We start from the raw sequence: 115,343 nt of genomic DNA on the forward strand, positions 1-115,343 counted from the left end.
CTGCGCAGCGAATGCACATCAGGTACCACGTTTTATCCATATCTCCTCCACCAGCGTCTATTTTGACCACAAAGACAGGTGGAACATCCGAGAAACAGACGATGTTGCTTCGCGTTGGTGTAATGATTACGCGCACACTAAATACTTATCTGAACTTGAAGCCATACAAGGGCACAGCAAAACAATCATTTTAAGACCTCGTGGTATTTTCGGTCCGAACGATCGCGCGATTATCCCAAGGGTACTTAAAGCGATAAAAAACGACACACTACTTCTGCCATCCGGGCGAAATCCGGTTGTTGATCTGACTTATGTCGATAATGTTGCCCATGCTGCCATGCTTGCTTGTACTCAAGCGGAACAACTTCAACATGGTGACATCTTCAATATATCCAATAATGAGCCAATGCCGATTGAGACCGTGCTAAGAGCTTTATGTGAAGCATTGGACATAAACGTTAAATTAACATCACTCCCATACCGCTTTGTGTTGCCGTTATTAAAACTCAGTGAGCAAATACGGATGCGCTTACCACACCAACCGGAGCCAAAGCTCACTTCATACAGCGCAGGGCTATTTAACTATCACCAAACTCTAGATATCAGTAAGGCGCAACAAAAGCTGAATTACCAACCACTTTTTTCAGTTCAAGAAGGAATCCAACAGTATGCAGACTGGTCTAAAAATAAAAATCTTTGAGGCTGGGCACTGTGTACACCCTGGTTTTGTCGTCAAGCCCGGCTCTGGGTTAAAACCAAGATCGTTTCCTGCGGCTGTCGCGTTAATTCAACACCCAACCCAAGGTAACATTCTGTTTGACACGGGGTATCACGAGCATTTTTTTCGTGCCACTCGCCCCTTCCCTGAACGCTTTTATGCTTGGACAACCCCATGTCACTATCAAAAAGAGCATGGAATTGTGGCTCAGTTAGCAAAAGAGAAAATCGGACCTCATGAGATTGAACACTTGGTTCTTTCTCATTTCCATGCCGATCACATCGCTGCCGTGTCTGAGTTTGCGCACTCTCAACTACATTGCCAACAAAAAGGAGTGGACGCCCTAACTAAGAGTGGTCGAGTGGGAGGCGTAAGAAAAGGATACCTAAAAGCGCTACTCCCTCAACAACTCGAATCCAACTTGGTCATGCACCATGATTTTTCCATACCAATTGGTGAAATCCTTCCCCATTGCCAAGGCGTTGATCTGCTTTGTAAAGATATGTTCAAAGACGGCTTAATTTATATGGTGAGTTTACCCGGGCATGCTGCTGGTCAAGTAGGGCTTTTAACGAAGAGAGAGCAAGGTTGGCTGTTCTTATTAGCAGATGCCTGTTGGTTAATCGAGAGCTTGAGTGAAAACATCGATCAACATTGGCTCGCGAACATGCTTTGCGATGATACCCAAGCTTACAAACAAACACTCTCTGAGTTGAGAAATTGCTACCAGAATACCCATCACTTTGTGCGCTTTGTGCCTTCTCATTGCCAAGCGACAATCCAGCAGTTAATTACAGAAGGATGGATAGTGTGAGAACTTTTCTCTCTGAGTTTTGGCGTACACGCTACCGCCCTTTTAGCTCAAGAACACATGTTGAAAAGTGGCAACAAAAACAGATAACACAACATCTGGATTGGGTATGTCGTCATTCTCCTTATTATCATTCATTTCAAGGAGCGTCACTCTGTGATTTCCCAATCATGGATAAGCAAACCATGATGGAAAATCTTTCTGAGTTAAACACAAAAGGTTTGGATGCAAACTCATTAATGCAACAGGCGTTAGACGCAGAACAATCACGTAATTTCGCAGCTTCAAAAGTTGGCAATGTAACTGTTGGATTGTCTTCGGGCACCTCTGGTATGCGTGGATTGTTCCTCGCGGATAAACAAGAAACGCAACTCTGGGCAGGCAACATTTTGGGTCGCCTCTTACCCGGCTTGTGGGGAAAACATCGAATTGCTCTTGCCCTGCGAGCCAACAGCCCGTTGTATAAATCCGTAGCAAAAGGTCCCGTTACATTCTTTTATGCTGATTTAAACAAACCTTACCAAGAGTGGATAAAGGAACTAGATGAGTTTCAACCCACGCTTTTGGTTGGTAGCGCTCAAGCCCTTCAACTCTGTGCTCAATTCAGTGGTCAATTTGGTCAGCCAGCGATCCAGCCAAAGCGGATCATTTCTGGAGCAGAGGTGCTAACCGAGAGCGACCGTCACTATATTTCTCAAAAATTCGATAGTGAATTGCATGAAGTCTATCAATGTACTGAAGGTTTTCTTGCGTGCACGGACCAACAAGGACAAATGCGATGGAATCAAGATATTGTCTATATTGAAAAACATTGGCTAAACGCTGAACGCACTCATTACAGCCCTATAATCACTGATTTTCGTCGCAAAACTCAGCCAATTATTCGCTACCAGCTTGACGATATCATTGAGAGCAAACAGGACGACGGCGTATTTGAACCACTCGGAGCGATTGCCGGGCGATGTGGCGACTGCCTAACATTGAACGCAAGCCAAGTACCAGTGTCGGTGCTGCCTGATCTTATTTACCGATCCATCACTTTAGAAATTCAGGATCGTGTCGATTACCGAATCACCCAAACCGGAGCGCAGGCTATTCAAATCGAGGCGGATGTTTACCACCACCCGAGCATTTATCGAGCCCTAGTAAAACTGTTTGATCAACTAAAGCTTGATCCAGTCACATTCAATTATCGCCCCGCTCCGATTTGGACTCCGATGAACAAACAACGACGAGTGGTGAATACATGCGGATTTTAATCACTGGCGCCCGAGCCCCCGTCGCATTAGAGTGGGCAGCAATGTGTATGAACCATGGACACGATGTCGTTCTCACTGATTCATTAGCACAACCTCTGGGGGCGTTTTTACGAGGCATTGAGCATTACGTAAAAACGGCTTCACCTCGATTTTCGTTTCCTACTTACCAGCAACAGATCCTCAATTTACTAACTCAGCAGCGCATTGATATGGTGATACCGACTTGTGAAGAAGTGTACTATTTGGCACACATCGCCCAACAGTGTCCGAGAGTCCATTTTTTTCTACCCAATTCGACATTACTGCGCTCACTGCACAACAAGTTTACCGTCTTTGACCAACTTCGAGATTTACCCAAGATTTCCCTACCTAAAACTCGTTTGGTTACCGAGAAACATGACATTGAGATTGATGCTGGCTCAGTACTCAAACCAGTTTACTCTCGATTCGGCGGTGAAGTGATACGAGATATTACCCGTCAGTCTATTTCCACTCTCACGATGTCGACTCAACACCCTTGGGTACAACAAGAAAAAATCCACGGAGCACCTATTTGCAACTACGCGATTTTTGAACATGGTCAAATGAGAGCGCACCAAGCTTATTTACCCAAAAACTGCGTAAATGGCTCTGCCGCTAGTGCATTTCAACCAGTATTTGATGATCGATTAGATGCATTTATGACTGCTTTTGGACACCGGCATCGCTATCATGGTCAAGTTTCATTCGATTTTATCCAGACAAACAATGAGCTATATATAATCGAGTGCAACCCAAGAGCCACTAGTGGTTTACACCTGCTCTCACCGCAATGTATTCAATTGTTTCCCGAACTTGCGTTCTCTTTTCCTACAAAACCGCAGTTACACCATCTAGGTGCGGTTTCGCTTATCGCACAAGGCTTATTATCTCTCTTTAAAACAAATACTTGGCGGGATTGGCTATCTGGCGTCAACGTAATGCAGCAACACAACTTACCGATCAGGAGCCAAATGTTGAGCGTTTTTGAACTGCTTCAATTAGCAAGGAAGAACAAAGTGAAATTGGCTGCGGCTTCGACTGTTGATATAGAGTGGAATGGTGAAGAATTGCCTTCATAATGCCTTTCCATCAAAACAGGTTATCAAGTGAGGAAATGGTCTCGCCAGTTCAAACGAAGAAGTGAGGCACGCTCTTCAGTTGACTCCTTATCAAACGTCAAGCAACACCTACTTCTCCGTTGTAATAATTCACCAATGAAATATAAATCCGAAAACTCCGTTCTCTGTAGTTATAACAAGAATGGAGTTTTATTTATGAATGCACGGATCGTCCTTCCCCTATCATTACTTTTTGTCTCTGCCACTTCACTTGCCAATCAAGAATCTTTTGGCATTGTGGGAGGCAGCGTTACCTATGGCGAAAACGTCTTTTCCGTCAAAGACAAGCCTCAGTTTGGTGCCACCCCTAACTTGTTCTATTCCGGTCCTATCGGTTTTGTCGATGGTAGCTTAGCAAACTGGCAAGCGTTACCTTATGTGGGGCTATCAGCAAACTGGCGCTTCGCGGAAGTCTCCGATACGTTTGCCGATCTGCCAAACGGTATTGACGATCGTGATGGGAATGGTGAACTTGGTATTACTTTAGGCACTGTTGGCGCGAGATTGACTTATCTGCATGATGTCACCTCAGAACATAATGGCTACGAAGTTCAACTGCATCTCGGTCGAACGCTAGAAACTTGGTTACCACCGTTTACCCTCACCCCCTTTCTAGAAGTCGATTACCGAGATAAAAAACTCTCTAACCATCTGTACAGTGTTTCAGCACAAGAAGCGGCAGCATCAGGACTAAAAGAATTTAAGGCCGATTCTACGTTTGTTTATCAAGCCGGAGTTATTGGTTTGTATGAGTTCACACCATCTTGGATAGGCATTACAAAGGCTGAATTCATTCATCATGATAGTGAGAGTCCTTTGATTCAGCGTGATGTCGGTTGGTCATTTGAACTCGGGCTGACGTATCGTTTTGCAGGGCTATAAGTAGACAAAAGCCTGCGATAAACGCAGGCTTTGATTGAGCTGAGTGAAGCTTCTAGTTAAGGCGTGTAGTACGTTGCCGCACCTGGACCTACTGGTAGACCGAATACGAATACCCATAGGTAGAATAGAACGCTCCAGCCAACAATGAAGACAATTGAGTAAGGTAGCATGGTCGCAATCAGCGTACCGATACCTAAGTTCTTCATGTAGCGTGTGGCTACCGCAAGGATAAGACCGAAGTAGCTCATCATCGGTGTAATGATGTTCGTTGTTGAGTCACCAATACGGTAAGCCGCTTGAATAGTTTCAGGTGCGTAGCCCACCAGCATCAACATAGGTACGAAGATTGGCGCTGTTACTGCCCACTGTGCTGATGCCGAACCAATCATCAAGTTGATGAAGCCACACATTAGGATGAAGGCGAAGAATAACATTGGACCAGTTAGACCAATTTCCTGCAGGAAGCTCGCGCCCGCAACCGCAAATACCTGACCGAAGTTTGTCCACTTGAAGAAAGCAACAAATTGAGCGGCGAAGAATACCAAAACAATGTACATACCCATTGAAGACATTGACTTCGACATTGCATCAATCACATCGCGATCATTTTTCATGGTGCCTACAACGCGACCATAAACAAAGCCTGGTACTGCAAAGAAAACAAAGATAAACGCAACAATACTCTTTAGGAATGGAGAGCCCGCAACCGTACCTGCATCAGAACGCAGAACACCATCAGCCGGAACGATAGTCCATGCCAGTAGTGCAGAAACGACCAGTACTGCGATACCCGCCAGCTTAAGACCTTTCTTCTCGACGTCAGTCAAACCACCCATTTTATCTTGAGATAGGTCTTCTGCCGCTTCTTCATCATTGTATTTGCCAAGTTTTGGCTCAACGATTTTTTCAGTTACAAATGCGCCCGTAATCGCGATGAAGAAGGTAGAAACAAACATGAAGTACCAGTTTACTTCTGGACCAACGGTGTAAGTTGGGTCAATCATCTGCGCTGCTGTTTCAGTAATACCAGACAACAGAGGGTCAACCGTACCGATAAGTAGGTTGGCAGAATAGCCGCCAGATACACCAGCAAACGCAGCGGCTAGGCCAGCAAGTGGATGACGACCTAAAGAGTGGAACAGCATCGCCGCTAGTGGAATCAGTACCACGTAGCCAAGCTCAGAAGCCGTGTTTGAAATGATACCAGCGAAAACAACCGTTACTGTAACCATGCGCTGAGATGCGCCCATTACAAGACCGCGCATTGCAGCAGAAAGTAGGCCAGAATGTTCTGCAATGGCAACACCAAGCATCGCAACCAGTACGGTACCTAACGGTGCGAAGCCTACGAAGTTTTTCACTAGGTTAGTTACAATCAGTTGTAAACCTTCAGCATTTAGCAAACTTACAACTTGGATCATGCCATCTGCAGCGCGACCCGGAGCACCTTCAGGGCGAGGATCAACAACGGAAACTTCAAAGTAACCAGCAATGCCGGACATAACTAGGATTGCAAGACAGAAAATGGCGAAAAGTGTGATTGGGTGGGGTAATAGGTTCCCCAAATATTCAACTGTATCTAAGAAGCGCGTAAATAGTGGCTTCTTTGGCGAGTTTTGTTTCATTGAAGCAGATGAACTCATCTGTTCCCTCCTTGTATTTATTCCTGCGCGTTTGTGACAAAAATGTCACAAAGCTTGCGCAGGGTACTCGACACAAGGGTTAAGTGAAAGTTCAAAACGTTACAGAATGTAACCAATAGTCGAACTTATGACCTATAATAGATAAAAATATAGTTATATCACCCACATATAGATCATAAATCAGAATTATAACTCATCACATTCCATAAATTACCACCATATTTATGGTTATTTCTGCACCGCCTTAAAACGTGGATTCGTTTTGCAAATCACGTATAAACGCCCTCTTCTTTTGACGATTTGACAATCAGGATGGCGGTTTTTTGCACTCTTTAATGACTTAACGACTTTCATCTCTTAATCCTTATCTTTGCCAAATTGTCCAAAACGACGATTGAAGTTCGCAATACGACCTTCTGCTTGTACTACACGTTGCTTCCCGGTATAGAACGGATGAGACGCAGACGATACATCGAGTGTGAAATATGGGTAAGTTTTGCCATCTTTCCATTCAATCGTTCGGTCGGTTTGCAACGTTGAACCCACAACAAAATATTCATCTACGCTAGTATCATGAAATACCACAGGTCGATATTCAGGATGGATACCTGGTTTCATATAACTTGTCCTTTTGATTAACTGTTATGTTATAACATTATAATTAATAATCATTCTCAACAAGAAAAGCAAGCAAAATTTGTGATACTTTGCTCTTTAAACCCCAGTTAAAGATCCTACTCATGTATTCCATTGAGCCGATTGGCATTATCGAAAGCCCTTATAAAGAGAAATTCGCCGTTCCTCGCCAGCCTCGTTTGGTACCCGCAGCACGCTCGCGCGTTAAACTACAAGGTGCGGCAAATAGCCCCGAAGCCGTGCGTGGATTAGAGCAATTTTCTCACGTATGGTTACTATTTTTGTTTGATCAGAATTTAGAAGCAGGATGGAAGCCGACGGTACGTCCCCCTCGTTTGGGCGGAAACGAACGTATTGGCGTGTTTGCTTCACGTTCTACCTTCAGACCCAACGGTATCGGCATGTCCGCAGTGGAGGTCAAAGGTATCAGTAAGAAAGGCGACCAGATCTATTTAGATCTTGGTAACGTAGACCTAGTCGATGGCACACCAATTATCGATATTAAGCCATATATCCCTTACTCGGATTTGATTACAGAAGCACAGGGTGGTTACGCAGAAGAAGAGCCTGAAACATCTCAGGTAGACTTCTCTTCCATTGCACTGGAAACACTCGAAAAGCGTAACGATACTGGGTATGTGAAAACAGTTCTCGAGCAAGTTCTGGCACAAGATCCTCGTCCGGCTTACAAGAAAAACAAGCCTGACAGCAAGGAATATGCGGTAAATTTGTTCGATTTAAACGTCAAGTTCACGGTTAGCGATAACTTAATAACAGTTACTGCGATTGAAAGCTTTTGACAAAGGCATTTGGCTGATATTATAGGCGGCTAACAATTTTCCCCTCGTGGGACCTTCATACTCCTGCCCATTCTGGCTTGAGTATCTAACTTTAATAAACGGATAAATTTAATGCGTACCAGTAATTATCTTCTTTCTACTCTGAAGGAGACTCCAAACGACGCAGAAGTAGTGAGCCACCAGCTCATGCTACGCGCGGGTATGATCCGTAAGCTGGCTTCAGGTCTTTATACCTGGCTGCCTACTGGTCTACGTGTGCTGCGTAAAGTCGAAAACATCGTTCGTCAAGAAATCGACAATGCAGGTGCAGTCGAAACTTTGATGCCCGTTGTTCAGCCGTTTGAACTATGGGAAGAGACAGGTCGTTCTGAGAAGATGGGTCCTGAGCTACTTCGCTTTACTGACCGTCATACTCGTCCGTTTGTTCTTAGCCCTACAGCTGAAGAAGTGATCACTAGCCTTGTGCGTAACGAAGTGAGCTCTTACAAACAGCTTCCGCTAAACCTGTACCAAATCCAGACTAAATTCCGTGATGAACGTCGTCCACGTTTCGGCGTAATGCGTGCACGTGAATTCTGCATGATGGATGCATACAGCTTCGACATCGACAAAGAAGGTCTAGAGAAATCTTACCAAGCGATGCACGATGCTTACTGTAAAGCATTCGATCGCATGGGTCTTGAGTACCGTCCAGTACTTGCTGACTCTGGCGCTATCGGTGGTAGCGGCTCTCAAGAGTTCCACGTACTTGCTGAAAGCGGCGAAGACCTAATCGCATTCTCTACTGAGTCTGATTACGCAGCGAACATTGAAAAAGCAGAAGCAGCAGCGCCTGCAGGTGATCGCGCAGAGCCAACTCAAGAGATGACACTGGTTGATACACCAAACGCGAAAACAATCGCTGAACTTGTAGAGCAGCACGGTCTACCAATCGAGAAGACGGTTAAAACTCTATTCGTGAAAGCGTCTGACGAAGTTGATGCTGACATCATCGCTCTTATCGTTCGTGGTGACCACGAGCTAAACGAAGTGAAAGCAGAGAACCTACCTCAAGTTGCTTCTCCACTAGAGATGGCATCAGAAGAGGAAATGCGTGCACTTATCGGTGCTGGAGCTGGTTCTCTAGGCCCTGTAGGTCTTAAGCTGCCATTCATCGTTGACCGCTCTGTTGCTGTAATGAGCGACTTCGGCGCGGGTGCAAACATCGACGGCAAACACTACTTCGGTATCAACTGGGGTCGTGACGTTGAACTAGGTCAAGTTGAAGATCTGCGTAACGTAGTAGAAGGCGATCCAAGCCCATGTGGTCAAGGTACGCTAATGCTTAAGCGTGGTATCGAAGTTGGTCACATCTTCCAACTAGGTAATGTTTACTCAGAAGCAATGAACTGTGGTGTTCTTGGTCCTGACGGTAAAAACGTAATCCTAGAAATGGGTTGCTATGGTATCGGTGTTTCACGTGTTGTTGCTTCTGCAATTGAGCAAAACCACGACAAATACGGCATCATTTGGCCAGACGCACTAGCGCCTTTCCAAGTAGCTATCGTTCCTATGAACATGCACAAGTCTGAAGAAGTGAAAGAAGCGGCTGAGAAGCTGTACGCTGAACTGACGGCTATGGGTATCGAAGTACTATTCGATGACCGTAAAGAGCGCCCAGGCGTAATGTTCTCTGATATGGAACTTATCGGTATTCCTCACACTATCGTGATCGGCGATCGTTCAATGAAAGAAGGCAACTTCGAGTATAAGAACCGCCGCACTGGTGAGAAAACCGCAGTTGCAATGGCAGACATCGTTGAGCACGTTAAAGCTCAACTTCAATAAGCTGCACTAAGCACATTGTGCTGAATACATAGCGATGAAAAGGGTTGGCTTCGGTCAGCCCTTTTTTACGTCTGTTTTTATGGGTATAGACCCTCTCTGATATTTGCGTTGTTAATCTTTGGTTCAGATTCATCACCTTACACTGGATTTAATCTAGTAAGGAGGTCACTCATGGATCTAAAAAGTCTTCTTAACCAAGCGCTCAAATCAGACCTACTCAAGCAAGGCGCCGATGCTCTTGGTAAACAAACTAACAATATCAAATCTTCATCGAGCTCTAACCAACTGAAAACACTTGGTGCGGGCGCAATTGGTGGCGGTCTTATCGGCATGCTAATGGGCTCTAAGAAAAGCAAAAAGATGGCGAAGAAAGTGGGCACTGGAGCTCTAAAAGTCGGTGGCGCAGCGGCGTTAGGTGCACTGGCTTACAAAGTCTACAACGATTGGCAAGCGAAGCAGGATACGCAAGGCGTCAACGAGACCTTCGATCCTGATGACAACAAACACGCGAAACTGATCCTTAAAGCCATGATTGGTGCAGCCAAAGCTGATGGTCATGTCGATGAACAAGAAATGGCTCGTATCGAACAAGCCCTGACAGAGATGGGCGCGGACGAACACGTAAGACAACTGGTTCATCGAGAACTTCACAAGCCTCTTGATCCTGCAGAAATTGCGCGCTTGGCAACATCACCGCAACAAGCATCAGAAATTTATCTCGCGTCATTGATTGTGGCAGATGAACAAAACTTTATGGAAAAAGCCTACTTACAAGAGCTTGCGAAGCAGCTCAATCTTTCTCCAGAAGTCACACATCAATTGGAAACACAATTACAGTGATGAATGTTTGCTCAAGTTGTCTGTGAATTTGAGCCAAAACAATTCTCTGCTTTGAGTTTCAAAACGGCTATGTGTATATTTGAGAGCAGTTATCATTTATTAAGGATTTAGCCATGCAAGTATACGGCTGTTGTGATTTGGTTCGTGAGCTTTACGCTCAAATTGGTAGTGGCGACCAAGCTTACGTTCCTCAAGCAATCTCATGTGCAGTAAGAGCACTAAATGATGTTGCTGCTGACGAGTCTTTACCAAAAGACGTTCGTGATAAAGCAGCATTTGCTGCAGCAAACCTACTTATCTCTGATTTCGAGGATAAGTAATGAATCTAGCGAACTTCGAATCCATGGATCCAATCATGCTGATGAGCATCGTCAACATGAAGCTGCGTGATGACTTTGGTGGTGATCTGGATAAGTTGGTTGCATTCTTTGATATCGACCGAACAGCACTTGAAGCAAAACTAGCTACGGCGGGTTTTGACTTTCTGCCTGACGCTGGCCAGTTCCGTTAATCGCTAACCAATACGGACAACGTAAGCAACGAATAGAAAAAAGGGCTTGATGCATTCATCAAGCCCTTTTCTTTTGTGCTTTGCGTAAGCTGATTAGCCGAACGAAGCCCAGATAACTGTCGCGACCAGAATCGGACAAACAAACTTCACGTATGCCGGCCACAGCTTACCGAACCAACCTTGAGTGAACTCCGGACAGCCTTGCTCAAGTTCTTTAATCTTCGAGTGACGGTTCCATACCCAACCACCAAATAAACAGAACAATAGCGCCGCCATAGGCTGTAAGTATTGCGTTGCGATAGTCGCAACCATGCCAAACAGAGCACCAAAGTTAAATACGATAACCACACTAAATAGCGCAATCAGACCACCTAAAACCCAACTCGTCGTGCTACGTTTGGTGTTAAATCGCTCACCCACCAATGCCACTGGGCATTCAAGCATCGAGATAGACGATGTCAGTGCCGCAATCGTCAGCAATAAAAAGAAGACGATTGAGAACAGTTGACCAAGCAAACCTAAGCTATCAAACATCAATGGCAGAACAGTAAATACCAGCGTATCAGAACTCAATAGCGAACCATCTTCTGCGTAGATTTGAACGCCTTTTTGCATCGCAACGAACATCGCAGGCATCACCACGAGCCCCGCAATAAAGGCAACCGCGGTGTCTACCATGGTTACGTTCATTGCCATCTTCGGTAGGTTCTCTTTCTTGCTTAAGTAAGAGCCGTAAATAAGCATCGAACAGCCACCAATGGTCAGAGAGAAGAAGCCCTGTCCCATTGCTGCAAGAATAAGCTTGCGATCCCATACTTTCTCGAAATCAGGCACTAGGTAATGCTTCAAACCTTCCATCGCACCGTTTTGCGTCATGATGTAGATGAACAGCAGACCAAATAGAACAAACAGTGCAGGCATTAGTCGTGTAGACCATTTCTCAATGCCTTGCTTCACGCCGCCTTGTACGATCAAAATGGTTAATACATAAAATGTAATCGTACCAAACAAATTGCGCTCAACACTGAAGCCTTTCAACCATTGTGTTGCTGCCTCCATGCCCATAATGTCGGTAATAGCCCCCAACATAAAGCAAATCAACCAGCCGCCAACAATCGAGTAAAATGCCAAAACGGCACTTGGCACACTCAGACCAATCCAACCAACAAGACCACCAAGCTTTTTGCCTATTGGGTTGTCTGTTAGAGAGCGCATACTGTCAACAGGGTTGGCCTGACCATGACGGCCGATCGCCATTTCAACCACCAGCATTGGAAATGCAACGATAAGAATCATCACCAAGTAAACCAACAAGAAGGCACCACCACCGTTACTTGCTGCTTGAGTAGGAAAACCCCAAATGTTACCTAGACCCACCGCAGCACCAGCTGCCGCTAAGATGAATCCAAGACGAGAGCCAAAATGCTCACGAGGCTGAGAAGAAGTTTGTTGTGTCATACCACTCACACAAAATATCAATGAACTAGCTGACTAGTACACTATAGCAATATCGTCTACTCAACAAGAGTGATTAGGTTAATTACTCGACAATCGGATCAATTAGCAGACATTCAGTTTGTAAATTTCCACGTACATCTCATATTCACCACGTATTCGTTTTTGTCCTTTTGATGAATTTATAAATCAGCGTGAAGTGAGCCGAAAAATAATGAGTCGGTTTGTAAAGCATGAATAGTTCAGCGTGATTTCGTGTTGAAAAGTGAAACATAACGCTTCGATTTTCTCTCCTGAGGTCTATTTATCAACTAGTTATCTAACTATATCTGTTCATGTTCTTGCGAACATCGAGTAACTCAAGGAGAGAAAAATGAAGTTCACTCTACTGCATGGTGCAGTGATAGCGACCCTTAGTGTTAGCTATCAAGCTCAAGCCTACAATTGCCAAACTTTACCTGTATGGGATAACACAACGGTTTATAACTCCGGTGACCAAGTGCAAACCAAAGGAGCTGCGTATGAAGCGGCATACTGGACACAAGGTAATGATCCGGTAAACAATTCAGGTCCATGGGAGGCTTGGAAAGGTCTTGGTCAATGTGATGGTGGCAGTACAAACCTACCTCCTACGGTGTCCTTCTCTTCTCCTGCGGATAATGCGCAAATCCCAGAAGGCAGCGTGATCACCTTATTAGCCAATGCCGCAGATGAAGATGGTCAAGTCGCTAAAGTTGAATTTCTTGCCGGGAACCAAACCGTGGCTATTGTAACCCAATCCCCGTTTCAAGCTGACTGGACAGCATTGGAGGGGGTCTCTCAGTTAACGGCGATCGCAACCGACAATGAAGGTGCCGTAACCACAACCAATGTGTCTATCTTCGTTCAACCACAAACCGAACTACCACCGCCAGTCGTTTCTCTAACGAACCCAACAGGCACAGAAACACCAAGTATAGGTGACACTATTTCGGTAACCGCCGATGCAGCAGACAGCGATGGTTTAGTCACCCAAGTTGAGTTCTTCATAAACAACCAATCGGTTGCCGTCGATACCACTGCACCGTACGAATACGCCTGGACTGCAGCAGTTGGAACTCATACCTTTAAAGCGCAAGCAACCGACGATTCAAACCTATCGACCATGAGTCAAGAAGTCTCACTCGTCGTCAGTGACTCCAACTCTGGTGGTTGTGCAGACGCCGTGCCTTATGTTGCCGGTAACCGCTATGAAGTCGGTACACTAGTCTCTAACCTCAACCAGAAATACCGCTGTGATGTTGCAGGTTGGTGTTCTTCTGATGCAGCCTGGGCTTATGAACCGGGTGAAGGTTTGTACTGGCAAGATGCGTGGACTGGCTTAGGAGCCTGCTCAACGCCGCCTCAAGTTGCTATTACCGCACCAGGTGAAGGTCAAGTCTTACTTGCTGGTAGCAATGTTGAGATCTCAGCAGATGCCAGTGATGCAGATGGTAACGTGAGTCAAGTTGAGTTCTTTGCTAATAGCACCAGCTTAGGCGTGGTCGCTCAAGCGCCATATTCCGTTTTATGGAATGCAACGCTAGTTGGCACAAATCAACTTAAAGCCGTTGCAACAGACAACGATAATAATATTTCCGAGTCTGTTGTTAACGTGACAGTGAGTGACCAAGACTTGGTGATTTCATTGACGTCACCGAGTGCAGGTCAAACCGTAGGTTTAGGTAAAAATCTCGTCCTAAGCGCGGATGCAACCTCATTAACCTCCGGCGTTAAACACGTCGATTTTATGGCGAACGGAGCAATTGTCGCAACAGACACGACGGCACCTTACTCGACGAACTGGACACCAGCCGCGATAGGCAACTTTACGGTAAGCGCTCAAGCCACCGACCTTTCAGGTACAACAGCACTCTCTGATGCCGCTTCAATTACCGTGGTCGAGAAAACCGAGAAACGCCACAAGTTGATTGGTTACTGGCACAACTTCGTGAACGGCGCAGGCTGCCCTATCCGCTTAGCTGATATGTCTGATGCATGGGATGTGATTGATATTGCCTTTGCAGAAAATGACCGCAACAGCGATGGTACCGTACATTTCAACTTGTACTCTGGAGACATCTATAGTGATTGTCCTGCATTAGATCCAACCCTGTTCAAACAAGACATGGCTGCATTGCAAGCCAAAGGTAAGAAGTTTGTTCTATCTCTTGGTGGCGCTGAAGGTACGATTACACTGAACACCGACCAAGATGAAGCAAACTTTGTATCGAGCCTGACCGCACTGATTGCCGAATGGGGCTTCGATGGTTTGGATGTGGATCTAGAAAGTGGCTCTAACCTACTGCATGGTTCGCAAATCCAAGCGCGTTTAGGTCGAGCTTTGTTGCAAATTGAACAGAACATGGGCGGCGATATGTACCTCACCATGGCACCAGAACACCCTTACGTGCAAGGTGGCTATGTGGCTTACAGCGGCATCTGGGGCGCATACATTCCAGTGATCAATGAGACGCGCAGCACGCTCGACCTACTACACGTACAGTTGTACAACAATGGTGGTTTGCCAAACCCTTACTTACCAGGATCGGCACAAGAAGGCTCAGTGGATATGATGGTGGCGCAATCTAAGATGTTGATTGAGGGCTTTGAATTAGCAGATGGCACCATGTTTGAGCCACTACGTGATGACCAAGTCGCGATTGGCTTGCCATCGGGACCGAGCTCAGCTAACTCTGGTCAAGCACCAACACAGAACATCCTTGATGCGTTAGATTGCTTAACCAAGGGCACTTCATGTGGCACAGTGAAACCAGCGTTCAACTACCCGAACTACGCTGGTGTGATGACATGGTCAATCAATTGGGATGAGCACGATGGCTTTAACTTCTCAAAACCAGTGGGTGACAAGTTAACTCAAATGAATGCTGAATAACTCGAATAGATACTGAATAGTACCCATGTAAAAAGAGCGCCGATAATAGGCGCTCTTTGTTGTTTCTGCTTCGCAAATTAAATCGTGAAGACTTGATAGTCTTTTAGCTCTGGAATTTTCTTCAGCAGATCCTGTTCTTCACCAGCCATATCATCCAGTGATTCACACAAATCTTCCGCTTGTTTCTCTACGTCTTTCGAGTGCTCTGCTAGGCGTTCTTGTACCTTAGCTTGCAGTTCTGTCATGCTTTCAGACAGTGCAGTTAAATTCAAACCACCATCTTCTTTCATCTTGGCAGACAACGCATCAAAAGCGCTGGCTAGGAATTCTTTGTTGAAAATTTCTTGTGCCTTCTCGAAGTCCTTTGACCACGATTCTGTCATCGACTCAAAGCTGTCAGCAGGCAGAATAAAATCACCATCTTTGTAGTAACGCGCTTCCACATCTGCGAAGAAGTCCTTTATCGCGACTTTAACATTATCAAACGAGTCTGGCGCATCAAGACTGACCGCAATGTCATCAATAATGTCGTTCGCTAATGCTAAGCCATCACTTGCCAGTTGTTTTGCTTGGGGAATATAAGCATTCATCTTTTCGCGGTAATTCTCGATTGCCGCTTTCTGATCATCATCAAGCTCAATCAGTTCGCCTTTAATGAACAGGTTATTGTCTTCATCGACAACCGCTTTTTCACCATTGGTATGTACGATTTCTAAGTTCTGACCATCCATACGAACTTCGTTGTTAATATCGACGCGACACTGGGCTGCATAGCCACTGGCGCTGATGGTCAACAATGAGAGTGTGAGCAGTTTCTTCATTACTTTCTCTTTTTTCATGATTATTCCGCTTAACTATAACAACCAACTATGGATACGATGTCAGCAAATCGTCACGACTTCATAACAATTTGTTTTATCACCAATTTTCACATCAATCTCTTCCCCTTCTTCTCTGCCAATCAAAGCACGACCAAGGGGAGATTTTGGAGTAAGTACAAATACCTCTTTGCCTTGCCATTTAACAGTCAGTCCACCAGAGCAAGGACCGATAAAAAAGGTTTTTTCAACATCGTTCTCGTCGACTAATTCCACATAAGCACCAACCGCGATACGAGCATCGACAAAGTCACGTAGGACAAGAGCACGGTACTGACGAAGCTCTTCTTCACTTTCTTGCACACGCATCGCTTGCCCGTGCGCCAGATACGAAGCTTCAAGTGCTAGGGTGTCGTACTTGTGCTCTGGCACTGTTTCTTCATCGGTCGCGGCGTCAATGGCTCTTTGTGTCGAGGCGTGAGCAACGTGCAATTTATCTTCAAGTTGTTGAATGATTATTTGGACTAAATCAGCTTTGTTCATACTTTTAGGGCGCGCGTTAGGCACTCAGGGTGTGTTAATGTAACCCAGTTTATCATCAAACCAAGGTTTCCCTATTATGCAAAGTGCCTCGCTTCAGCAAACGCTTCAATCTGTGTTCGGATTTGACTCATTAAGACCCGGTCAACAGCCGGTGATTGAAGCAGTAATGAACGGACACTCGGCAGCAGCCATCTTTCCGACTGGTTCGGGGAAATCACTTTGCTACCAACTTCCTGCAACCCAGTTACCACACCTAACACTGGTGATTTCACCACTTCTTGCTCTGATGAAAGATCAGCTCGGTTTCCTGCAAAGTAAAGGCATAGCAGCGGCATCTATCGACAGTAGCCAAAGCCGAGAAGAAGCGCAGCAAGTTATAGCTGGCGTGAAGAATGGACAGATTAAGATTTTGATGATTTCGGTAGAGCGGCTCAAGAACGAACGTTTTCGTGAATTCATTCGTCAGATTCCGCTCTCTTTGATGGTTGTCGATGAAGCACACTGTATCTCGGAATGGGGTCATAACTTCCGTCCTGACTACCTTAAACTGCCACAATACCAACGTGAACTGAATATCCCTCAAACGCTCTTGCTAACCGCAACGGCAACGCCAGCGGTTATCGAGGACATGCAAAACAAGTTTAATATCGCTGGTGAGAACATTACGGTTACTGGCTTCTATCGTCCTAATCTCGATATTTCTGTGGTGCCTTGCGACGAAGAAAATAAGCAAACGCAACTGAATGACATCATTGCTGCAACACCTAAACTACCGAGCATCGTGTATGTCACTCAGCAACAGACCGCTGAGCAAGTTGCCAGCTCTCTTATCCGTTTAGGCATCAATGCTCACGCTTATCATGCGGGTATGAAGAGCGACATTCGTGAGAAAATTCAACTACAGTTTATGGACTCGCAAATCGACTGCATTGTCGCAACAATCGCATTTGGGATGGGGGTAGATAAATCTGATATTCGCCGTGTTATTCACTTCGATTTACCAAAATCTATCGAAAACTACGCACAAGAAATTGGGCGCGCCGGACGTGATGGACAGCGTTCGGAGTGTATTCTTTTGGGCAATACCTCCGGCTTAACGGTATTAGAGAACTTTGTTTACGGTGACACGCCAGAGCCAAGCTCAATCAATTATGTACTGGAGCAAATTCGCGAGAACACTCCACAGTGGGAGGTGATGGCGTTGCGATTATCTCGCGACAGCAACATTCGCCAACTTCCGCTAAAAACCTTATTAGTTTACCTAGAACTGGCAAAAGTAATTGAAGCCAAATACAGTTATTTTGCAGAATATCGCTTCAAGTTTTTACAAGAACAAAGTTTCATCCTCAATCAGTTCCAAGGCGAGAGACGTCAGTTTGTTGAAGCCATTTTTGCTTGTTCAACCAAAGCCAAAGTATGGTGCCAAGTGGATTTAGAAGCATTATGGATGAACTATCAGTCTGAGCGCAGCCGTGTGGTTGCGGCGCTAGATTACTTCCACCAAAATGGCTGGATTGAATTAGAAAGCAAACAGCTTACGGATGTTTACTCGGTTCTCCCTGCCACTCAAAGCCAAGAAGCTATCTCTCAGCATTTAATTGAGTTGTTCCAATCCAAAGAACACAAGGACATTGAACGAATTCATACTATGTTGAGTCTGTTCCAATCGTCAGACTGTTTAAGTCACCAACTGGCGCAGTACTTTGCCGATCACGATGCTCCAACTCAATGTGGTCACTGTTCAGTGTGTCGTGGACAAGTCGCATCTTTTCCTCAACCACAACAAACACAACCTGAATTGGCACACCTATCCACTTGGGTTGATGAATTTGTCCAGCTTTCACCAACGGCGATTAGCAATGCAGCTGTCGCACGCTTCTTATGTGGAATTAGCACACCAATTATCACGCAACTGAAAGCGAGCAAGTTACGCGGTTATGGGTCAATGGCAAATGTTTCTTTTGAACAAGTACTAAAGCAGGTTGAATTAGCGCGAGCTTAGAAGAAACTCAATTGACGCGCTTGTTGCTCAGGCTTGAGCATCACACTTAAGCCTAATAAGCGTATCTCTCGACCATTTTGGCGCTTGAGTATATCTCTTAACAGTTCTTTAAAGTCATCGAGCTCTAACTGAGGGTGGATGTGCTCAATTGTCGTGAGTTGAAAATCGGCAAATTTGAGTTTAATACCCTGTTTGATAATAGACTTATCTGGACTGGCTTTTTCCAAACGTTTCTCTAGTTCAGGGTAGAGCTTGTCTTCAATCACCTGCCAGCATTCATCGTAAGTCACAATGTTTTCGCTAAAGGTGCGCTCGACCCCAACCGACTTACGTTCACGCTCAACCACCACTTCACGATCGTCGATGCCATGACTACGCTTCCAAAGCGAAGCACCTTGGCGTCCAAATTGACGTAGTAGCTCACGATAGTCGCTGTTTTTGATATCCTCACATAGGTAAAAGCCCGCTTGATGTAGCTTCTCCAAGCTCACTTTACCAACTCCTGGAATCTTTTCTAACGGCAGTTTGTCTACGACTTCTTGAACCTTTTCTGGCGGAATAACAAATTGCCCATTGGGTTTATTCATGTCTGAAGCCACTTTGGCAAGAAACTTAATCGGTGCAATACCTGCCGATGCAGTAAGTCCAAGCTCATTCCAGATATCATTGCGGATCGATTCTGCGATTAAGGTTGCAGAACCCCGACAAGCAGTCGAGTCAGTCACATCAAGATACGCCTCATCAAGTGATAGTGGCTCGATAAGTGGCGTGTATCGCTCGAAAATGGTACGGATCTGTTGGGACACTTGTTTGTATACGTGCATTCGTCCCGGGACCACGAGCAAATGGGGGCAAAGTTGAAGCGCTCTGGCTGTTGGCATCGCACTGCGCACACCGAATTTACGCGCTTCATAGTTACAGGTGCTGATCACGCCGCGTTGTTTCTCATGACCGCCAACGGCAAGCGCAATACCACGATAACTGGGGTTGTCACGCATCTCGACCGCTGCATAAAAGCAATCCATATCAACGTGAATTATTTTTCTGACTCGCTCAATCACGTTCCGCACACAAATAAACACTGTTTAAAAAAACAGTATAGCTCTAAATACACGTATTGGAAATAGTGTTATCTGGAGTCAGGTAGCAACAATTTTTCATGGCATTAAAGTGACATTTCATTATTATTGACTTCTATAACACTAAAGTTGATTTATATACGAAAGTAGGGAAACTTTTTGAGTAATAAAATACTGGTCGTCGAAGACAGTCGCGCCTTTAATAACTACTTACAACAAATCTTAAATCAGGCGGGTTATGAAGTACTTGCTGCCGAAAGCTATGCGGAAGCACAATCTATTTTAACGTCTCAGCCTGAGCTTCTCTGTGCAGTTTTAGATTACTGCTTACCGGATGCGCAGGACGGTGAGATCATCGATTTAGTCCTTTCTCACCAACAAAAAGTCATCGTGCTTACGGCGATGTTGCAAGATGATGCTCGTGAAAAGATGCTGGCAAAAGGCGTACTCGATTACATCTTAAAAGACAGCATGGCCTCCGTTTCTTACCTTCTTCCTCTGATTAAACGCCTGACCAACAACCAGCAACACAAATGTCTGGTTGTTGATGACTCAATGACGGTTCGCCGCCATGTCGTACAATTACTTGAGCATCAATACATCCAGACATTGCAAGCCGAGAATGGTCAACAAGCAATCGAAGTTATTGAACAAAATCCAGATATTACCTTGGTTCTGACCGATCATGATATGCCAATCAAAGATGGCATCACTATGATCCGAGAGCTTCGCCAAAAGCTCGATAAAAACCAATTGGCGATCCTTGGGATCTCTGGAAGTGATGATCACTCAATGACAGCGCGCTTTCTAAAAGCGGGAGCAAACGACTTTCTGTACAAGCCTTTTAATCAAGAAGAGTTCTTTTGTCGGGTCCATCAAATCTTGGATATGAAAGAAGCCACAACAGATTTATTTAGAATGGCGAACCAAGATTCACTCACTGGCTTATGGAACCGTCGCTTTTTATTTGGGCAAACATGTGACAGCGATGAGCAACGCAATATTGCTATGCTAGATATCGATTTCTTTAAGAAAGTGAATGATAACTATGGTCATGATGGTGGCGATGCTGCACTTGTTATGGTCGCCAATATATTAAAAATCTATTTTCCTGATGATGTGATTGCACGATTCGGGGGCGAAGAGTTTTGCATCCAAGCCTACGGCAGCTACGACGACTTTGTGACACGTTTAGAGCAAATGCGTCAACGCGTAGAGAAAACTCCGATTCCTTATCAAGATGACCAGATTCAAGTAACCATCAGCGTCGGTGTTTCAAACATCAAGGGCAATTTAGATCAGCAAATTAAAGTCGCGGATGACCGTTTGTATCAAGCGAAAGGAAACGGGCGGAATCAAACCGTATCTCAGTAGACGGCACTTAATGTCACCAACCTAATTCAATATTCAAACGGAAACCAAAGCCGAAAAAACAAAACCCAGCCATTGGCTGGGTTTTATCATTCTTATTATCGCATATTAAGCAATGCGATCTTTTTCCCATGCAGCAAGCTTCTCTGCGCGGGCTGCTTCACGTGCTTCGCGCTTCTTACGTGCATCACATGGTTCTGGGCAGTTACATACTTTCTCAATACCAACCGCACCTAGACCGCCACAGCTGCCTTTCACGACCTTCTTTTGGAAGATGTAACCAACTGCCATCGCTGCAATTACCGCAACAAAGACAGCAAAAGTAATTAGAAATGTACTCATAAGGACATGCTCACTTCTGTTGTTATTTCTTCATGAACGGCTTGTATGCTTCCGAAGCCAGCTCTTTAAAACCATCATCCGTTTTCACAATCATGAAAACAGGAATATTATTCTCATTTGCGATTTCCATGCCTTTGTCTTCACCTAGCACCATAAGACCAGTTGCAAGACCATCAGCTGTCATCGACGATTTATCCAGTACCGTTACAGACACCACCTTATGATGGATTGGTTTGCCCGTATGCGGGTTAATGATATGAGAGTATCGCACACCATTGCTCTCAAAGTAATTACGATAGTCACCGCTTGTTGCAATTGCCATGTCACCTGGTTCAATAATCTCTTGAATTGAACGCTCATCAACGGTTGGTTTTTCAATCGCAATACGCCATGGCACACCTTCACGGTTTATGCCTTTCAAACGCATTTCACCGCCAACTTCCACCATGTAGTTATGAATGCCTTCTGATTGCAGGTAATCTGCCACAACATCCACACCCCAACCTTTGGCAATCGTCGATAAGTCAACGTACAAGTTTGGAATATCTTTCGACAGCTTGTTACCTTCAACAGAAAGGTGATGGATACCAGTATTCGCTTTACGAGCTGCCAGCTCTTCATCTGTTGGAACCACATCCGGGCGCGCTTCTGGACCAAAGCCCCATAGGTTCACTAGTGGACCTACGGTTACGTCTAGTGCTCCTAGAGTAAGACCGTTCAAGCGAATCGCTTCTTTCACTACCGTTGCTGTTTGTGGCGATACTTCAAATGGCTCGCTAGTTTTATGTTGATTAAAACGGCTAAGCTCTGAATCTTCACGGTAAGTCGACATTTGATCGTTCACTTCTTCTAGCAATCGATCGATTTCAGTCTGAAGCGCTTCTGGTGAAGGTAAACCATCTTGCTCGATGTATTTAATGTTGTAAGTAGTCCCCATCGTTGGACCACTTAAATGAATTTGATCCGCAGGCTGCTCACAGCCAGCCAAAACCAATAGAGAAGCGAATGCAACAAGCCACTTTTTCACTTGTTTACTCCTATTATCGTTAAATTGATATGGAAAATGGGTTCTCTTGAGATAAACCGATTTCCTATATCAACTGTTGAATATCATTTTGTTTGTTACAAAAAATAATGGCTAGCCCTTATAGAGCTAGCCATAGATTCAATCACTTGGGAGGATTAACCACCGAAGTCATCTAGAAGGATGTTCTCATCCTCTACACCTAGATCTTTTAGCATACCGATTACAGCAGCGTTCATCATAGGTGGACCACACATGTAGTATTCACAGTCTTCTGGCGCTTCATGATCACGTAGGTAGTTCTCGTAAAGAACATTGTGAATGAAGCCAGTGTAACCATCCCAGTTATCTTCTGGCATAGGGTCAGACAGTGCACAGTGCCATACGAAGTTATCGTTCTCAGCCGCTAGGCCATCGAAGTCTTCTACGTAGAACATTTCACGCTTAGAACGTGCACCGTACCAGAATGACATCTTACGCTTAGAGTGCAGACGTTTTAGCTGGTCGAAGATATGAGAACGCATTGGAGCCATACCTGCACCACCACCAACGAATACCATTTCAGCATCAGTGTCTTTCGCGAAGAACTCACCGAATGGGCCTGAAATCGTACACTTGTCGCCTTCTTTTAGAGACCAGATGAACGATGACATGATACCAGGTGGTACATCAGGATTATTAGGCGGCGGCGTAGCGATACGCACGTTCAGCATAATAATACCTTCTTCTTCTGGGTAGTTAGCCATTGAGTAAGCACGGATCGTTTCTTCGTTTACCTTAGACTCGTAACGGAACAAGTTAAATTTGTCCCAATCTTCACGGTACTCTTCAGGTACATCGAAGTCAGCGTACTTAACGTGGTGAGCTGGCGCTTCAATCTGGATGTAACCACCAGCACGGAAAGGTACTGATTCGCCATCTGGAATTTGTAGCTTAAGCTCTTTGATGAATGTCGCTTTGTTATCGTTAGAGATAACTGTACATTCCCACTTCTTAACGCCGAAGATCTCTTCAGGAAGCTCGATGTCCATGTCAGTTTTCATTGCAACCTGACACGCTAGACGCTCACCTTCACGTGCTTCACCTTTAGTAATATGGTCAAGCTCGGTAGGTAGGATGTCACCACCACCTGATTTAACTTTTACGCGACACTGACCACAAGAGCCACCGCCACCACAAGCAGAAGATACGAATACGCCAGCACCAGCTAACGCAGATAGTAGCTTACCACCTGGTTGTGTAACGATCGCCAGTGAAGGGTCATCGTTCACAGAAATTGTAATGTCACCTGTTGGTACAAGCTTAGACTTAGCGAAAAGAATCACTAGTACTAGCGCAAGTACGATCAGAGTAAACATCACTACACCAAGAATAATGTCCATTGACTATTCCTTAATTGTTGCGGTTTACCCGACTTACAGTTGAACACCAGAGAAAGACATAAAGCCTAACGCCATAAGACCTACAGTGATAAACGTGATGCCTAGACCACGTAGACCTGGAGGTACATCTGAGTACTTCATCTTCTCACGGATACCTGCAAGAGCGACGATCGCTAGCATCCAGCCCACACCAGAACCGAAACCGTAAACAACAGATTCAGCAAAGTTGTAGTCACGTTGTACCATGAAAGATACACCACCGAAGATCGCACAGTTTACTGTGATCAGCGGTAGGAAGATGCCTAGCGCGTTGTACAAAGGAGGGAAGAAACGGTCAAGAACCATCTCTAGGATCTGTACAAGTGCTGCGATTACACCGATGAAGGTGATGAAGTTTAGGAAGCTAAGGTCTACGCCCTCAACTAACGCGTTCTCTTTCAGAACTAGGTTGTAAACTAGGTTGTTCACAGGAACCGCGATAGTTAGTACTACCACTACTGCAACACCTAGACCGAAAGAGGTCTTAACTTTCTTAGATACGGCAAGGAAAGTACACATACCTAGGAAGAAAGACAGTGCCATGTTTTCGATGAAAATCGATTTAACTAGCAGACTGATGTAATGTTCCATGACGCCCTTACTCCTTCGCTTCTACTTGTTCTGGTTTCAGAATACGGATTACCCAGATTAGGAAGCCGATTAGGAAGAATGCAGATGGTGCTAGTAGCATCAGACCGTTTGGCTGGTACCAACCACCGTTGCTCACTAGAGGTAGAACTTCCATGCCGAATAGCTTGCCTGAACCGAATAGTTCACGGAAGAAACCTACAGTGATAAGAACGAAGCCGTAACCTAGACCGTTACCGATACCATCAATTAGCGATGGGATTGGCGCAGATTTCATTGCGAATGCTTCAGCACGCCCCATTACGATACAGTTCGTGATGATAAGACCTACGAATACAGATAGCTGTTTAGAGATATCGTATAGGTAAGCTTTAAGCACTTGGTCTACCACGATTACTAGCGATGCGATGATTGCCATCTGAACGATGATACGCACACTGTTAGGAATGTGGTTACGGATCAGAGAAACAGAGAAGTTAGACAATGCAGTTACGAAAGTTACCGCTAGTGTCATTACAAATGCTGTTTCTAGTTTAGTTGTTACTGCAAGAGCAGAACATACACCAAGAACCTGCAGCGCGATCGGGTTGTTGTCCAACACCGGCGCCATAATGCTCTTTTTAATGTTTTGTGCGCTAGACATTAGTTCAGACCTCCGTCACGAACTTTTGCTAGGAAAGGACCAAAGCCCATGTCACCTAACCAGAAGTCAAATGTACCTTGAACACCGTTACCAGTTAGTGTCGCACCAGATAGGCCATCAACGCCGTGTTCAGAACCTTCTGGAGCACCACCTTTAACAATCTTGATTGCTGGTTTGTGGTTCTCGTCGAATAGTTTCTTACCAACGAATTGAGCACGCCATGCTGGGTTTTCTACTTCACCACCAAGTCCAGGAGTTTCACCTTGCTCGTAGTAAGTAATACCAGACACAGTGTTACCGTCAGTTTCAACCGCAACGAATGCGTACATCATAGACCATAGACCGTTACCGTGAACTGGGATGATAACTTTAGAAATGTCATCACCACTTTTCACTAGGTAAACGATACCTGTGTTAGCACGACGTAGGATCTTAGCTTTGTCTTCATCAGCCGTTAGCTTGATAGACTCAGCAGGATCTTTGGCTGCTTTACGTTGGTCGTAGTTAGCTGCTGTAGAGCCGTCTTCAGCTTTCTCTACAAAATCACCAGTTTTGAAGTCAACTAGACGAGGTTCGATGTACTCAGCAAATAGCTCAGGAACTTTCTTACCTTCAGCGTCGATACCCGCAACTTCGATGATCTTAGATTGCTTATCTAGTACAGCGTTAGCTTTTTGCTGGTCACGCAGACCCACTGCTGCTGTTGATACGATGATTGAACAAACAAGGCTCAACCCGACAACAACACCCAGCGTCTTTTTAATGCTGTCGTTATTACTTGCCATAGCGTGCTAGTCTCCGCTTGATGTTCTTCTCGATAACTACATGGTCGAACAGAGGTGCGAACAGGTTCGCGAATAGAATCGCCAGCATCATACCCTCTGGGTAAGCCGGGTTAACTACACGGATCATCACACACATTGCACCGATTAGGATGCCGTACCACCATTTACCACCGTTAGTAAATGAAGCTGATACTGGGTCAGTTGCCATGAAGAACATACCGAATGCAAAACCACCTAGAACTAGGTGCCAGTGCCATGGCATGTTGAACATTGGGTTGGTGTCAGAACCGATCACGTTGAATAGTGTCGATACTGCGATCATACCGATCATTACACCTGCGATGATGCGCCATGAAGCGATTCGCATGTAAACGATCATCGCTGCACCGATCATTAGAGCAAGCGTTGATACTTCACCAATTGAGCCTGGGATGTTACCGATGAATGCATCCATCCAAGTGATAGGAGCGCCAGTGATGTTGTTGATCAATGCGCCGCTACCGCCGTGAGCCCATTGGCTAAGAGCAGTTGCACCAGAGAAGCCGTCAGCCGCAGTCCATACTACGTCACCCGAGATTTGCGCTGGGTAAGCGAAGAATAGGAAAGCACGACCTGCAAGAGCAGGGTTCAGGAAGTTACGACCTGTACCACCGAAGATCTCTTTAGCAACAACAACACCAAATGTGATACCTAGTGCCGCTTGCCATAAAGGTAGCGTTGGTGGAACGATAAGTGCGAACAGGATAGAAGTTACAAAGAAACCTTCGTTAACTTCGTGCTTACGCACCATACAGAAAAGCACTTCCCAGAAACCACCAACAATAAATACTGTTGCGTAGATTGGTAGGAAGTAAGTCGCACCTAGTAGCATCTTACTGCCAACGCCAGCTTCCGCACCGATGGTGCCACCAAGCATTTCTGTTAGCCAGTAGTGCCAGTTACCTGCGATAACTGTCGCTAGTTGGTCACCAGCGTACATGTGGTTAAGTGCTGCGATAGCTTGGCCACCCGCATTGTACATACCCCAGAACATTGCTGGGAATACTGCGAACCAAACCATGATCATGATACGTTTTAAGTCAACGCTATCACGAACGTGCGAGCTACGTTTTGTTACTAGACCTGGCGTGTAGAATAGTGTTGCTGCTGCTTCGTACAGTGCAAACCACTTTTCGTGCTTACCGCCTGGTTCAAAATGATGCTCGATATCCTCAATGAATTTCTTAAGCATGGATTACCCTTCCTTCACGATGGTATCTAGGCATTCACGAAGTAACAGACCGTACTCGTATTTACCAGGACATACAAAGGTACACAATGCTAGATCTTCTTCATCCAGTTCAAGCGCACCAAGTGCTTGAGCACTATCAGTATCGCCTGCACATAGATCACGAAGTAGCAGTGTCGGTTCCATATCAAGCGGCATTACGCGCTCGTAGTTGCCGATTGGAACCATTGCACGGTCACTACCGTTAGTCGTTGTTGTCATGTTGAACAACTGACCTTTGAAGATGTGACCAAGGAAAGATTTCGTGATTGAGAACTTGTTTTTACCAGGTACAGCCCAGCCAAACAGTTCTTTGTCACGACCTTCGCGTAACACAGAAACTTGTTGGTGGTAACGACCTAGGTAGGCATGTGGACCAGACGCTTGAGTACCAGAAAGTACCGAGCCTGAAATCACACGAACTTCACCAGGCATCAACTCGCTGTCAGTTAGGTCTTCAAGAGAAGCACCAACAACTGTACGAAGAAGACGTGGGTTGTTCACAACAGGACCAGCTAGAGACACAACACGATCAGTGTAAAGCTCACCCGTTAGGAAAAGCTGACCGAACGCGATAACGTCTTGGTAGTTGATGCTCCATGCCACATTTTCTGCATTCACTGGGTATAGGAAATGCATGTGGGTGCCAGCAAGACCTGCTGGGTGAGGGCCATCGAAGACGTGTTCTTCTACGTTTGACTGAGAAGAGCGTGGCAAGCTAGTGCCAGACTTACATACGTAAACCTTGCCTTCTGTCAGGGCTGAAAGAATGTCTAGACCGGCAACGAATGCTTCTTGTTGTTCATTGATGATCAACTCAGGCTGTGCTGCTAGTGGATTAGTATCCATTGCAGTTACGAAAATAGCCTTAGTAGCAGACTCGATTGCTGGAACCTTGCTAAACGGACGAGTACGTAAAGCGGTCCAAAGACCAGATTCAACCAATTGAGTCTTGATCACTTCGCGATCTAGACCTGCTAGTTGAGCTGCTTCGAACTTATCAAATGTAACCTGCTCTTCGCCTGCTACTTCAATCACTACTGATTGAAGTACACGCTTAGCGCCACGGTTAATTTCGATCACTTTACCGGCTGCTGGAGCAGTGAACTTCACGCCAGGGTTCTTTTTGTCTTCAAAAAGAACTTGCGCTTTTTTCACTTCATCGCCAACGCGGACATGCATGGTAGGACGCATGCCAACGTACTCTTCGCCAAGCAAGGCGACTTTTTTGATGGTCTTACCATCATTAATCACCTGGGATGGAGCTCCTGCGATAGGAAGATCCAAGCCCTTCTTTATTGTAATCATACGCACTTGCACTACTTTTATCGGGAAAAAGATTCTTTTGATTGCGTAACTTTTAGACACGACATCAGTGTCCGGTTTTGATGTTGTTTAAAACATCAAAATCGCAACATCCTATTAATTATCTCGTCACAAATATTAGGCGAGATTTATCAGGTGCCGTAGTCTAGCATTTTTTAGGAACTTGATGCCATGACCAATCTTAGGAAAGGAGGGTTTATTTCGGTAGAACAAGGTCTAAAAGGTTAAAGAATAGTCATAAGTTTGACCGAACGCACAAATGCCAATTCCCATATATTTGATATGGAATAAAAACATTCATGCTTTGAAACATGCATTAATTTTCATTCATTTGTTGAAACACTGTTAACACTTTTTATAACCTTTATTTGTGCCACATTTTTGTCCCGAAAAGATGTAAAACAAAAAAAGATGGCCGAAACCATCTTTTTAAATCAGTGTTTTAATCGCGCTCTAGCGACCGCCACCCATACACATAGGACTATCTGGTGCCCCATCTTGTTCAAGCTTCCACTCTTCGTTGGTGTAAGTGTGGATCGCTAATGCATGAATGTGATTATCGAGCTCATCAGCCAATACAGTATGTACCTGACGGTGACGTCCAATAAGGCGCTGACCCGCAAATGCATCACTCACCACAATCACTTTGAAGTGACTTTCAGAACCCGGCGGAACGTTATGCATATAGCTCTCATTGATCACTTTCAAATAATTAGGTTGCAGCTCACTGTGCAGTTTCTTTTCTATGATTTCTTGGATCATATTCAGTCCTCATTGATGCCAATCCGGTAAGTATATACTCTAGTTTACTAAATGAAATCAACGAAACGCCTCGCTGCGAGTTCTTCAACGCCAGGTAGTTCGCTAAAAGCCTGTGAAAATCAGTAAATTTGACAGCTTTTTGTATCTTGAATCTTCATCATTTGCGACAATAATCACTAATTTCCGAATCTACTTACGTTTAGTTATGAAAACCGAATTGAATCTTCATGATCGTAGCCTGACCCTACATCGTTTCCCAATGCGCTCTAATGAGACTCTTCAAGCATGGGACGCAGGTGATGAATACCTCATCAATCACGTGGAAGAACTTGCACTGCCTGACAATCAAAATATCGTGGTTATTAACGATAACTTTGGTGCGTTGGCTTGCTGGTTTTCAGACAAACATAATGTCACTTTAGTCAGTGATTCTTTTATCTCCCACAAGGGAGCACAACAAAACCTAGAGCAAAATGGTGGCAACAAGGTCGCATTTCTCACCACCATGGATGAGATTCCTGCGAATGCAGACTTGGTTTTGTTACAGCTACCTAAAAGCAACCGACATCTTGTTTGGCTGTTGAGTCAATTGCGTAAAACGTTGCCCGCGACCTGCCCTATTATTGCGGTCAATAAAGCGAAAGAAATCCATACTTCGACACTGAAATTATTCGAAAAATACTTAGGCGAGACAAAAACCTCTCTAGCATGGAAAAAACACCGTCTAGTCTTCTCACACGCAAATGCGCAACCTGTTATGGAAGTAGACCCAATGACAGTATGGGGAGTTGACGGCGAAAACATCGAACTCAAAAACCTGCCAAATGTTTACTCTGGTGAAAGCCTGGATTTGGGGGCACGCTTTATGCTTCAACACCTCCCTCAAGATTCGGAGCTAAAACACGTCATCGATCTTGGTTGTGGTAATGGTGTTCTATCCGTAAAGATGGGGCAATTGAATCCCCAAGCACGCCTGACTTGTGTCGATGAGAGCTTTATGGCTGTCGAGTCTGCGAAACAAAACTTATTGGCGAATTTAGGAGAAGAGCGTGATATTCAGTGCATTGCCAACAACTGTTTGGATGGATTTAAATCAAGCAGTACTTGTATGGTGATGTGTAACCCGCCTTTCCACCAGCAGCAAGCGATTACTGATCACATTGCATGGCAAATGTTCTGCGATGCCAAACAAATACTGAACCAAGATGGCAAACTATTGGTCATAGGAAACCGTCACCTTGGTTACGATGCGAAGCTAAAACGTCTATTTGGCGACAAAAATGTGAAATTAGTCGCTTCTAACAATAAGTTCGTGATTTTACAGGCAACGAAAAATCCTGCTAAATTAGGCGCAAAGCAATAAAGTCCTGACTTTAGCAAAATGTTTAAAAGGAATAATAAGATGAAAAAACTGGTACTCGCGGCTTCGGTTGCTTTGCTTGCTGCATGTTCAGCGCCACAACAACCTCAACTGAATCTGATGCCTGAAACGACATTAAGCACAAACCCTATCGTACAAGGTAAGAGCTATAGCCTAACCAGTAAAGATGTACGCGCAGCACAATACGTTGCACTTGTTGACAACGGTCGTTCAAACATTTTGCCTCTTCATGCAAAGCAAAACCTACGCATTTCTCTTGAAGAAGCGCTAGAGAAGCAGTTCTCTTCTCAGGGCTTCCACTCTGATCTAAACAGTGACAATTCGATTGAGCTGCAAGTTCAAGAAGCGTTGGTGAACGTGAAGCATTCAGTGATGGAAAATCATATGGATGCAAAAGTGGTACTAGAGATCACGGCGGAAACTCCGCAAGGCAAGCTTGTTAAGACCTATACTGGTACAGCTAAACGTTCGGGAACATTAAGCGCTTCAGATTCAGATATTGAGCAAACATTAAATGATGTTGTTGCTTTAACATTGAAAGAAATCGCGAATGACCCTGAGCTTCGTCAATACATGCAGGAGCGATTCTAATGCTACGCAAAGTTATTCTTTCTCTCGCGCTATTGAGCTGCAGTGTTTTCGCCGGTCCGAAAGTTGCGTTTGAAACAACACTGGGTAACTTCACCGTTGAGTTAAATGAGGAAAAAGCGCCAATTACTGTCGCTAATTTCCTTAAATATGTCGAAGACGGTAGCTACGAGGGCACCATTTTCCATCGAGTGATCCCTGGCTTTATGGCACAAGGCGGCGGCTTCAACCAAGATATGCAAATGGTGAAGACATACGCTCCAATTAAAAACGAGGGTAACAATGGTTTAAACAATAACCGTGCTACCATCGCGATGGCTCGTACCAACGCTCCAGACTCTGCTACTCGCCAGTTTTTCATTAACCTAGTAGATAACGACTTCTTGAACTATGGCGCTCGCCCACCGGGTTACGCTGTGTTTGGCGAAGTCACTGAAGGCTTTGACGTCATTCAAAAGATGGCACAACAGCCAACCAAATCTGTCGGTCGCATGCGCGATGTCCCTGATACGCAAATCGTCATCACCAAAGCAACACTGCTCAAATAGCCAAACTCATAAGCCCTTTGAATATTCGAAGGGCTTTCTCTTTTAGTGGCTCAATTTTAACGGATTGATTTATGTCTTCATTGCCTTCCATCACTTGGTTGGAAACGGTAAAAAGTTACCTTGATAAACGCCTGCTTTGGGTTTTCATGTTGGGTTGCTCCAGTGGCTTCCCATGGGTACTTATTGGTTCAAATATGTCGGGTTGGCTGAAAGATGCAGGTCTCACTCTGTCTGCTATTGGCTACTTCGGCAGTGTATTTGCGGTGTACGCAATCAACTTTATGTGGGCTCCTTTGGTCGATCGCGTCAAGCTGCCTGTATTACATCGCTTGCTAGGGCAGCGTCGTAGCTGGATCTTTCTATGCCAAAGTGTCGTGCTGGTCGCGACTCTATTTATTGCAGGTGTAAATCCAGCGGAAAACCTAGTTTTCACCTCACTGCTCGCACTGTGTATTGCCACCGCGTCAGCAACACAAGACATTGCGATTGATGCATTCCGTATTGATAGCTTTCCAAAATCAGAAGATTCGAAATTACCGCAAGCCTCCGCAATGGCAGTAATTGGTTGGTGGACTGGCTACTCTTTACCTGGTTATTTGGCATTCATCAATGCAGACAGTGTCGGTTGGAATGGCGTGTATTACGGCATGGCTTTTATTGTCATCATTTTGATGCTCTTCACTTTGCTAGTAGGTGAACCGAAAACACAACGTGAACAGCTTCAATCGGAAGCAGAGCAGCGCCATAAAGAAGTAGTTGGTTCTAAATTAGTCGCTTGGTTTACCGTTACCGTTGTAGAACCTTTCTTAGATTTCTTCAATCGAAATGGTGTTCGTGTTGCCATCACGCTTTTATTGTTTGTTTTCCTATTCAAGATTGGGGAAGCATTCTTAGGTCGTATGTCCATCGCTTTCTATAAAGAGATAGGTTTTAGCAACGAGCAAATCGGTTACTACTCGAAACTCATTGGCTGGGGTGCGACCATGTTGTTCACCTTTGTCGGCAGTATGTTCAACGTTAAGTTTGGTATTGTACGTGGCTTGATGATTGGTGGTATTGCAATGGCAGCAAGCAACCTGATGTTTGCTTGGATCGCGAAAGTCGGACCAAATGAACACTTGTTCTTGGCGACGATCATTGTTGATAACTTCACGACGGCATTCTCGACAGTGGCGTTTGTATCATTCTTGACGATATTGACCGGTCAAGCTTTCTCGGCGACTCAATACGCATTGTTGGCGTCGCTAGGTAACTTTGGGCGAACAACATTGGCGTCATTCAGTGGCGAACTGGTCGATTATCTGAATGATTGGACCACATTCTTCGTTATTACTGCCGTAATGGTTGTGCCAAGCTTGATCATGCTCTATTCATTGCGACACTACTTTACTGAGTTGCTGGAAAAGGCAAGACAAAGAAATTAAAAAAAAGATGATGAAGAAAGCCACCGAGATAAGGTGGCTTTTTGTTTGAGTTCCTAGCTTATGGATACATGCCTTTACCAAACAGATTGAAGATTCTCGCGACACCCTGTGTGAATATCATTGGCTCGGTCAGTACCGTCAAACATAAGCAGTCTTCACCGGGCTTAGTAAAAGGGCTATGTTTTACTGACGCATCTCTTACCAGCATATCTCCCACTTCGTAGTGACCATCTTCATCACTGAATCCACCATGGAGTACAAGTGTCGATTCTTGTCCTTTGTGCGTGTGCTGTGGAATACGAACATCTTCACTTATATACATAAGGTTAACGCGCGCATCTTCCCCTAAATCCAATTGAGCGCTATACACTTTTCCACCGTAACTCTTCCACTCCCCCACTAAATCTGAAAAGCGACTGAGCGTTTTCGGAAGCTTGAAATCTTTACCCGCAACCGCCACCTTCGCTACATCTTTAATAATAATGCTATCTGGTTTGGGTTCTGCCGTAATAATGTCGTTAAACATACTGTCAAACTCTGCATCGTATTCTGGTGAAATGTCATCAACGACAACATTCGCCTGTGCAGCTTCTAACTGATTTACATACGCTCGGCATTTGGAACAGTTTTCTAGATGTGTGGCAACCACCAGACCAGAAACTGCATCAATACTTCCGGAAGCGTAAGCTTCTAACAAGTTGTTATCTGGATGTTTGTTCATAATTGCTCCGTATGCATTGAATGCCTCAACTTCTCTACCGCGAGTCTCAATCGTGATTTCACGGTCCCCAAAGGTATGTCGAACAACTCAGCGACTTGTTGGTGTGGCAACTCTTCGAGGTATACTGCCTGCAAAACGTCCCTTTGATTCTTCGGCAGGATGTCTAAAAACTTCACCACCTGATCTTTGAGCATGTCTTGCTCTGGCGAATAATGGTCCACCAAATCAGGTGGATAATAATCTGATGGCCAAATGTCGTCAGAATGGATGTGTAGATCCTTACCCTTTTGCTTTCTTAGTAAATCAAAACAAAGGTTACGGATAATGGTGTAAATCCATGTCGACAAAGCACTCTTGGTACCGTCGTATAAATGAGCCTTTTGCCATACCGTTGCCATGGTTTCTTGCACCATCTCCATCGCAACTTGCTCGTTACCGACATGTTTGTAGGCGAACTGCTTTAGCTTTGGTGCATAGAAACGAAATACGAAAGCAAAAGCGTCTTTATCACGCGCTTTCACTTTATTCATGTATTCATTCCATTCGCTTCGCCCCAATTTTTGTGGGCTTTCACTCATCATAATCAGCCTTAATTGTTGGGAGGAGTTGCCCCCTCCCATCCTAATGTTACTTGGTAATGTCACCAACAAGCAGACCAAAACCACCATTGTCATCAATTGCAATCGCCTGATATACCATGCCATTTTCTAGTGTAGGCAAAGGCGCAGGACCAATGACCGGAGTTTTATCACCTGGCGCTGTTACGGTTACAAAGTAATCGCCAGCAGTGACGTAAACATTTTGAGCACTATCTTTATACGCAAAGTTAGCTAATGCTGGATCACTTTGAGAAATATCTTGCGACGGTGTTAGATAAACATCCACACTTGCGGCTGCTGGATTTGCTGCTGCGTGAGTGACATTCAGTACCGCGCTTGTCGCAATCGATCTTCTGTTATCCGATACCACAAGAGGCTCTACCGCAAGTGGTACCGCAGTACCCACAGCGTAAACACTGTAAGACATGCCACTATCCAAAGTTACATCAGCATCGATAATAGGGTCAGTTAGCCCCGCATCAACTGTTGCATTGTAGGTACCTGCATCAACCGAAAGGTAATTAGAGATATCTTTAAACATCACGTCGTTAAGTACGACATTGCCATCCAGCGCGACGTCCACATTTGGTGCACCATCGACAAGATGCCCTACTCTCAACTCAGATTTGCTGCCTGTATTTAAAATAATAGACGACCCCATACCATCTAGCACTAGTAGCTTGACTGGTGAGCCCGAGATCGTGCCGCCGGTTTTAATGGCAGCAATGGTCAAATCTGCGTTTGCAGGGAGCGGTATGGTACCGGAGTCAAAAGCAACGTTACCACCTGCAACAAGACGAACTTGGTAATCACCTGCAGCAATATTGAGGACGTCTGTCGAGTCTTTATACCCAAGAGTGGTAATGGGCGAAGAAGAAGCAAGGTCTGCACCCGGGGCTGTTACATACAGGTCAACATCACCTACACCAGCAGCCGCATGCACAACTTGTACATCCAAACTGTTTTCATCAGCCATCGACATTGCGCTTCTTGTCACGATCAATGGCTCCACTGGATTAGCCGACCCCATTGCAGCATCACCAACAACAAATGCGGTGTATTTAAGGTCTGAGTCTAAATCCAACGACGTCTTATCAACCACGGTTGCAACTTCGCCACCCGGCAGTTGTACGTCAACTTGTACCGAGTTTGTACCCTCGCGCAGTTTTACGTAACCTGAACCCACACCGTAATCCACCCCGGTTAACGCTGCTTGGTCGTTAATCCAAACATTTGCTAAAGGGGCATCTGCCGAAGCGTGTACCGCTTGTAAATTCGAATATTCAATCGAGTCGCTGTCTGAACCACACGCAGCAATCCCTAGCACAGCAACCAAAGTTACTGCGGTTTTAGTTAGTCCTTTCATATCCTAGTCTCTCTTTTCGGTGGGGCGTCTATGGCTTGATTGAGAAATTCCAATGCTGGCAGACAATCTTTTGCACCAACCAGCTTCTCAAACAACGCACTGTCGAGCGGCAGTAATTCAAGCCAACGTTGGGTGACCCACGAAGCATCATCATAAAAACGATGCTGGTAGAGCCTGCCCACCTGAGGAAACTGTTCATATATATGATCGAGCTGCTTGCTCAAATAAAGAAAGTTGGGAGTGGGCGTTGGTTCGCACCAATTTTCAATCCACTCAACCTCAGCATGACGAAGACCATCTGAATCTGCTCGTACGCGCGTGACAGTAAAACGCTTTTCACCAACAACGGTGATACCAAGAAGCCCATCACTCAGTGTTTCGAAATCAACGATGGTGACCAAAGTACCAATAGACGACACATTCCCTACTGCTTTTGGATCCTCTCCACTACCAACAAGGCAAACGCCGAACCCGACATTTTGAACGCTGCATTCTTTCACCATGCGTTGATACCGTGGCTCAAAAATGCGCAAATTCATTTTTCCTTCTGGCAGTACAACCGAGGTTAAAGGGAATAACATGACTTCTTTCATTAAATCGTCCTCTTTGATTCCCAAACTCATACGAACGGTGTATTGGAGAGATCACTAACGATTTATGTTGGTTAATCGACTGGCTTAAAAAGTCATAAAAACGTTTACGCAAACGACATGCGTCACATATTTATTGCAAAACGATGCAACAAACAAAAAGTTCCGTGAAATAAACTTATTTCGTGACGAGCTTCACTAAAAACCTTCATTTTTGCATCCTTTATCACTTTCATTTGGGATTTTTATCGCTATTATTCCCGCCAATTGGAAAGCGCAGCAAAGATTGCGTGTTCTGAATCATTACAAACATAGAGAGTCCCCTTATGCGTAAATCACTTTTAGCTCTTAGCCTTCTAGCGGCTACTTCAGCTCCTGTAATGGCTGCTGACTACTCAGACGGCGACATCCACAAGAACGATTACAAGTGGATGCAATTCAACCTAATGGGTGCATTTGACGAACTTCCAGGTGAGTCTTCACACGACTACCTAGAAATGGAATTTGGCGGTCGCTCTGGTATCTTCGACCTATACGGTTACGTTGACGTATTCAACCTAACTTCAGATCCAGGCAGCGACAAAGCTGGTGCAGAGAAGATCTTCATGAAGTTCGCACCACGTATGTCTCTAGACGCACTAACTGGTAAAGACCTATCTTTCGGTCCAGTTCAAGAGCTTTACGTATCTACTCTTATGGAGTGGGGTGGCGCTTCTCAAGTTAACACTCAAAAAGTAGGTCTTGGTTCTGACGTAATGGTTCCTTGGTTCGGTAAAGTAGGTCTTAACCTATACGGTACTTACGATTCAAACCGAAAAGACTGGAACGGTTTCCAAATCTCGACTAACTGGTTCAAACCATTCTACTTCTTCGAGAACGGTTCATTCATTTCTTACCAAGGTTACATCGATTACCAATTCGGTATGAAAGATGAATACACAACTGCTAGCAGTGGCGGCGCAATGTTCAACGGTATCTACTGGCACTCTGACCGCTTCGCAGTGGGTTACGGTCTAAAAGGTTACAAAGACATCTACGGTATCAAAGACACTGACGCATTCAAGTCTACTGGCTTTGGTCACTACCTAGCTGTAACTTACAAGTTCTAATAGAACCCATAAGTTCCCCAAAAATGGCGCCTTCTGGCGCCATTTTTATTTGCTTTCCTTTTTTCCCTCATTATCCTTGCAGCAAACCTTTTTAATGAGAGCGTTTGGTGAATATTCTTATCCTTGGACCTGGAGCCGTTGGCTCACTCTGGGCGACCAAATTCCAACTTGCCGGACACAACGTCTCCTTGTGGGGAAGAACCTCAGATAGTAAGCAACTGCTTCAACTTGATGACTCTCCTGCAATTAATTTTGCTAATCAACACCTTCCTTCTGTACAAGCCGCAGACCTGATTGTTGTGACAGTAAAAGCATGGCAAGTGGACGAAGCGATAACCCCTCTTTTGCCGTATATCAACACTGATACCATTGTAATGCTAATGCACAATGGCATGGGAACAGCACCACTTTTGGAAACAAAGCTCACTGATAACCCTATCGTGATTGCAACCACCACACACGGTGCCTATAAACCAAGCAAAGCACAGGTTCTTCATACTGGCCATGGTCACACCCAATTAGGTGGTTTTAATACCAAAGGCAATCAATGCGAATTTCTCGCGCAAGTGATGAACCACGCTTTACCAGAAGTCAGTTGGAACCCAAACATCAATACTGCGCTGTGGACCAAGCTTGCGATCAATTGTGCAATCAACCCCCTGACAGCCATCCATCAATGCAAAAATGGTGATCTTGCTGCTCCTGAGTTTGCAGTGACATTAAAAAGCATCACTTATGAGTTGGTAGCAGTCATGAACAAAGAAGAGATAAAGATCGATTTTGACTCTTTACATGCCACAATTATGCAGGTGGTTAACGCTACAGCTGCAAACTACTCTTCTATGAGACAAGATGTCCTTCACCAACGTCGTACCGAGATAGACTTTATTACTGGTTATTTGCTGCAAGCTGCCGAAAAACACCAAATTAGTACGCCAGAGAACGCAAAACTCTATCAACACATCAAACAGATTGAACAAAGCTGGACAGAACAATGAACAAAAAGATCTTAGTACCTATCGCTCCGGGCACAGAGGAAATGGAAGCGGTAACCGTTATCGATATGATGGTTCGTGCTGGCTATGACGTGACGGTAGCAAGCGCAGACTTCGATGGTGCTCTTACAATGAAAGCCTCTCGCGGTGTAACACTGACAGCGGATTGTAAATTGGTTGATATTGCTGACGATGAGTTTGATGCAATTGTTCTGTCTGGTGGTGTTGGCGGCGCAGAAACCTTCCGTGATAGCACCATCATGATTGAGATTCTGAAACAGCATATGTACGAAGGAAAACTGGTTGCCGCGATTTGTGCAGCGCCAGCTTTGGTTTTGCAACATCACAACCTTTACCCTGAAGCCCTGATGACATGTCATCCAAGCTTCCAATCTCATATTCCTGAAGACAAATGGCGAGCTAAACGTGTCACCATGGATGTGAATCACAACCTACTGACAAGTCAGGGACCAGGAACTGCACTTGAGTTCGCGATGGAAATCATTATCAAACTTTCCGGTAAAGAACATGGATGGATGGTTGCTGAGCCGTTAGTCACTATCCCAACACTGCATTATCACGAACTCGGTGACGAATAATGTTTGACGTAAACGCTGTACGCGAACAGTTCCCAGCCCTAAATCAAGACGTCAACCAATCGCCTTTGGTTTACCTTGATAGCGCAGCAACAACACAAAAGCCACAGTGCGTGATCGATGTGATTAGCCGTTACTACAGTGCACAAAATGCTAACGTGCACCGTGGCAGTCACAGCTTAACAGCCAACGCGACCAGTCAATTTGAAGCGGCTCGTGAAACCGTTGCGAAGTTCATAGGAGCAAGCAGTTCAAAAGAAATCATTTGGACTAGAGGCGCAACCGAAGCACTAAACCTAATCGCACAAACTTATGCTCGCAGCACACTCCAAGCCGGTGATGAAATCCTGATCAGTGAAATGGAACACCACGCGAACATCGTGCCTTGGCAAATTGTCGCGGAGCAAACGGGCGCGAAAATCGTTAAAGTTCCGATGACCTCCGATTGCCAGTTCGATATCAATGCGTTTGAAGCACTGTTGTCGGAGCGCTGTAAAATCGTGGCGTGTGCACAAATCACCAACGTCACTGGCTCTCGTCAACCTATCGAGAAAATCATCGCAACGGCACATGCAGCAGGTGCGGTTGTTGTTGTTGATGGTGCACAAGGTATCGTTCATGAACCGTTGAACTTGGCAGAGCTTGATGTTGATTTTTATGTTTTCTCCGGTCACAAACTGTATGCACCCGCTGGGATTGGCGTACTGTATGGCAAACTTGAACTTTTAGAAGCAATGCCACCATGGCATGGCGGCGGCAAAATGGTCGAAAGAGTCTCGTTTGAGAAAACCACCTTCTCTGCCTTGCCGGGTAAGTTTGAGGCAGGCACACCAAACGTCGCCGGCGCGATTGCTCTAGCGAAAGCCATCGATTGGTACCAAAGCTTCGACCAAGCCGCAGTAGAGGCACATCTGCATTCTCTGCAGGACAAAGCTTACCAAGCACTAAGCCAGTTGGACGACATTCAAATCCTCGGTTACCAACCGAACGCTTCAGTACTTACCTTTGTGATGGATGGCGTTCACCACCAAGACATTGCCACGCTGCTTGATCAACAAGGTATCGCTGTTCGTGCCGGGCATCACTGTGCGCACCCTCTGATGGATGCGCTCAACGTTAAAGGCACGGTGCGCGTTTCTTTTGGTATCTACAATACGTTAGAAGATGTTGAAAAGCTGATTGCAGCAGTCGAGAAAGCGGTCGATATGCTTTAACAATCAAGATACCAATCTAGATACATAGAAAAAGGGTTGAAACCACTTGGCTTCAACCCTTTTCTTTGTTTTGTTCTTTGCGCGATTTTAACTAACGCCAACTACTGAGCCTGTGTTTTGATCTGCTCAACAATCGCTTTCAAACCATTACCACGCGATGGGCTTAGGTGAGCAATTAAACCGAGTTTTTCAAAGTAAGCATCAATATCAAACGCTTGAATTTGCTCTGCCGTTTTACCGTCGTAAGCCGCCATCACCAAGGCAATCAAACCACGTACAATACGCGCATCAGAATCAGCACAGAAGTGCCATACACCGTCTTGCTCTTTGCTCACCAGCCATACTAGGCTTTCACAGCCAGATACCGTAACTTGCTCTGATTTAAGCTCTTCAGGCATTTGAGGCAACTTTTTACCCCATTGAATTACCTGACGGTAACGGTCTTCCCAACCTTTAAATTGCTGCATGGTTGCAGCGATGTCTTCACTGGTAATGTCAGTGCCAAACGGCGAAACAGGAAAATCAGTCATGATGCGCTCTCTTCTCTGAATTACTTCTTATGCTTTTGGATCAGCTTTTCAACAATACGAGATACCGCAACAAAACCAAACGTTGCTGTTACAACCGTCGCTGCGCCAAAACCACTCGCACAGTCCATACGTTTTGGACCTTCTGCTGTCGATTTCACGCCGCATACTGAACCATCGGCTTGTGGGTACTTCAATTGCTCGGTAGAGAACACACAATCGATACCAAACTTACGTGCTGGATTTTTCGGGAAGTTATGATGACGACGCAATGTGTCTTTGATCTTCTTAGCCAGTGGATCTTGGATTGTCTTGGTCAGATCTGCCACCATGATTTGGGTTGGATCGATTTGACCACCAGCACCGCCGGTTGTGATCACTTTAATCTTGTTACTACGGCAGTAAGCCAATAGCGACGCTTTTGCTTTTACGCTATCGATCGCATCCAACACGTAATCGAACTCTTTGCTCAAGTACTCGTGCTGGTTATCTGGCGTGATGAAATCGTCAATCAGATTGACCTTACACTCAGGGTTAATCAGCTTAACGCGCTCTGCCATTACTTCAATTTTGCTTTGACCAACCGTGCCAGTCATCGCATGAATTTGACGGTTAATGTTAGTCACACACACGTCATCCATATCGATAAGCGTCAACTCACCAATACCAGTACGTGCCAGCGCTTCTACCGCCCATGAACCAACACCGCCAATACCAATCACACACACGTGTGCAGCACGAAGAATTTCTACTTCGCTGTTGCCGTAGAGACGACGAGTGCCACCAAAACGTTGGTTGTAGCTGTCAGATGCCGGAGTATCGAGTTCACGCATATTGAAGTTCCAGATGATCGATAGAAAAACAAAGAGTGCGATTTATACGCACTCTTTGAGGAAATGTCTAGACGATGAGAGGTGATTCCTCTCACTAGGCGCTTATTGTAACTTCTCTGGTGGTAAAGCCCAAGGCGCTTGCGTTGGTGTGTTTTCCAAACCCAACTTCCATACTCGGCCAAAGTGCTTGTAATGACCCGCTTCGGTACCTGCACGTGGCCCCATACCATGGTACAAGTCGAGATGGTTTTGTTTTACCGCTCCGCCAGTGTCCAGCACAATAAGAAGGCGGAGTTGGTGCGCACCACTCCATGTACCGTCTTTATTAAGTAACGGTACTTCTGCCAAAATTGGCGTGCCCATAGGAAGAATCGAGCGATCGCCCGCCACCGATGCCATTGGTAATAGAGGGATACCTGCAGAACCCGTTACCGGCGCATCCGCTTGTGGCGCGAAGAAGACATAAGACGGATTTTGCTCAAGCAACTCACGAACCGTTGCTTCATCGTTTGCCATTACCCATTCTTTGATTGCTTTTAATGACATCTTTTCACGTGGTACTTCTCCACGTTCAATCAAAATTCGACCAATGCTCACATAGGCTTTGTTGTTCTTGCCTGCATAAGCAAAATATTCCAACGTGTCATCATCTTCAAAATGAACAAAACCGCTGCCCTGCACTTCCATCATAAATGGGTCGATCATATTTGGCGCGTAACCCAACTCAAGCCCTTGCCCTTCTAGTGCACCGTTGTAGATTTCGGCACGAGTCGGACAATCTGAGCTACACGTCGGCTTGCCATACACTGGGTATTTAAACTTTTCATTTGGCTCATGGCGTAATTCCATCACCGGAGAGAAATATCCAGTAAACAACACGTTGCCCTTTTTATCCCCACCACCAAGTTGCGCAGCCTGAATGCCATATGCACTCAAAGCTGTCGTATCGCCACTTTGCAATGCCCACTCGCTCAATTTTTCATACAACGGTTGGTACATTTTTGCCATTGAAGGAGAGTTAATCACCACCTGCTCTGCTTGCTTATTGAATTCAGTAAAGTCTTGCGGTTTGTTTGATTCCACCACATCCGTTTTATTTAGGATGTTTGGAAACTCGCCATCTAAATATTGTTGAGCACGATCGTTTTGATCGGCGGCACAACCAAATAGCAAAGCTAAAGAGACGATAGGAAGGAGTTTTTTAAGCACGTGTTTTTTCCATAAAAGAAGATAGCAAAAGGATGGCAAACAAATGCACACGACGCAATTGAAAAGCTGCGACAAAGTGTATCAGCGCTAAGGCAAATGCTCTGTTTGCTGTCAATTTATCCATTTAAACTGGGTTGAGAATAATATACCCAAGTAACCTCGAGATGCTAGGTTCAGCGAGACTGACTTGGTTTGTAGACGCGGCGGCGATTTAAAGGTTTAGTGGGTCTAAATCAAGAATCGGCAACAAAGTATACAAGCCAAGGCAGCTCGCCCTTTGGGAGCGTGTCATTGACCCGATTGCTGCGTCAAACAACTTGGAAAGAGCTGGCTATTACACTGCGTTGTTTTCCTTGCTCTCGAATCAATGACAACGCTCTGAATCCTGCATCTTGAAGTCACTTGGGTATAACAGCAATGGAATCAAACGATTGTCCGGAAAATGTTTGTGAAAAGTCGCAAGAACATAAAGATGTGACAAAACGCGACGCCCTGCCATCATGCAACGAATCGCGCTTTAAAAGAGTGGGTTATCGAACCGCTAAGTTAGAGTGTCCTTCTAAATGAAAAACGGGCAGATAATGGGCATTCGCATCTAATTTCATCTCGGCATAGTGCTGCCCGACAAACTCAAAAGTGCGAACAGTTGAACCCACTTTATAAGACAAGCTATCACCATCGAACTCAAAGTCAGTAGCGACCGTGGAGCCACGAACCATCACCCCTCGTTCACTCAGGATGAACTCTTCGCGGGCATAAGGTGCAACATCTTGCTCCACCCACTTGCCATAAACGGTAGATTTAGGAATCGGCGGATTTACATAGCGCGTAATTAAGTCGCCGTACATCAAAAGAACGGCAATTGTCCCAACAAGCGCTGTTAACATCAGAAAACGTTCTGTCCACTTGCGTAATGTCGATTTGGTTGATGAATTTTGCTCGGTTTGAGCAGTGATCGCAGCATTCTTATTTACAACTGAAGACATGAGGCTCACGTAATTAAACTAGACCGGAGCATTGTAACCTCTTCGCCCAAACAGAACCAAGTATCATACTCTCGATGTTTGGACTCTATTCCAAAAAATTGCCTTGCCAACAATTGAATAAAAAGACAATATTAGAGCATAAATAAACACAAGGAATGGCTGTAGTGAAAATTCGTAGTACTGCTCTGGTTAAAGGATTCCGTCAATCCACGCCCTATGTAAACGCACACCGTGGAAAAACCATGGTGCTGATGTTAGGTGGCGAAGCGGTTGCTGATAAGAACTTTGGCAACATTATCAATGACATTGCATTGATGCACAGCCTTGGCATCAAAGTCGTCATCGTCTATGGCGCTAGACCACAGATTAATCAACTGCTGGAAAAACAAGACCTTACTACGCCATATCATAAGAATATCAGGATCACCGACGAAGCCGCACTTTCGGTAGTTATGCAAGCAGCGGGACAACTTCAGCTAGCCATTACCGCACGCTTATCTATGAGCCTTAACAACACACCAATGGCAGGCACGCAACTCAACGTTGTAAGCGGTAACTTTGTCATCGCTCAACCTCTTGGTGTTGATGATGGCGTCGACTATTGCCATAGCGGTCGTATCCGTCGAATCGATACCGATGCTATTCACCGTACACTCGATCAAGGTTCGATTGTGTTACTCGGTCCTATTGCCAGCTCAGTAACTGGTGAATGTTTTAATCTGCTTTCTGAGGAAGTGGCGACTCAACTTGCGATCAAGTTAGGAGCAGATAAATTGATTGGGTTCTGTTCAGAACAAGGGGTCATTGATGACAATGGCAATGCGGTGGCGGAATTATTCCCTATCGAAGCCGAACATGTCATTAAAAAACTCACTGAAAATACATCCCCAGACAGCGATTACCACTCTGGAACTCTGCGTTTTCTTAACGGTTCGATTGCAGCTTGCCGAGCTGGAGTACCTCGAAGCCACCTTATCAGTTACAAGGTGGATGGCGCACTTATCCAAGAATTGTTCTCTTTTGATGGTATCGGTACACAAGTCGTCATGGCAAGTGCAGAGCAAGTGCGCGGAGCCAATATTGATGATATCGGTGGTATCTTAGAATTGATTCGACCTTTGGAAGAACAAGGCGTGTTGGTGAGACGTTCCCGAGAACAATTGGAGCAAGAAATTGGTAAATTTACTATTATCGAAAAAGACGGTCTGATTATCGGATGCGCCGCCTTGTATCCCTATGTCGAAGAACGCAAAGCAGAAATGGCGTGTGTCGCCATCCATCAAGACTATCGCGATGGCAATCGAGGATTGTTATTGCTGAATTATATGAAGCATCGCTCTAAGTCTGACGACATCAACCAAATCTTTGTGCTCACTACGCACAGCTTACATTGGTTCAGAGAACAAGGCTTTTATGAAGTAGGCGTCGATTACTTACCAGGAGCAAAGCAAGGTTTGTATAACTTCCAGCGCAAGTCAAAAATCTTAGCTTTAGATCTGTAGAAACAACGAGCAAGGGCACGAAAACTACATATCTTATTATGCAAAGCATTACATTGACACTGGTCGCAATTTAACCTTTTCAATATACATACTGTTGGTTATACTCTGTTCAATGTTTGATTGAGTTTTAATCAATCAACAGTATGGATCTAGGTGAACGTTCTTCACCCTAAAGTGCTGAGAGCTTTGACAACTCAGCACGATACATCAAGGACAGCTGTTACTCTTAAAATGAATAAGATGAGCACTGTTATGAGAACCATTATTTGCAATTCGCTTCAAAGCTTTTGGGATATGGCAGACAACCAGTTTTTGGAAGGGCTTGATGTCCATTGCGTGTTCCCCGTCAATGATGCCATCAGAGATTTTATCTTGGCTTATCAGCAGCAGTACAAAATTCGCAGCGTGTCATTTACCAATGCGTTTACACAAAATTAAAAAAGACCGAGCATGGTGCTCGGTCTTTTTGTTTTAACTAGATAAACGAGATACTAACCCACTCGATCGGGTAGTTTTCACCTTAATACCACGCTTGAGGACATTCATCTCAGCGTACATCGCAAGGCGTTTCTTCGCGCGAGTAATTCCTGTGTAGATCAGCTCGCGAGTGAGGATTGGACTGAAATCTGGCGGCAAAATCATTAGCGTGTACTCAAACTCACTGCCCTGTGATTTATGAATGGTCATCGCATATGCGGTTTCGTGCTCAGGGACTCGGCTTGGTAGTACCGACTTCACGCTACCATCCGGCAATTCGAAGAACACTTTAAGACGCGATTCACCTTCGCTGTCATCTCGCATACAAATGCCGATGTCACCGTTATACAACCCTAAACCATGATCGTTACGCGTGACCATTACTGGTCTACCGTGATACCAAAGTTCATCTTGGGTTTGAATCAACTTACGTGCTGCTAGTGCTTTTTCAATGCGTTGATTTAAACCCGTCACACCAAAGTCACCTTCACGAACGGCACACAATAATCGGCATTGATTAAAGGTATCCAACACGGCTTTGGCTTTGTGGGTCAGTGTCTCTGGTTCCCCAGTCTTCTGGTCAATCTCTTGCTGTCCGATGCGTTTTAAATAACGACCATATTCGGCAACCAAAGTCTGCATCATCTGATTGTAGTTTTGGCTGCTCAGTGCGAAATGCTCGATATCAGCAAAATCACGATTCCAAACGTCGTCTACTTTTGCGGCTGAGCCAGCATTGACCGCTTTCGCTAGCTGACCGATACCAGAACGAGCATCGAATCGGTAACTCTTTTGCAGCATGCACAAACTATCGGCAATCGAAGCATTACTGTTGGTGCTGTACGCCAAGGTGTCAAAGCCTGTTAACTTCGCGACTGCAGACGCCTGCTCTTTTCCGAAGCCAAATGCGTGGAACGAACAGATATCACCTAGCACCGCACCTGCCTCTACCGATGCCAACTGGTCTTTATCTCCCAGTAGAATCAAACGTGCATGCTTTGGCAGCGCATCGACAACTTTGTACATCATCGGCAGATCGACCATGGAGGCTTCATCCACCACTAAAATATCGAGGTGCAGCGGATTTTGTTTGTTGTGACGAAACTCTGCACTGTTCGGGATCGCGCCCAACAGGCGATGCAAAGTGCTCGATTCGGTTGGAATTTTCGCTTTAAGCTCAGGCTCCACTGGCAACTCTTGAATCGCTTTACCAATAGACTCCGTCAAACGTGCTGCGGCTTTACCTGTTGGCGCCACCAGCTTGATGGTGAGGTTTTTCTCTTGTCCTGCTTGCTCAATCAATGCGGCAAGCAGTTTGGTTACCGTAGTAGTCTTACCCGTACCCGGACCACCGGAAATCACCGCAAAACGACGCGTCAGTGCTACCGCAGCAGCGACCTTCTGCCAGTTGACACAAGCAGACAACGGTACCAGCTTGTCCAGCACTTGCAGATCGTGAACTTGTTTCGCTTGGCAGACTGCCGCATCAATGGCTGACCAATCAAGACTGTCTACAGTGACCACATCCAAATGGTCACAGACTAATTGCTGGCGTAGCACCTGGTTACTGGTTCCTGCCTCTGTCGCTTTGGCTAATGCATTGAACAGAAAGTGGTACTGACGAGCGAATAAATGATGCAGCAACTCAGACAAACGTGTGAACTCTTGAGGCTGTAGATTTACAGCCGCGCTGAGTTGATTGAGCTTGTCCGCCAACGTCACTTCATAGTGCCAGTAACGATGTAAGTAGAGACGCTCACCATCAAACATCATTGGCAAGGCTTCACCTTGAGCACCAACCAAAGGCGACGCTTGCAGAAGCTCAACCCAGTTAACGCCTTGCAGCTGAGTATTAAACGCTAACGCAGACTCTCCAAACAGACCAAGCTTACTGGCAAGGTCCGCTGGTTGCCCTTGGCTATCAAACAGAGGCAAACAGATATGTCCTTTCCCCAACTCACTGCTGACCACACCAGCAATAAAAGCCAGTTCTTGGCTGTTTTCTTGTTGCTCAACTTGCGAATAGATAAAGCGTGCGAACTGGAAATCCAATTGGCGAATCGCCCCTTTGTTTGCTAGCGATTCTAACGTTGCCAATAGATCTGGTGTTGCCGCTAGATCTCGTGTTGCCACTGGGCTGCTTTGCTCAGAAAGAAGATCATTGGTTTTCATCAAATTAACTCCATCTGACCAGATTCGCTGGATCGCGTGTCTGGTGCTTGACCATCAATCAAATGATCCATCTCTTGTAAAAATTCAAAGGTTGGCTTGGCAGAAAAAATACCGTGATCACTTTGCCCATCCATACCACGCAAGAACAGGTAATAAACGCCGCCAAAGTGCTGTTCATAATCATAATTTGGCAATCTGCTACGCAAGAAACGATGCAGCGCCAAAGCGTAGATTTGGTATTGCAGATCGTAGCGATGATCCGCCATCGCCGACTTCAACGCATCGCCATGGTAATGGAATACATCATCACCTAAGTGGTTCGATTTCCAGTCGAGGACGTAGTATTTGTCTTGGTGCTCAAACACCAAGTCAATAAAGCCTTTCAACATGCCTTGCAAGGTTTGGAAACCCAAATCGCCCGCTTTGGCAGACAGCGGATCATGACGTTGAATCACGCGGTTCAATGCAGGTGCAGACAACACTTCAATCGGCAATAAGAATTCCATCTCAACCAAACGCTGCGCCGGGCCTTTTTGATTGAGCAGCAGGGCTTTGCTATCCAACGGCGTTGCCAGCACGGTATCAATCAACTGTTGCAGGATTGGCAGCCACTCTTCATCAAGCAGCTCACTTTCCATTAAACCGAGGATGATTTGGGTGTTCTCTTCCGATGTCGCAGGTTGAGTAAACTCTATTTCCTCAAATAAGCTGTGCAGGAAAGTACCCGGACGTGCGCCACGCGGGAAGTTGAAGATAGAGCGTTCTGGCTCAACCAATTCCGCCTCATCTTGCTCTTCTGAAGAATCGATATCAAAGCCGGTGATTTCAATCGTCGCGTCATGTTCAGCATGATGAGAACCTTGCTTAACCAAGCCCGAGTAACTGGTAATGCGCCAGTTTCTATCAATCGGGTTTTGCAGCTCTTTGGCAGTCAACGCTTCTAACTCGGTTTGCTCCGCAACATACATCTCATCGTGCTGCTTTGGAGGCTCACAAATCACGACGTTATCGAGATTCTCTTGCTGCTTCTTCAGTCCTACAAACAGGTCGTTGATGCCACCCTCTTGACCATTTTGCACCAAGTAACCAATCGCACTGTGATGCACGCCGGTTGGCTCTTTGGTTGAGCGACCATTGCGCAGCGGCGAAGCGCCAATAAAGCAGGCATACACGGCTCGCGTTAGCGCTACGTATATAAGACGCAAGTCTTCAGCAAGGCGCTCTTTATCTGCCTGTTTTAACGACGCATCATTACCAGTGATATCGAGTACGGTGCGATCGTTCTCTGCGTCGTAGTATTTGGCTTCACTTGCTTCTCGGTAACCAAACACAAATGGCAAGAAGACCAAGTCATATTCCAGACCTTTAGATTTGTGAATGGTGACGATTTGCACCAAGTTACGCTCTGATTCCAGACGCTGAATTTGGTCATCACTGCCACCTAGCCCATGTTCTGCATCGCTGATGGATTGCGCTAACCAACGCAGCAAACCGTGGTCGCTGTCTAATTCGTTGCTCGCTTGCTGCAATAGTTCGCCAATGTGCATCAGATCGGTAAGTACTCGCTCACCGTTCTCACTTTGCGAGCTCGCCCCTTCTTCTAGCAAACGCTCAGCAATATGACGCTTACTGATCACTGCTCGCAGCATAGGAAGCACACCACGTTGCACCCAAAGCTTACGGTATTCTTTGAACTCGTTAACCGCGTTTTCCCACACGGTTTCATCGTTGTTGAGGGCGTCTAAGCTGGCTGCATCTAGAGCAAATAATTCTGATGCTAGGCTGGCACGCAATGCTCTGTCATTTTCTGGCGTTAACACCGCTTGCAGCAAACGCTGTAAGTCTTGTGCGACGGAACTGGTAAACACGCTATCGCGGTTAGAAAGATACACGCTGGCAATGCCTTGGTCTGCTAACGCCTGTTTGACCATGCGACCTTCGCTACCCGTTCGTACCAGCACCGCAATGTCGCCCGCTTTGACTGGTTTCTGCTTTTCGCCATTGACCAGACACGCTTGACCTTGTTGCGCTGAGGTCAAAATGGTTTGAATTTGGCTCGCTGTCGCCTCTGCCATGGCGGTGAGGTATTCACCTTTTGGCAGAGGTTTATCTTCCGCTTCTTGCAGCCAATAAGTCAGTGCAGGCTGTTTTTGACCACCCATGGTCCAAACGCGTTTGTCGGCACTTGGGCTGTAATCCACGGAGTGGAATGGAATGTCGGAGTCGTAAATAAACGGGCTATCTGGCAGAGCAAAAATCTGGTTCACTGCCAGTACCATATCGGCACTTGAGCGCCAGTTGGTGCCAAGCGTGTAGTGAGCACTAACTTGGTTACGAGCCTTAATGTAAGTGAAGATATCCGCCCCACGAAAGCCGTAAATCGCCTGCTTCGGGTCACCGATCATAAACAAACCGCACTCAGGATTATCCAAATAAATGCGGCTAAAAATACTGTATTGCAGTGGGTCGGTATCTTGGAATTCATCGATCATCGCAACCGGATAAAGCGTGCGAATGCGCTCTGTCAGTAGTGCGGTTTCATCGGTATCAATCGAGGCAGAAAGCTGAGTCAGCAAGTCATCGAATGATAACCATTGCTTCTGATTTTTTGCTTTTGCCAGCATCACGCGACAATGCTCAATCGCATGAGCTAACAATGGCGCTTTTAAGCTGATTGGGTTGGCAAGGAAGGCTTCTATCGCGTCAAACACCGGGTGCTGTGGCGCAGTGCCTTTCGGGGTTTTCTCAAACAACACATTCTGGGCGAACTTCTCCAGCTTATCTGGATAGTCATAGCCCGTGGTTTCTGTCGAAGCCCATGCGTTTACCGCTTCTAACCATGTCGGTAAAGACTTTTTAGTGTAGCTGCGTTTGTTGACGTCGGAATCAGAAATCAGTGCGAGGAAATCCTCTTGGCTATCACACCATTGGGCTTTCAAAGCATCAATTTGCTTTAAGTTTTGCTCATGCAAATCGGCAAGGCTACCTTGCATTGCAGGAACAGAGAGACTTAGCGGCGCACCCGTGAGGTAGTTGCTGATGTCATACAACAGATCCGATGGCGAGCCCCATAGTTGACGCACTTCTCCTGCCAAAGCGAATGGCAGAGGATAGAAGTTGCGACGCCAATAATCGGCAACCACTTGCGCTTTAAGATGGCTTTCGTCTGTCACAAACTCATTATTGAAACGACTACCGGATTCGAATGCGTTTTGCGTCAGCATGCGTTGACAGAAACCGTGAATGGTGTACACCGCGGCTTCATCCATTTGGCGCTCTGCTTGCAATAGGATCTCAGCGGCTTGCTTATGATCCTCGACTTCTTCCAGCAAAGGTTGAATCACAGGATCTGAGCTTTGTCCGCGAGCGAATGCGATCCTCGCGTCGTGAATACGCGCACGAATACGATCACGTAACTCTGCAGTTGCGGCTTCGGTAAAAGTCACTACCAGAATTTGATCCACAGTCAACGGCACGCGATGTTTGGTATCAGTCGTGCCATGCCCTAGTAGGAGTCGCAGATACAAACCCGCGATGGTAAAGGTTTTACCCGTACCCGCAGATGCTTCAATTAGCCTTGCACCATGCAGCGGAAAAGTCATGGTTTGCAGTGGAGTTGGAACTGACATTTGCGCCATAACGCTGAATCTCTCCAAGTATTCAACAAGGACATGTGGATCTTCAAAGGCGTTTCGCATCTAAAGATCAACAAACCCTATAATGTGATCTATCGTTAAAAATTTTATTAATGAGTCTAATAGGTTGGAATATTTAAACCTTTGTGGGATCTCACTCACGGTTATCATTACGGAGTACCGTTAGTATGCGCCTCACGAGATAAGCCCAGCCATTCAGGCGGCTACACTCAAACGAATCATGGTCCCTCTGACCTTGTGGCCGTACAGCGAACGCCCTACAAAAAATAATGATTTTCTGGCGGCCACCCTACTCTCTTCTTTATCTAAATAATCCAACTTATTCTTATACCCAAGTGACTTCAAGATACAGGATTCAGAGCGTTGTCACTGATTCCCTGTTTATCGAAAATAAGCAAGGAAAACAACGCTGTGTAATAGATTGCTCTTTCCAAGTTGTTTGACGATGAAATTGCTTCAGTGACACGCTCCCGAAGGGCGAGTTGTCTTGGCTCGTATACTTCGTTGACGATTTTTAATTTAGAGCCACTAGATCTTCAAATCATCGCCTCGCCTACAAGCCAAGTCAATCTCGCTGAACCAAGCATCTTGAGGTTACTTGGGTATACTTTCAGCATCCATCGCCGTCAATCTTGCGCCTTGAAGAACCAATGCAGTCAGTGTGCGAACTTCTGCTGCAAGCTCATCATTCCAAGCAGACCAAATACGCGAAATATACGCATTGTTTCCTTCGCCTGGGCTCATGTACCCATCATTGAATGCGTCCGCCATTTTCTTCAGCGATTTCTCTTCGTCATCAGCCCAGTGGCCACGACTAAAGCCCGCCTCGACACACGCCAGTGCTGTTTTCGGGAAATATGGCAATGGCTTAGTCATGCCTTCAAAAAACAGACGTACTAATTCAGCAAGAAATTGTTTCGCTTGCTCAGCGTCTGCCATTGCAGGGTAAACTAAATGCACCGCGCCTTCCTTGCGGTCATAACCGATAACGTGGGTCTTTCTAGCCTGACCAGAGGCAGACATAGCAAGATGATCAATCCATGCAGCTAGGTAATCCTGCGCACGAATTTTACCGCTTCGGTAGCGAATCAACCCAGACTGATAACACTGAGTTAGCCAACCGGTTAGACGGATGTTTTTTCCTTCACCAAGCACATCGAAGGTAAGGTCGATTTCTAAATCGTCTTGCGGCGCACCGGATAAAAACGCCAACTTATCCACCAACTCTTCCGCTTGCACGCGGTTGGTTTCAAACTCGATATCACCAAATGCGCCAACCGGTAATTTGCCCTGCGCGCGTTGCTCACTCATGAAGTGCTTGAGTACGTCTGCTTTTGCGGACGGTTGAGTAATGGCGGTTTCGAGCAAGGTTTCTAATAACTCATCGCGCATCTGATAGCTTTCTAACCCACCTAAAACAAACGGCTCATCGTCTTCCATCACAGGTAACGGCGGCTCGAACATCACTTTCAAACGACGGTTAAAGAAATACTGCACAGGCAAACGCCAGAAGCGTTGTAATTCCACCAAATCCAATTCGATTGGGAAGGTTGCGCCGAGTAAGTAATCATCCAATGCGCGGTTAAACTCGCCACGCGCATGACCTTGCGATTGATTGCTTTGGGTCAACGCAGCTGGAATCCACTCTTTGGCATAGCTTGAATGAGAACCTTGGAATGCGCTTGGGCTGAATGGCACCATGGCATGTACGTTCACTAACTCGTTGAGTAGTTTATCTCCGGAGTCATCGACAGGCTGGTCTTGATCGCCATCTAGGCAGTAGTTCTGATGGCAATATTCCATCAACTCCGACACCAGCACAGACGGCACACGCTCAGTGTTATCTTGAATAGAACGCCCAACGTAACTGATGTACAAACTTTGCTGTGCAGACAGCACGGCTTCTAAGAATAGGTAACGGTCATCGTCTCGACGTGAACGGTCGCCCGGTTTAGTACGCCCTGTCATTAGGTCAAAACCTTCTGGTGGCATTGAGCGCGGGTACACACCATCGTTCATACCGAGTAAACATACGGTTCTAAATGGGATCGAGCGCATCGGCATCAGCGTACAGAAGTTCACTTGTCCAGCAAGGAAGCGCTGGCTGACCCGCGTCCCTGACAGCTTGTTTTGTAGATACTGGCTAACAATGGAAGGCGACAAGGCATCATCAAATGCCGCATCAGCTAGCTGTTCTTTCAGTTGGCTCAGGGTATCTCGAATCGACTTAAGCGCCATTTCCCCTTCTAACTCAACAGAGAAGAAGTCATCCAACATTGCCACCAAGGTTTCACGCCATGCATCAATCGACTGAACATGGGAAAGTTTGCGGCGATATTGGCTAATTTGTTGAATAAAGTGAGCTAACTTACCGGCCAGTTCTGCGCCCATACCTTGCACTTCATTGTATGGCGAGAGGCTACCCTCTTGCGCTTCAAACAAACCAGCAGACTCTGGCATCGCGTAACCTAATAACATACGCTGGATACCAAATTGCCATGTGTTTTGGCGTGTTTCTGGCAGTTCAAATTCGCTGCCGGTATGGCTATCTAGCCCCCAGCGAATGCCGGATTCTTCTACCCATTGTTTGGCTTGAAGGAAATCATCTTCGCTTAAGTCGAATCGCTTCAAAATCGCCGGCGTTTCTAACAACTCAAGTAATTCAGAAGCCAAGCAACGTGTATTCGGTAAATTAACAAGTAGCATGAAAGCCGCCAAAATTGGGCTTTCTTGATCGGCCGTTCGGTCTGAAATCGAGTAAGGAATGAATCGTTCACCCGGCGCATTGCCGAATACCGCCTGAATCGCAGGGCTGTAGGCATTGATGTCTGCCACCATGACAATAATATCGCGCGGTTTCAGTGTCGGATCGGCATCGAACATCGCCAGAAGCTGGTCATGTAGCACTTCCACTTCTCGCATTGGGCTGTGGCAAGAGTGCAAGCTCAGAGATTTATCACCTAAACTCACCACTTGTTTGTGCTGACTGCTGTCGATTTGTTCGTCGTCTTGGTGCTCTTCTAAATTAAGAATGTCGGCTTGAAGTTGATGGAGCAGACTGTCGCGCTCAACATCAACAAAAGCTTCTATCTCATGGGATTCAAGCTGCGACAACAGATACATGTTATCGCGTCCAAGTTTGCCCATCGAAGCCAACAAACTGTTACCCACCACATCGGTATGCAACTCATCCACCACGTTTTCTTCTAGTGAACCTTTTAACTGCTCAGTCTCACCTTGCACTTCAGAATGGCCTTCTTGCCACACCACGTGCTGACGATGTTTTGCTGCTAAGCGAGCTAGGAATTTACGGTCGCGTACTTCACCCCAGTAATAACGACAGGGGTTAGTAAACATCAGATGGACATCAATATGTTCACCAATGGCTTTTAGCGCATCCATGTAACGTGGTGGCAGTGAAGAGATACCAAACACAAACAGACGCTTCGGCAGATGATCAAAATTGCCGTTGAAGTTTTCGAGCGTATCAATGAAGTGTTCGTACAAATTGGCACGATGATAAGGCGATTGCCCAAGGATAACCGTGTGGTCGTACAATGCTTGCCACAAAATCGGCTGCCATGGATGCTCGTCTTCAAGTTCAGGCACCGTTTGTCCGGCTTCCCAGCTTGCAATCCATTCTGGGCGGTACACCAAATAGCCATCAAAGATATCGGCAATTTTCTCTGCTAATTGATACAGCTTGGAGTTGTCACTGTCGTCTTGAAGATAACGTGCCAAAGGTTCGAATGACGCTTCGTTCAACAAACCCGGAAGCAAGTGCATCAGCTTCCACGTCATGGCTTCTTTGTTGAAGGCACTGCGCTTTGGCACATCAGCCAATACTTGGGTAAACATTTCCCAGATAAAGGTCGCTGGCAGCGGAAACTCTAGGTTTGCCGCAACACCAAACTCTTTCGCCAATTCCATTTTTAACCACTGAGACATACCTGGGCTCTGCACCAGAATTTGCTCTTTTTCGAATGGGTTTTCTAATGGGTTGATGCGAATCAGTTCAACAAGAAGTGATTTGAGAACATCGACCTGATTGGAGTGATAGACAGTAAACAAAGTAAGTGCACCGAATGCCAATGGAAACTGCTAGCAAGCTTAGCACAGCCGCATTTATTCCTAGAGCGATCTCGATAGCTTAAATAACAAAAGGTTAGAGAACACTCAAACTGTGCTCAAATAACCAACAACTAACATTTGTAAGCAACGTCTTACACGCAAATACAAAGCGTGACATCAGTCACAAGTATTTCATGATAAAAAACACTGTTTTATAATCATCACAAATTTTTATAACAATACCCATCATATTGAATATTGGTTTGAAACCAACAATTGGAGGCGAAATTGCTCCTCTCTTCGGTGGATATTCACTCTAAGTTCAATTAAATGGGCGAGAAATACTGGAATATCAAAGTATGTTACGCAAACTTTCTTCTAATAGTGCTTGGCTGATGGCTTTTTTTGCCTGCTTTGCTCTTTATCTGTCGATCGCTTGTTACCCATTTTTGCTGTCAAATAGCCAAGCAGAACCGCTCACATTTCTGCAAAAGTACTACTTAGTCGCGACACAACTAGGCTGGCTGGGATTGATTGCTATGCCAATGATGTTAGGTTGTTTATTGCTATCTTTTCTGCCGACACGCATGTTTAAAGTCGTTGTGATCGCCATTGCAATCGCAATCTTGATCATGCTGAAAGTCGATATCCTCGTTTTCCAGCAATACAAACTGCACATCAATGGTCTACTGATCCGCATGTTCTTTGAAGGCGGTCGTGACGTATTTGAAATCTCTTGGATGAGCTGGCTGATCTTTGTTAGCGACATTGCACTGCTTATCATTGGTCTCGCATGTACCGTTTGGCTTAGTCACAAACTTGTTCAGAGCCGGGGGAAGTTTATCCTGCTCAGCATTTGGTTTGCTTTGCTGCTAAGTAGCCAGATGATCCACGCTTATAAAAATGCGCTCTACGATGATGAAGTCAGCCAATTTTCAAATAACTGGCCACTATATTATCCACTCACTGCACGCCAATTTATCTACCGTCACGGTTTAGTTGACCAAAGCATCGCATCTCAAAACCGAGTAGAACTCAAGAATATTGAAAGCAGTTCACTCAATTACCCATTGGCGCCTATTAAAGTCGAACGTAAAGATAAACAACCTAATGTCCTTTTCATACTGGTTGATGCGTGGCGCTACAGCGATGCAACACCTGACATCATGCCAAATGTCAGCAAGTTCACCGAAAAAACGGTCAACTTCTCTCAACACATGAGCGGTGGTAACTCTACTCAAGCGGGCATTTTCAGCCTGTTCTACAGCTTACCAGCAACGTATTGGAACAGCTTTTATGCGAGTCAGAAATCGCCTGTATTCATGGATACATTGCAAAACCAAGGCTATCGAATGGGCATTTTTGGCTCCGCACCATTAACCAGCCCACCTTTGTCTCGCACTGTCTTTAAGAAGGTGAAAGATCTTACGTTAAAGCAGACTGGCGAAACACAAATCGAACGAGATCAACAGATCACCGATGAGTTTATTCAGTTTCAAAAGCAGGATAGCGATAAACCATACTTTAGCTTCTTGTTTTATGACTCTGCCCACGGCACCAGTTTCCCAGAACCTGAATTTGCCAAATTCAAACCTTACTGGGAGCGCGTCGATCATATTCTGCTCGATAACGATTTTGACGCCTCGCTTTACCACAACCGCTATAAGAACTCGTTATATTTCATTGATAGTTTGATCGAAAAAGTTCTGAAAAACGTTGATCTGGAGAACACCATTATCGTGATTACCTCCGATCATGGGGAGGAATTTAACGATCATAAAATGAACTACTGGGGTCATACGGGTAACTACAGTGATACTCAAGTACACGTGCCGCTGTACGTTTATCTGCCAGATCATCAGCCGGAACAAATTAATTACCGCACAACGCACTTTGATATCGTGCCAACCCTAATGAACGAGCTATTCGACGTTAAAGGGGAAACCCAATCTTACAGTGTAGGACGAGACTTGTTTGACAATTGCGTTCCGCGAGATTGGTTCATCGCTGGAAGCTATTACAACTATGCGCTGGTAGGTAAAGAAACTATGTTAGTGGTAAACCCTGGTGGGCACTCTCAGCAACTCAATAACCAATTGAAAGTTGATAACGAACACCAAGTACCAGTGAACGCCATCCAACAATCGTTGGATGAAATGTCGCGCTTTTACAACAAGGGATAACCAGTCCCTAGTTTGATGAATTAGTATTGTGTCGAACTTTCCTGCCACCCTATTCGGGTGGCTTTTTTATCTACTCGTCAACATAGAATCTATTCGTCGATGTATAACCTAGTCTACCAATATAAAAAAAGCCTCTTGGCGAGAGAGACCAAAAGACTTTGCTTTACGAGTAAAACTTCAGCTTTATGCGTGATGTGTGGTCATCAAGCGTGGTTGAATGAGCAAGTTATTGATGTATTGCAAACCTACGTAAGTCACCACAATCGTTGCCACAATTAATTCGATGCCTGCTAGACCACGAACTTGTTGTACATAGTGCGCTGCTAGACCATTTGCTTCCATCCAATTTGCTGTTTTGAACAGAGCTGTCGCACCAATCACCATTGGGAAGGTAAACGCTGCATAGCCAGGGCTAAATGGCAGTCTTAGCAGTTTAAAGAAAGCTAAGTAGATGATGGCTGTCATCAATACCGCGATACCAAACAATAGAGCAATAATCACTGGTGAAGGCGTCGCTGTTACAGTTAGGTAACCGGCCAACGATAGGCTTGCTGGTGCCGCCATGATTGCCATTGTTGGTTTTGCTGCATCTGGAATTTCATGAGTGAACATGAAACGGTAGATCATCATTGGCAGCATCACAGCGTAAGCCACCATACCGAAGATCAATGCACCATGTGCAATTGGTGCAAGCACTGGGTTACCAGAGAAAGACACGTCTGCAACGATAATACCCACTGGCGGTACGAACCAGCTTGGCACCATGTGGTGTAGTTCGAAGTCTTTCGCGCGGTGGTACAAAAAGCTCACAAGGAACACGATATGTAAAGCTACCGCCACTAACCAAAGCACGTCACCTGCAACAGAGAAGAAATGCCCTAGTGAGTTTGAAACCACCATAGTTCCCATTGCGAAAGTTGGAACGACACTACCCACCACAGGGTGCGCAAGATCTTGTCTTAACAAGTGATTGTGAAAAAGAAATTTAACCGCCAAGATTGCTAGCAATACACTTGCAATACCTGCGCTAATCCACTGTCCATAGCCATGTAATTCGACGAAGTTTTCCCAACTCCAACCCAAGCTCGCAATACCAAGAGCCAGACCCGCCATTGGGGTTGGTGCTCCCATTACTTTTGCTTTTGTTCTTTGAATCATTACGACCTCAAAATCTAGGCTAACTTTCTATGGGGTGTATATTACTCTTGCACTTCGTTCCAATATATCTAATTATTTAAAACTAACGTTCAGATTTACTTAACGGAATATCATGCCTAGTCATATCTCTCTTAAACAACTGAAAGTTTTTACTACGATCACTCAGCACAAAACGCTGACAGCGGCTTCAGAAAGCCTGTTTCTTTCGAAAGCAGCGGTAAGTATGGCGCTGTCTGAGTTAGAGAAACAAATCGGACATCACCTATTTGACCGGGTGAACAACCGCTTAATTCTCAACCAAGAAGGACAAAAACTTTTGCCCCTCGCGGATGAACTCCTCAACCGAGCTCGGGATATTGAGAGTGTGTTCGATGGCGACCAAACCTTATCAGGGCTGCTTCGCATCGGTGCCAGTGACACCATCGGCAACCAAGTTGCGCCTTACCTGTTAAGTGATTTTCGTGATGAAACGAATCACCAATCACAGAGTTTGTTCATCTCCAACTCTGCCCAGATTTGTGACATGTTGATCGCTTACGAACTCGACATCGCGCTCATTGAGGGCAAGACCATACACCCAGAGCTAGAATCAACGCAATTCAGCGAAGATGAAATGTGTGTGATTTGTCCACCTGATTACCCTAACTATGACGAAGGACCTATCAGCCTAAATGAACTCGAAGACACCGAGTGGATTCTGCGTGAAGCTGGTTCTGGTTCTCGAGAGTTTTTTATGCGCGTTATCGCTCCGCGTTTAGAGCATTGGCATGAGGCTTTTCAGCTCAACACCACTGAAGCGCTGATCAATTCGGTATCTGCTGGGCTTGGTTTAGGTTGTTTGTCGCGCTTATCCGCAGAACCTGCAATTCGCGATGGTCGAGTGAAGATGCTCAACATGCCTTTGGATATGAAGCGCCGTTTCTGGCTTTTGATCCACAAAGAGAAGTATCAAAACCCACTTCTGCGCACGTTTATTGAATTTTGCCAAAATTGGGAACGCCCAGAGAACCCGCACCTTAAAGATGACTAGTTCGAGGTGGATAGTTCAAGGTAGAGAATCCAAGGTAGATAGCTCAAATGCTGGTCAGTTAGTTGTACCCGGCTCTCATTCTGAGGCTTGTCGCTAGACTTAATTGGTCAAAAACTGTATAAAAAGCCAGTATAAATTCATCAAGTTAGAGGACCAACCATGGCTGTAATCGTCAAGTACGTGGTAGAACGCAATGGAGAAGAGAAAATGACTTTTACCTCTAAAGCGGAAGCTGACGCATACGACAAAATGCTGGATATGGCAGACGAGTTATTCTCACTGCTAGGTAAAAGTGAACTTCTAGAAGACGAAGGTAAGCAAGAAGATCTTGCAATGTTCCTTGCGCAAAACAAAGAAGAAGTACTTTACGCTTTGGGTGCAAAACGTAAGCCTGCGCCAAAAAAAGCAAAGAAGCTTGAAGCTGTTGAAGAAGATAGCGAACAAGAAGACGCTGCATAAGCCTCTCATTTGTTTCAAAAAAACGTCGCACCATGCGGCGTTTTTTTATGCGTTGCATTAATCGCCATATATCTCTGAGAATATAAAGAACCGATTTAATATCCCAAATTGCTCTAAATTTCATGTTGCAGATTAGTGTGACTTAGATCTAATCTAAATGGGCACGGTGATGGGGTACCACCGGAATCGAAAGATTCAAACCGCTTTTAAAGCTGATGACTCCTACAGAAACGAGAACAGGTCAGCCCTGTTGGAAGTACTTTTGCCTCTAGTGTAAAAGTAAGAGTTCTGTAGTGAGCAATTCAACTCTTCTCCAACCCCGCTCCTGTTTTCTCAAAAATTAAAAAGATATCCAAAATAGTTGTTAACTCAACAAGGCGACAAACGCGTAAGCCTCCTGAACATAGTTTTTCTATTTGATGGAGCGAATAACAGCAGTCAACGCCGTTGAGTCTGACCAATATGCTGGATATCGTACACTGGGAAAACATTATGCAATACTCACACGAAATCCAATCAATGTGCCCGATTCAACGCGGCGATCTTCATGCTTCTGCACCGATCCCTGTTGAAGGCGCAATGATCAATCCAAAAGACGTTATCGCGATTTCCGGTCTTAGCCACGGCGTTGGTGCTTGTGCTCCTCAACAAGGTGCAGCAAAACTGACCCTTAACGTCAAAAACGGCATCATCGAAGAAGCTTTGATCGAAACGATCGGCTGTTCAGGCATGACTCAATCTGCAGCGATGGCCGCAGAAATCCTAACCGGTAAAACCATTCTTGAAGCACTCAACACTGACTTAGTGTGTGATGCTATCAACGTCGCGATGCGCGAAATCTTCCTTCAATTTGTTTACGGTCGTACTCAATCTGCTTTCTCTGAAGGCGGCTTGGAAATTGGCGCGGCACTGGAAGATCTTGGTCAAACTCAACGCAGCCAAGTGGGTACTAGCTACTCAACCAAAGCAAAAGGCGTGCGTTACATGGAGTTAGCTGAAGGCTATGTAACCAAACTCGCGCTAGACGAAAACAAAGAAGTGATTGGTTACCAATATCTCAACCTAGGCAAGATGATGAAAGCCATCAACGAAGGCGTATCTGCAGCAGAAGCAGCAGAAAAAGCAACGGGCACTTACGGTCGTTTTGACGAAGCCGTAACGACTATTAACCCACGCCAACAATAATCGCCACCAAGAGGAAAGAGATTATGAACACTCCAATTACTGAATCTGTACGTCGCACATTAGACGAAATGCAACTTTCTTCTCTGGAAGCGGCTTACCAATACTGTATGGATCGTGGTATCGACCCTAAAGCACTAGTGATGGACACTCAACCTATCGCGTTTGAAAGCGCGGCAGATGCCTACACACTGGGCACCGCTTTGGCGATTTTCCGCGGAGCAAAAACAGCAGAAGAAGCAGCAAACATCATCGGTGAAGGTCTTCAGGCGTGCACTAAACCCGGCAGCGTGGCAGAGCAACGCCAAGTGGGTATCGGTCACGGTGCATTGGCGGCTCGTCTATTGAATGAAGAAAGTGGCTGTTTCGCTTTCCTTGCCGGTCACGAGTCATTCGCAGCGGCAGAAGGCGCAATCAAAATCGCATTGAACGTGAACAAATCACGCAAAAATCCGTTGAAAGTGATCCTGAATGGTTTAGGTAAAGACGCCGCTTACCTAATCTCACGCATCAATGGTTTCACTTACGTACGCACTCAATACAACTACCAAACTGGTGAGTTAGTGGAAGTAGAACGTCGCCGTTTCTCCCAAGGTCCACGTGGTGAGATCCTTTGCTACGGTGCAGACGATGTACGTGAAGGCGTGGCTATCATGCATAAAGAACAAGTGGATGTGAGCATCACTGGTAACTCAACCAACCCGACTCGCTTCCAACACCCAGTAGCAGGCATCTACAAAGCAGAACGTAACCGTGAAGGCATGCCTTACTTCTCTGTGGCATCAGGCGGTGGTACTGGTCGTACTCTACACCCAGATAACGTGGCGGCAGGTCCTGCCTCTTACGGTATGACCGATACCATGGGTCGCATGCACGCCGATGCACAATTCGCAGGTAGCTCTTCAGTACCTGCACACGTAGCGATGATGGGCTTCATCGGTATGGGCAACAACCCAATGGTAGGTGCAACTGTTGCACTTGCCGTAGCCGTCGGTGAACTTAGCCTTTAAGCCGATTTAATCGCTTTCTATCCAAAGCGATTAAATCCAACAAACCCAGTGTAGGGGGAGTGACTTCGGTCCTCCCCTTATTTTTTGCTGCGCCCCTTTTCCAACTTCACTTTGTCTTTACCCCAAATCGGTCTGAGAAGGCTTTTGCGACACATTTCTCATCAGACAAACATATCTCTAAAAAGACAAAAGGTATCCATCTACAGACTTTCTCCATTTCCCCTCTTTAAACTCCCCAACACTCTCTTTATGATGACTGACAACTTAATTATTTCTTGTCAGTGAACAGACGAGACACAAGACTCAACACATGGAGATCAACTATGGCTTTCTTCTCTCTAGCCTTTGGTACGGCAACTAAAAATCGCGACGGCAAAATCATCGAAGCGTTTTTCCCAAACCCAGTTCTTAACCCAAGCGAAGCGCTTGTTAACGCACTAGCAGCAGTAGCAGGTTACGAGCAAGGCAACCAAGCTATCGAGATCTCTGCAGCACAAAGCGCAGAACTGGCAGCAGCATTTGAAGCAAACGGCGATGCGGCAAACGCTTCTTTCGCAGCAAAAGCAGCAGAATCAGCACAACCACTTGTACTGGTTATCCTTGCAACTGACGAGCAGCCACAAAGCGTTGCTGAAGGTTTCCTAAAACTTCAACTTATCTCTAACCGCCTAGTTCAACCGCACGGTACGGTATTAGACGGTATCTTCGGTCTACTACACAACATCGCATGGACTAATGAAGGTCCAATCGACCTACCTGAACTAGCAGAGCGTCAAATCGAAGCTCGCCTAGCGGGTCGTGCACTAAGCGTAGATTGCGTAGACAAGTTCCCTAAAATGGTGGACTACGTGGTACCAACTGGTGTTCGTATCGCTGACACTTCTCGCGTACGTCTTGGCGCACACGTTGGCGAAGGCACAACGGTAATGCACGAAGGCTTCATCAACTTCAACGCGGGAACAACTGGCGTGAGCATGGTTGAAGGTCGTATCTCTGCTGGCGTAGTGGTTGGTAACGGTTCTGACATCGGCGGTGGCGCATCTATCATGGGTACGCTATCTGGCGGCGGTAAAGTTGTAGTTTCTATCGGTGAAAACTCGCTACTAGGCGCAAACGCAGGTCTTGGTTTCCCAATGGGTGACCGTTGTACTATCGAATCAGGTCTATACGTAACCGCTGGCTCTAAAGTGCGCATGCTAGATTCTGCAGGCCAAGAAGTAGAAGTAGTAAAAGCACGCGATCTTGCTGGTGTTTCTGACCTACTATTCCGTCGTAACTCTGTAACAGGTCAAATCGAGTGTCTTGCAAACAAGAGCGCGGTTGAACTGAACAGCGAACTGCATAAAAACAACTAATAAGAATACCCAAATAACCTCGAGATGCTTGATTCAGCGAGGCTGACTTGGCTTGCAGGCGCAGCAACGAGTTGAAGATCTAGTCAATCTAAATCAAAGCTCGTTAACAAAGCATGAAAGCCAAGACAACTCGCCCTTTGGAAGCGTGTCACTATCACGATTCCAACGTCAAATAACTTGAAAATAGCGAGCTATTTCACTTCGTCATTTTATCAGTGACCAGACTCTGAACTGAGCATCTTGAAGTCATTTAGGTATTGCAGTGAATTAGCCCTACGAAAAATCCCCCAGCAGGAAACTGTTGGGGGATTTTTTATTGCCTGAGAGAGGGCACATTGTTACGACATGGCGTGTGACGTAATACTGAGAACTTCAAATACTCAGCTTTTTAGAATTTTACTTGTTCAGAAAGTTGACTGCTTTATCAGGAAAGTCAGTAAACAAACCATCCACTTTCACCTGATTGTAGAAGATGTCCATCATGCCATCGAAGCTGTCGGTGTAAGCAGGAATACGCCCTGGATCCGCGCGGAAAGTATAAGGATGCACTTGCAAACCCGCGTCTTTTGCCGCTTTCATCAAAGGTTTGATGATGATGTTATCCTTGGTTGATTTGTCATCCACCAACATTGGTTTCCAAGGACCGATCCCTTCCGCGTATTCCGCGACCTTCTTCATACCATTGGCTTCAAACATCCAGTCATAACTGTATGGTGTTGCCCTGTCGCCTTTGTACTCCATGGTCTCGTTCCAATCGGTGTAAGCCATGAGCTGAACGAGCTTTAAATCCATGTCCATTGCGGGCATGAGTTCACTATTGATGCGCTGAAGCTCATTCGCATCAAAACACTGAAGGTATACTTTGTCGTCTTGTGAATCGTAACCGTACTGTTTTAAAACTTTAAGCACCGCTTTTGAGATGTCTTTGCCTTCATGACGATGGAACCACGGCGCTTTGATTTCCGGGTAAATACCGATGTCATAACCCAGCGTTTTGTTTAAGCCTTGGATCAGCTCAATCTCTTCAGCAAAAGTAGGCACGGTGAAGTCTGATTTCCACATTGGGAATCGTGTCGGATAGCCAGCAACCTTGTTACCTTTATCATCAATGTTAAAGCCTTCAGTGACTCGCAATGATTTGATTTCTGCCAACGTGAAATCAATCGCATAGTAACGACCATCTTTACGAGCACGATCCGGGAATCGCTCAGCTACATCGGTCACGCGATCGAGGTAATGATCATGCAATACAACGAGTTGATCGTCTTTGGTCATCACCACATCTTGTTCGATGTAGTCTGGTTTCATCGCGTACGCCAACGCTTTTGCTTCTAAAGTATGTTCTGGTAGATAACCCGATGCGCCACGGTGCGCGATAACAAGCGGTTGTGCAATAGCTCCAGCTGAGATGCTCAGAGCGAGAACCGTCATGCAAACTGACGTTGTTTTCATTGTTCTTTCCTTAGCTTATTGAAGGGGCAGTATTCCACCGCCCCTTTAATGTTTTATGACGCCAATGCTTCTTTCTCACGCGCTTTTTGTTCATGGTGAGCACGCTCGCCAAGAAATGCGTAAGTTAGACAAACGATAGAGGTGATACATGAACCGATTAGGATGATAAAGCCGCCATCCCAGCCGAAGTGGTCTACTGTATAGCCAAGAATCGCGTTTGCCGCTACCGCACCGCCCAAGTAACCAAATAAGCCAGTTAGACCTGCAGCCGTACCTGCCGCCTTCTTAGGAGCAAGCTCTAGCGCATACAAACCAATCAACATTACCGGACCGTAAATCAAGAAGCCGATTGCAACCAGCGCCATCATATCTACTGCTGGGTTACCTGCTGGGTTGAACCAGTAAACCAGCACAGCTACGGTTACTAACGCCATAAATAGAATACCGGCAGGAGCACGACGACCTTTAAACAGCTTGTCTGAAATCCAACCACACAATAGCGTACCTGGGATACCAGCCCACTCGTATAGGAAGTAAGCCCAAGAAGATTTATCAACCGAGAAGTCCTTCGCTTCTTTAAGGTATACCGGCGCCCAGTCCAGCACACCGTAGCGGATCAGGTAAACAAACGCGTTCGCAATCGCAATTGACCACAACAACTTATTAGAAAAGACATACTTGAAGAAAATTTCCTTCGCCGTCATTTCTTTTTCGTGTGACTTGTCGTAATCATCAGGGTAATCGTCTTTATACTCTTCAATTGGCGGAAGACCACAAGACTGCGGTGTATCTCTTACGGTGAACCAAATAAAGACAGCTACGAGCGTGGCAAAAAATGCAGGTACATAGAAAGCGGTGCGCCAATCGTCGTTGAATGCCCAAAGACCAAGGATGAACAGCGGACCAATTAAACCACCACCCACGTTATGTGCCACGTTCCAAACCGACACTATCTCGCCACGCTCTTTGCGCGACCACCAGTGAACCATGGTTCGACCACAGGCAGGCCACCCCATACCTTGGAACCAACCGTTTAGGAACAATAGAATAAACATCGCTGTAATGCTGCCAGTAGCCCAAGGCATAAAGCCGAAGCAGAACATCACAAGCGCTGACATTAATAGACCGCCACTTAAAAAGTAACGAGGGTTTGAGCGGTCAGAAACACTGCCCATTAAGAATTTTGATAAACCGTAAGCAATAGATACCGCAGCTAAGGCAACACCTAAGTCACCACGACTAAAACCTTGTTCAATAAGATAAGGCATCGCCAAGCTAAAGTTTTTACGAACCAGGTAGTAGCCAGCGTAACCAACAAAGATGCCGATAAAGAGTTGCCAACGTAAGCGGGAATAAGTGCCATCGATCTTATCGGACGATAAACGATCGATGTGCGCCTTAGGTTTGAATATTCCAAACATAGGAACCTCATTAATAATGTGAGCGATGGTAGGGAGTATAAAATCGCGAACGAGCAAAAAGGAGTTTCGTTCGAAAGTGAATGCATTTTATGAAATTCGATTTTTATTTCTGTGACAAATGTTGCATAAGAATTAAATTTCAGTAAATACAGAAAATTAGAGGCTTTTAATTAGACTGCGCTTCCACTTTCTGCAGATTTCGTTACTGTCCACATAGAACACGAAGTGCGCAAACGAACAAAATCAGCACAATATTAAGTGAATCAAGTGCTCAAATGACCACAAAAATGGATAAAAGATGGAAGTTGAAGAGACGAAGCACGTGATTTAAGCCATCAAACGCCTCAATTGTGGCGTGTTGCAACAATGTCATCGTGTTAACAATTAGGGTCAACATAATCCCACCGCTTCCAACGTACATTTAGAGGTCGTCTCCAAGCAAAAGATGGCATATGTGCTACGGGAAACGGTCTTCTTTCTTTGAGATGGCGTAGCTCTTAGCAACGAGCGAATGAATATCAGCAATCCCTTATCATCATTAGTGTTAGCTAGCTCTTTAGGGTTAGTTTTCGACCAATAATCTGAGTATTTTCCCACCATTCGCGAAGCAGGTTCACAAAACTCCTCTTACCAGTTTGTGCATTGATTTTCACATCGGTAGTTTTAGTCCATCAAAGCAAAATTGAAGACCATAATTCGTTTTATCGAGTTTCCTTTTTGAGCAAAAGATGCGTCAATTAACAAAAACGAAGAGTTTGATTAACAAATTTATGCTCAAACGCTCATTTTTAGCGCTCGTTTGTTTTCGCAAACGTTTATATATGCACAATAGAACCGTGCTAGATAAGCATAAATATTAAAGGACTCTTAACATGACAACGAACAAACACCCCTCACTGCTCGGAGAATGTTTGGCCGAGTTTATCGGTACAGGATTACTTATCTTTTTTGGCGTAGGCTGTGTTGCTGCACTCGTTTTGACCGGGGCTCAATTTGGTCAATGGGAAATCAGTATTGTATGGGGCTTTGGCGTCGCCATCGCTATTTACTGTACTGCGGGCGTATCCGGTGCACACATCAACCCTGCCGTAACTATCGCACTGGCGATGTTCCATGGATTTGATAAGGCGAAAGTTGTGCCTTATATCATTGCGCAAATGCTAGGTGCATTTTGCTCTGCTGCTTTGGTCTACAGCTTGTACAGCAACCTCTTTACGGATTACGAAATCGCACACAACTTCGTTCGTAGCAGCCAAGACGCATTAGCCACAGCGGGCATTTTCTCGACTTACCCACATGCTTCTCTCTCTTTCTTTGGCGCTTTTGCTGTGGAATTCGTGATTACTGCAGTGCTGATGTTTGCCATTCTTGCTCTTGGTGATGAGAACAATGGCGCACCTCGCGGCGCGATGAACCCTCTACTGATCGGTATCCTAATTGCGGTAATCGGCGGTTCTCTAGGTCCACTAACAGGCTTTGCGATGAACCCAGCACGTGACTTTGGTCCTAAGCTGTTTGCCTACTTCGCAGGTTGGGATTATGCCCTGACTGGCGCGCGTGAAATTCCATACTTTATTGTTCCAATTCTTGCTCCTATCGCAGGTGCTTGCTTCGGTGGTTGGTTGTACCCGAAAGCGATTGCTGCATATCTGCCAAAGCAAGGTCACGGCTGTACTATCCCTAACCAGTGCGAAACCGAAGAAGAAGCAGAACAAGCGCAAGCTTAACCCCTACCAATTCGAACATTTACTAAAATATAAATAACGAAACAAAAGGATTCTTACCATGACTGAGCAAAAATACATTGTTGCCCTAGACCAAGGCACGACAAGCTCTCGTGCTGTCATTCTGGATCATGACGCGAATATCGTAAGCGTCGCTCAGCGAGAATTTACTCAGATTTATCCAGAGGCTGGTTGGGTTGAACATGACCCAATGGAAATCTGGGCAACTCAAAGCTCTACCTTGGTTGAAGCACTTGCGAAAACCGGCATCCGTAGCGACCAACTTGCAGGTATCGGTATTACCAACCAACGTGAAACGACGATTGTATGGAACAAAGAAACAGGCAAACCGGTTTACAACGCGATCGTATGGCAATGCCGCCGCACTGCCGATATTTGTGAAGAATTAAAAGCGCGCGGACTAGAAGATTACGTTCGCGACAATACAGGTCTGGTTCTAGACCCTTACTTCTCGGGTACAAAAGTGAAGTGGATTCTAGATAACGTTGAAGGCGCTCGTGAAGATGCTGAAGCAGGCAAGCTGCTATTCGGTACTGTTGATACCTGGTTGGTTTGGAAGATGACACAAGGTCGCGTCCACGTAACCGACTACACCAATGCTTCTCGTACCATGCTGTTCAACATTAATGACCTATGCTGGGATCAAAAAATGCTGGATGAGATGGGCATCCCTGCATCCATGATGCCTGAAGTAAAACGCTCATCAGAAATCTACGGTCAAACCAACATTGGTGGTAAAGGTGGTACTCGTATCCCAATTGCAGGCATTGCAGGTGACCAACAAGCCGCTCTTTACGGTCAGATGTGTGTTGAAGCTGGTCAAGCGAAGAACACCTACGGCACAGGTTGTTTCTTGTTGATGAATACGGGTCAAGAGAAGGTAACATCGAAAAATGGTCTGTTGACCACGCTAGCATGCGGTCCAAAAGGTGAGCCAGCTTACGCCCTTGAGGGTGCGGTATTCATGGGTGGCGCTTCAATTCAATGGCTACGTGATGAAATGAAGATTCTGGCTGGTGCCGAAGATTCAGAATACTTTGCGACCAAAGTTGATACTTCAAATGGTGTTTACGTGGTTCCTGCGTTTACTGGTCTGGGCGCACCATATTGGGATGCTTACGCTCGCGGTACGATTGTCGGTCTAACTCGTGGTGTAAACTCTAACCACATTATCCGTGCAACTTTGGAAGGTATCGCTTACCAAACTCGTGATGTGCTGGATGCAATGCAAGCAGACTCAGGCATCAAGCTCGCGAACCTTCGTGTAGATGGTGGCGCAGTGGCGAACAACTTCTTAATGCAGTTCCAGTCTGATGTTCTTAATACCGAAGTTCACCGTCCTCAAGTAACTGAAGTGACCGCTTTGGGTGCAGCATACCTAGCCGGTCTAGCGGTTGGTTTCTGGAATAGCATTGATGAGCTGCAAGACAAAGCCGTGCTCGATCGCACATTCGAACCACACGATGATGAAGAAAAACGTAACCGTCGTTACAAAGGTTGGAAGCGCGCAGTCAAGTGTGCTCAAACTTGGTCTGAGCTTCACGACGAAGACGATTAATTTCTGATAAACGATTAGTTTCCCCCTGATTAATCGTGAAGAGCGCCGACTTGGCGCTCTTTTTTTGCGTTCGATCGCGGATTCCATATTCCCACGACTTCTCACAATGCGCTAATTCGAGCACAATAGAGCGAGTTTCTATATTCGAATTTGAAGCATTGGCGATTACCAGTGCACAAGGGAGTGCTAAGTGAAGCAAATACCAAGACACCAACAGATTGTTGAGTTGGTGAAAAAACAAGGCTACGTCAGCACGGATGAGCTGGTAGAAAAATTTAATGTCAGTCCTCAAACTATCCGTCGCGACTTAAACGACCTTGCTGATGAAAACAAGATTCGACGCTACCACGGTGGTGCTACCATTCCTCTCAGTTCAGAGAACACGTCATATAACACGCGTAAAGCGCTTAACTTCAATGAAAAAGATGTCATTGCGGAAGAACTAGTAAAGCACATTCCAGATGGCGCAACCTTGTTTATTGATATCGGTACCACGCCAGAAGCCGTCGCTCGAGCGCTCAATAAAAACCACAAACAACTTCGCGTGGTGACCAATAACATTAATGTTGCCACCATTCTTTTACCAAACCCAGAAATCAAAGTTATTTTGGCGGGCGGTGAAGTTCGCAACCGTGACGGCGGTATTGTCGGTGAAGCGACGCTCGATTTCGTCAAACAATTCCGCCTCGATTTCGGCATTTTAGGCATCAGTGGTATCGATTTTGATGGCTCACTACTGGACTTTGATTATCATGAAGTTCGCGTTAAACAGGCAATTATTGATAACAGCCGCAGTGTGTTCCTTGCGGTTGACCATTCGAAATTTGGTCGCAATGCTATGGTGAAACTGGGCAATATCGCGCAATTGAACATGGTATTCACCAACAAACAACCACCAGAAGAGATTCTTGCGATTCTAAAAGATGCCTCGGTTCCCCTTGAAGTGGTTGATACACAAATAGAAAGATCTGAGAACGAATAGCAAATTACCTCTCTTTCTATACGAATAAATGACCTCTGTCTTAATTAGGCAGAGGTTTTTTTGTGCCCAAATCACACAAAACGCTCATAAACGAAAATAAATAATGACCACAAACGAAACCTAAGCTAGGATAAACTCATGTTCCAAAATGCTCGTTCGCTCACCAAGAGGTCAAATTTATGAGTATCCAACAAAATGCTTCCACGACTAACGCATCCCCTACTTTAGACCTGATCGTGATCGGTGGCGGCATTAACGGGGCTGGTATTGCTGCAGATGCTGCTGGTCGTGGTTTAAGCGTCGGTTTGTACGAAGCTAATGACTTCGCATCGGCAACCTCTTCTGCAAGTTCAAAACTGATCCACGGCGGATTACGTTACCTTGAACACTATGAGTTTCGTTTAGTTTCGGAAGCGCTCGCTGAACGTGAAGTGATCTTACGTAAAGCACCACATGTGGCTCTACCAATGCGCTTCCGTTTACCTCATCGCCCATTTTTACGCCCAGCTTGGATGATCCGTTGTGGTTTGTTCCTTTACGATAACTTGGGTAAACGAACCACACTGCCAGGCAGCAAAACTGTCAACCTAGCAAAATCAGGTCTTTTGAAACCTGAAATGAAAACCGGTTTCGAATACTCAGATTGTTGGGTAGACGATGCGCGCTTAGTCTTACTTAACGTTCTGGCTGCAAAAGAGAATAACGCAGAAGTTCGCAACTACTGCCGCGTAGAAAAAGCACACCGTGAAGGCGGCATTTGGCATGTCACTATTCATGACGTCACCACAGACCAACGTTTCGAACGTAAAGCGAAAGCTCTGGTTAACGCTGCTGGTCCATGGGTGAAACAGTTCTTTGATGAAGGATTAGAGCAAACCTCCCCTCGCAACATTCGTTTGATCAAAGGCTCGCACATCGTTGCTCCTCGTATCCACAACGAGCCGCAAGCCTACATCCTACAAAACAAAGATAACCGCATCGTATTTATGATCCCTTACTTAGATAAGTTCTCGATCATTGGTACCACAGATGTGGAATACAAAGGCGATCCGCGTGAAGTCGCGATCTCCGAAGATGAAGTCGATTACTTGATCGATATCGTTAACCAACACTTTGTCCACCAGCTAAGCCGCGAAGATGTGGTATGGACTTACAGTGGTGTACGCCCACTGTGTGATGATGAGTCTGACTCACCGCAAGCGATCACACGTGACTACACACTAGAGTTGGATGCTGAATACGACCACGCACCTTTACTTTCAGTGTTCGGCGGCAAGCTCACGACATACCGTAAGCTTGGCGAAGCGGCAATGAAGAAACTTGCACCTTACCTACCTGAAATGGGTAAAGACTGGACGGCAAACCAAACCCTTCCCGGTGGTAACTTCAGTTGCAGCCGTGAGCAACTTGCGAAGGTGATTCATGCGAAATACTCGTGGGCATCAGAAGCAATGTTGCTGCGCTACGTGACTCAGTTTGGTACACAAACTTGGGATCTGATGGAAGGCACTAACAGCGTAGAAGATCTTGGTCACTGCTTCTCAGAGCAAGCAAGTGGCGTATATCAACGTGAAATTGATTACTTGATGAATCACGAAATGGCGCTAACCGATGAAGACATCTTATGGCGTCGTACAAAACTTGGCTTATACATGAACGAAGAGGAGAAAATCGCACTGGCAGAATATCTAAAAGAGAAGCTGCAACAAAAGGTCGTTAGCCTCTCACAAGTAAGTTAAATTGGACTCTCCTAATACAAAGCCTGCACCCCGCAGGCTTTTTTTTAGAGCTAAATTCTAATATCAACACCTTCTATCGAAAGCACAAAAAGTTTTAATTTCAGACAATTAACACTCTTACTTATTATTTTCTTCAGTCGGCAATTGCCCTCACCTCTAATTAAATCGGTATCCGATGAAGAAATCGCTATTCCTGAGCTTACTTCTCCTCAGTGGTTGCTCTGTTGCTCCTGAAGAAACACCACCTTGCGCATGTGATGACTACGTACCTCCCTATGTAAAGCCGCCAAGTGCATCTAACCAAGAGAATATCCAACAGTTACTGGCTTACATTGCGCAAAAAGCCAAAGATCGCTGGGGTGAAGATGAGTTCGTCGAAGCGGGAAAACACCGCTACGTGAAATACCTTGATGGTTATAACACCCGCGCTCATATCGACTTCGAAGCGGGAAAAATCTACGTTTCGACAATTTCCCAATACCAGCCAACGGAAAAGCTACAAAAAGCGATTGTACAGACACTACTCATGCCTGCCGATCCAGCACATGCGGAGTTGTTTAGTGACAAGGAAGCGGTATTACGTGGTAAGCCTTTTTTATTGGGGCAAGTTCTCGATCACGATGGAAAACCGATTGAATGGGAATGGCGCGCCAATCGTTACGCAGACTACCTACTCGACAACAAACTGCAAAAGAAAGCCATCAAACACGGCAGTGCTTACTATGTCGAAATCAACATGGTGAAAGATCATCTAGAACAACGCGAATACCAGTACGCTGGCTTGATACGTGACGCTGCAAAACGATATGGTTTATCAGAAGATCTGATTTTCGCCGTGATCAAAACCGAAAGTAGTTTTAACCCTTATGCGGTTTCTCATGCTGGCGCTTACGGCTTGATGCAAGTGATCCCAAAAACAGCGGGTGCGGATGTGTTTAATTTAGTAAAAAACAAACCTGGTATTCCTACCAAAGAATACTTATTCGATCCTGCCAATAACATTGATACTGGTGCAGCGTATTTCTATATATTGAAAAACCGCTATCTACGAGACGTGAAACATCCAACCTCGAAGCACTTTAGTATGATTTCCGCCTACAACGGCGGCACTGGTGGTGTGCTTTCGACGTTTGATAGCGATCGTAAGCGTGCAATGAATGAACTTAACAGCCTCAACCCAACTCAAGTTTATGATGCATTAACCACTCAACACCCAAAAGGGGAAGCGAGACGCTATCTACAGAAAGTTCTTTATTTCCAGAAAGACTTCAGCCAAGGGAATATCTAGGGTCTGTTGACCTTTTGAGCTGATTTTTGCAGCAGTTTGTGGGTTCTTTATACAAGGCAGAGGCTTTGAAATGTAGTTGCCCTACCTGATAAGCCGATAACGCAGTAGAAAGGAGCCACAAACGCTGCCCGAAGGGTTCGGCTAAAAGCGTTTTACTCTTTGTTGAGAGGATTTTGCTTAGAATAACTAGGCTACAAACCTCTCGCCGCGATTAAAACGCTTTTATCTCGAACAAAATTTAACCGCAAAAGGTCAACAGACCCTAATTTTACCTAGCCACAAAACGAAAAACGCCGCTTAGTTCCACGGAGGTATAGAACTAAGCGGCCATGTAATTACACGAAAGACACCTATGGGTCTAAAACGTCAATTGGCTAGTTAATCACTCATATTCATACGAGCAATAACAGATACAGAGTATCGAACTCCGCCTTTTCTGGCACGAGCAAAACTCAGATTAGAATTCAACGTTTTTCACATTCTTAATAATTTCCTTACTATTAATGGGTTATTTGCTGAAGCAACATCAAACAAAAAAGGCTTAGCATCTCGCTAAGCCCTTCTTCACTTTCATTTTTCTTCGATTATCCCGGATGACCATCCACACGCGGAGTTATCAACATCACACCAAAACGCCACACAAACATACCAAATGCAAGAATCCATAATGCTGCGCTGATATCAATCCAAAAGAACATCTGTGAAGGAGCAAATATCACACCTAAGCTTCTCGCTAACGCCGCAGCAATCACCGCCGCAAACGCGATACTCATGTTCGGACCTTTGTAAATCATACGTCCAGTGTGCCCCATGGTGACACGAGTAATCATTGCTAGGATTAAGCCACCTAGCGCACCAATCGCAAACAAATGAATCAAGTTGTGGTTGGCAAACGCGTTATCCCAGCTGCCACGTAGGATAAGACTTAAAGGCAGACACAAATAAGCCGCATGTAAAGACCAAACAAGTGGCTCGCTCAGAGTCAACCAAGGTTTCCAGCGTAAGAATCGAACCAATTGGGTGATACCAGCAAACAACATCAGCGGCTTCCCAAGTTCAGCAAACGTCACAGGGAAGAAACTCAGTACAAACAACATGACCAAAGGTAGGTTGGCGAGCCAATCTAGCCACATCAGCGGTTGAGCTTTTTCAAAGTTGAAACGACGTGCAGTAAAGAAAGGGATTACTCGCCCACCCATGACAGAAAGCAGTAAAGTGAACCACCACAGCATTGCTTGCCACACAGCAGAAGAGGTAAATGGAGGCATACCTTTCACCGTGGCATAACTGGCAAAGTTCGCAAAGATTGCAAGTAAGAATAACGGAACAAAAAATAGGTTACGCCACCCTTTAGCACGATAAACTCGTATGCCGACCTCATACGCTACAAATAGTAAAAACAGCGCTTCAACACTGCTGGTTAACCAAAGTGGTGCAGGCGTCCAAAGTAGAACTCGAGGAGCAAGCCATAACAAAAACAAGGCTAGCAAGGTGTAGTGCTTCGTCCCATTAATCCCCGTCCAGTTTTGTACCGCAGTCAGAACGAACCCCACCACAATCGCCATAGAGAAACCAAACAGCATTTCATGTACATGCCACCACAAAGCCGGAACACTCAACGCGCTAGGCTGCCCTGCTTGAAACATCCATACCCACAACGCAATCGCGATGATGGCGTAAATAGAGCCAAACAGGAAAAACGGTCTAAACCCAAGTCGCAGCCATGCGGGGATTTTTTCTTCCACTTTTTTATCGGTGATATTCAGCATTGTGATGCCCTTACGTACCAATTCGTACTGTCGAAAAACTTAACGTCAGCGATCTTAACACAAACATGTATAAAAAATACATGTTATAAGATCAGACTATCCTTTAGAGGTAAAAACATTGCGCCTGATGCCGTGGAGGCATTTCCTCCCAAGAACGTAAAAATGCTGGGCTCAGTAAGAATGACTTAGATATCATATTTAGGTATAACGGATAGAACGGAATTCGTCGAAGTAAAAGGGAACAATCACGATGTATATATTTGGCTACGGCAGCTTAATCAATTCGGCCTCACGTGAGCTTACAGGGCAAACGGGTGAAGCAATTCCCGTTATTGCCCATGGGTTAGTGCGCTATTGGGGCAAAGTCGACGACAGCTATATCTTGTCACCGCTGGTTGTAAATGAAGGCGAAGGGCAAGTGAACGGTGTGCTGCTCGAAGTAGACCACCAAGCGCTGACTGAATTTGACCGCCGCGAACGTGGCTATCATCGTATTCAAATTCGTCCTGAACAAATCGAAACTGACATCAGCTTTAATCCAGATCATGAGATTTGGGTATACGTGAAAAGCGATCCCCTTCCACCCTGCACGCTCAGCCCAATCATGCAAAGTTATGTAGATACCGTTTTAGCAGGATGCTTGGAAGTCTCTCACGCGTTTGCTGAACACTTTGTTCGCCATACTATAGGTTGGCAACACGCCAAAGAGAATGACCGCCACCAGCCCAAGTATGGCAACCTTGCGGGTGTGCAAGATCATCATTATGAATTAATAGATAACCTGATCAAAAAGGGAGCCTAGTGGCTCCCTTCCATTATTCATATTCGACAAATATCTGATTAGAATTTGTAGTCTAGACCTACGTAAAAGCCATCAAAATCAAAATCTAAATCACCGCCATTTTCAACATCAATCGTGACTGAAGACGCACGGTAACCACCAGAAACAATCAGACCAGAAGCAAATTCATAACCTGCTTCAGCACCGTAGTTGAAACCAATATCGCTACCATCTGTTGATATTGAGCTAGATGATGCAGTTGGAACATCCAACTTCAGGTCAACACCCATCACGCCCAAGCCAGCCACAGCGCCTAGGTAGAAACCTGTGCCTGTGAAGTAGTATTTAGGTTTCGCATTAAGATTCGCAGCGTAACCTTCAACTTCAATGCTCGCATTGTGCGCAGTGCCAAACTGATCGATGAAGTATCCGTTCTCTTTAAAGCTGCCAAAGTGAATAAACTCACCCTCAAAAGCTAATACAAACTGCTGAGAGAGCGCCATCTCTTTACCAACAGCGATACCAAAGCCTGTTGAAGACGATGAATCAATGTTCAACTCTGTATCGATCTCAGTGTTATGAATATCCGCACCAATATACCAACCACTATTTGCTTGAACCGACGCTGAAGCAACCACTGCACCTAAAGCCAATAAAGGCAAAACCTTTTTCATTATAATTTCCTATATTTTCATACTGTTAAACAGTTTTAAATCAAGAAAATTATAAATAAAGGTGAATATGAATCAACTCACTCATTTATAAAATGAGACATAAACCATAAGCATTTGTTATATAAATAAATTCAACTTACAGCTTAAACAATTCGCACGCCTAATGGCATTGCGCGTTCCGGTGTCAGTAATACGCTTTCCGACTCATCGTCAGTTTCAGCGCACAACAGCATACACTCAGAGGTTTCACCACGCATCTTAGCTTTTGCTAGATTACACAGCACTACCACCTGTTTACCCATTAACTCTTCTTCTGTGTAGTACGGTACAAGACTCGTTACCGTTTGCAGGGTTTTCTCTCCGACATCGATCTGCACAATGTATAGCTTGTCTGCATTCTCGTGGCGCGCCACCTCAATAATTTTTCCAGTGCGAATTTCTAACTTTGCAAAGTCTGAGTAAGCGATCGTTTCCATTAATTAAAATCCAAGTAAATTTTACTAAAAAGATAACGTTTACACTATCAGTAAGATTAATAATTACAAGAGGTAAAGATCGCACTTTAGAAAGCAACCACCTGTTAAAATTGCACTTATTACACAATGGGTGTTTAATACTCCGGTTAACGTTTTTAGCCAACGAAAGGTTCCTCATGGCAACAATCAAGGATGTCGCGAAAGAAGCGGGTGTATCAGTCGCTACCGTTTCTCGTGTGATCAACAAATCACCCAAGGCAAGCCAAACTTCTATCGATGCAGTGACTAAAGCGATGAGCAAACTTGGCTATCGCCCTAACGCGGCAGCACGAGCACTCGTCAGTCAAAGTACCAATACGATGGGTGTGCTGGTGAGTGATGTCTCTGACCCCTTCTTTGGCACCATGGTCAAATCGGTTGATAACGTCGCAAGAGAAAATGGTAAACACATTCTGATTGGCAATGGTTATCACAATCCAGAAGATGAACGACAAGCGTTAGAGCTGCTGATTAATAGCCGCTGTGAGGCGATTGTGATCCACTCTAAAGGCTTATCAGATGAAGAATTGATTGGCTATGCCAAAGAAGTAAAAGGGATGGTATTGATCAACCGCCACATTCCTGAGTTAGCAGAGCGTTGTATCTCTCTCGATAACCGTAAAGGTGCGTACCTCGCGACAGAATATTTACTTCGTCATGGGCATACCAAGATAGCTTGTATCGCTTCTTCACATGACATTGAAGATACCGATGAGCGCTTGCAAGGTTACCAAGCGGCGCTGAATGACCACAAGATTGAACTGTCGAAAAGTTACGTTGAATATGGTGAACCAAACAGTGATGGTGGTGAAATAGCAATGACCAACTTACTGACTAAATCACTCGAAATCACCGGTGTCGTGGCTTACAACGATTACATGGCAGCCGGGGCACTTGCCGTATTAGATCAAAACGGAATCAGCGTACCAGAGAAAGTCTCTATGGTCGGTTTTGACGATGGTTTAATTGCTCGCTTCGTCAATCCAAGTTTGACGACAATTCGTTACCCAATTGAAATGATGGCAGAACGCGCTGCTCGACTAGCGTTGGCATTATCACGAGATGAACAAGTGGAAGAAGACACGATCATCTTCAGCCCAACCTTAGTTCGTCGCAACTCGGTTGACCGCCTCTAACTCTGCACCCAATCTAAAATACGAAATAAAAAAGCTCTGCTACAGAAGTACCAGAGCTTTTTTGTTTTTAGTTCAATCAAGCTTTTGACCTACTGTAGGCAAAAAGCTCATGGCAACCCAAAAGGCTAAAAATCAATACCTTAACTAAAAAGCAAACTGAAACGTGGTACTGAATCGATACGCTTGCTCAGGTTCAAGAATACAACTTGGTTGCCCCCACTCAGCATGGTTCGGTGAATCTGGCAAAAACTGAGTTTCTAACGCCAAGCCCGCGTAGTCTTGGTATTCCCCACCGCGACGGTTTGGTGCACCCGCTAACCAGTTACCCGTATACAATTGCATGGCAGGCTTATTGGTCACGACAGACATATGCACTTTTCCATCCGGAGAAACCACCCGGGCAACGGGTTTTGAAACGTCGCGATGAGCATCAAATAGATAGCTGTGGTCATAACCTTTCGCTGCAATCTGCTGCTCATCTTGTAAGAAGTGCTCCGATACTGGCTTTTCATTTCTAAAATCAAAGCCTGTTCCTTTCACATCTTGCAATGTCCCCAAAGGAATACCGACCTCGTTAGTTGGTAGATATTGATCTGCTGCGATGGTTAAACGGTGAGAACGGCAATCCAAATCGGCTTCCGCACCAAGCAAATTAAAGTAAGCGTGGTTGGTTAAGTTCACTGGTGTTGCTTTGTCTGTCTTTGCGAAATACGCAATGCTCACTTGGTTGTCATCAGTCAGGGTATACGTCACATGGACTTCGAGGTTCCCCGGAAAACCTTGATCACCATCTTCAGACAACAAAGAAAACGTCACTTGCTGTTCGGACTGAGACTCAATGTTCCAGCGGCGCTTATCAAACCCTTCCTCACCACCGTGTAAGCAGTTTCCCGCTTGGTTAGTGGAGACTTGAAATGCTTCGCCATTAACCTCAAAAAGCCCATTGGCGATGCGGTTTGCGTAGCGACCAACAGTGACACCCATGTAACACTGTTGATGCATGAAACTCCCCATCGTCCCCACTCCGAGAAGCACTTCGCGCAACTCCCCATTCGCCAAAGGTAAACGACAACTCAGCCATGTCGCACCAATATCCATAAAGGAAACGCTCACGCCTGTGTTATTTTTCAGTTCGACCACTTTGGCAGGCACGCCATCAAAAGCAGCCTGCTGTGTCATCGTGATGGTTAATGGCTCGGTCATCTCTCGCTCCTACTAAAGCTGCGGTGCGCTTAAAGCACTTCGACTAAGCTAGCGCCATTTTTCGCTTGGCACACGTAGATAGATTCTTTCAACCCCGTTGCTGCTTGGTATTTAGCTTCAACGGTTGCTTTCACGTCATCTACTAATGCAGGCGGTACAAGAGCGACAATACAACCGCCAAAGCCGCCGCCAGTCATGCGCACACCGCCTTGCTCACCGATGACCTCTTTCACCATCTCAACCAAAGTATCGATTTCTTTTACTGTGATTTCGAAATCATCACGCATTGAAGCATGAGACTCTGCCATCAACTCACCCATGCGCTTCATGTCGTGTGCGCGAAGAGCTTGTGCGGCTTCGACCGTGCGATCGTTTTCTGTGATCACGTGGCGAGCACGTTTTGCCACCATTTCATCCAGCTCAGACACTTTCTGGTTAAACTGCTCAATGCTCACATCACGGAGTGCTTTTACGCCGAAGATGCGCGCCGCTTCTTCACATTGCTCACGACGAGTGTTGTATTCGCTGTCTACCAAGCCACGTTTTTTGTTCGAGTTGATGATCACCACAGCCATGTCTTCTGGCATCGATACTGCTTCGGTTTCTAGGCTACGGCAGTCCAATAACATCGCGTGATTTTCACGACCTTCTGCCGAAATCATTTGGTCCATGATGCCGCAGTTACAGCCGACAAATTCGTTCTCGGCTTGCTGACCGTTCAGTGCAATTTCCGCTTGGCTGATTTCTAGATTGAACAGCACTTTAAACGTTTGACCAATCACCACTTCCAATGCTGCCGATGAGCTCAAGCCCGCCCCTTGAGGCACATTGCCGCTCACGGAGATATCCGCACCAGACAATTGGTAACCGCGTGCGAGAAGAAACTTCACCACACCGCGAATGTAGTTGGCCCACATTTTGTCTTGTTGGAAAGTAATCTCTTGAGTGATATCGAACTCATCAACTGCGTTGCCGTAGTCCACAGATACCACGCGCACTAGGTTGTCTTCACGTTTTGCTGCTGCCACAACCGTTTGGTAGTTGATCGCACATGGCAATACAAAACCATCGTTGTAATCAGTGTGTTCACCAATCAGGTTGACACGACCAGGTGCTTGAATAATGTGGCTTGGAGCGTAACCCAGCACTTGTTCAAAAGAGGTTTTAACGTTTTGGATTAAATCAGACATAGTAAAATCTCAGCATAAAATTTTTGTGTGAATTCTCGACAGCTTTCATATCTCGCAATCAGAAACGACATATTTGATTGTCTAACATTTGTCATTCCGGGCGAGCCCTAGCGAGCATCCGGAATCTACGTTCAGCGCACTCTGATGGTAGATTCCGTATCACGCTCGTTCCTCGCTGTACGGAATGACATCTTTCGTATTTATCTTTAAGGTCTGTTGACCTTTCGAACAAAATTTAACCGCGAAAGATCAACAGACCCTAGTTACTGTTCTTTGTAATGCACATCGCTTAGGTCACGTAGGCGCTGTGCTGCTTGCTCTGCGGTTAAGTCGCGTTGGTTTTCTGCCAACATTTCATAACCCACCATGAACTTACGCACTGTTGCGCTACGCAGTAGCGGCGGGTAGAACAAGGCATGCAGTTGCCAATGATCGATATCAGTACCTTCTTCAAAGAATGGCGCGTAATGCCAACCCATTGAGTAAGGGAAAGAGCATTGGAATAGGTTGTCGTAACGGCTGGTTAGCTTTTTGATTGCAACCGCAAGGTCATCACGTTGCTCACCGGTTAGCTCACTCATTCGACGAATGTGCGTTTTAGGAAGTAGCATGGTTTCGAATGGCCACGCAGCCCAGTAAGGGACAACAGCAATCCAGTGCTCAGTCTCAACCACAGTACGTGAGCCATCTTTGAGTTCAGCTTGCGCGTAATCCACCAGCAAGTTACTGCCATGTTCTTGGTAGTACGCTTTTAAGTTGTGCTCTTTACGCTCAATTTCATTTGGTAAGAAGCTATTCGCCCAGATTTGACCGTGTGGATGAGGTTGAGAACATCCCATCGCTTCGCCTTTGTTCTCAAATGCTTGCACCCACACGTAGTCTTTGCCAAGCTCTTCGATTTGCTCATTCCAGGTGTCAATCACGCCACGAATTTTGTCGACTGGTAGTTCCGGTAGCGTTTTGCTGTGATCGGGAGAGAAGCAAATCACTCGGCTCAACCCGCGTACGCCTTGAGTCTTGAACAAAGGGCTGTCTGACTCAGGTGCATCTGGAGAATCCACCATCAACGCAGCAAAGTCATTCTTAAACACGTAGGTGCCTTGGTAATCTGGGTTTACATCTCCAGAAATGCGCTCGTTCGTAGGACATAGGAAACACTTCTCATCGTAACTAGGCAGTTGATCGATAGACGGTTTCTCATCGGCACCACTCCAAGGGCGTTTTGCACGATGCGGTGACACTAAAATCCACTGACCCGTTAGTGGGTTGTAGCGACGATGTGGGTGATCCACTGGGTTAAATTCAACATTCGACATCTTACTTACTCAACTTTTAAAATTTCTTTCATCTGCATTCCCCAATGAAATTGGAGTTGCTGCTAGGCGGTAAGCTTTCCAATATCCATGAGCATAGGTTTTCTATGTGATTGGAATTGGAAAGTGCAGGCGACAACGCTGCAGCATCAATTACGCAGGGGAATAGCCTTGCGGGTTATTTGACTGCCATTTCCACGTGTCCGCCGTCATTTCAGTAACGCTGCGAGTCGCTTTCCAGCCAAGAGCTCGCTCTGCTTTTTCAGTACTTGCCCAACATTCTGCAATGTCACCAGGACGGCGAGGACACAGCTCGTAAGGCACTGGCTTACCGCAAGCCAACGCGAACGCTTCCACCATATCAAGCACGCTAGAGCCTTTTCCCGTACCTAAGTTGTAAATGTGCAAACCGGCTTTATCACCGACCGATTTCAGCGCTGCGATATGACCGTCCGCTAAGTCCATCACGTGGATGTAATCACGAACGCCCGTGCCATCTGGTGTTGGGTAGTCATTGCCGAATACCGACAGTTTTTCACGGCGACCGACTGCGACTTGTGCAATGAACGGCATGAGGTTGTTTGGAATACCTTGAGGGTCCTCACCCATGGTGCCGGATGGATGTGCACCCACTGGGTTGAAATAGCGCAGTAAAGTAATGCTCCAATCGTTTTCTGCGTTGAACAGATCACTTAAGCACTCTTCCACCATGTACTTGCTACGACCGTATGGGTTGGTGGTTGCGCCCGTTGGCGAGTCTTCAGTAATAGGTACAATGTCAGGGTCGCCGTACACCGTCGCGGATGAACTGAAGACAATGCTTTTCACCCCAGCTTTGCGCATACTGCGTGCCAAAACGAGCGAGCCATTCACGTTGTTATCGTAGTACTCCAACGGCTTCGCAACGGATTCTCCAACGGCTTTTAGACCAGCGAAATGAATCACGGCTTGGATATCATGCTCAGCAAAAACCGAGTCTAAAAAGGCTTCATCACGAATATCACCTTGATGGAAGACGGGTTGTTTACCTGTCAGCGCTTCAATACGACTAAGCACTTCTACTTTGGCGTTACACAAGTTATCGACAATGATTGGCTCCATACCTGCTTCAATCATCTGTACGCATGTGTGGCTACCGATGTACCCCATACCGCCTGTGATAAGAACTTTCACTTTTGCTTCCCCATTGTTGCTGCTCATGCTTGGTAACGATTTGAGCCTATTAACCAAGCAAATTCGCTGATCGCTTAACTGGTTAAAAGTCTACCAACCAAAACCGATCCAGATCCGTGATCAAACTCAAACTTGTGTAAACGTTTCCACAAAATTACACAACACATAAAACTTAATAAGATTAAAGCAAATTTATTCATTTAAGGAATCAAAACAAAAAAATCCTAGACAAAATGTATAAACGTTTACATCTTCACGGCAACATTAAAAGGTGACGCGCAACGCAAGAAAGATCAGGCTTCGCTTTAGAACCCTGACATTGCTCTTACAAAACAAGGAGCAAAGCTCGTTACAGTAGCTCCGCCCCAAATGTAACCATTTGTAACAAGACTAAAATCCATGTCTTTTCTTTTATTGGGGCACATTGAGCACAAAGACCAAACCTAAAGGGCATCCATGCTACGCAAGCGAAACGAATTCCGAGACCACAATCAGGAAGTAAGATTGTTTAAAAACCGCGCCATCGTTGCTTTTATCGGCATGGTTATTTTGTTGGGAGGACTGGTTGCTAACCTTTATAACTTGCAGGTTAATCACTTCAAAGATTACCAAACTCGCTCGAACGACAACCGAATCAAGATCCTGCCAATAGCCCCTACCCGTGGTCTTATATATGACCGAAATGGCGTTTTGTTGGCTGAGAACCGTCCTGTTTATAACTTAGATATGATCCCAGAACAGGCGGGCGATCCAGATGCATTAATTGAAAAACTGCGTCACTATATTGATATCACCCCAGATCAAGTCGAATCCTTTAAAAAGCGTTACAAGCACACTCGCCGCTTTCGTTCTGTCACGATCATGAACGAACTGAATGACAAGCAAGTGGCGCGCTTTTCTGTTCATCAGCACGAGTTTAACGGCGTCTTTGTTACCGCAGATCTCAAACGTTACTACCCTTACGGCGAAGAACTGACCCATGTTTTGGGTTACGTTTCTCACATCAACGATCGAGACTTGCGTCGACTGGATGAAGAAGGCAAAGCACAGAATTATCAGGCAACGCAAAACATCGGCAAGTTAGGTGTTGAACGTTATTACGAAGACATCCTCCACGGCACCAAAGGCTACGAGGAAGTAGAGGTAAACAGTCGCGGTCGCGTGATTCGTACGATCAAATATGTGCCGCCAGTTCCCGGAAAAGACATCGTATTGAATCTGGATATTGAGCTACAAGAGTATGTCTACAAACAACTCAACCATCGCCAAGGCAGCGCAGTCGTGCTCGATCCACGCGACAATAGCGTATTAGCTATGGCATCAAGTCCGAGTTATGACCCAAACCCTTTTGTTAACGGCATATCTAGCAAAGCCTACCGTGCCTTACTCAATGATCCAGCTCACCCACTTGTGAACCGTACAACGCTTGGCGTTTACCCTCCTGCTTCTACGGTAAAACCTTTTATGGCCGTCGCTGGGCTTGAAGAACACGTTATCACACCAAGTACCGTGCGCAACGATCACGGTCTCTGGCGTATTCCTGGCTCTAAACCAAATTCAAAAGCATGGCGAGATTGGAAACGTTGGGGTCACGGCAACGTGGATGTCACCAAGGCAATTGAAGAATCGGTTGATTCCTTCTTTTATCAGACCGCATTTGACCTTGGGATTGACCGCATTTCGAAATGGATGAATAAATTTGGCTTTGGCTTGCCAACGGGCATCGATATTTACGAAGAAAGCAGCGCAAACATGCCGACACGAGAATGGAAAATCGCACGTCATCGCACCCCTTGGTATCAAGGTGATACGGTGCCTATCGGTATTGGGCAAGGTTATTGGACAGCAACACCAATGCAGATAGCCAAAGCAACATCATTCCTCATTAATCATGGCGAAATGAAAGCGCCACACCTTCTCAAAGCCGTGATTGAACATGGGGAAGATTTCGAAAACCAAGTCGATGTTAAACCAAAAGCGCTGCCTTCTATCGAAGGAGTACCAGAGAAGTTCTGGGATATTCCAATCAACGCCATGCGCTTGGTAAATAATGGGGCTCATGGTTCTGGTCGCCGTGCATTTAGAGGCGCAGAGTACAGCAGTGGCGGTAAATCAGGGACTGCGCAGGTATTTGGTCTGCGCAAAGACGAAGTCTACAACTCCAAAAAACTCGCAAACCACCTACTCGACCACGCATTGTTTACCGCGTTTGCACCATACGATAAACCCAAGTACGTGGCGACCGTGGTTATCGAGCACGGTAATGGTGGCTCTAAAGTGGGCGCGCCGTTCATTCGAAATGTGTTTGATCACTTGCTTGTCCATCACGACAAAGACGACAGCAATAAGGTGAAGTCTTAAATACGCCAGAACAACACCCAATAAACAAAGCCTGAGTGGATGTCCTAGCCACTTGGGCTTTTGTTTGTTTTCCAGCACAACCCCACCCACCCAAATTCTATAAAATACAAAAAATGTGAGATAAATCAGAAGCGAATAACAACGAGAAGAACATCACTATCAATAACCCCCCTTTCGTTTGCTAAAACGAAATCATCAATAGTTCCCCCCTCATCACTAAGAAAATAAAGTTTTTGGATTTCACTCTTTTTAAACCGAAAGACAATTTGCGCAAATTGGAAAAGCAGAAGATTTGTGACAGCAAGCTCAACGAAAACAGGGATGGTGATTTCAAATGTAAGAGCAATAAATAATCAGTAAGGGAAAATCAATGAACTACAAGACTTTGAAAGCTAGTGGGTTGGCGGTTATAGTCTCGGCAGCTTACATAGGGAATGCGTACTCAATGGAAATAGCCAATGATGCAATGGCAATAACATTTGATAATAACTCAGGTGTCGTGTCATTGATCAACAATAATACGGATGAACAAATCACCCCAACTGAACTTTTCTTCATTACTCTACCGAATGAAACAACACTTCATACCAAAGATTTTAAGTTGGAAAAGTACAAGAAAGATGGTGACAGCATCAATCTCACTTTTGTTCGCAATGATTTTGAAGTGGATGTCACTTTGAACGTAATCAAACAACGATATGTGAGTGTTGATTACAAAATCAAAGCTGTTGGTAACGATCGCAAGATCAAAAAAATCACTTTCTTGCCAACCAAAAAACAAGCGCAAGCGCCTTATGTTGACGGTAGCATTAACAGCTCACCAATTATCGCGGATACGTTCTTCATGCTGCCGTGTAAACCGATTGTAAATACCTATGCTTACGAAACGAAAACCAACCTCAATATTGATATTGTCACTCCAATAAGCACAAACGCCCCATTAAAATATACAACTTATATCGGTACGTTTAGCGAAGTCAGTCAATTAAGACGCGACTTCAACAAGTTCATTGAAGCAATGCGACCACGTCCCTACAAACCATATTTACATTACAATTCATGGATGGATATTGGCTTTTTCACTCCTTATACAGAAAGTGACATTAAAGGACGAATGAAAGAGATTTATCATGAGTTGGTGGAAAAACGCGGCGTAGTTCTTGATGGGTTCTTACTTGATGACGGCTGGGATGACTTAACAGGAAACTGGGATTTTGGCTCAGCATTTGCTGATGGGTTTGGGAGCGTAAAAGAGCTAGCCGATTCAATGAATACTAGTGTAGGTTTGTGGCTTTCCCCTTGGGGAGGCTATAACAAGCCACGTGACATTCGCGTTTCACATGCAAAGGATAATGGTTTCGAAACGGTGGATGGCAAGTTTGCTCTCTCAGGTCCGGTGTACTTCAAAAACTTCAATGACAAAATCACCAATCTGATTAAAAACGAACATATTTCATCGTTTAAACTTGATGGAATGGGCAACGCAACATCTCACTTAAAAGGCAGTCAATTTGCTTCCGATTTTGATGCGTCAGTTCAGTTGATCGAAAACATGCACAAGGCCAACGATAAGGTATTTATCAACCTAACGACCGGGACCAACGCAAGCCCATCATGGTTATTCTTCGCTGACTCCATTTGGCGCCAAGGTGATGATATCAACCTTTATGGTGATGGCTCTCCAACACAACAGTGGGTCACTTACCGAGACGCTGAAACATATCGTTCGATTGTCCGTAAAGGTCCATTATTCCCGATGAGTTCGATAATGCTTCACGGTATTGTCAGCGCCAAAAACGCTTATTATGGACTTGAGAAAGTACAATCCGATCAAGATTTTGCCGATCAAGTATGGTCATATTTTGCAACTGGCACACAACTACAAGAAATGTATATTACGCCAGATATGCTCAATTCAACTAAATGGGACACTCTTGCAAAAGCAGCTAAATGGGCAAGAGAGAACGCCGATGTTTTAGTGGATTCACATTGGATTGGTGGCAATCCAACTAACTTAGCGGTGTATGGTTTTGCGTCATGGAATGAAAACAAAGCCGTAATTTCGTTGCGTAACCCATCGGATAAACCACAAAAATATTACTTGGATCTCAATCGTGATTTTGAATTGCCTACAGGCGCAAATGGGCAGTTCAAGCTAAAAATGGCTTACGGTGAAAACAACACAATTCCATCTCACTACACCGACCCAGTAGTTATAACCCTGCAGCCACTACAAACTTTAGTCATCAACGCGAATAAATAACCAGTAACCAAAGAAAAGGCACTGTTATGGTGCCTTTGTTCGCTTTTTCTCAGACCTTAATACCATCAAATACGATAGAGCAACGAGTGCTTAACGTATTCTTCCGGCAGATAACTTCACTTCCCCGATCGCACAGTTTTACTAAAAGTTTGTGCATCCATAAGTAGCTGTTTACAATGGTGGGATTATTGCTTTTCTCACTGGGACAGTGAGCTTTGCCTACGGGAAGTGCACATGGCAACACTAAAAGATATCGCTACTGAAGCTGGCGTCTCACTCGCGACCGTATCGCGCGTGTTAAATGATGATCCGACTTTGAGCGTAAAAGAAGAAACCAAACACCGCATCTTAGAAATCGCAGAAAAGCTGGAATACCGCACCAGCAGTTCCAAAAAAGCCACCAAAGAGGCAAGACAAAAACACCACTTCTTAGCCTTGTATAACTACAAGCAAGAAGCCGAGGTGAATGACCCTTATTACTTGTCGATTCGTCACGGGATTGAAACCCAGTGTGACAAATTGGGCATTACGCTAACCAATTGCTACGACAGCATCATCGATGTAGAAACGCAAAAGATCACCGGAATCCTTCTGGTCGGTAAAACTGACAGCGCCGTGATTCGTAAATTGCCTAAACGTCTTACTGACAGCATTTGCTACATCGACTTCTCTGACAGCGATAGCACATACGACTGTGTTGATATCGATCTTGCGCGAATCAGTAAACAAGTGGTCGACTTCTTTGTTGAACAAGGCTACGAACGGATTGGTTTTATTGGTGGTCAAGATGAACCAAACACTGCAGACATTCGTGAAAATGCATTTGTAGAATACGGCAGCTTGAAAGGCGTGGTGTCAGAAGACGATATTTATCGCGGCGACTTCTCTAGCTTATCTGGTTACGATTTAGCAAAAGCCATGTTAGCAAAAGGCGATTTTCCTAAAGCGCTCTTTATCGCTTCAGATTCAATTGCAATTGGTGTTTTACGCGCGATTCATGAATTCGGTTTGAACATTCCACAAGACATTGCCCTAATCAGCGTCAATGACATTCCAACCGCCCGATTTACCTTCCCACCACTCTCAACTGTGCGCATTCATTCTGAGATGATGGGTATTCAAGGGGTAAATTTATTAGTAGAAAAATACCGCGACGGTCGCGCACTGCCTCTACAAGTGCATGTGCCGAGCAAATTAAAACTCCGCGGCACCACTCAGTAATTCCCTTCACATTATCAAATTTATAAAGCACTGAATATTCAGTGCTTTTTTATTATCCCCTCTTTAAATCTAGCTATTTTTTATCCACTTTACCTAAGAAATCGGCTTGGGATGCCATTCCTTTATCCTGATCACATCTTGTTCAATGATCGTCCAATAAAACGTGACCAAGTTAAAGTTAAACGTTTTCACTAATTTATTTTAGTAAAACTTTTACTAATATCTTTTCCCAGATAATTCATCACTCTTTTTCAAATGACATCGGCTGCATTTCTTTTGGATAGCTTCAAGTATTGGACTCCTCCTTTGCCTGCTACCAAACTAAGCCGAGGGGAGAACAAACGTGAACAATTGGGAAAACTTCCTTCACCTGCATGAGAATCGTATGGCACCACGTGCTTACTTCTTCTCTTACGATTCAATTAAAAACGCACAAACATTCCAACGAGAACTGAGCAGCCGCTTCAAACTGCTAAGTGGTCAATGGACATTCAACTACTTCACCAATCCTCTCTTGGTGCCAGAAGAGTTTTACTCGCAAAAAATGGAAGAATGGGGACAAATTACCGTTCCAAACATGTGGCAAATGGAAGGTCATGGCGACCTTCAATACACAGATGAAGGCTTCCCATTCCCTATCGATGTGCCTTTTGTTCCGACAGATAACCCGACAGGTGCTTACCAACGCACGTTCACTCTGGGTGAAAACTGGAACGACAAACAAACCATCATCAAATTTGATGGCGTTGAAACCTACTTCGAAGTTTACGTAAACGGTCATTACGTTGGCTTTAGCAAAGGCAGTCGATTGACCGCAGAGTTCGACATCTCTTCTTATGTACAACAAGGTGAAAATTTACTGTCTGTACGTGTGATGCAGTGGGCAGATTCGACTTACATTGAAGACCAAGACATGTGGTGGACGGCGGGTATCTTCCGCGATGTGTACCTTGTCGGAAAAGAGCACGTTCACGTCCAAGATCTGACTGTTCGTACTGATTTCGCCGACGATTACCAAAGTGCTACCTTAAGCTGCCAAGTTGAACTAGAAAACCTATCGACTACGGTTGCGTCTGGTTACACGCTGGAATATGCCCTTCAAGATAAAAGCACTGTGGTTGTAAGCGGTCAATGTGATTCACTGACTATCCAAGACAACAGCCAAACAAGCTTTGCCATTGATGTGGTGAACCCAATCCATTGGACAGCGGAAAATCCATACCTTTACCAACTGTTCATTACGCTAAAAGACGCACAAGGCAATATTGTCGAAGTGATTCCGCAACGTGTTGGCTTCCGAGACATTAAAGTGCGTGACGGCCTGTTCTACATCAACAACCAATACGTAATGCTACACGGTGTAAACCGTCATGATAATGACCACCTAAAAGGTCGCGCTGTTGGCATGGATCGCATCGAGAAAGACCTGATCTTGATGAAACAACACAACATCAACTCAGTTCGCACCGCGCACTACCCTAACGACCCACGCTTCTACGAGCTGTGTGACATTTACGGCTTGTTCGTAATGGCAGAAACCGACGTAGAAACCCACGGCTTCGCTAACGTTGGCGATCTCAGCCGCATCACCAATGACCCTGCATGGGAAAGTGTGTTTGTCGATCGCGCAGAGCGCCATGTTCATGCTCAAAAGAACCACCCTTCGATCATCATGTGGTCACTGGGCAATGAGTCTGGTTACGGCTGCAATATCCGCGCTATGTACAGCGCAACTAAGGCGATTGATGACACTCGCTTAGTGCACTACGAAGAGGACCGCGATGCAGAAGTGGTTGACGTCATTTCAACCATGTACTCACGTGCTCAGCTCATGAACCACTTTGGTGAACACCCGCACGACAAGCCTCGCATCATCTGCGAATACGCACACGCGATGGGTAACGGACCTGGCGGTCTGACGGAATACCAAAACGTGTTCTACAAGCATGACCACATTCAAGGTCACTACGTTTGGGAATGGTGTGACCATGGCGTATTAGCGCACGATGAAAATGGTCAAGAGTTCTACAAGTACGGCGGCGACTACGGCGATTATCCAAACAACTACAACTTCTGTATGGATGGTTTGATTTACCCAGATCAAACGCCGGGACCAGGCTTAAAAGAATACAAACAAGTTATCGCACCAGTGAAAATTCACGCGGTGGAAGGCACAAAAGACCGCTTTACCCTAGAGAACAAATTGTGGTTCACCAACCTGAATGATTACACCATCACTGCGGATATCCGAGCGGAAGGTGAAACGCTGCGCAGTGTGCAGTTTAAGGTCGAAGAGCTTGCAGCGAACAGCGCACGTGAAATCACGATTAATTTGCCTGAACTGGACGAGCGTGAAGCCTTTATTAACTTCACCGTGCGCAAAGACAGTCGAACTCTGTACAGCGAAGCAAACCACGACATCGCGACCTACCAGTTCCAGCTAAAAGAAAACACAGCAAGTGAAGCCGAGTTTGTTAACCACAATGCGCAAGCGTTAGTAACAACAGAAAGCCGCTTGGAACACGTGATTGAAGGCCACAACTTCACGCTGATTTTCTCTAAAGTCAACGGCAAGCTGACCTCTTGGCTCGTCAATGGTGAAGAGCTGATTCAATCTGAGCCTAGACTGAACTTCTTCAAGCCAATGATTGATAACCACAAACAAGAGTACGAAGGTTTGTGGCACCCAGCACACTTGCAAATCATGCAAGAGCACTTCCGCACGCTGCAAGTCGAAGCAACCGATGATTCGGTTTCGATCACGACCACCAGCATCATTGCACCGCCGGTGTTCGATTTTGGCATGCGCTGTACCTACCGCTACCAAATCAACGCACAAGGGCATTTGAATGTGGAACTGAGTGGCGAGCGCTACGGCGATTACTCGCATGTTATCCCTGTGATTGGTTTGGATTTGGGCATCAACGGCAGCTTTGACCAAGTCAGTTACTACGGTCGCGGTCCTGAAGAAAACTACCAAGACAGCCGCCAAGCCAACTTGATTGATGTTTACCACAGCACGGTAGCCGACATGTTTGAGAACTACCCGTTCCCACAAAACAACGGTAACCGCCAACACGTTCGTTGGGCATCACTAACGAATCGTCACGGCACGGGGTTGTTGGTGAAACCACAACAAGAAATCAACTTCAGCGCGTGGTTCTACACCAACCAAAACCTGCACGAAGCGCAACACACCATTGAGCTAGAAAAGAGCGGCTACATCACGCTCAACCTTGACCATCAAGTGATGGGACTGGGTTCAAACTCGTGGGGAAGCGAAGTGCTCGACTCATACCGTGTATACATGGATGAATTCCGTTATGGCTTAACGCTGATGCCGCTTCAAGTTGGCGATTGCAGTGCACAAGCCATGGCAAACCATGATTTCGACAATGCGTTCTTCACTCAATCCAATACTCAAACAGCAAACGAGGCGTAATCCATGATCGTGTTAGACAACTTAGACCAATTCAAAGTCGTGTACCGCAATGGGCGTAAATGGCAGCGCTGTGTCGAGGCAATTGAGAACACCGTAAACCTTAAAGATGGCGTGATGTATTCCATCGGAGACTCCTTGGTTTACATGATTCAAGACGGCACAAAACAAACTGAAATGTTTGAAGGCAACCGCCGCTACTTCGACGTGCATTACTACCTTGAAGGTCGCGAAACGGTGGAGTTCGCAGACAAGAAAAACCTACAACCTGAGCAAGCTTACCAAGATGAAACTGACCGCGAGTTCCTTTCCGGTCAAGGGGATACTCGTGAGCTTTGTGAGGGTCAAGTAGCAATTTTCGATAACACCAAAGCCTACCGCTTCCACGGTGATAACCGCGTTAGAAAGGTCGTGCTGAAAGTCACTATCGAAGATGGCTACTTCTTAAATAAATAACAAAAGCAAAGAACAAGAGAAGGGCTGCGCTCACAGCAATGCAAGCCCTTCCTCCCTACAATTCCAACGTGATTCATCGGAGATAGAAAATGTCTGAATCCAAACGTAATACGATAGGCAAATTCGGGTTGTTGTCCCTTACCTTTGCCGCGGTCTTTAGCTTCAACAACGTAATTAATAACAACATTGAGATCGGTCTTGCTTCAGCGCCAATGTTCTTCTTGGCAACCATTTTTTACTTTATTCCTTTCTGTTTGATCATCGCAGAGTTTGTATCGTTAAACAAAGACTCGGAAGCCGGTGTGTATGCATGGGTAAAAAGCTCACTTGGCGGACGTTGGGCGTTTATCTCTGCCTACACCTACTGGTTTGTTAACCTATTTTTCTTCACGTCATTGCTGCCTCGCGTTATTGCTTATGCGTCATACGCGTTCCTTGGCTATGAATACATTCTGACCCCACTCACCACAACAGCACTGAGTATGATTCTGTTTGCGTTCGCAACTTACGTATCAACTAACGGCGCGAAGATGTTGGGTCCAATTACCTCAGTCACTTCTTCTTTGATGCTGCTACTGACTATGTCGTACATCCTGCTTGCTGGCGCTGCATTAGTCGGTGGCGTTCAACCTGCTGACCCAATCACAGTAGAAGCCATGGTGCCAGACTTTAGCTGGGCATTCCTAGGCATTACCACTTGGATCTTTATGGCAGCAGGCGGTGCTGAATCGGTAGCGGTTTACGTAAACGACGTGAAAGGCGGCTCAAAGTCTTTTGTTAAAGTGATCATCGTTGCAGGTATCTTCATCGGCGTACTTTACTGTGTCGCTTCAGTGCTGATTAACGTATTCGTACCTAGCGAAACACTTAAATACACGGGTGGCTCTGTACAAGTATTTGAAGGTTTAGCGGCGCACTTCGGCTTGCCTGAAATATTGATGAACCGCTTTGTAGGCTTAGTGTCGTTTACTGCAATGTTCGGCTCTCTGCTAATGTGGACAGCGACACCAGTGAAAATCTTCTTCTCTGAAATTCCAGAAGGTATCTTTGGTAAGAAAACCGTAGAGCTAAATGAAAACGGCGTGCCTGCTCGTGCTGCTTGGTACCAATTCCTTATCGTTATTCCACTGATGATCATCCCGACTTTAGGCTCGAACACAGCGCAAGATCTGATGAACACGGTCATCAACATGACGGCAGCGGCTTCAATGTTGCCACCACTGTTTATCATGTTGGCTTACCTAAACCTACGCCTAAAACTGGACCATCTAGAACGTGATTTCAAAATGGGCTCTCGTATGACAGGTATCGCTGCGGTTTCTGTGCTTATCGTTATCTTTACTGTGGGCTTCCTAGCGTCAACCTTCCCAACTGGCGCAGACATCATGACGATTATTTTCTACAACGTTGGTGGCATTGTGATTTTCCTTGGCTTTGCTTGGTGGAAGTACAGCCAGTACGAAAAATCACTCGACCAAGAAGAGCGCGCCAAAGAAGCAGCGCCAGCAACTCAAGCAATGTAAGCCTTACACATAACGCTTGATAGCACCTGACCACATTCGTCAGACCAAGGGCACCCATCGGTGCCCTTTTTTATACCCAAGTAACCTCGAAATGCTAGGTTCAGCGAGAGTGCGTTGAAGTAACGATATCTGCCACCAACTGACGTAGCCACATCCCTTTGTCTTCATTGTTACGACTTGTGTGCCACAGCATAGCAATATCAAAATCGGCAACCGCAATCGGCGGCAGCACAGACACTAAGCCATCTGAAAAGCCTTCTGCTGATGCCATTTTTTCCGGCACAATGGCAATCAAATTACGTTGTTTAAGCAGATTACGGATCGTCAAGAAGTTACGTGAAGCTACTGTTACCTTGCGGCGTAAACCATGTTCCGCGAGTTTTTTGTCTACCTGTGTACTTAAACTGCCATCCGGGCTCACCAAGGCTTGCTCAATATTGGCAAATGCTTCAATCGATAATTCAGTCTCACCCTTTAAAACCTGCTTATCGCATAGGCACACATGCTTTTCAGTGTAGAGATATTGGCTATCAAAGTTGTCATCGAGTACGGGCATGCTGCCAAGAATGACATCGAGCTTGTCGTGTTCAGTAATGGCGACATAGTTGCTACGGTTAACATTGATAAAGCTGATTTGCGCTTCTGGCGCGCGCTTGCGGATTTCATCATAAAGCAGAGGGGCGAAGATGAATTCAGCGTAATCGGTAAGACCAATGCGACACACGCCAGTGTAGTTTTCTGGCTGAAACTCGGACTTAGTCAGCAAGTCTTTGGCAATGGAATCCAATAGATTATGTACTGTTGGCGCGATATGATGTGCGTGCTCAGTCGGATCCATTTTATGTCCTTTACGCTCAAACAGAGGGTCATCAAACAGCACACGCAAACGCGATAAGCTGTGGCTCATGGCGGACTGACTGACAAAACTCTTCTCGGCAGCCAAACTCACACTGCGATAGCGATACAGATAAGAGAAGGTCACCAACAGATTCAAATCGATGTTACGCCACTGAATATCATCTTTCACACATCACCCAATCCTATTTCATTCATAGATGAAATTAAAACTATTAATTTGAGTCATCTTAGTACATTTCATACAGTAACTGGAGTGTTATTGGAGATTTAACAGGCTCAATATGTTTACCATTTTTAAAACCTTTTTTTGGCTTGGTTGGATCAGTTTCGGTGGTCCTGCAGCACACATCGGTTACTTCCGCCAAACATTCGTAGAAAAACTCAAGTGGATTGATGATAGCGAATACGCACAAATCGTGGCGTTGAGCCAATTTTTACCGGGACCGGGGTCAAGCCAAGTTGGCTTTGCATTAGGTTACAAACGCGGAGGTCTGGGCGGCGCTTGTATGGCATTTCTTGGATTCACGCTGCCTTCGGTGATCATCATGTTGGCACTTGCGATGGTGAGCAGCCAAATCACGGATACGGCACTGTTCCAAAACATCGTACACGGCTTGAAGTTACTGGCTGTTGTGGTGGTCGCCGATGCGACATGGGGAATGTACAAAAATTTCTGCCAAAGCAAACTAACAGCAGGATTGTGTGTAGCAACCGCAATAGCGCTATTGGTTGCACCTAGCATCATGACACAAATGTTGGTCTTAGTAGTGGCAGGTTTGATTGGTACTCAATATCTAAAGAAAGAATCGACCACACCAGCAGAGCCGTTCAAACCAACTATCGCTCCACTCGCTCTGTTTGCCGTACTTCTTGTTGGCTTGCCTTTGGTGGCTCACGCTCTACCGATGCTGGGGTTATTTAGCGACTTCTTCCAAGCCGGCAGTTTAGTGTTTGGTGGTGGTCACGTGGTTCTTCCATTGCTGCAAAATATTGTTGGCGATCAGCTCAGCCAAGATGCGTTCCTAACGGGCTACGCAGCAGCGCAAGCTGTACCTGGACCGATGTTTACCTTCGCAACTTACATTGGCTATGAACTATCGGATACACCAATTCTAGGGGCGCTAGTTGCAACACTGGGTGTCTTTCTTCCGGGCTTTTTGCTGTTACTTGGCGTGCTGAAAAACTGGCAAGCTCTAGCTGGTAAACCTGCGGTATCTGGCGCAATTAATGGCGTGAATGCCTCAGTAGTTGGTTTACTCTTAGCGGCACTTTACCAACCAGTCTTCACTAGTGCTGTGATTGCTCCGATTGATATCGCATTAGTCATTGCCGGTTTCTACCTACATAAAAAGCTCAATCTATCTGTACTTTGGATGATCGTATTCTTTGTCGCAGCAGGCATTGTGACCTGCATGATGTAGAGAGTGGCACAGAGCACTGCATTCGCAGTGCTTTTTCATCCCTACTCTGACATTACCGCATTAACATAACCTATTAATTTTATTTAAAAACTTCCATTTTCATTACTACTTAAATTTTCCTCATCAAACTTTAATCTTCATTAATCAAATTACCACCTCTAACTACGACTATACTCAATAGCAACGTTTTCATACTAGGTTAATAATATATGGAAAATGAGTGTGTAAAGTCTGAGGTTAATTTATCTAAAAAATTACATCGTTTCTTGAAAGAGATTCAATCTGATCTTAAAGATGACAAGCTCATCTATTACTTTATTATTATCTCTTCAGTCATTACCTATATTATTTCTTTTTTTTCTCCAGGTGGAATAACATTTTCTTTTTTTACCTATTTGGGAATATTGGGTATTTCCATGTTTGTTTTTTTAAATGCATGGGGAATATATTATTACTTCTATCTTTTATTCAAGCTAGAGCCTCACCCGTTAAAGGCATTTTTTTACAAAGCTAAAAGTTCGTTAACACCAATAAATAGACCATTATATATACTTTTCTTGATCATTGCTGTTCATGTAACTTTCTCTTCTTTCACTTATTTGAAGTCTATTATCCCTTTTCTGCATGCTTTCAAATATGATGAACTCTTTGCAGATATAGATCGTTTATTACATTTTGGCATAGACCCTTGGATCATAACGCATACTATATTTAGTAGTCCGTGGATGAGTCTAATTATTAATATTTTTTATAACCTTTGGTTTTTCTACTTTCTTGGTGTTCTTATTTATTTTATCTGTTCTCAGTCAAACCCTAAGATTAGGCTCCAGTTCATTTTTTCTTTTTTGTCTTGCTGGATGATATTTGGCGCTTTATTAGCGACCTTACTTTCCTCTGCTGGTCCATGCTTCTATGAAGCATTACTAGATGATGCACGATATGGTTTATTGATGGATAGGTTACACTCTCAAAATGATTATATATTGAAATACATCGACATGCCCCTGTGGGCTCTAGGAACTCAAGATTCGCTTTGGAATGATTATGTAAACAATGAAAGTGGTGTAGGTTCTGGAATATCTGCAATGCCAAGTATGCATGTCTCTATTGCAACGGTTTCCGCCCTAGCACTATATCAGGTAAAAAAAACAGTCGGACTATTTGCTTGGATATTCACTGCTATTATTCAAATCGGGTCTATACACCTTGCATGGCATTATGCTATCGATGGTTATGTAAGTATTATCATAACCATATTACTTTGGAAATTAGTCGGAAGATATTTAAAAATGACTAAACAACCCATGTAAAAATACAATAATTCTCACTTTTGATACTGAGACCATTAATAAATAAACCATTGATTAAACTACTTATTCAAATTCGAAAAGTCATTAATCTACTGCTATACCTAAGTATGGGACAAATATTATTATCGCGTTAGAACTATCTATTTGATTTTAGGTGATTTTGATTCACCTTTCGCCAAATTTTTACATCTGGCGCTGTAATACCGGAAAGTTAAGGGTAAGGGGCACAGTTATGGTGGTAAGAAAGATACGCCAGATCGGCACCGCTTTAATTGAATTCACGATAGTAGCCTTCTTTTACATGATCATTTTCTTCACTATTGTCGATTTCGGAGTGTTTGGTTACGTCAAATTGACAATGCAACATGCAGTTAGAGAAGGTGCTCGGTATGCGATCACTGGGCGGACTGACTTAGATCCGAATAACAGTAGCGACCGTAGCGCAGCCGTTATTGCAAAAATTGATAATGCATCCGACGGTCTTTTATCCCGAGTCACCAACACCAGCAACATTCGCGTCGAAGACATCGATGGAAACAGTGTTGCTGGATTTGGACAACCAAGACAGCTCATTTCCATTCATCTGGATTGTGAGTGGCCAAGCTTCAGCCCTTTCATTCGACCATTTGTCCAAAATGGTCATTACAAGTTCACCGTAAGCTCAGCAATGAAAAACGAGGCATTCTAGCACGCCTTTTCTGCTAAACAGCAGTTCTAGAATGAACAAGGATAAGAACATGTTCAAAGCACGACAAAAACAAGCCAAAGGATTCGCATCGATAGAAATGGTCATCATTGCACCTTTGATGCTCATTGTTGCGATGGGTATATTTGAGTTAACTCAGCTACTTCAAGCCAACAGTATTGTGGTTAATGTAAGCCGAGAAGGAGCAAGTCTGATCTCCCGTAGCAGTACGGAAACCCCACAAGAGGTAATGGATGTTGTTGCCTCAACGTCCTCACCGATAGATCTCTCCACTAAAGGAGCAATCTACATCAGCCTTGTTGTTGGGAGACAAAACCAATCTCCCTACCTCTCACGACAAATTCGTTGGAATCAATCTGGTCTTACAATCGCCAGCCAAGTATGGTCAAGTTGCGGCTCATGGCAGAGTAACGGTGAGTGCAACCTTGGAAGTCCAAAGCCAGCATTATCAAATTTTCCGATAGCACTAGACGATAGTGAGATTGTTTATGTCGTTGAAGTTTTTTACGACTACGACCCCGTTTCTACATTTGTTTTTGACAGCAGCTTCACCATAGGTGAAGTCACTTATTTGTGAGGTAGTCGCTATGATGAATGTCACAAAAAACCACCGCAAGTCTAAAGGGCTAGTAATTTGGCTAACCGTCATCGCCCTTCCTTTCTTTTTAATGATTACCGGTCTAGCACTAGACTCTGGTCGAGCCTATTTAGTAAAAGCCAAACTCTTCGCCGCTTTAGATGCGGCCGGTATTGCTGCAGCTCGAGCGGTGGCAAATGGGGAATCTGCCGCGAGAGCAGCGGCAAACAAATATTTCTCTGCCAACATTCCAACCAACTACCTCGACAGCAATCCATCATTAGGTCAGATTAATTTTTCCACAGATGCATTTGGCAATGTTTCCATCAATCTGAACGCGTCGGCTAGCCTAGTGAATCCATTCTTGAGTGTGTTTGGTTATAGCAATTGGGACGTGAGTGCTGAGGCTCAAACCATTCGGAGACCGGTTGATTTAGTCTTGGTTGTAGACAACACAACCTCACTACGTTCTGGTTCGATAGGCGATGTAACTCAAGATGTGATTGATCGGTCTAAGTCGTTCGTAAAAAACTTCAACGAAAACTTCGACCGAGTTTCTATCGTGAAGTACGCATACGGCGCGGAAACTCCGGTGACGTTTAACAGCACCAGAGGGCATTCACGACAAGCTTTGATAAGTGCCATTGATAGTTTTACGTTTGGCTCTTTCTCTTCTCCACAATACACGAATGCCTCTGAAGGTCTGTATCGCGCTCTTGATGGGATACGCAATGTTTCCAACCCTGCCAACTTAAAGGTGATAGTGTTCTTTACTGATGGGGCACCAAACACGTTCTCAAGCCGTTTCCGGTTTGTTGGTGAAACGGGCTGGCATAGAGGCTCTATTCGCTCGGGGGATAGTACGTCAAACGGGACCCCTAGAGGACTTTGGCGACATAACCGAGTGAATACGACGGCATCTAACGGTGATTATCATGGCTCGAATATTGACGATAAATTAAGACGCTTCCCCGACTACTATAATACCCATAGCGTTAATGCCTCGGAGTTCAGAGTACTTAACCCAACTCACCCTGTACGTCCTGTCGCTCAGTACAATCCAAATTCTCATACTGCGGCTCAACTTTATCAGCGGGTCAATCGTATTTCCCGCAACTTAGTCGAAGATATGGCGGAAAAAGCCAGACAAGAAGACATCTACGTGTTTACCCTAGGTCTAGGTTCGTCTCTCACCAGTTTTTCTGGTCCCGATATGGAGAAAGGGGAAGACCTATTGTTACGTATGGCAAATGATCCGAGTATGCTCAGTCGCCCAAGCCTTTCTAGCGACTTTAAGCCAACACAACTGCAAGGTGTGTACTGTCACGCGGTTGATGAGGAAGCATTAGGTCCTTGTTTCGACCAGATGCTGGATGTCATTATTCGCCTAACACTGTAGAGTCTGACAACCCGAGCGCGGATGAATGTATAGGTAACTGCCGTTCTAACTGACTTTGCACAAATAGCTTCTAGGAAGCATAAAAAAACAACTCACCAATGAGTTGTTTTTTATGTTCATAATCCAAAAGTAGGATAAATCAAAAATAGCGACTTACCACGCCGCTGGTTTATCTTTCTTTCTCACTTCAGTTAATGCTCGAGCAAGGTTTTCGTTCGCTACTTTGTAATAGGATGGTTTCTTGTCAATCGCTTGCTGAAGGTACGGAATGGCTTCATCAGGTTTACCTTGAAGCATTAAGAAATAACCGACATTATTGAGTGCTTCAGCATCTGACATTTGACGCTTGAAAAGGCTCAATGCACGCTGGCTTTCTCCCCTTGCAAGATAAATCAATGCCAGATTATTAATTGCTCGCTCATTGTCTGGGTCATATTGAAGAGCCGTAGCGGTCACACGTTTTGCACTTGCATAATCACCACTCATGTAACGTGAATAGCCCATATTAACTAACCCTTTAATTGAGGTTGGATTAGCTTCTAAACATTTCTTGAAAAACTCTTGCGCAATATCGTGCTTTCTTTTGACATCAGAAAAGACCCCTAGCCCCATATAAGCAACAGCAGGCGAGCTACTATCAATGGCAAGCGACCGTATCGTCTCAATGCTATTGGAATCACTCACAGTGGTGCTAGAGTTCAATCGTTTTTGGTCTTGATTTATCGCTTGGACAAAATACTTCTTCGCATCGTTCATTCTTCCTTGCTTCGAATACAGCAGCCCCAACTCTGCCATGGCAGCTGCATTTTCAGGATTGTTTTCAATTGACGCGAGAAACGCCTTTTCTGCCAGTTGATCATTTTGACGCGCTACGTGTATTTGCCCTATCGTCATGAGTGTTTTGTCATGGTACTGCTTTTCTGGATAACTCAACGACCGAATGTATTCGTACAGTGCAAGGTCTAAATTCTGCTCTCGTAGTGCAACATCACCTCGCATAATAGCTTCTTTCTCGGTTGATGGCGGAGCATCACTGGACAAGCTATCTATTGGCTTGCCCGAATACAGCGCAGCATTGAAATCATCGCTTGGCTCTGGTGAGCTCGTACATCCGACGGTCGCTAACGATATGCACAGAGTTAGGGTCGTAAGTTTTAGGTTATTCATAGACTTGCTCCTGGTGCAGACAGTGCATCAAGGACAATCAAGATGCCTGGTCCTAGTGCAACAATGAAAAAACATGGCCAAATAAACAGCAACATTGGGAACAGCATTTTTGTAGGAATCTTAGCGGCAATTTCTTCTGCTGCTTGTTGTCGTTTATCTCTAAAATCGTCGGTATAGGAACGTAAGGTCTCCCCCAAACTACCACCGATTTTAGCCGCGTGGGTTAACACAGAGACCAAACCAGACAGCTCCACCAGCCCAGTTCTAGAAACTAACTGAGCGAGGGCATCTGGCATCGTGACCCCTGCTTGTATTTTGGTACACACGGTATCGAGCTCATCTGCAAATTCCGGATGAGAAACGTACAACTCCCTTGTTACCCTGTTTAATGCTGCGTTAAAACCCAAACCTGATTCTGTACATACAACCAACAGGTCTAAAGCATCTGGTACACCATTGCGTATTTTTCTCTGACGCTCCTTTTTCATATGCTCTAACAATATGTTCGGTAAGAAAACGCCAATAAACACAGCGGTAATAATGAACAAGTTCTGAAACGAACCACCAATATCTAAATAGTAAATGCCAAACGCAATGATCAAACCAAGCAAAGCAGAAAGTCCTTTCAGTGCGTAAAACACTGACAAGGCACTCTTATTATGAAATCCAGCATGCATCAGTTTCTGTATGTAGGTTTCTTTCTCCTTTTCACTACCCTGAGCAATGTAAGGGCTGAGTGAATCTAACGTGTGAGCAAACTTAGCCGCTGTTGTGTCTTTGCCAGTATTGCCTGAAGTATTAATATCTCGAACACGCTTATCTAACGGAGAACGAAGACCAAAAACAATAAAACCTACAGTGAACGTAAACGCCATTGTGGTTAGCAGAACAAGCCCATAAAACAGATATTGAGCATTAGTATCGAAGTTCAATATCATATTTTGCCAATATGTTAGGTTCAAATATTCCATAATTTATATCTCGATACTGACAATTTTCTTTATCCAAACAGCACCAATTGCAAGTAGGATCACGCCGATGCTGATCATGTTTAAACCCCGAGGATCGGCATACAAAGGTTCGATATATTCTGGGTTAAAAATCTTCAGACCTAAGAACAAAATAAAGGGAGATAAGGTGAGTATCCATGCGGATAAGCGACTCTCTGCAGACAAGGTTTTTATTTTTCGTTCTAGCTTAAATCTTGCTCGTAGCACTTGAGATACATTTTGCAGGTTCTCTGTTAGATTCCCCCCAGTCTCTTTTTGCAATAACACGGCACTAGAAAAAGCCAGCATGGAGATCGTTGGCACTCGTTCCGCCATCTGTAAAATCGCTAAACGCAGGTCATAACCAAAATTAAGCAAGTTGTACGTGTTTTGAAATTCGATACTGATAGGTGGTGACATCTCTTCTCCAACTTCTCGAAATGCTTTAACGAGAGGCTGTCCACCTTGTAACGAACGGCGAATAATATCCAAGGCTTCCGGTAACTGCTCTTCAAAAAGGGCTAATCGCTTTTCAACTCTTCTTTGTACGTAAAAGTAAGCACCAGACATAGATAGGAAGAAAAGCGCAACGCAGATATACCATTCCTGTTTGAGCATGATGCCAACAAGGGAAAAGGCGAAGCCCACTAATACAACGGTCATCAAAAAACTTGCGACGCCAACCTTCAAACCTGCTAGTTCAATGACTCTTCTTATATCGGCGAAGAAGGAAAAACGAACTAAGAATTGATCCGTTGGGGAGAGCTCTTTTCGGTAGTGTTCTTTAAGTAAAGATAAACTTTGTTCATCTACATTTCGGTTCTGCTTGAGCCTGTTAGACAGCTCTCGGTGCTTACTTTTCTTACCTACAACAGGAAGCAGTAATGCTTGAGAAATCAGTAATACCGCAGCAAAGAGCAAGATGAGTGAAATCGTAACTTCATCCATGATAGATCTCCTCTAGCTATGCTCATCGGTAAAGAGTTCAAACGGTAAGTTAAACCCTCTTTTTGCTAGAGCATCATGTGCTTGTGGAACCACTCCTGTGGCAACGAAGTGTCCAAGCACATTACCTTCACTATCAAGCCCCTGACGCTCAAACTTAAAGATTTCTGACATGGTGATCACTTCTCCTTCCATGCCGTTGATCTCTTGCACACTCACCATGCGACGTCGACCATCTTCTTGTCTTTCCATTTGAATGACCAAGTGAATCGCGGAGGCAATCTGCGAGCGGATATTCTTTGTCGAGATATTCCAACCAGCCATTGAGAACATATTCTCAATTCGACTTAATGCATCTCTTGGTGAGTTAGCATGTATGGTCGTCAGTGAGCCGTCATGACCTGTATTCATTGCAGCTAACATATCCACGGCTTCACTACCACGAACCTCACCAACTACAATTCTATCTGGGCGCATACGCAGGGAGTTTTTCACTAGCTCACGCTGCCCTATCTCGCCTTTTCCTTCTAGGTTTGCAGGTCGAGTTTCTAGACGAATAACATGAGGTTGTTGAAGTTGAAGCTCGGCGGAATCTTCAATTGTGATGATACGTTCATCTCTTGGGATGTAACCAGATAGGATGTTTAAGGTTGTGGTTTTACCTGAACCTGTACCACCAGAAATAAGAATGTTCAGTTCGCCTTCTACCGCTGCCTCAACAAATGTCGCCATTTGCGGTGAGAGCGTGCCAAAGTCTAAAAAGTTCGACATTTTGAGTCGTTCAACGGCAAAGCGTCGAATAGACACGGAGGGACCATCAAGCGCCAAAGGAGGGATAATGGCATTGACGCGAGAGCCATCAAGTAAGCGCGCATCAACCATAGGGGAAGATTCATCGATTCGGCGCCCTACTTGGCTCACAATCCTATCAATGATGTTCCGCAGATGGCGATCATCAAGAAATGTGTAGGGGGTCTTCTCAAGTTTACCCCTACGCTCTACAAAAACATTCTTGGCTCCATTAACCAAAATATCAGAAACCGTGTCATCACTGAGTAGAGGCTCCAAAGGGCCTAAGCCAAATACTTCGTCTTCAATTTGTTTTATAACTCGCTTTCGGCCTTCAGCGCTGAGCGCTTGTGAAGGATCATCATTCATCATTTGAAGAATGGCTTCATGCAGATCTTTCTTCGCCTGTTCCTGACCTAAATTCGAGAGCAATCCCAAGTCCAATGTTTCTAACAGTTGTTTGTGGTAATAGTGCTTAACCGCTAGCTCTTGTTCCAAGGCTCGTTTTGCCTCTTCAATGGCTTGTTCTTTAGCTTGCTGGGCTTCAAGCTTCTTATCAACACTCGCAGTCTCCTGAGAAGGTTCAACCCCTTCTAGTGCTTTCGTTTTGTCGTCCTCTAAATTCGCTTTATGCTCGAAGTCAGGGTTTAAATTTTTACGTTTAAAGAACATCGTTATCTCCCAAGTTCCCTATGAAAACAGCTTGCTAAACCAGCCTTTTTCCACTTTTTCAGGGGGTACGATTTTGTGAGAAAAGTCGATAATGGAGCGGGTAATAAAGCTTCTTTTTTTAGTACTCACAAATGGCTTACCTAAATTGGCGCTGTCGATTGCCACTTTAAAATCATTTGGTACCAGATGAAGCTGCTGCCCTTTGAGTGCATGTTCGATGTCTCCGATCTTGATGCTTTGTCTTTTTTCATATCGATTGACGATCACTTCGATGATCTCTTTTTGCAATCCATACTCAAAAGCGAGGGAGTTCAGTAATCTTGCACTGTTTCTTACCGACACTAAATTTTGCTGAGCAACCAAAAAAACGCGCGTCGCAGGAGCAATGGTCGATGCAAACACATGATCAACTCCTCGCGACAGATCAATAATGGTGTAAGGATAAAAACGCCTTAATATCGGTAATAACCGACCTATTCTTTTTGCCTGCTCAAAATCATCAGCTAAATTTTCATGCTTAAAGCTGAGTATATGTAAGCCAGATTCATGTTTATGAACGAGAGAACCGAGAGACACCTCATCGAGGTCTTTCGATATCGCGATGGCATCCGAAATGCTGTAGGCAGGCTGAACATTTAAATAGTCAGGAATGACACCAAACTGCAGATCGATATCGAGCAGCAAAACTTTATTTTGGTGGTAACTGGCAAGTTCAATTGCAGAATTAAGCGCCAGCGTTGTCGCCCCCATACCACCTTTCGAATTGATAAAAAGAAACAACTCCCCAAAAGACAAGCTGTCCAATTTCTGGGTTGCCGTTTTCTCTAGCATCGGCATCATGCCCGAGATGGTAATCTCCCGAGACAGAAAATCACTGGCGCCGATACGCAGAGCAGTTCTGAGTATCTCGCTATCACCTTCATCACCAAAAACGATTAATGATGATTCGTGCTCGCCCCAAGAGAAGTTGTATTGCTGCATCTCTTGCATCTTTTGCGCCCAACCATCACCAGCTTCGACGAAGATAAGATCTGGTGCAGCAAGGTTGTGTAAAAAGGTTTCGCTAACGTTATTCAAAGAGCAAAAGTCGAGATGTAAGTTACGGCATTTAGCGAGTTCAGACTTCATATGAAGATGAAATGCTTCACTCGAATACACTACCCACACTTTCAAATTTGTCTTCAATCTATTGGTTGTTGGCTCACTTTCCGGCTGCATAAAAACGGTTTCACCCATAACTCACCCTTCCATACTGGTGCGTATGCTTCATAAAAAATCACGACGTCTTTGCTTGTTCTTTTTATTCGATTAGTACGCTCTACCGTCACTCGTTTAATTAAACTCCTCAAGCACTTTGCTTGAGCGTGTAGATAGATCATCCGTATCCTTGCCAACATATTGGTCGTAAGACTGCTGCATCTTTTCACCAACACCTTCAGGTACGAGCCCCATGTTTTCTTGCGTCGCTGAAGGGTTATAAGTTTGCAATGTTCTTAGATTGGTTACCGACTCTCCGAGAGGTTCGTTATGGCTGCATCCTGATAAAACTAATATCGCAGAGACAAACACTGGCGCAATCCATCTTGTTGTTTTATAAGTCATGTCCAAATACCCCCTCACTGCCGCCATCAACTTGAATGACCACGCTATCCTCTTCTTGACGCTGAATAGACTCTGATTGTGGTAAGTCTAGATAAGCCCCTCGTCCTAATAAGTAGTACTCGAAGTCATTCGGAGTAACGAATGCATCGGTTGGTAAAGTGACACGCTCTCTATCTATAGGAGTGGCAAGGCGAGGTGTAACAAGGATCACTAGTTCAGTTTCACCAGAGACAAACTCTTGACTGTTAAACAATTGGCCCAGTACCGGAATGTCTCCAAATCCCGGCATCTTATTACTGATATCTCGAGCGTTTTCACTTAATAGACCCGCAATCCCAATAGTTTGTCCGTCGGCAAGCTCAAGTGTCGATGATGCACTACGTCGGGTAATTGGAGGGATAAAATAGGTCGCATTGGTTTCAGTAGGATCAATAGTTAATGAACTGCCGTTTGCAATCTCACTGACATCAACAGCCATGTTTAAATTGATTTTTTTGTCGCTAAGAACGGTAGGAATGAACTTCAAACCAACACCATATTCTTTGTACTCAATGACGATACCGTCATCGTCAGGAACAGGAATTGGGAACTCCCCACCAGCGAGAAACTCGGCTTTGGAACCACTCAGTGCAGTGAGGTTAGGTTCTGCCAATACTTTCGCCACACCATTTTGTTTTGCTATATCTAGTGCAAAAGAAAACAAGGTATTTCCATCAATAAACGAGCCTAACAGCCCATAATCGCTCGCAACGGGAATATCAAAGATAGGCGTTCCATTGAATACACCACCAGGTCCGGCAGTCGCCCCCCAAGAGAAATTAGAGCCCGATGTCTGGAAGAAATGGAAGTTAGCATCAAATTTCTTTACTAAGCTTCTTTGAACTTCGGCAACAGTAACCTCTAGCATCACTTGCTGCGCACCACCAATCGCCATCAGGTTGATAACACCAGTATCTTCTACAACTTCATTCGATGAGCCTTTTTCCTTATCAACGGATCGCCCACCCGAATAACTTTCAGCAATCCTCATCGCGGTGTTCATTCTGGCTTGATTACTGACTAAGCCACTTAAAACAACGCGATTTTGAGCGCTATGGACTTCGATTTTTTCATCAGGAAGAAACTCGTAAAGTTTGGCTTTTAAACTGTTTAAATCATGAGTTACTTCAACATTAATGGATTCAATCAATTGTCCTCTGGAATCCCACGCCATAAGATTTGTAGCGCCAAGTTTTTTACCAATCAAAAACACTTCGTTCGAGCGAAGCATGACGATATCAAGTACCTCAGGATCGCCCAAAGATACTTTTCTTGCCTTACCAGACAGGACAACATGTGTGGATTTGTGATGAGGTACAACGACGGTTTTTCCTGTCGGTGCAGCTCCATATGCCCCAAATGAGAAACAACATAAGGCAATCAAATACGTTATTATTTTGTTCATATTAACCTCAATTGCTCACTCTAATATTAGACGTCTCCGTACCTCTAATGATGGTTACGCTCGGTTTTGGAACATAACGGCGCACTTTCTTGTCCACAGCATGTGGATTTCTCAACGCCAATTGCAGTCCACCTTTTGATTGAGCCGTCATCAGTTTTTCAGCCTCTTTTGGGCTAACTTCTAGCGTGACAGCACGAACAATGACTGGAGAGTTTTCTTCTGAACGAGAGGTTTGGTCTACCGCAAGCACCCTAATGTTCTTAAGCACTGTAGACGTGTTAACAATATTTTTTTGGTACTGGATCGTATTTAAAATATCGACCTTATTCCCAGGCAATAGAAAACCGGCAACACCAATAACATCATCTACCCTGATAGTAACTGCTCGTTTGTCTTCTGGGATTAACGAAGCCAATGTGACGCCCTCTCCGGGCAATGTGAACCTGAGACGGTGAACCACCTCATCTTCGTAAATCGTATTCGCAACAACTTGTCCTACTAGCTCACTTTTATCTGTGTAGTTGTTTTCGTTTATCCAATCTTTTTCCATCAGTTTTAGAGTTAAGTCTTTGTCTTGGACGACAGTACCTGCGGGAATTTCAGTCGCCGCCACGACAACAGGATGACGCTCAATTTCTTCAATCTGAACGGTTGGCTTTTGATTTGCTTCAAGCCACTGTTTAGCAAAAAAGACCGCCCCCAACCCAAATATCACTGACAAAATAAGTAGTAAAAACACCTGTTTACTTCCCATTTTCCTTGTCCTCTATTAATCCTCGGTAAAATACACCTTCCACGCCCTCTCCAATATTTCTGACGTTATAATTGGTGAATATTCCTCAAATTTGATCATATCTTGGCTGATTCCCACCAGGTCTTTCGGTAAACAGGGATAAAACGCAACCTTATTTTTTTGATGTAGATTTAGTACCGTATCTAAAGCATCACTCTCTAATTCTAATGCTTTCTGTTTTGCTGTTTTCAACCACAATTCTTGATATTCATCTTTAAGAATAGGATCGAATTTAATTTTGTACCCAAGCCTTCTTAGAAAGGCAGGGTCGCTTATTTTCTCTGGCGTAAAGTTAGTAGAAAATGCCAGATTTAAAATAAATGGCGCAGTAATTTGTTGACCATTTGGCAATGAAAATTGGTCGAAAAAATATTCCATTGGCACAATCCAACGATTAAGTAGAGCATCCACTGGAACAGGCTGTCGTCCTAGGTCATCAATCACCAAAATACCGTTATTCGCCATCATCTGCAGTGGCGCCAACCAAACTCTGTTGTGCTCTGAATGGTTCACTTCCAACATATCCAGAGTAAGTTCGCCTCCGACTTGAATATTTGGACGTTCACACAACACCCAGCGATTGTCATATTGCTTTTTATATAGAAATTCTGCTTCTTCGAAATGCCCTTCAACTTTGACATGATGCTGAGGCGAGAACACTTTGATCACATTACCTAAAGCATATACCGCAAAAGGAATATAGACTGAGGTATTTAATGCATTGATAATCTTAGAAGCGACAAACGTTTTACCCGTACCAGCTTCTCCATATAGCAACATTGCACGACCAGAGTTAATAGCGGGTCCCAGCAAAGGCACTAAACGGTCTGCACCATATACATCACTGAGTGCGCTCTCTACCGCTTGCCTAGAGATCGCTTTCGATCGTAAGTCTTGCGCCTCGACGATTTCACAATAGTGCGCAAGAGATACTGGCACAGGTCCAAGATAAGGGTCTTTCACAAAAGCAATTTCTGCTGCCTTTCGTCCTTTCTCAGACAACGAATAACGAATGTGATTGTGAGAAATGCTGGCTTGAAAGCCATGTTCACTAGGTTGAAAAACTTCGATCTCTGAGCGAGCTCTCAACGTTGCAAGAACTGTTTCAACAACGCCTATGACAACCCCTAAAAGCTTAGACAATTCAAGCAAATCAGATTTGGGATAGGCTGCCAAATGTTTTAATACCAGGTTTTCTACAACGGCCTCAGGCACGCCTAAAGCGTCACACGAGGTTGGTACAGGAATAGGATCAATGTGAGGGGTCAAGTCTCCAGAATGCAGTTTTTTTCGAATATCCATGGAGATCCCTCGAATAAAATAGATTAATCCAGACTGTTAATCTTTAATGAAAGTAACTAAACATAGCGAGTCCAATAACCACTGATGGAGCAAAAGGCATTGTTAAATTATTCTTGTATCTCACGTGGGTATGAAGGTTAGTAGATCCTTTCTCTTTTTGACTTTCTATTCCTCTCAGTATCCATCGATTAAAAAAGTAGTTTTTTGCCAAAAAACTCACTTGCTCTCCGCTTTGAGAAATACTGTAGAAAAGATATAACGATCCGACTATCCCACCAGCAACAACAATATATACACTGGATTCAACAAGATTACCCCAACCAACATATGCACCAACAACAAATAAAAGTTTTACGTCGCCCGCAGACATCGCTCTGAGAAAAAATAAAATTAACCCAAAAACAAAAAGGGCAATCGCACCATACATTGAATACAATATTTCATTGTAATCAATTGGTGGAATCAAGAGTTTAACAACAAGAAATAGAAGCAAAAGAATGAGTAGGTTATTATGTATTCTATGCCATCGTATATCATTGATAGCAATCATAATCATAACAACCCAAAAAGGAGCATAAATATCCATACTTTTGCTCTATCCCCTCTTTATATCATTGATATTATTGAGCCGACTGTATTAGCTAAATCCACCCACAAGCTTGCGAAAGCAACACTTAGGAAGAAAACTAATAAAGCTGCCCCAATTATATATTCAACAACAGTCAAACCTTTCTGTTTATAGTAGTGTGAATTAGCCACAACTAGTTTCTTGGTCAATGGTTTAATATTTCTACGGAGCTGAGCTCGAAGAGATAGCACTTACAATATTGCCAAGCTTGGTGCTCAATGTACTACTAATGCCCCCGAAAATAGTCGATAAACCGAATACAAGCATCGCCGCGCCGATTACGTATTCGATAACAGTTAAACCTTCTTCATCTTTCAAAAAAGCTTTGCAGCTATCTACAAATTTGCTCATGACAATCACTCCCTTGTCTTAACTTGATAAACAGGTCAATTACCTGTCCTTTAAAACTTAGAGGGCGATTTTCATTTTGGGTAGGACTTTTTTGCCAAGCACTAGCACTTTCTTGCTAGAGACGCCTACAAAGTGCATGTGTAGCAAATTTGAGACAAACCAAGCAAGATATGTGACACCTTTCACACTTGAAGTCTATTTATATAAGCCTAAGCTTAATAAACGAAAGGTTGAGTTTTTTGATCTCAGGAATAGAGATCTAATTTTAGTTTTACGGCTCAAATTGTATAAAGTTCACAATTCATGGAATCATTATGGAAGAACAGGTTAAGGCATACTGGCTCGGTAAAACTGTTGAATCTCTCCCGAGCACTTTTCGCTCAGAGCTTCTAACCTTTTTCTCTGTTATCGAAAGTTATAACGACATTTCAATCCTAAGCGACAAAGAGTTCACCCACTTCTTTTACTATGCTGAGCCAAAGCATGAGCATTTACATAAGAGCATAATTACTCTTTGCGAGAACCTTGATAAAAAGTTACTCGTGATCCACGACAAGACCAATCCCATCACTCTCCCACCTGAACACATTACAGCTGAGTACTATCACGTTGAATCAAATAATGCTTCAGAATGGTTGTCACAGATAAAGCTCAGATACTTTTCCACCACCATGTCTAGTGAAGCAGTACTTTCAGGTGATTTAGTATTAAAGAAAAATGGCAAGCCTAACTTTTCTGATGTAGTTAGCTATATCGCGAACAATGCACACAAAGATCTAAGAGAGGAAGAAGCCGCAGCACTTTGCCATTATTCCCCGAATTACTTTTCTAAACTCTTTCACCGAAAAGTTGGAATGTGTTTTCGCGATTACATCACGGAAAAGCGCATCTCTCTTGCCAAGAAAATGCTTACAGAAGAAGACTCAATGAAAATTGCCTATATTGCGTATCAATGCGGCTACCGTGACGTCTCGTATTTTTCTCGCATCTTCAAAAAGAAAACCGGACTTTCACCCGCAAGCTATCGGCAACAGTTTTAAAGAATGACGACTTGGGCAACTTTGCCTTCTCTAACGTAACCTTTCCCACAGATTTCATCAAAATGCATTCCCGTATAATGATTTAACATGCTAAAGTTAACAATGTTTTAACAACTATAAATACAAACGAGAGAAGACATGGAGTCATCTACAATGAATCAGCCTAACCTAGAACAGACCGCTGGTTGCGCTCTCCCGCCGCCAAATGAAATGATCCTTAAATGGGCAGAGGAACGCCCAAATGAGGTTTACTTAAAACAAATCATTAATCGACAGTTTGTTGAATTTACTTATGCCGAGGTCGCCGATAAGGCGCTTAAATTGGTTACCGCTCTGCGCAACTTGGGGGTTCAACCCGGTGAAAAAGTCGCATTGGTTTCGAAGAACTGTGCCGAATGGTTTATCTGCGATTTAGCCATGATGCTTGGCGACTACGTGAGTGTGCCAATTTTCCCGACAGCTGGCGCTGACACCATTGAGTACTGTGTTACCCACAGCGAAAGTAAAGCACTGATTGGCGGTAAGTTAGATGATCCAGCGGCAACGCAACAAGTGATCGATTCAATGCCAGATTTAATTAGCATTGCACTTCCTTACGATACTGCGCCGAAATGCCAATATCAGTTTACTGAGATTATTGCCGACGTAGAGCCAAGCGCAGAGCGTCCACAACACCATGATGACAAGCTTATGTCTCTCGTGTACACCTCAGGTACGTCAGGGCTGCCGAAAGGGGCAATGCTGACATACGGCGCGTTCAGTTGGTCTGTTCAACAACTGATCAATCACATTGGCATCCAAGAAAACGATCGATTGTTCTCTTATTTACCACTCGCTCATATCACAGAACGAGTTTACATCTTCGGTTCATCGATTATGGGTGGCGTAACGACGGCTTTCCCTGAGTCACTCGATACTTTCATTGAAGATGTCAAAATGCATCGCCCGACACTCTTCATCTCTGTACCGCGATTGTGGACGCTGTTCCAGCAACGTATTCAAGACAAACTTCCTCAGAAAAAGCTCAATATTCTGCTGAAGATCCCATTCGTTAATTCACTGATTAAGAAGAAATTGGCGGATGGTCTCGGCTTAGATCAAGCCCGCGTCCTTGGTTGTGGTTCTGCCCCAGTGTCGCCAGCACTGCTTGAGTGGTACCGCAGTGTTGGTCTAAACATCACTGAAGCTTGGGGGATGACAGAGTCTTTCGCCTACAGCACACTAAACTACCCATTCCGCGCCGATAAGATTGGCTCTGTGGGCAATGCCGGACCAGGTATTGAACTTAAGATCGCTGACGATGATGAGATCATGGTTCGCGGCAAAGGGCTGTTCTCTGGCTACTACAAAAATGACATCGCGACACAAGAGTCGTTTGACTCAGAAGGATGGCTTCATACTGGTGACATCGGTTCAATAGATGCGGATGGTTACCTCACCATTCAAGGTCGTAAAAAAGACACCTTCAAAACTGCCAAAGGTAAGTTTGTTGCTCCGGTTCCTATCGAGAAGAAACTGTTTGAGTATAGCCGCGTCGAAATGATGTGTTTGATCGGCTTAGGCTTGCCAGCACCCATTTTATTAGTTGTGCCACATGACTTCCCGAACTTTGATAAAGAACGTTACGCCCGCACCACACGCAAGGTTGTCGCTCGCATGAACCAAGAACTTGAATCGCACGAGCAAATCAAAGGGGTATTGATGATCCAAGACCCGTGGAGTATTGAAAACGGCATTCTAACGCCGACCTTGAAGATCAAACGCCACGTTCTTGAGCAGAAATATCATGAAATCGGACACA

The 115,343-nt window shown here is 45.0% G+C and carries 98 protein-coding genes and 1 riboswitch (1 of these 99 running past the window's edge); of the genes, 49 read left to right on the forward strand and 49 right to left on the reverse strand.

Going from position 1 to position 115,343, the window contains the following annotated elements; all coding sequences use genetic code 11:
* The 5 genes from OH459_RS03885 to OH459_RS03905 form a co-directional block, all read left to right on the forward strand.
* The coding region (locus tag OH459_RS03885) for an NAD-dependent epimerase/dehydratase family protein (protein WP_269985780.1) at nucleotides 1-700 on the forward strand (700 nt) is incomplete at its 5' end.
* Nucleotides 669-1,532 (forward strand): MBL fold metallo-hydrolase, encoded by an 864-nt coding sequence (locus OH459_RS03890; RefSeq protein WP_050937606.1) that lies wholly within the window; start codon nucleotides 669-671, stop codon nucleotides 1,530-1,532. The genes OH459_RS03885 and OH459_RS03890, both read left to right, overlap by 32 nt.
* Entirely contained in the window at nucleotides 1,520-2,788 is a 1,269-nt protein-coding gene (locus OH459_RS03895) for a F390 synthetase-related protein (protein WP_269985783.1), read from the forward strand. Before OH459_RS03890 ends, OH459_RS03895 begins: the two co-directional genes overlap by 13 nt.
* A complete protein-coding gene (locus OH459_RS03900; RefSeq protein WP_017817745.1) occupies nucleotides 2,776-3,888 on the forward strand; it encodes an ATP-grasp domain-containing protein in 1,113 nt (370 codons plus the stop codon). The genes OH459_RS03895 and OH459_RS03900 overlap by 13 nt, the downstream gene beginning before the upstream one ends.
* Nucleotides 3,889-4,083: 195 nt before the next feature.
* A complete protein-coding gene (locus OH459_RS03905; RefSeq protein ID WP_017817744.1) occupies nucleotides 4,084-4,809 on the forward strand; it encodes a MipA/OmpV family protein in 726 nt (241 codons plus the stop codon).
* Between the two features lie 56 nt (nucleotides 4,810-4,865).
* On the opposite strand, the gene OH459_RS03910 is transcribed toward OH459_RS03905, so the two are convergent.
* From OH459_RS03910 to OH459_RS03920, 3 genes are all read right to left on the reverse strand, one after another.
* Nucleotides 4,866-6,452: an AbgT family transporter gene (locus OH459_RS03910; protein WP_005446209.1), complete on the reverse strand. Its 1,587-nt coding sequence runs from the start codon at nucleotides 6,450-6,452 to the stop codon at nucleotides 4,866-4,868.
* Nucleotides 6,453-6,680: 228 nt separating this feature from the next.
* Nucleotides 6,681-6,806: a type B 50S ribosomal protein L36 gene (gene ykgO, locus OH459_RS03915; RefSeq protein WP_004744821.1), complete on the reverse strand. Its 126-nt coding sequence runs from the start codon at nucleotides 6,804-6,806 to the stop codon at nucleotides 6,681-6,683.
* A 3-nt stretch (nucleotides 6,807-6,809) separates the two neighbouring features.
* Nucleotides 6,810-7,070 carry a type B 50S ribosomal protein L31 gene (locus OH459_RS03920; RefSeq protein ID WP_005446212.1) on the reverse strand — a complete coding sequence of 87 codons (261 nt, stop codon included), beginning with the start codon at nucleotides 7,068-7,070 and terminating at the stop codon, nucleotides 6,810-6,812.
* Between the two features lie 122 nt (nucleotides 7,071-7,192).
* Here OH459_RS03920 and tsaA point away from each other — a divergent pair, with 122 nt between their 5' ends.
* The 5 genes from tsaA (at nucleotide 7,193) to OH459_RS03945 (ending at nucleotide 11,066) form a co-directional block, all read left to right on the forward strand.
* Entirely contained in the window at nucleotides 7,193-7,888 is a 696-nt protein-coding gene (tsaA, locus tag OH459_RS03925; protein WP_269985797.1) for a tRNA (N6-threonylcarbamoyladenosine(37)-N6)-methyltransferase TrmO, read from the forward strand.
* Between the two features lie 111 nt (nucleotides 7,889-7,999).
* On the forward strand, nucleotides 8,000-9,715 hold the full coding sequence (locus OH459_RS03930) for a proline--tRNA ligase (protein WP_005446216.1): 1,716 nt from the start codon (nucleotides 8,000-8,002) through the stop codon (nucleotides 9,713-9,715).
* Nucleotides 9,716-9,886: 171 nt separating this feature from the next.
* Complete coding sequence (locus OH459_RS03935) at nucleotides 9,887-10,555, forward strand: tellurite resistance TerB family protein (protein WP_009700076.1); 669 nt, start codon at nucleotides 9,887-9,889, stop codon at nucleotides 10,553-10,555.
* A gap of 113 nt (nucleotides 10,556-10,668) precedes the next feature.
* Entirely contained in the window at nucleotides 10,669-10,875 is a 207-nt protein-coding gene (locus OH459_RS03940; RefSeq protein WP_005446221.1) for a YaeP family protein, read from the forward strand.
* Nucleotides 10,875-11,066, forward strand: a complete 192-nt coding sequence (locus tag OH459_RS03945; protein ID WP_005446222.1) for a DUF4250 domain-containing protein — start codon at nucleotides 10,875-10,877, stop codon at nucleotides 11,064-11,066. The genes OH459_RS03940 and OH459_RS03945 overlap by 1 nt, the downstream gene beginning before the upstream one ends.
* A gap of 93 nt (nucleotides 11,067-11,159) precedes the next feature.
* On the opposite strand, the gene OH459_RS03950 is transcribed toward OH459_RS03945, so the two are convergent.
* The gene (locus OH459_RS03950) at nucleotides 11,160-12,524 is read right to left on the reverse strand and encodes a sodium-dependent transporter (protein WP_017817741.1); all 1,365 of its coding nucleotides are present in this window, start codon (nucleotides 12,522-12,524) and stop codon (nucleotides 11,160-11,162) included.
* A gap of 370 nt (nucleotides 12,525-12,894) precedes the next feature.
* Here OH459_RS03950 and OH459_RS03955 point away from each other — a divergent pair, with 370 nt between their 5' ends.
* Complete coding sequence (locus OH459_RS03955) at nucleotides 12,895-15,435, forward strand: Ig-like domain-containing protein (protein WP_269985803.1); 2,541 nt, start codon at nucleotides 12,895-12,897, stop codon at nucleotides 15,433-15,435.
* 77 nt (nucleotides 15,436-15,512) lie between these two features.
* On the opposite strand, the gene OH459_RS03960 is transcribed toward OH459_RS03955, so the two are convergent.
* Together OH459_RS03960 and OH459_RS03965 are read right to left on the reverse strand one after the other, a co-directional pair.
* Nucleotides 15,513-16,256, reverse strand: a complete 744-nt coding sequence (locus tag OH459_RS03960; protein WP_026000226.1) for a YggN family protein — start codon at nucleotides 16,254-16,256, stop codon at nucleotides 15,513-15,515.
* Nucleotides 16,257-16,316: 60 nt separating this feature from the next.
* Nucleotides 16,317-16,796: a GreA/GreB family elongation factor gene (locus OH459_RS03965; protein WP_005446230.1), complete on the reverse strand. Its 480-nt coding sequence runs from the start codon at nucleotides 16,794-16,796 to the stop codon at nucleotides 16,317-16,319.
* Between the two features lie 76 nt (nucleotides 16,797-16,872).
* On the opposite strand from OH459_RS03965, the gene OH459_RS03970 reads away from it, so the two are divergent.
* Nucleotides 16,873-18,798 carry a RecQ family ATP-dependent DNA helicase gene (locus OH459_RS03970; protein WP_269985805.1) on the forward strand — a complete coding sequence of 642 codons (1,926 nt, stop codon included), beginning with the start codon at nucleotides 16,873-16,875 and terminating at the stop codon, nucleotides 18,796-18,798.
* On the opposite strand, the gene dinB is transcribed toward OH459_RS03970, so the two are convergent.
* A complete protein-coding gene (gene dinB, locus OH459_RS03975; RefSeq protein WP_029790427.1) occupies nucleotides 18,795-19,859 on the reverse strand; it encodes a DNA polymerase IV in 1,065 nt (354 codons plus the stop codon). The genes OH459_RS03970 and dinB overlap by 4 nt on opposite strands.
* 177 nt (nucleotides 19,860-20,036) lie before the next feature.
* On the opposite strand from dinB, the gene OH459_RS03980 reads away from it, so the two are divergent.
* Nucleotides 20,037-21,251: a diguanylate cyclase gene (locus OH459_RS03980; protein WP_038898376.1), complete on the forward strand. Its 1,215-nt coding sequence runs from the start codon at nucleotides 20,037-20,039 to the stop codon at nucleotides 21,249-21,251.
* A 105-nt stretch (nucleotides 21,252-21,356) separates the two neighbouring features.
* On the opposite strand, the gene nqrM is transcribed toward OH459_RS03980, so the two are convergent.
* The 9 genes from nqrM to bolA form a co-directional block, all read right to left on the reverse strand.
* Nucleotides 21,357-21,590, reverse strand: a complete 234-nt coding sequence (gene nqrM / locus OH459_RS03985; RefSeq protein WP_005436655.1) for a (Na+)-NQR maturation NqrM — start codon at nucleotides 21,588-21,590, stop codon at nucleotides 21,357-21,359.
* A gap of 22 nt (nucleotides 21,591-21,612) precedes the next feature.
* On the reverse strand, nucleotides 21,613-22,617 hold the full coding sequence (locus OH459_RS03990; protein ID WP_017817737.1) for an FAD:protein FMN transferase: 1,005 nt from the start codon (nucleotides 22,615-22,617) through the stop codon (nucleotides 21,613-21,615).
* 155 nt (nucleotides 22,618-22,772) lie between these two features.
* Entirely contained in the window at nucleotides 22,773-23,996 is a 1,224-nt protein-coding gene (gene nqrF, locus OH459_RS03995) for an NADH:ubiquinone reductase (Na(+)-transporting) subunit F (protein WP_009698660.1), read from the reverse strand.
* Nucleotides 23,997-24,029: 33 nt separating this feature from the next.
* On the reverse strand, nucleotides 24,030-24,626 hold the full coding sequence (nqrE, locus tag OH459_RS04000) for an NADH:ubiquinone reductase (Na(+)-transporting) subunit E (protein ID WP_005436652.1): 597 nt from the start codon (nucleotides 24,624-24,626) through the stop codon (nucleotides 24,030-24,032).
* 7 nt (nucleotides 24,627-24,633) lie between these two features.
* Entirely contained in the window at nucleotides 24,634-25,266 is a 633-nt protein-coding gene (locus tag OH459_RS04005) for an NADH:ubiquinone reductase (Na(+)-transporting) subunit D (protein WP_005450954.1), read from the reverse strand.
* Nucleotides 25,266-26,051 carry a Na(+)-translocating NADH-quinone reductase subunit C gene (locus OH459_RS04010; RefSeq protein ID WP_005450952.1) on the reverse strand — a complete coding sequence of 262 codons (786 nt, stop codon included), beginning with the start codon at nucleotides 26,049-26,051 and terminating at the stop codon, nucleotides 25,266-25,268. Before OH459_RS04010 ends, OH459_RS04005 begins: the two co-directional genes overlap by 1 nt.
* Nucleotides 26,041-27,282, reverse strand: a complete 1,242-nt coding sequence (locus OH459_RS04015) for an NADH:ubiquinone reductase (Na(+)-transporting) subunit B (RefSeq protein ID WP_005427308.1) — start codon at nucleotides 27,280-27,282, stop codon at nucleotides 26,041-26,043. The genes OH459_RS04010 and OH459_RS04015 overlap by 11 nt, the downstream gene beginning before the upstream one ends.
* A 3-nt stretch (nucleotides 27,283-27,285) precedes the next feature.
* Nucleotides 27,286-28,626 (reverse strand): Na(+)-translocating NADH-quinone reductase subunit A, encoded by a 1,341-nt coding sequence (locus OH459_RS04020; protein WP_005450950.1) that lies wholly within the window; start codon nucleotides 28,624-28,626, stop codon nucleotides 27,286-27,288.
* A 471-nt stretch (nucleotides 28,627-29,097) separates the two neighbouring features.
* Entirely contained in the window at nucleotides 29,098-29,406 is a 309-nt protein-coding gene (bolA, locus tag OH459_RS04025) for a transcriptional regulator BolA (RefSeq protein WP_005436644.1), read from the reverse strand.
* A 205-nt stretch (nucleotides 29,407-29,611) separates the two neighbouring features.
* On the opposite strand from bolA, the gene OH459_RS04030 reads away from it, so the two are divergent.
* The 4 genes from OH459_RS04030 (at nucleotide 29,612) to OH459_RS04045 (ending at nucleotide 33,347) form a co-directional block, all read left to right on the forward strand.
* Nucleotides 29,612-30,769 carry a methyltransferase gene (locus OH459_RS04030; protein ID WP_029790424.1) on the forward strand — a complete coding sequence of 386 codons (1,158 nt, stop codon included), beginning with the start codon at nucleotides 29,612-29,614 and terminating at the stop codon, nucleotides 30,767-30,769.
* A gap of 39 nt (nucleotides 30,770-30,808) precedes the next feature.
* Nucleotides 30,809-31,378: a YajG family lipoprotein gene (locus OH459_RS04035; protein WP_009698663.1), complete on the forward strand. Its 570-nt coding sequence runs from the start codon at nucleotides 30,809-30,811 to the stop codon at nucleotides 31,376-31,378.
* Nucleotides 31,378-31,923: a peptidylprolyl isomerase gene (locus OH459_RS04040; protein WP_239970009.1), complete on the forward strand. Its 546-nt coding sequence runs from the start codon at nucleotides 31,378-31,380 to the stop codon at nucleotides 31,921-31,923. Before OH459_RS04035 ends, OH459_RS04040 begins: the two co-directional genes overlap by 1 nt.
* A gap of 71 nt (nucleotides 31,924-31,994) precedes the next feature.
* Nucleotides 31,995-33,347, forward strand: a complete 1,353-nt coding sequence (locus OH459_RS04045) for an AmpG family muropeptide MFS transporter (protein ID WP_009698664.1) — start codon at nucleotides 31,995-31,997, stop codon at nucleotides 33,345-33,347.
* Between the two features lie 58 nt (nucleotides 33,348-33,405).
* Here the strand turns inward: OH459_RS04045 and OH459_RS04050 are convergent, their stop codons facing one another.
* The 4 genes from OH459_RS04050 to OH459_RS04065 are packed head-to-tail and all read right to left on the reverse strand — an operon-like array spanning nucleotide 33,406 to nucleotide 36,626.
* The gene (locus OH459_RS04050) at nucleotides 33,406-34,068 is read right to left on the reverse strand and encodes a ChrR family anti-sigma-E factor (RefSeq protein ID WP_005450940.1); all 663 of its coding nucleotides are present in this window, start codon (nucleotides 34,066-34,068) and stop codon (nucleotides 33,406-33,408) included.
* Complete coding sequence (locus OH459_RS04055; RefSeq protein WP_005450938.1) at nucleotides 34,065-34,649, reverse strand: RNA polymerase sigma factor; 585 nt, start codon at nucleotides 34,647-34,649, stop codon at nucleotides 34,065-34,067. Before OH459_RS04055 ends, OH459_RS04050 begins: the two co-directional genes overlap by 4 nt.
* Nucleotides 34,650-34,695: 46 nt before the next feature.
* Nucleotides 34,696-36,033: a DUF4397 domain-containing protein gene (locus OH459_RS04060; RefSeq protein ID WP_005450935.1), complete on the reverse strand. Its 1,338-nt coding sequence runs from the start codon at nucleotides 36,031-36,033 to the stop codon at nucleotides 34,696-34,698.
* Nucleotides 36,030-36,626, reverse strand: coding sequence for an LON peptidase substrate-binding domain-containing protein (locus OH459_RS04065; RefSeq protein WP_005450933.1), 597 nt, complete (start codon nucleotides 36,624-36,626; stop codon nucleotides 36,030-36,032). The genes OH459_RS04060 and OH459_RS04065 overlap by 4 nt, the downstream gene beginning before the upstream one ends.
* 323 nt (nucleotides 36,627-36,949) lie before the next feature.
* Between OH459_RS04065 and OH459_RS04070 the strand changes: the two genes are divergently transcribed.
* The 4 genes from OH459_RS04070 (at nucleotide 36,950) to csdA (ending at nucleotide 40,537) form a co-directional block, all read left to right on the forward strand.
* Nucleotides 36,950-37,732 carry a nucleoside-specific channel-forming Tsx family protein gene (locus OH459_RS04070; RefSeq protein ID WP_005450932.1) on the forward strand — a complete coding sequence of 261 codons (783 nt, stop codon included), beginning with the start codon at nucleotides 36,950-36,952 and terminating at the stop codon, nucleotides 37,730-37,732.
* A gap of 107 nt (nucleotides 37,733-37,839) precedes the next feature.
* Nucleotides 37,840-38,730, forward strand: a complete 891-nt coding sequence (gene panE, locus OH459_RS04075; protein ID WP_061065346.1) for a 2-dehydropantoate 2-reductase — start codon at nucleotides 37,840-37,842, stop codon at nucleotides 38,728-38,730.
* Complete coding sequence (locus tag OH459_RS04080) at nucleotides 38,727-39,326, forward strand: DJ-1 family glyoxalase III (RefSeq protein ID WP_005450930.1); 600 nt, start codon at nucleotides 38,727-38,729, stop codon at nucleotides 39,324-39,326. The genes panE and OH459_RS04080 overlap by 4 nt, the downstream gene beginning before the upstream one ends.
* Nucleotides 39,326-40,537 carry a cysteine desulfurase CsdA gene (csdA, locus tag OH459_RS04085; protein WP_269985916.1) on the forward strand — a complete coding sequence of 404 codons (1,212 nt, stop codon included), beginning with the start codon at nucleotides 39,326-39,328 and terminating at the stop codon, nucleotides 40,535-40,537. Before OH459_RS04080 ends, csdA begins: the two co-directional genes overlap by 1 nt.
* A gap of 101 nt (nucleotides 40,538-40,638) precedes the next feature.
* Here csdA and csdE read toward each other — a convergent pair whose 3' ends face one another.
* From csdE to OH459_RS04105, 4 genes are all read right to left on the reverse strand, one after another.
* Entirely contained in the window at nucleotides 40,639-41,067 is a 429-nt protein-coding gene (csdE, locus tag OH459_RS04090; protein ID WP_005450927.1) for a cysteine desulfurase sulfur acceptor subunit CsdE, read from the reverse strand.
* A gap of 20 nt (nucleotides 41,068-41,087) precedes the next feature.
* Nucleotides 41,088-41,897, reverse strand: coding sequence for a tRNA cyclic N6-threonylcarbamoyladenosine(37) synthase TcdA (gene tcdA, locus OH459_RS04095; RefSeq protein WP_005427322.1), 810 nt, complete (start codon nucleotides 41,895-41,897; stop codon nucleotides 41,088-41,090).
* Between the two features lie 102 nt (nucleotides 41,898-41,999).
* The gene (gene mltA / locus OH459_RS04100; protein ID WP_005450926.1) at nucleotides 42,000-43,106 is read right to left on the reverse strand and encodes a murein transglycosylase A; all 1,107 of its coding nucleotides are present in this window, start codon (nucleotides 43,104-43,106) and stop codon (nucleotides 42,000-42,002) included.
* A gap of 530 nt (nucleotides 43,107-43,636) precedes the next feature.
* A complete protein-coding gene (locus OH459_RS04105; protein ID WP_258455434.1) occupies nucleotides 43,637-44,092 on the reverse strand; it encodes a DUF2850 domain-containing protein in 456 nt (151 codons plus the stop codon).
* 164 nt (nucleotides 44,093-44,256) lie between these two features.
* Here OH459_RS04105 and argA point away from each other — a divergent pair, with 164 nt between their 5' ends.
* Nucleotides 44,257-45,594, forward strand: a complete 1,338-nt coding sequence (gene argA, locus OH459_RS04110) for an amino-acid N-acetyltransferase (protein WP_009698671.1) — start codon at nucleotides 44,257-44,259, stop codon at nucleotides 45,592-45,594.
* Between the two features lie 252 nt (nucleotides 45,595-45,846).
* On the forward strand, nucleotides 45,847-46,032 hold the full coding sequence (locus tag OH459_RS04115; RefSeq protein ID WP_005450921.1) for a hypothetical protein: 186 nt from the start codon (nucleotides 45,847-45,849) through the stop codon (nucleotides 46,030-46,032).
* 33 nt (nucleotides 46,033-46,065) lie between these two features.
* Here the strand turns inward: OH459_RS04115 and recD are convergent, their stop codons facing one another.
* From recD to recC, 3 genes are all read right to left on the reverse strand, one after another.
* Nucleotides 46,066-48,243, reverse strand: a complete 2,178-nt coding sequence (recD, locus tag OH459_RS04120; protein ID WP_269985927.1) for an exodeoxyribonuclease V subunit alpha — start codon at nucleotides 48,241-48,243, stop codon at nucleotides 46,066-46,068.
* Nucleotides 48,243-51,881, reverse strand: coding sequence for an exodeoxyribonuclease V subunit beta (recB, locus tag OH459_RS04125; protein ID WP_269985929.1), 3,639 nt, complete (start codon nucleotides 51,879-51,881; stop codon nucleotides 48,243-48,245). The genes recD and recB overlap by 1 nt, the downstream gene beginning before the upstream one ends.
* Nucleotides 51,882-52,493: 612 nt before the next feature.
* Nucleotides 52,494-55,970 (reverse strand): exodeoxyribonuclease V subunit gamma, encoded by a 3,477-nt coding sequence (recC, locus tag OH459_RS04130; protein WP_269986015.1) that lies wholly within the window; start codon nucleotides 55,968-55,970, stop codon nucleotides 52,494-52,496.
* 359 nt (nucleotides 55,971-56,329) lie between these two features.
* On the opposite strand from recC, the gene OH459_RS04135 reads away from it, so the two are divergent.
* The gene (locus OH459_RS04135; protein ID WP_239923256.1) at nucleotides 56,330-58,153 is read left to right on the forward strand and encodes a DUF3413 domain-containing protein; all 1,824 of its coding nucleotides are present in this window, start codon (nucleotides 56,330-56,332) and stop codon (nucleotides 58,151-58,153) included.
* A gap of 183 nt (nucleotides 58,154-58,336) precedes the next feature.
* Here OH459_RS04135 and OH459_RS04140 read toward each other — a convergent pair whose 3' ends face one another.
* On the reverse strand, nucleotides 58,337-59,311 hold the full coding sequence (locus OH459_RS04140) for a TDT family transporter (protein ID WP_269985932.1): 975 nt from the start codon (nucleotides 59,309-59,311) through the stop codon (nucleotides 58,337-58,339).
* 112 nt (nucleotides 59,312-59,423) lie between these two features.
* Between OH459_RS04140 and OH459_RS04145 the strand changes: the two genes are divergently transcribed.
* The 5 genes from OH459_RS04145 to dapD all read left to right on the forward strand — a co-directional run bounded on the left by OH459_RS04145 (nucleotide 59,424) and on the right by dapD (nucleotide 64,347).
* Nucleotides 59,424-60,341 (forward strand): LysR substrate-binding domain-containing protein, encoded by a 918-nt coding sequence (locus OH459_RS04145; protein WP_005450906.1) that lies wholly within the window; start codon nucleotides 59,424-59,426, stop codon nucleotides 60,339-60,341.
* 159 nt (nucleotides 60,342-60,500) lie between these two features.
* Complete coding sequence (locus OH459_RS04150; RefSeq protein WP_005380208.1) at nucleotides 60,501-60,800, forward strand: YebG family protein; 300 nt, start codon at nucleotides 60,501-60,503, stop codon at nucleotides 60,798-60,800.
* A gap of 156 nt (nucleotides 60,801-60,956) precedes the next feature.
* Nucleotides 60,957-61,032, forward strand: a riboswitch (Fluoride riboswitch).
* Nucleotides 61,033-61,292: 260 nt separating this feature from the next.
* A complete protein-coding gene (locus tag OH459_RS04155) occupies nucleotides 61,293-61,985 on the forward strand; it encodes an iron-sulfur cluster assembly scaffold protein (protein ID WP_005450903.1) in 693 nt (230 codons plus the stop codon).
* 23 nt (nucleotides 61,986-62,008) lie between these two features.
* Nucleotides 62,009-62,992: a GGGtGRT protein gene (locus tag OH459_RS04160; protein WP_005450901.1), complete on the forward strand. Its 984-nt coding sequence runs from the start codon at nucleotides 62,009-62,011 to the stop codon at nucleotides 62,990-62,992.
* A 323-nt stretch (nucleotides 62,993-63,315) separates the two neighbouring features.
* A complete protein-coding gene (gene dapD / locus OH459_RS04165) occupies nucleotides 63,316-64,347 on the forward strand; it encodes a 2,3,4,5-tetrahydropyridine-2,6-dicarboxylate N-succinyltransferase (RefSeq protein ID WP_005391708.1) in 1,032 nt (343 codons plus the stop codon).
* A gap of 396 nt (nucleotides 64,348-64,743) precedes the next feature.
* Here dapD and glpQ read toward each other — a convergent pair whose 3' ends face one another.
* Nucleotides 64,744-65,799 carry a glycerophosphodiester phosphodiesterase gene (glpQ, locus tag OH459_RS04170; RefSeq protein ID WP_187992737.1) on the reverse strand — a complete coding sequence of 352 codons (1,056 nt, stop codon included), beginning with the start codon at nucleotides 65,797-65,799 and terminating at the stop codon, nucleotides 64,744-64,746.
* A 53-nt stretch (nucleotides 65,800-65,852) separates the two neighbouring features.
* Complete coding sequence (gene glpT / locus OH459_RS04175; RefSeq protein ID WP_009707471.1) at nucleotides 65,853-67,220, reverse strand: glycerol-3-phosphate transporter; 1,368 nt, start codon at nucleotides 67,218-67,220, stop codon at nucleotides 65,853-65,855.
* 872 nt (nucleotides 67,221-68,092) lie between these two features.
* On the opposite strand from glpT, the gene OH459_RS04180 reads away from it, so the two are divergent.
* From OH459_RS04180 to mltC, 5 genes are all read left to right on the forward strand, one after another.
* The gene (locus tag OH459_RS04180; protein WP_005450895.1) at nucleotides 68,093-68,947 is read left to right on the forward strand and encodes an MIP/aquaporin family protein; all 855 of its coding nucleotides are present in this window, start codon (nucleotides 68,093-68,095) and stop codon (nucleotides 68,945-68,947) included.
* 58 nt (nucleotides 68,948-69,005) lie between these two features.
* Nucleotides 69,006-70,523, forward strand: a complete 1,518-nt coding sequence (gene glpK / locus OH459_RS04185) for a glycerol kinase GlpK (RefSeq protein WP_005450894.1) — start codon at nucleotides 69,006-69,008, stop codon at nucleotides 70,521-70,523.
* A 190-nt stretch (nucleotides 70,524-70,713) separates the two neighbouring features.
* Complete coding sequence (locus OH459_RS04190) at nucleotides 70,714-71,505, forward strand: DeoR/GlpR family transcriptional regulator (protein ID WP_005450892.1); 792 nt, start codon at nucleotides 70,714-70,716, stop codon at nucleotides 71,503-71,505.
* A gap of 179 nt (nucleotides 71,506-71,684) precedes the next feature.
* Nucleotides 71,685-73,244 (forward strand): glycerol-3-phosphate dehydrogenase, encoded by a 1,560-nt coding sequence (gene glpD / locus OH459_RS04195; protein ID WP_269985957.1) that lies wholly within the window; start codon nucleotides 71,685-71,687, stop codon nucleotides 73,242-73,244.
* A 175-nt stretch (nucleotides 73,245-73,419) separates the two neighbouring features.
* The gene (gene mltC, locus OH459_RS04200) at nucleotides 73,420-74,532 is read left to right on the forward strand and encodes a membrane-bound lytic murein transglycosylase MltC (protein ID WP_017189193.1); all 1,113 of its coding nucleotides are present in this window, start codon (nucleotides 73,420-73,422) and stop codon (nucleotides 74,530-74,532) included.
* 584 nt (nucleotides 74,533-75,116) lie between these two features.
* On the opposite strand, the gene OH459_RS04205 is transcribed toward mltC, so the two are convergent.
* Nucleotides 75,117-76,301 carry an NnrS family protein gene (locus OH459_RS04205; protein WP_050934924.1) on the reverse strand — a complete coding sequence of 395 codons (1,185 nt, stop codon included), beginning with the start codon at nucleotides 76,299-76,301 and terminating at the stop codon, nucleotides 75,117-75,119.
* A 250-nt stretch (nucleotides 76,302-76,551) separates the two neighbouring features.
* On the opposite strand from OH459_RS04205, the gene OH459_RS04210 reads away from it, so the two are divergent.
* Nucleotides 76,552-77,103 carry a gamma-glutamylcyclotransferase family protein gene (locus OH459_RS04210; protein WP_005450884.1) on the forward strand — a complete coding sequence of 184 codons (552 nt, stop codon included), beginning with the start codon at nucleotides 76,552-76,554 and terminating at the stop codon, nucleotides 77,101-77,103.
* A gap of 38 nt (nucleotides 77,104-77,141) precedes the next feature.
* On the opposite strand, the gene OH459_RS04215 is transcribed toward OH459_RS04210, so the two are convergent.
* Together OH459_RS04215 and OH459_RS04220 are read right to left on the reverse strand one after the other, a co-directional pair.
* Nucleotides 77,142-77,756, reverse strand: a complete 615-nt coding sequence (locus OH459_RS04215; RefSeq protein WP_005450882.1) for an outer membrane beta-barrel protein — start codon at nucleotides 77,754-77,756, stop codon at nucleotides 77,142-77,144.
* Nucleotides 77,757-77,899: 143 nt separating this feature from the next.
* Nucleotides 77,900-78,232 (reverse strand): tRNA-binding protein, encoded by a 333-nt coding sequence (locus tag OH459_RS04220; RefSeq protein WP_269985963.1) that lies wholly within the window; start codon nucleotides 78,230-78,232, stop codon nucleotides 77,900-77,902.
* Between the two features lie 176 nt (nucleotides 78,233-78,408).
* On the opposite strand from OH459_RS04220, the gene OH459_RS04225 reads away from it, so the two are divergent.
* The gene (locus tag OH459_RS04225; protein WP_050933942.1) at nucleotides 78,409-79,407 is read left to right on the forward strand and encodes a substrate-binding domain-containing protein; all 999 of its coding nucleotides are present in this window, start codon (nucleotides 78,409-78,411) and stop codon (nucleotides 79,405-79,407) included.
* A gap of 144 nt (nucleotides 79,408-79,551) precedes the next feature.
* Here the strand turns inward: OH459_RS04225 and galM are convergent, their stop codons facing one another.
* The 4 genes from galM to galE all read right to left on the reverse strand — a co-directional run bounded on the left by galM (nucleotide 79,552) and on the right by galE (nucleotide 84,286).
* On the reverse strand, nucleotides 79,552-80,610 hold the full coding sequence (gene galM / locus OH459_RS04230) for a galactose-1-epimerase (protein WP_269985966.1): 1,059 nt from the start codon (nucleotides 80,608-80,610) through the stop codon (nucleotides 79,552-79,554).
* Between the two features lie 29 nt (nucleotides 80,611-80,639).
* On the reverse strand, nucleotides 80,640-81,800 hold the full coding sequence (gene galK, locus OH459_RS04235) for a galactokinase (protein ID WP_005449057.1): 1,161 nt from the start codon (nucleotides 81,798-81,800) through the stop codon (nucleotides 80,640-80,642).
* 263 nt (nucleotides 81,801-82,063) lie between these two features.
* Nucleotides 82,064-83,116 carry a UDP-glucose--hexose-1-phosphate uridylyltransferase gene (locus OH459_RS04240; protein ID WP_269985969.1) on the reverse strand — a complete coding sequence of 351 codons (1,053 nt, stop codon included), beginning with the start codon at nucleotides 83,114-83,116 and terminating at the stop codon, nucleotides 82,064-82,066.
* A gap of 150 nt (nucleotides 83,117-83,266) precedes the next feature.
* Nucleotides 83,267-84,286, reverse strand: a complete 1,020-nt coding sequence (gene galE, locus OH459_RS04245) for a UDP-glucose 4-epimerase GalE (RefSeq protein WP_269986016.1) — start codon at nucleotides 84,284-84,286, stop codon at nucleotides 83,267-83,269.
* Between the two features lie 456 nt (nucleotides 84,287-84,742).
* Between galE and mrdA the strand changes: the two genes are divergently transcribed.
* From mrdA to OH459_RS04275, 6 genes are all read left to right on the forward strand, one after another.
* Nucleotides 84,743-86,647 carry a penicillin-binding protein 2 gene (gene mrdA / locus OH459_RS04250; protein WP_017817717.1) on the forward strand — a complete coding sequence of 635 codons (1,905 nt, stop codon included), beginning with the start codon at nucleotides 84,743-84,745 and terminating at the stop codon, nucleotides 86,645-86,647.
* Nucleotides 86,648-87,017: 370 nt separating this feature from the next.
* Complete coding sequence (locus OH459_RS04255) at nucleotides 87,018-88,910, forward strand: enterotoxin (protein WP_269985972.1); 1,893 nt, start codon at nucleotides 87,018-87,020, stop codon at nucleotides 88,908-88,910.
* Between the two features lie 234 nt (nucleotides 88,911-89,144).
* A complete protein-coding gene (ebgR, locus tag OH459_RS04260; protein WP_005449063.1) occupies nucleotides 89,145-90,131 on the forward strand; it encodes a transcriptional regulator EbgR in 987 nt (328 codons plus the stop codon).
* Nucleotides 90,132-90,474: 343 nt separating this feature from the next.
* Complete coding sequence (ebgA, locus tag OH459_RS04265; RefSeq protein ID WP_269985975.1) at nucleotides 90,475-93,573, forward strand: beta-galactosidase subunit alpha; 3,099 nt, start codon at nucleotides 90,475-90,477, stop codon at nucleotides 93,571-93,573.
* Between the two features lie 3 nt (nucleotides 93,574-93,576).
* The gene (locus OH459_RS04270) at nucleotides 93,577-94,026 is read left to right on the forward strand and encodes a beta-galactosidase subunit beta (protein WP_009698695.1); all 450 of its coding nucleotides are present in this window, start codon (nucleotides 93,577-93,579) and stop codon (nucleotides 94,024-94,026) included.
* An 89-nt stretch (nucleotides 94,027-94,115) separates the two neighbouring features.
* Nucleotides 94,116-95,549 carry an amino acid permease gene (locus OH459_RS04275; RefSeq protein WP_005449069.1) on the forward strand — a complete coding sequence of 478 codons (1,434 nt, stop codon included), beginning with the start codon at nucleotides 94,116-94,118 and terminating at the stop codon, nucleotides 95,547-95,549.
* A 100-nt stretch (nucleotides 95,550-95,649) separates the two neighbouring features.
* On the opposite strand, the gene OH459_RS04280 is transcribed toward OH459_RS04275, so the two are convergent.
* Nucleotides 95,650-96,576: a LysR family transcriptional regulator gene (locus tag OH459_RS04280; protein ID WP_269985979.1), complete on the reverse strand. Its 927-nt coding sequence runs from the start codon at nucleotides 96,574-96,576 to the stop codon at nucleotides 95,650-95,652.
* Between the two features lie 112 nt (nucleotides 96,577-96,688).
* Between OH459_RS04280 and chrA the strand changes: the two genes are divergently transcribed.
* From chrA to OH459_RS04305, 5 genes are all read left to right on the forward strand, one after another.
* The gene (gene chrA / locus OH459_RS04285; protein ID WP_050908749.1) at nucleotides 96,689-97,828 is read left to right on the forward strand and encodes a chromate efflux transporter; all 1,140 of its coding nucleotides are present in this window, start codon (nucleotides 96,689-96,691) and stop codon (nucleotides 97,826-97,828) included.
* A gap of 209 nt (nucleotides 97,829-98,037) precedes the next feature.
* Nucleotides 98,038-99,138, forward strand: coding sequence for a phosphatase PAP2 family protein (locus tag OH459_RS04290; protein ID WP_269985982.1), 1,101 nt, complete (start codon nucleotides 98,038-98,040; stop codon nucleotides 99,136-99,138).
* Nucleotides 99,139-99,370: 232 nt separating this feature from the next.
* A complete protein-coding gene (locus OH459_RS04295; protein ID WP_033001634.1) occupies nucleotides 99,371-99,826 on the forward strand; it encodes a TadE/TadG family type IV pilus assembly protein in 456 nt (151 codons plus the stop codon).
* 49 nt (nucleotides 99,827-99,875) lie between these two features.
* Nucleotides 99,876-100,421, forward strand: coding sequence for a TadE/TadG family type IV pilus assembly protein (locus OH459_RS04300; RefSeq protein ID WP_269985984.1), 546 nt, complete (start codon nucleotides 99,876-99,878; stop codon nucleotides 100,419-100,421).
* Between the two features lie 10 nt (nucleotides 100,422-100,431).
* Nucleotides 100,432-101,820: a vWA domain-containing protein gene (locus OH459_RS04305; RefSeq protein ID WP_029790397.1), complete on the forward strand. Its 1,389-nt coding sequence runs from the start codon at nucleotides 100,432-100,434 to the stop codon at nucleotides 101,818-101,820.
* Nucleotides 101,821-101,973: 153 nt separating this feature from the next.
* On the opposite strand, the gene OH459_RS04310 is transcribed toward OH459_RS04305, so the two are convergent.
* The 11 genes from OH459_RS04310 to OH459_RS04360 form a co-directional block, all read right to left on the reverse strand.
* A complete protein-coding gene (locus tag OH459_RS04310; protein WP_050582053.1) occupies nucleotides 101,974-102,987 on the reverse strand; it encodes a tetratricopeptide repeat protein in 1,014 nt (337 codons plus the stop codon).
* Entirely contained in the window at nucleotides 102,984-103,958 is a 975-nt protein-coding gene (locus tag OH459_RS04315; RefSeq protein ID WP_029790394.1) for a type II secretion system F family protein, read from the reverse strand. Before OH459_RS04315 ends, OH459_RS04310 begins: the two co-directional genes overlap by 4 nt.
* Nucleotides 103,959-103,961: 3 nt before the next feature.
* Nucleotides 103,962-104,924, reverse strand: a complete 963-nt coding sequence (locus OH459_RS04320) for a type II secretion system F family protein (RefSeq protein ID WP_029790393.1) — start codon at nucleotides 104,922-104,924, stop codon at nucleotides 103,962-103,964.
* Between the two features lie 12 nt (nucleotides 104,925-104,936).
* Nucleotides 104,937-106,382 carry a CpaF family protein gene (locus tag OH459_RS04325; protein ID WP_029790392.1) on the reverse strand — a complete coding sequence of 482 codons (1,446 nt, stop codon included), beginning with the start codon at nucleotides 106,380-106,382 and terminating at the stop codon, nucleotides 104,937-104,939.
* 18 nt (nucleotides 106,383-106,400) lie between these two features.
* Complete coding sequence (locus OH459_RS04330) at nucleotides 106,401-107,618, reverse strand: AAA family ATPase (RefSeq protein ID WP_269985985.1); 1,218 nt, start codon at nucleotides 107,616-107,618, stop codon at nucleotides 106,401-106,403.
* A 96-nt stretch (nucleotides 107,619-107,714) separates the two neighbouring features.
* On the reverse strand, nucleotides 107,715-107,984 hold the full coding sequence (locus OH459_RS04335; RefSeq protein ID WP_038898349.1) for a hypothetical protein: 270 nt from the start codon (nucleotides 107,982-107,984) through the stop codon (nucleotides 107,715-107,717).
* Nucleotides 107,974-109,428 (reverse strand): type II and III secretion system protein family protein, encoded by a 1,455-nt coding sequence (locus tag OH459_RS04340; protein ID WP_029790389.1) that lies wholly within the window; start codon nucleotides 109,426-109,428, stop codon nucleotides 107,974-107,976. The genes OH459_RS04335 and OH459_RS04340 overlap by 11 nt, the downstream gene beginning before the upstream one ends.
* Nucleotides 109,429-109,435: 7 nt before the next feature.
* On the reverse strand, nucleotides 109,436-110,182 hold the full coding sequence (gene cpaB, locus OH459_RS04345; protein ID WP_029790388.1) for a Flp pilus assembly protein CpaB: 747 nt from the start codon (nucleotides 110,180-110,182) through the stop codon (nucleotides 109,436-109,438).
* A gap of 15 nt (nucleotides 110,183-110,197) precedes the next feature.
* Complete coding sequence (locus OH459_RS04350) at nucleotides 110,198-111,523, reverse strand: AAA family ATPase (RefSeq protein ID WP_050934612.1); 1,326 nt, start codon at nucleotides 111,521-111,523, stop codon at nucleotides 110,198-110,200.
* Nucleotides 111,524-111,566: 43 nt separating this feature from the next.
* Nucleotides 111,567-112,109 carry an A24 family peptidase gene (locus tag OH459_RS04355; RefSeq protein WP_038898347.1) on the reverse strand — a complete coding sequence of 181 codons (543 nt, stop codon included), beginning with the start codon at nucleotides 112,107-112,109 and terminating at the stop codon, nucleotides 111,567-111,569.
* A 204-nt stretch (nucleotides 112,110-112,313) separates the two neighbouring features.
* Nucleotides 112,314-112,502 (reverse strand): Flp family type IVb pilin, encoded by a 189-nt coding sequence (locus tag OH459_RS04360; RefSeq protein ID WP_038898346.1) that lies wholly within the window; start codon nucleotides 112,500-112,502, stop codon nucleotides 112,314-112,316.
* A gap of 314 nt (nucleotides 112,503-112,816) precedes the next feature.
* Here OH459_RS04360 and OH459_RS04365 point away from each other — a divergent pair, with 314 nt between their 5' ends.
* Together OH459_RS04365 and OH459_RS04370 are read left to right on the forward strand one after the other, a co-directional pair.
* Nucleotides 112,817-113,542: a helix-turn-helix domain-containing protein gene (locus OH459_RS04365; protein WP_029790384.1), complete on the forward strand. Its 726-nt coding sequence runs from the start codon at nucleotides 112,817-112,819 to the stop codon at nucleotides 113,540-113,542.
* 153 nt (nucleotides 113,543-113,695) lie between these two features.
* Nucleotides 113,696-115,343: the 5' portion of an AMP-binding protein gene (locus OH459_RS04370; RefSeq protein WP_005449101.1), read on the forward strand. The gene runs 44 nt beyond the window's last position; the window shows 1,648 of its 1,692 coding nt (coding positions 1-1,648); it begins with the start codon at nucleotides 113,696-113,698; its stop codon lies beyond the right edge, outside the window.

Source organism: Vibrio sp. MM46, assembly GCF_027587135.1.
Lineage (GTDB): Bacteria > Pseudomonadota > Gammaproteobacteria > Enterobacterales > Vibrionaceae > Vibrio > Vibrio harveyi.

Coding starts and splice junctions, on each gene's coding strand:
- tcdA (WP_005427322.1), bottom strand. CDS start 41,897: ATGCGTGAACTCGATACTCCGGCATCTGACAGCTACAACCAACGTTTT.
- OH459_RS04330 (WP_269985985.1), bottom strand. CDS start 107,618: ATGGGTGAAACCGTTTTTATGCAGCCGGAAAGTGAGCCAACAACCAAT.
- OH459_RS04180 (WP_005450895.1), top strand. CDS start 68,093: ATGACAACGAACAAACACCCCTCACTGCTCGGAGAATGTTTGGCCGAG.
- OH459_RS03945 (WP_005446222.1), top strand. CDS start 10,875: ATGAATCTAGCGAACTTCGAATCCATGGATCCAATCATGCTGATGAGC.
- recB (WP_269985929.1), bottom strand. CDS start 51,881: ATGGCGCAAATGTCAGTTCCAACTCCACTGCAAACCATGACTTTTCCG.
- OH459_RS04070 (WP_005450932.1), top strand. CDS start 36,950: ATGCGTAAATCACTTTTAGCTCTTAGCCTTCTAGCGGCTACTTCAGCT.
- OH459_RS04360 (WP_038898346.1), bottom strand. CDS start 112,502: ATGAGCAAATTTGTAGATAGCTGCAAAGCTTTTTTGAAAGATGAAGAA.
- OH459_RS03910 (WP_005446209.1), bottom strand. CDS start 6,452: ATGAGTTCATCTGCTTCAATGAAACAAAACTCGCCAAAGAAGCCACTA.
- OH459_RS04135 (WP_239923256.1), top strand. CDS start 56,330: ATGTTACGCAAACTTTCTTCTAATAGTGCTTGGCTGATGGCTTTTTTT.
- OH459_RS04115 (WP_005450921.1), top strand. CDS start 45,847: ATGAGAACCATTATTTGCAATTCGCTTCAAAGCTTTTGGGATATGGCA.
- OH459_RS04205 (WP_050934924.1), bottom strand. CDS start 76,301: ATGCTGAATATCACCGATAAAAAAGTGGAAGAAAAAATCCCCGCATGG.
- nqrF (WP_009698660.1), bottom strand. CDS start 23,996: ATGGACATTATTCTTGGTGTAGTGATGTTTACTCTGATCGTACTTGCG.
- OH459_RS04060 (WP_005450935.1), bottom strand. CDS start 36,033: ATGAAAGGACTAACTAAAACCGCAGTAACTTTGGTTGCTGTGCTAGGG.
- OH459_RS03970 (WP_269985805.1), top strand. CDS start 16,873: ATGCAAAGTGCCTCGCTTCAGCAAACGCTTCAATCTGTGTTCGGATTT.
- OH459_RS04045 (WP_009698664.1), top strand. CDS start 31,995: ATGTCTTCATTGCCTTCCATCACTTGGTTGGAAACGGTAAAAAGTTAC.
- OH459_RS04050 (WP_005450940.1), bottom strand. CDS start 34,068: ATGAACAAACATCCAGATAACAACTTGTTAGAAGCTTACGCTTCCGGA.
- glpD (WP_269985957.1), top strand. CDS start 71,685: ATGAGTATCCAACAAAATGCTTCCACGACTAACGCATCCCCTACTTTA.
- glpT (WP_009707471.1), bottom strand. CDS start 67,220: ATGTTTGGAATATTCAAACCTAAGGCGCACATCGATCGTTTATCGTCC.
- tsaA (WP_269985797.1), top strand. CDS start 7,193: ATGTATTCCATTGAGCCGATTGGCATTATCGAAAGCCCTTATAAAGAG.
- OH459_RS04005 (WP_005450954.1), bottom strand. CDS start 25,266: ATGTCTAGCGCACAAAACATTAAAAAGAGCATTATGGCGCCGGTGTTG.
- OH459_RS03905 (WP_017817744.1), top strand. CDS start 4,084: ATGAATGCACGGATCGTCCTTCCCCTATCATTACTTTTTGTCTCTGCC.
- mltC (WP_017189193.1), top strand. CDS start 73,420: ATGAAGAAATCGCTATTCCTGAGCTTACTTCTCCTCAGTGGTTGCTCT.
- csdE (WP_005450927.1), bottom strand. CDS start 41,067: ATGACTGATTTTCCTGTTTCGCCGTTTGGCACTGACATTACCAGTGAA.
- OH459_RS04365 (WP_029790384.1), top strand. CDS start 112,817: ATGGAAGAACAGGTTAAGGCATACTGGCTCGGTAAAACTGTTGAATCT.
- glpQ (WP_187992737.1), bottom strand. CDS start 65,799: ATGAAAACAACGTCAGTTTGCATGACGGTTCTCGCTCTGAGCATCTCA.
- OH459_RS03955 (WP_269985803.1), top strand. CDS start 12,895: ATGAAGTTCACTCTACTGCATGGTGCAGTGATAGCGACCCTTAGTGTT.
- OH459_RS03950 (WP_017817741.1), bottom strand. CDS start 12,524: ATGACACAACAAACTTCTTCTCAGCCTCGTGAGCATTTTGGCTCTCGT.
- OH459_RS03920 (WP_005446212.1), bottom strand. CDS start 7,070: ATGAAACCAGGTATCCATCCTGAATATCGACCTGTGGTATTTCATGAT.
- OH459_RS04295 (WP_033001634.1), top strand. CDS start 99,371: ATGGTGGTAAGAAAGATACGCCAGATCGGCACCGCTTTAATTGAATTC.
- OH459_RS03890 (WP_050937606.1), top strand. CDS start 669: ATGCAGACTGGTCTAAAAATAAAAATCTTTGAGGCTGGGCACTGTGTA.
- OH459_RS03895 (WP_269985783.1), top strand. CDS start 1,520: ATGGATAGTGTGAGAACTTTTCTCTCTGAGTTTTGGCGTACACGCTAC.
- glpK (WP_005450894.1), top strand. CDS start 69,006: ATGACTGAGCAAAAATACATTGTTGCCCTAGACCAAGGCACGACAAGC.
- OH459_RS04030 (WP_029790424.1), top strand. CDS start 29,612: ATGAAAACCGAATTGAATCTTCATGATCGTAGCCTGACCCTACATCGT.
- OH459_RS04010 (WP_005450952.1), bottom strand. CDS start 26,051: ATGGCAAGTAATAACGACAGCATTAAAAAGACGCTGGGTGTTGTTGTC.
- OH459_RS04105 (WP_258455434.1), bottom strand. CDS start 44,092: ATGTCTTCAGTTGTAAATAAGAATGCTGCGATCACTGCTCAAACCGAG.
- OH459_RS04275 (WP_005449069.1), top strand. CDS start 94,116: ATGTCTGAATCCAAACGTAATACGATAGGCAAATTCGGGTTGTTGTCC.
- OH459_RS03965 (WP_005446230.1), bottom strand. CDS start 16,796: ATGAACAAAGCTGATTTAGTCCAAATAATCATTCAACAACTTGAAGAT.
- OH459_RS04310 (WP_050582053.1), bottom strand. CDS start 102,987: ATGAATAACCTAAAACTTACGACCCTAACTCTGTGCATATCGTTAGCG.
- dapD (WP_005391708.1), top strand. CDS start 63,316: ATGGCTTTCTTCTCTCTAGCCTTTGGTACGGCAACTAAAAATCGCGAC.
- OH459_RS04210 (WP_005450884.1), top strand. CDS start 76,552: ATGTATATATTTGGCTACGGCAGCTTAATCAATTCGGCCTCACGTGAG.
- OH459_RS03900 (WP_017817745.1), top strand. CDS start 2,776: ATGCGGATTTTAATCACTGGCGCCCGAGCCCCCGTCGCATTAGAGTGG.
- OH459_RS04355 (WP_038898347.1), bottom strand. CDS start 112,109: ATGGATATTTATGCTCCTTTTTGGGTTGTTATGATTATGATTGCTATC.
- OH459_RS04020 (WP_005450950.1), bottom strand. CDS start 28,626: ATGATTACAATAAAGAAGGGCTTGGATCTTCCTATCGCAGGAGCTCCA.
- OH459_RS04215 (WP_005450882.1), bottom strand. CDS start 77,756: ATGAAAAAGGTTTTGCCTTTATTGGCTTTAGGTGCAGTGGTTGCTTCA.
- OH459_RS04145 (WP_005450906.1), top strand. CDS start 59,424: ATGCCTAGTCATATCTCTCTTAAACAACTGAAAGTTTTTACTACGATC.
- OH459_RS04040 (WP_239970009.1), top strand. CDS start 31,378: ATGCTACGCAAAGTTATTCTTTCTCTCGCGCTATTGAGCTGCAGTGTT.
- OH459_RS04340 (WP_029790389.1), bottom strand. CDS start 109,428: ATGAACAAAATAATAACGTATTTGATTGCCTTATGTTGTTTCTCATTT.
- OH459_RS04240 (WP_269985969.1), bottom strand. CDS start 83,116: ATGTCGAATGTTGAATTTAACCCAGTGGATCACCCACATCGTCGCTAC.
- OH459_RS04270 (WP_009698695.1), top strand. CDS start 93,577: ATGATCGTGTTAGACAACTTAGACCAATTCAAAGTCGTGTACCGCAAT.
- OH459_RS03935 (WP_009700076.1), top strand. CDS start 9,887: ATGGATCTAAAAAGTCTTCTTAACCAAGCGCTCAAATCAGACCTACTC.
- OH459_RS04255 (WP_269985972.1), top strand. CDS start 87,018: ATGAACTACAAGACTTTGAAAGCTAGTGGGTTGGCGGTTATAGTCTCG.
- OH459_RS04305 (WP_029790397.1), top strand. CDS start 100,432: ATGATGAATGTCACAAAAAACCACCGCAAGTCTAAAGGGCTAGTAATT.
- OH459_RS04055 (WP_005450938.1), bottom strand. CDS start 34,649: ATGATGAGTGAAAGCCCACAAAAATTGGGGCGAAGCGAATGGAATGAA.
- recD (WP_269985927.1), bottom strand. CDS start 48,243: ATGAAAACCAATGATCTTCTTTCTGAGCAAAGCAGCCCAGTGGCAACA.
- nqrE (WP_005436652.1), bottom strand. CDS start 24,626: ATGGAACATTACATCAGTCTGCTAGTTAAATCGATTTTCATCGAAAAC.
- OH459_RS04315 (WP_029790394.1), bottom strand. CDS start 103,958: ATGGAATATTTGAACCTAACATATTGGCAAAATATGATATTGAACTTC.
- OH459_RS03940 (WP_005446221.1), top strand. CDS start 10,669: ATGCAAGTATACGGCTGTTGTGATTTGGTTCGTGAGCTTTACGCTCAA.
- OH459_RS04320 (WP_029790393.1), bottom strand. CDS start 104,924: ATGGATGAAGTTACGATTTCACTCATCTTGCTCTTTGCTGCGGTATTA.
- OH459_RS04140 (WP_269985932.1), bottom strand. CDS start 59,311: ATGATTCAAAGAACAAAAGCAAAAGTAATGGGAGCACCAACCCCAATG.
- galK (WP_005449057.1), bottom strand. CDS start 81,800: ATGTCTGATTTAATCCAAAACGTTAAAACCTCTTTTGAACAAGTGCTG.
- ebgR (WP_005449063.1), top strand. CDS start 89,145: ATGGCAACACTAAAAGATATCGCTACTGAAGCTGGCGTCTCACTCGCG.
- OH459_RS04220 (WP_269985963.1), bottom strand. CDS start 78,232: ATGGAAACGATCGCTTACTCAGACTTTGCAAAGTTAGAAATTCGCACT.
- OH459_RS03960 (WP_026000226.1), bottom strand. CDS start 16,256: ATGAAGAAACTGCTCACACTCTCATTGTTGACCATCAGCGCCAGTGGC.
- OH459_RS04225 (WP_050933942.1), top strand. CDS start 78,409: ATGGCAACAATCAAGGATGTCGCGAAAGAAGCGGGTGTATCAGTCGCT.
- OH459_RS04160 (WP_005450901.1), top strand. CDS start 62,009: ATGAACACTCCAATTACTGAATCTGTACGTCGCACATTAGACGAAATG.
- OH459_RS04350 (WP_050934612.1), bottom strand. CDS start 111,523: ATGGATATTCGAAAAAAACTGCATTCTGGAGACTTGACCCCTCACATT.
- OH459_RS04290 (WP_269985982.1), top strand. CDS start 98,038: ATGGAAAATGAGTGTGTAAAGTCTGAGGTTAATTTATCTAAAAAATTA.
- OH459_RS04015 (WP_005427308.1), bottom strand. CDS start 27,282: ATGCTTAAGAAATTCATTGAGGATATCGAGCATCATTTTGAACCAGGC.
- OH459_RS04080 (WP_005450930.1), top strand. CDS start 38,727: ATGAACAAAAAGATCTTAGTACCTATCGCTCCGGGCACAGAGGAAATG.
- OH459_RS04335 (WP_038898349.1), bottom strand. CDS start 107,984: ATGACTTATAAAACAACAAGATGGATTGCGCCAGTGTTTGTCTCTGCG.
- galM (WP_269985966.1), bottom strand. CDS start 80,610: ATGACCGAGCCATTAACCATCACGATGACACAGCAGGCTGCTTTTGAT.
- chrA (WP_050908749.1), top strand. CDS start 96,689: ATGTTTACCATTTTTAAAACCTTTTTTTGGCTTGGTTGGATCAGTTTC.
- nqrM (WP_005436655.1), bottom strand. CDS start 21,590: ATGAGTACATTTCTAATTACTTTTGCTGTCTTTGTTGCGGTAATTGCA.
- OH459_RS03930 (WP_005446216.1), top strand. CDS start 8,000: ATGCGTACCAGTAATTATCTTCTTTCTACTCTGAAGGAGACTCCAAAC.
- ykgO (WP_004744821.1), bottom strand. CDS start 6,806: ATGAAAGTCGTTAAGTCATTAAAGAGTGCAAAAAACCGCCATCCTGAT.
- OH459_RS04065 (WP_005450933.1), bottom strand. CDS start 36,626: ATGAAAGAAGTCATGTTATTCCCTTTAACCTCGGTTGTACTGCCAGAA.
- bolA (WP_005436644.1), bottom strand. CDS start 29,406: ATGATCCAAGAAATCATAGAAAAGAAACTGCACAGTGAGCTGCAACCT.
- OH459_RS04035 (WP_009698663.1), top strand. CDS start 30,809: ATGAAAAAACTGGTACTCGCGGCTTCGGTTGCTTTGCTTGCTGCATGT.
- OH459_RS04150 (WP_005380208.1), top strand. CDS start 60,501: ATGGCTGTAATCGTCAAGTACGTGGTAGAACGCAATGGAGAAGAGAAA.
- OH459_RS04300 (WP_269985984.1), top strand. CDS start 99,876: ATGTTCAAAGCACGACAAAAACAAGCCAAAGGATTCGCATCGATAGAA.
- OH459_RS04325 (WP_029790392.1), bottom strand. CDS start 106,382: ATGTTCTTTAAACGTAAAAATTTAAACCCTGACTTCGAGCATAAAGCG.
- csdA (WP_269985916.1), top strand. CDS start 39,326: ATGTTTGACGTAAACGCTGTACGCGAACAGTTCCCAGCCCTAAATCAA.
- OH459_RS04155 (WP_005450903.1), top strand. CDS start 61,293: ATGCAATACTCACACGAAATCCAATCAATGTGCCCGATTCAACGCGGC.
- mrdA (WP_017817717.1), top strand. CDS start 84,743: ATGCTACGCAAGCGAAACGAATTCCGAGACCACAATCAGGAAGTAAGA.
- cpaB (WP_029790388.1), bottom strand. CDS start 110,182: ATGGGAAGTAAACAGGTGTTTTTACTACTTATTTTGTCAGTGATATTT.